This is a genomic window from Syntrophotalea acetylenica (assembly GCF_001888165.1).
Taxonomy (GTDB): domain Bacteria; phylum Desulfobacterota; class Desulfuromonadia; order Desulfuromonadales; family Syntrophotaleaceae; genus Syntrophotalea; species Syntrophotalea acetylenica.
Genome location: NZ_CP015455.1, coordinates 1261372 through 1376714, shown reverse-complemented (window position 1 = coordinate 1376714; position 115343 = coordinate 1261372). Strand labels below are relative to the sequence as shown.

The 115343-nt window shown below is 55.4% G+C and carries 95 protein-coding genes, 4 tRNA genes and 6 pseudogenes (2 of these 105 only partly in view); 14 read left to right on the top strand and 91 right to left on the bottom strand.

The window, feature by feature from the left end:
- The 8 genes from A6070_RS06255 to A6070_RS06215 all read right to left on the bottom strand — a co-directional run.
- A protein-coding gene (locus tag A6070_RS06255) for an IS3 family transposase (protein WP_235605421.1) occupies positions 1 to 1118 on the bottom strand; the annotation gives its coding sequence in 2 pieces (ribosomal slippage) (positions 1 to 860 and positions 860 to 1118; 1143 coding nt in all) (it extends 24 nt beyond the left edge of the window).
- A gap of 320 nt (positions 1119 to 1438) precedes the next feature.
- Entirely contained in the window at positions 1439 to 1825 is a 387-nt protein-coding gene (locus A6070_RS06245) for a GxxExxY protein (RefSeq protein ID WP_072287524.1), read from the bottom strand.
- Between the two features lie 285 nt (positions 1826 to 2110).
- A complete protein-coding gene (gmd, locus tag A6070_RS06240) occupies positions 2111 to 3289 on the bottom strand; it encodes a GDP-mannose 4,6-dehydratase (protein WP_072287523.1) in 1179 nt (392 codons plus the stop codon).
- A gap of 131 nt (positions 3290 to 3420) precedes the next feature.
- Complete coding sequence (locus tag A6070_RS06235) at positions 3421 to 3786, bottom strand: four helix bundle protein (RefSeq protein WP_072287522.1); 366 nt, start codon at positions 3784 to 3786, stop codon at positions 3421 to 3423.
- Between the two features lie 99 nt (positions 3787 to 3885).
- Positions 3886 to 4725 carry a glycosyltransferase family 2 protein gene (locus A6070_RS06230; RefSeq protein ID WP_072287521.1) on the bottom strand — a complete coding sequence of 280 codons (840 nt, stop codon included), beginning with the start codon at positions 4723 to 4725 and terminating at the stop codon, positions 3886 to 3888.
- A 2-nt stretch (positions 4726 to 4727) separates the two neighbouring features.
- A complete protein-coding gene (locus tag A6070_RS06225) occupies positions 4728 to 5564 on the bottom strand; it encodes a glycosyltransferase family 2 protein (protein ID WP_083558788.1) in 837 nt (278 codons plus the stop codon).
- Positions 5561 to 6040: an LbetaH domain-containing protein gene (locus A6070_RS06220; RefSeq protein WP_201787918.1), complete on the bottom strand. Its 480-nt coding sequence runs from the start codon at positions 6038 to 6040 to the stop codon at positions 5561 to 5563. Before A6070_RS06220 ends, A6070_RS06225 begins: the two co-directional genes overlap by 4 nt.
- Before the next feature lie 250 nt (positions 6041 to 6290).
- Positions 6291 to 7574: a glycosyltransferase gene (locus A6070_RS06215; RefSeq protein WP_072287519.1), complete on the bottom strand. Its 1284-nt coding sequence runs from the start codon at positions 7572 to 7574 to the stop codon at positions 6291 to 6293.
- A gap of 139 nt (positions 7575 to 7713) precedes the next feature.
- On the opposite strand from A6070_RS06215, the pseudogene A6070_RS16030 reads away from it, so the two are divergent.
- A pseudogene (locus tag A6070_RS16030) lies at positions 7714 to 7989 on the top strand (transposase); the annotation flags it as partial.
- Positions 7990 to 8210: 221 nt separating this feature from the next.
- On the opposite strand, the gene A6070_RS06205 reads toward A6070_RS16030, so the two are convergent.
- Positions 8211 to 9533, bottom strand: a complete 1323-nt coding sequence (locus A6070_RS06205; RefSeq protein WP_072287518.1) for an ISNCY family transposase — start codon at positions 9531 to 9533, stop codon at positions 8211 to 8213.
- Positions 9534 to 9672: 139 nt separating this feature from the next.
- Here A6070_RS06205 and A6070_RS16025 point away from each other — a divergent pair.
- Positions 9673 to 10486: pseudogene (locus A6070_RS16025) on the top strand (integrase core domain-containing protein); the annotation flags it as partial.
- Positions 10487 to 10587: 101 nt separating this feature from the next.
- On the opposite strand, the gene A6070_RS06195 reads toward A6070_RS16025, so the two are convergent.
- From A6070_RS06195 to bioB, 27 genes and pseudogenes are all read right to left on the bottom strand, one after another.
- Positions 10588 to 11544 carry a hypothetical protein gene (locus A6070_RS06195; RefSeq protein ID WP_145928196.1) on the bottom strand — a complete coding sequence of 319 codons (957 nt, stop codon included), beginning with the start codon at positions 11542 to 11544 and terminating at the stop codon, positions 10588 to 10590.
- A gap of 342 nt (positions 11545 to 11886) precedes the next feature.
- Positions 11887 to 13089 (bottom strand): glycosyltransferase family 4 protein, encoded by a 1203-nt coding sequence (locus A6070_RS06190; protein ID WP_145926433.1) that lies wholly within the window; start codon positions 13087 to 13089, stop codon positions 11887 to 11889.
- A 143-nt stretch (positions 13090 to 13232) separates the two neighbouring features.
- A pseudogene (locus A6070_RS16690) lies at positions 13233 to 13798 on the bottom strand (transposase); the annotation flags it as partial.
- A 57-nt stretch (positions 13799 to 13855) separates the two neighbouring features.
- Positions 13856 to 14530 carry a glycosyltransferase gene (locus A6070_RS06175; RefSeq protein WP_083568952.1) on the bottom strand — a complete coding sequence of 225 codons (675 nt, stop codon included), beginning with the start codon at positions 14528 to 14530 and terminating at the stop codon, positions 13856 to 13858.
- Positions 14531 to 14660: 130 nt separating this feature from the next.
- Positions 14661 to 14933, bottom strand: a complete 273-nt coding sequence (locus A6070_RS15320) for a glycosyltransferase (RefSeq protein ID WP_145928195.1) — start codon at positions 14931 to 14933, stop codon at positions 14661 to 14663.
- 522 nt (positions 14934 to 15455) lie between these two features.
- Positions 15456 to 16082 (bottom strand): acyltransferase, encoded by a 627-nt coding sequence (locus A6070_RS16480; protein ID WP_072287512.1) that lies wholly within the window; start codon positions 16080 to 16082, stop codon positions 15456 to 15458.
- Positions 16083 to 16124: 42 nt separating this feature from the next.
- Entirely contained in the window at positions 16125 to 17639 is a 1515-nt protein-coding gene (locus A6070_RS06165; RefSeq protein WP_072287511.1) for a lipopolysaccharide biosynthesis protein, read from the bottom strand.
- A 131-nt stretch (positions 17640 to 17770) separates the two neighbouring features.
- A pseudogene (locus A6070_RS06160) lies at positions 17771 to 18103 on the bottom strand (IS30 family transposase); the annotation flags it as partial.
- Between the two features lie 1200 nt (positions 18104 to 19303).
- The gene (gene galE, locus A6070_RS06155; RefSeq protein WP_072287509.1) at positions 19304 to 20278 is read right to left on the bottom strand and encodes a UDP-glucose 4-epimerase GalE; all 975 of its coding nucleotides are present in this window, start codon (positions 20276 to 20278) and stop codon (positions 19304 to 19306) included.
- 648 nt (positions 20279 to 20926) lie between these two features.
- A complete protein-coding gene (gene hepT / locus A6070_RS06150; protein ID WP_072287508.1) occupies positions 20927 to 21340 on the bottom strand; it encodes a type VII toxin-antitoxin system HepT family RNase toxin in 414 nt (137 codons plus the stop codon).
- Positions 21333 to 21752, bottom strand: coding sequence for a type VII toxin-antitoxin system MntA family adenylyltransferase antitoxin (mntA, locus tag A6070_RS06145; RefSeq protein WP_072287507.1), 420 nt, complete (start codon positions 21750 to 21752; stop codon positions 21333 to 21335). The genes hepT and mntA overlap by 8 nt, the downstream gene beginning before the upstream one ends.
- Positions 21753 to 23671: 1919 nt before the next feature.
- Entirely contained in the window at positions 23672 to 24472 is an 801-nt protein-coding gene (gene cysQ, locus A6070_RS06135; RefSeq protein WP_268807489.1) for a 3'(2'),5'-bisphosphate nucleotidase CysQ, read from the bottom strand.
- A 59-nt stretch (positions 24473 to 24531) separates the two neighbouring features.
- Positions 24532 to 24909, bottom strand: a complete 378-nt coding sequence (locus A6070_RS06130; RefSeq protein ID WP_072287505.1) for a four helix bundle protein — start codon at positions 24907 to 24909, stop codon at positions 24532 to 24534.
- A gap of 277 nt (positions 24910 to 25186) precedes the next feature.
- The gene (gene cysN / locus A6070_RS06125; protein WP_072287504.1) at positions 25187 to 27073 is read right to left on the bottom strand and encodes a sulfate adenylyltransferase subunit CysN; all 1887 of its coding nucleotides are present in this window, start codon (positions 27071 to 27073) and stop codon (positions 25187 to 25189) included.
- A gap of 165 nt (positions 27074 to 27238) precedes the next feature.
- Complete coding sequence (cysD, locus tag A6070_RS06120) at positions 27239 to 28144, bottom strand: sulfate adenylyltransferase subunit CysD (protein ID WP_072287503.1); 906 nt, start codon at positions 28142 to 28144, stop codon at positions 27239 to 27241.
- Between the two features lie 196 nt (positions 28145 to 28340).
- Positions 28341 to 30119 (bottom strand): SLC13 family permease, encoded by a 1779-nt coding sequence (locus tag A6070_RS06115; protein ID WP_072287502.1) that lies wholly within the window; start codon positions 30117 to 30119, stop codon positions 28341 to 28343.
- Positions 30120 to 31958: 1839 nt separating this feature from the next.
- A complete protein-coding gene (locus tag A6070_RS06110) occupies positions 31959 to 32966 on the bottom strand; it encodes an NAD-dependent epimerase (protein ID WP_083558783.1) in 1008 nt (335 codons plus the stop codon).
- 85 nt (positions 32967 to 33051) lie between these two features.
- Positions 33052 to 33429: a GxxExxY protein gene (locus tag A6070_RS06105; protein WP_072287500.1), complete on the bottom strand. Its 378-nt coding sequence runs from the start codon at positions 33427 to 33429 to the stop codon at positions 33052 to 33054.
- A gap of 110 nt (positions 33430 to 33539) precedes the next feature.
- Positions 33540 to 34877 (bottom strand): UDP-glucose dehydrogenase family protein, encoded by a 1338-nt coding sequence (locus A6070_RS06100; protein WP_072287499.1) that lies wholly within the window; start codon positions 34875 to 34877, stop codon positions 33540 to 33542.
- A gap of 55 nt (positions 34878 to 34932) precedes the next feature.
- Positions 34933 to 35700: a tyrosine-protein phosphatase gene (locus A6070_RS06095; RefSeq protein ID WP_072287498.1), complete on the bottom strand. Its 768-nt coding sequence runs from the start codon at positions 35698 to 35700 to the stop codon at positions 34933 to 34935.
- Between the two features lie 552 nt (positions 35701 to 36252).
- On the bottom strand, positions 36253 to 38742 hold the full coding sequence (locus A6070_RS06090) for a polysaccharide biosynthesis tyrosine autokinase (RefSeq protein ID WP_235605418.1): 2490 nt from the start codon (positions 38740 to 38742) through the stop codon (positions 36253 to 36255).
- Between the two features lie 62 nt (positions 38743 to 38804).
- Complete coding sequence (locus A6070_RS06085; protein ID WP_072287497.1) at positions 38805 to 39869, bottom strand: polysaccharide biosynthesis/export family protein; 1065 nt, start codon at positions 39867 to 39869, stop codon at positions 38805 to 38807.
- Between the two features lie 445 nt (positions 39870 to 40314).
- Entirely contained in the window at positions 40315 to 41511 is a 1197-nt protein-coding gene (locus A6070_RS06080) for a glycosyltransferase (protein WP_145926481.1), read from the bottom strand.
- A gap of 26 nt (positions 41512 to 41537) precedes the next feature.
- Positions 41538 to 42113 (bottom strand): isochorismatase family protein, encoded by a 576-nt coding sequence (locus tag A6070_RS06075; RefSeq protein WP_072287495.1) that lies wholly within the window; start codon positions 42111 to 42113, stop codon positions 41538 to 41540.
- Positions 42114 to 43313: 1200 nt separating this feature from the next.
- The gene (bioA, locus tag A6070_RS06070; protein ID WP_072287494.1) at positions 43314 to 44672 is read right to left on the bottom strand and encodes an adenosylmethionine--8-amino-7-oxononanoate transaminase; all 1359 of its coding nucleotides are present in this window, start codon (positions 44670 to 44672) and stop codon (positions 43314 to 43316) included.
- 1948 nt (positions 44673 to 46620) lie between these two features.
- Positions 46621 to 47346: a dethiobiotin synthase gene (gene bioD / locus A6070_RS06060; protein ID WP_072287493.1), complete on the bottom strand. Its 726-nt coding sequence runs from the start codon at positions 47344 to 47346 to the stop codon at positions 46621 to 46623.
- Positions 47333 to 48316, bottom strand: coding sequence for a biotin synthase BioB (bioB, locus tag A6070_RS06055; protein ID WP_072287492.1), 984 nt, complete (start codon positions 48314 to 48316; stop codon positions 47333 to 47335). Before bioB ends, bioD begins: the two co-directional genes overlap by 14 nt.
- 269 nt (positions 48317 to 48585) lie before the next feature.
- Between bioB and A6070_RS06050 the strand changes: the two genes are divergently transcribed.
- The 3 genes from A6070_RS06050 (at position 48586) to A6070_RS06040 (ending at position 50301) form a co-directional block, all read left to right on the top strand.
- Positions 48586 to 49152, top strand: a complete 567-nt coding sequence (locus A6070_RS06050) for a helix-turn-helix domain-containing protein (protein WP_072288163.1) — start codon at positions 48586 to 48588, stop codon at positions 49150 to 49152.
- Between the two features lie 37 nt (positions 49153 to 49189).
- Positions 49190 to 49756, top strand: coding sequence for a helix-turn-helix domain-containing protein (locus tag A6070_RS06045; protein ID WP_072287491.1), 567 nt, complete (start codon positions 49190 to 49192; stop codon positions 49754 to 49756).
- 266 nt (positions 49757 to 50022) lie between these two features.
- The gene (locus tag A6070_RS06040; RefSeq protein WP_072502030.1) at positions 50023 to 50301 is read left to right on the top strand and encodes an HU family DNA-binding protein; all 279 of its coding nucleotides are present in this window, start codon (positions 50023 to 50025) and stop codon (positions 50299 to 50301) included.
- A gap of 7 nt (positions 50302 to 50308) precedes the next feature.
- Here the strand turns inward: A6070_RS06040 and A6070_RS06035 are convergent, their stop codons facing one another.
- Positions 50309 to 51976, bottom strand: a complete 1668-nt coding sequence (locus A6070_RS06035) for an Rqc2 family fibronectin-binding protein (RefSeq protein ID WP_072287490.1) — start codon at positions 51974 to 51976, stop codon at positions 50309 to 50311.
- Between the two features lie 230 nt (positions 51977 to 52206).
- Between A6070_RS06035 and A6070_RS06030 the strand changes: the two genes are divergently transcribed.
- Together A6070_RS06030 and A6070_RS06025 are read left to right on the top strand one after the other, a co-directional pair.
- A complete protein-coding gene (locus A6070_RS06030) occupies positions 52207 to 53499 on the top strand; it encodes an O-acetylhomoserine aminocarboxypropyltransferase/cysteine synthase family protein (protein WP_072287489.1) in 1293 nt (430 codons plus the stop codon).
- Between the two features lie 202 nt (positions 53500 to 53701).
- Positions 53702 to 54178 carry a tRNA (cytidine(34)-2'-O)-methyltransferase gene (locus tag A6070_RS06025; RefSeq protein WP_072287488.1) on the top strand — a complete coding sequence of 159 codons (477 nt, stop codon included), beginning with the start codon at positions 53702 to 53704 and terminating at the stop codon, positions 54176 to 54178.
- Between the two features lie 802 nt (positions 54179 to 54980).
- On the opposite strand, the gene A6070_RS06020 is transcribed toward A6070_RS06025, so the two are convergent.
- The 18 genes and pseudogenes from A6070_RS06020 to A6070_RS05935 all read right to left on the bottom strand — a co-directional run bounded on the left by A6070_RS06020 (position 54981) and on the right by A6070_RS05935 (position 69880).
- Complete coding sequence (locus A6070_RS06020; RefSeq protein ID WP_072287487.1) at positions 54981 to 56291, bottom strand: homoserine dehydrogenase; 1311 nt, start codon at positions 56289 to 56291, stop codon at positions 54981 to 54983.
- A gap of 210 nt (positions 56292 to 56501) precedes the next feature.
- Positions 56502 to 56972, bottom strand: coding sequence for a transcription antitermination factor NusB (gene nusB / locus A6070_RS06015; protein ID WP_072287486.1), 471 nt, complete (start codon positions 56970 to 56972; stop codon positions 56502 to 56504).
- Between the two features lie 6 nt (positions 56973 to 56978).
- Complete coding sequence (ribH, locus tag A6070_RS06010; protein ID WP_072287485.1) at positions 56979 to 57443, bottom strand: 6,7-dimethyl-8-ribityllumazine synthase; 465 nt, start codon at positions 57441 to 57443, stop codon at positions 56979 to 56981.
- Positions 57444 to 57509: 66 nt separating this feature from the next.
- Positions 57510 to 58715: a bifunctional 3,4-dihydroxy-2-butanone-4-phosphate synthase/GTP cyclohydrolase II gene (locus tag A6070_RS06005; RefSeq protein ID WP_072287484.1), complete on the bottom strand. Its 1206-nt coding sequence runs from the start codon at positions 58713 to 58715 to the stop codon at positions 57510 to 57512.
- A 295-nt stretch (positions 58716 to 59010) separates the two neighbouring features.
- Complete coding sequence (locus tag A6070_RS06000) at positions 59011 to 59661, bottom strand: riboflavin synthase (RefSeq protein ID WP_072287483.1); 651 nt, start codon at positions 59659 to 59661, stop codon at positions 59011 to 59013.
- Positions 59646 to 60737, bottom strand: a complete 1092-nt coding sequence (gene ribD / locus A6070_RS05995; protein WP_072288162.1) for a bifunctional diaminohydroxyphosphoribosylaminopyrimidine deaminase/5-amino-6-(5-phosphoribosylamino)uracil reductase RibD — start codon at positions 60735 to 60737, stop codon at positions 59646 to 59648. The genes A6070_RS06000 and ribD overlap by 16 nt, the downstream gene beginning before the upstream one ends.
- Before the next feature lie 65 nt (positions 60738 to 60802).
- Positions 60803 to 61276, bottom strand: a complete 474-nt coding sequence (gene nrdR, locus A6070_RS05990) for a transcriptional regulator NrdR (protein WP_072287482.1) — start codon at positions 61274 to 61276, stop codon at positions 60803 to 60805.
- On the bottom strand, positions 61273 to 61749 hold the full coding sequence (locus A6070_RS05985; protein WP_072287481.1) for a deoxycytidylate deaminase: 477 nt from the start codon (positions 61747 to 61749) through the stop codon (positions 61273 to 61275). Before A6070_RS05985 ends, nrdR begins: the two co-directional genes overlap by 4 nt.
- Complete coding sequence (glyA, locus tag A6070_RS05980) at positions 61749 to 62999, bottom strand: serine hydroxymethyltransferase (protein ID WP_072287480.1); 1251 nt, start codon at positions 62997 to 62999, stop codon at positions 61749 to 61751. The genes A6070_RS05985 and glyA overlap by 1 nt, the downstream gene beginning before the upstream one ends.
- Positions 63000 to 63107: 108 nt before the next feature.
- Complete coding sequence (gene rpiB, locus A6070_RS05975) at positions 63108 to 63563, bottom strand: ribose 5-phosphate isomerase B (protein ID WP_072287479.1); 456 nt, start codon at positions 63561 to 63563, stop codon at positions 63108 to 63110.
- 9 nt (positions 63564 to 63572) lie between these two features.
- Positions 63573 to 64805, bottom strand: a complete 1233-nt coding sequence (gene fabF, locus A6070_RS05970) for a beta-ketoacyl-ACP synthase II (RefSeq protein WP_072287478.1) — start codon at positions 64803 to 64805, stop codon at positions 63573 to 63575.
- A 138-nt stretch (positions 64806 to 64943) separates the two neighbouring features.
- Complete coding sequence (gene acpP / locus A6070_RS05965; protein WP_428745885.1) at positions 64944 to 65186, bottom strand: acyl carrier protein; 243 nt, start codon at positions 65184 to 65186, stop codon at positions 64944 to 64946.
- A gap of 68 nt (positions 65187 to 65254) precedes the next feature.
- A pseudogene (fabG, locus tag A6070_RS05960) lies at positions 65255 to 65991 on the bottom strand (3-oxoacyl-[acyl-carrier-protein] reductase).
- Between the two features lie 36 nt (positions 65992 to 66027).
- Positions 66028 to 66942 carry an ACP S-malonyltransferase gene (gene fabD / locus A6070_RS05955; protein WP_072287475.1) on the bottom strand — a complete coding sequence of 305 codons (915 nt, stop codon included), beginning with the start codon at positions 66940 to 66942 and terminating at the stop codon, positions 66028 to 66030.
- 28 nt (positions 66943 to 66970) lie between these two features.
- Positions 66971 to 67951, bottom strand: a complete 981-nt coding sequence (locus A6070_RS05950) for a beta-ketoacyl-ACP synthase III (RefSeq protein WP_072288161.1) — start codon at positions 67949 to 67951, stop codon at positions 66971 to 66973.
- A gap of 47 nt (positions 67952 to 67998) precedes the next feature.
- Positions 67999 to 69029: pseudogene (plsX, locus tag A6070_RS05945) on the bottom strand (phosphate acyltransferase PlsX).
- 36 nt (positions 69030 to 69065) lie between these two features.
- The gene (rpmF, locus tag A6070_RS05940; protein WP_072287474.1) at positions 69066 to 69242 is read right to left on the bottom strand and encodes a 50S ribosomal protein L32; all 177 of its coding nucleotides are present in this window, start codon (positions 69240 to 69242) and stop codon (positions 69066 to 69068) included.
- A gap of 86 nt (positions 69243 to 69328) precedes the next feature.
- Positions 69329 to 69880: a YceD family protein gene (locus A6070_RS05935; protein ID WP_072287473.1), complete on the bottom strand. Its 552-nt coding sequence runs from the start codon at positions 69878 to 69880 to the stop codon at positions 69329 to 69331.
- Between the two features lie 386 nt (positions 69881 to 70266).
- Between A6070_RS05935 and mazG the strand changes: the two genes are divergently transcribed.
- On the top strand, positions 70267 to 71079 hold the full coding sequence (mazG, locus tag A6070_RS05925; RefSeq protein WP_072287471.1) for a nucleoside triphosphate pyrophosphohydrolase: 813 nt from the start codon (positions 70267 to 70269) through the stop codon (positions 71077 to 71079).
- 450 nt (positions 71080 to 71529) lie between these two features.
- Here the strand turns inward: mazG and A6070_RS05920 are convergent.
- The 17 genes from A6070_RS05920 to murJ form a co-directional block, all read right to left on the bottom strand.
- Positions 71530 to 71606 (bottom strand) — tRNA-Arg (locus A6070_RS05920).
- Positions 71607 to 71674: 68 nt separating this feature from the next.
- The gene (locus tag A6070_RS05915; RefSeq protein WP_327191981.1) at positions 71675 to 72211 is read right to left on the bottom strand and encodes an adenine phosphoribosyltransferase; all 537 of its coding nucleotides are present in this window, start codon (positions 72209 to 72211) and stop codon (positions 71675 to 71677) included.
- A 35-nt stretch (positions 72212 to 72246) separates the two neighbouring features.
- Positions 72247 to 73302, bottom strand: coding sequence for a sigma-70 family RNA polymerase sigma factor (locus tag A6070_RS05910; protein WP_072287469.1), 1056 nt, complete (start codon positions 73300 to 73302; stop codon positions 72247 to 72249).
- A 172-nt stretch (positions 73303 to 73474) separates the two neighbouring features.
- Complete coding sequence (locus A6070_RS05905; protein WP_235605500.1) at positions 73475 to 74311, bottom strand: peptidoglycan DD-metalloendopeptidase family protein; 837 nt, start codon at positions 74309 to 74311, stop codon at positions 73475 to 73477.
- 34 nt (positions 74312 to 74345) lie between these two features.
- Positions 74346 to 74939: a YqaA family protein gene (locus tag A6070_RS05900; RefSeq protein WP_072287467.1), complete on the bottom strand. Its 594-nt coding sequence runs from the start codon at positions 74937 to 74939 to the stop codon at positions 74346 to 74348.
- 2 nt (positions 74940 to 74941) lie between these two features.
- The gene (locus A6070_RS05895) at positions 74942 to 75595 is read right to left on the bottom strand and encodes a protein-L-isoaspartate(D-aspartate) O-methyltransferase (RefSeq protein WP_072287466.1); all 654 of its coding nucleotides are present in this window, start codon (positions 75593 to 75595) and stop codon (positions 74942 to 74944) included.
- A gap of 270 nt (positions 75596 to 75865) precedes the next feature.
- Positions 75866 to 76618 carry a 5'/3'-nucleotidase SurE gene (surE, locus tag A6070_RS05890; protein ID WP_072287465.1) on the bottom strand — a complete coding sequence of 251 codons (753 nt, stop codon included), beginning with the start codon at positions 76616 to 76618 and terminating at the stop codon, positions 75866 to 75868.
- A 57-nt stretch (positions 76619 to 76675) separates the two neighbouring features.
- Complete coding sequence (locus A6070_RS05885) at positions 76676 to 77026, bottom strand: MerR family transcriptional regulator (RefSeq protein WP_072288159.1); 351 nt, start codon at positions 77024 to 77026, stop codon at positions 76676 to 76678.
- A gap of 23 nt (positions 77027 to 77049) precedes the next feature.
- Positions 77050 to 77331, bottom strand: coding sequence for an integration host factor subunit alpha (locus tag A6070_RS05880; protein ID WP_072287464.1), 282 nt, complete (start codon positions 77329 to 77331; stop codon positions 77050 to 77052).
- Positions 77332 to 78098: 767 nt separating this feature from the next.
- Positions 78099 to 80513 carry a phenylalanine--tRNA ligase subunit beta gene (gene pheT / locus A6070_RS05875; protein ID WP_072287463.1) on the bottom strand — a complete coding sequence of 805 codons (2415 nt, stop codon included), beginning with the start codon at positions 80511 to 80513 and terminating at the stop codon, positions 78099 to 78101.
- A 40-nt stretch (positions 80514 to 80553) separates the two neighbouring features.
- On the bottom strand, positions 80554 to 81570 hold the full coding sequence (pheS, locus tag A6070_RS05870) for a phenylalanine--tRNA ligase subunit alpha (protein WP_072288158.1): 1017 nt from the start codon (positions 81568 to 81570) through the stop codon (positions 80554 to 80556).
- Positions 81571 to 81684: 114 nt separating this feature from the next.
- A complete protein-coding gene (rplT, locus tag A6070_RS05865; RefSeq protein ID WP_072287462.1) occupies positions 81685 to 82041 on the bottom strand; it encodes a 50S ribosomal protein L20 in 357 nt (118 codons plus the stop codon).
- Between the two features lie 110 nt (positions 82042 to 82151).
- Positions 82152 to 82349, bottom strand: coding sequence for a 50S ribosomal protein L35 (gene rpmI / locus A6070_RS05860; RefSeq protein ID WP_072287461.1), 198 nt, complete (start codon positions 82347 to 82349; stop codon positions 82152 to 82154).
- Positions 82350 to 82459: 110 nt separating this feature from the next.
- A complete protein-coding gene (gene infC, locus A6070_RS05855; RefSeq protein WP_072288157.1) occupies positions 82460 to 82975 on the bottom strand; it encodes a translation initiation factor IF-3 in 516 nt (171 codons plus the stop codon).
- Between the two features lie 11 nt (positions 82976 to 82986).
- Positions 82987 to 84897 (bottom strand): threonine--tRNA ligase, encoded by a 1911-nt coding sequence (gene thrS / locus A6070_RS05850; protein WP_072287460.1) that lies wholly within the window; start codon positions 84895 to 84897, stop codon positions 82987 to 82989.
- A 72-nt stretch (positions 84898 to 84969) separates the two neighbouring features.
- Positions 84970 to 85044, bottom strand: a tRNA-Val gene (locus A6070_RS05845).
- 126 nt (positions 85045 to 85170) lie between these two features.
- Entirely contained in the window at positions 85171 to 86757 is a 1587-nt protein-coding gene (gene murJ / locus A6070_RS05840) for a murein biosynthesis integral membrane protein MurJ (RefSeq protein ID WP_072287459.1), read from the bottom strand.
- A 272-nt stretch (positions 86758 to 87029) separates the two neighbouring features.
- Between murJ and rpsT the strand changes: the two genes are divergently transcribed.
- Entirely contained in the window at positions 87030 to 87293 is a 264-nt protein-coding gene (rpsT, locus tag A6070_RS05835) for a 30S ribosomal protein S20 (RefSeq protein WP_072287458.1), read from the top strand.
- 93 nt (positions 87294 to 87386) lie between these two features.
- On the opposite strand, the gene holA is transcribed toward rpsT, so the two are convergent.
- The 17 genes from holA to A6070_RS05750 form a co-directional block, all read right to left on the bottom strand.
- Complete coding sequence (holA, locus tag A6070_RS05830) at positions 87387 to 88403, bottom strand: DNA polymerase III subunit delta (RefSeq protein ID WP_072287457.1); 1017 nt, start codon at positions 88401 to 88403, stop codon at positions 87387 to 87389.
- Positions 88404 to 88443: 40 nt separating this feature from the next.
- Positions 88444 to 88956: an LPS-assembly lipoprotein LptE gene (locus tag A6070_RS05825; protein WP_072287456.1), complete on the bottom strand. Its 513-nt coding sequence runs from the start codon at positions 88954 to 88956 to the stop codon at positions 88444 to 88446.
- The gene (gene leuS, locus A6070_RS05820) at positions 88953 to 91505 is read right to left on the bottom strand and encodes a leucine--tRNA ligase (protein ID WP_072288156.1); all 2553 of its coding nucleotides are present in this window, start codon (positions 91503 to 91505) and stop codon (positions 88953 to 88955) included. Before leuS ends, A6070_RS05825 begins: the two co-directional genes overlap by 4 nt.
- A gap of 180 nt (positions 91506 to 91685) precedes the next feature.
- The gene (gene infA / locus A6070_RS05815; RefSeq protein WP_072287455.1) at positions 91686 to 91904 is read right to left on the bottom strand and encodes a translation initiation factor IF-1; all 219 of its coding nucleotides are present in this window, start codon (positions 91902 to 91904) and stop codon (positions 91686 to 91688) included.
- 147 nt (positions 91905 to 92051) lie between these two features.
- A complete protein-coding gene (locus A6070_RS05810) occupies positions 92052 to 92873 on the bottom strand; it encodes a GAF domain-containing protein (RefSeq protein WP_072287454.1) in 822 nt (273 codons plus the stop codon).
- Positions 92874 to 92953: 80 nt separating this feature from the next.
- Positions 92954 to 93322, bottom strand: a complete 369-nt coding sequence (locus A6070_RS05805; RefSeq protein ID WP_072287453.1) for a response regulator transcription factor — start codon at positions 93320 to 93322, stop codon at positions 92954 to 92956.
- Between the two features lie 56 nt (positions 93323 to 93378).
- Positions 93379 to 95232 carry a response regulator gene (locus tag A6070_RS05800; RefSeq protein WP_072287452.1) on the bottom strand — a complete coding sequence of 618 codons (1854 nt, stop codon included), beginning with the start codon at positions 95230 to 95232 and terminating at the stop codon, positions 93379 to 93381.
- Positions 95233 to 95318: 86 nt separating this feature from the next.
- The gene (der, locus tag A6070_RS05795) at positions 95319 to 96638 is read right to left on the bottom strand and encodes a ribosome biogenesis GTPase Der (protein ID WP_072287451.1); all 1320 of its coding nucleotides are present in this window, start codon (positions 96636 to 96638) and stop codon (positions 95319 to 95321) included.
- Positions 96639 to 96857: 219 nt separating this feature from the next.
- Positions 96858 to 97769 carry a GTPase Era gene (era, locus tag A6070_RS05790; RefSeq protein ID WP_268807486.1) on the bottom strand — a complete coding sequence of 304 codons (912 nt, stop codon included), beginning with the start codon at positions 97767 to 97769 and terminating at the stop codon, positions 96858 to 96860.
- A 35-nt stretch (positions 97770 to 97804) separates the two neighbouring features.
- The gene (locus A6070_RS05785; RefSeq protein WP_072287449.1) at positions 97805 to 98851 is read right to left on the bottom strand and encodes an elongator complex protein 3; all 1047 of its coding nucleotides are present in this window, start codon (positions 98849 to 98851) and stop codon (positions 97805 to 97807) included.
- Between the two features lie 106 nt (positions 98852 to 98957).
- Positions 98958 to 99656 carry a ribonuclease III gene (rnc, locus tag A6070_RS05780; RefSeq protein WP_083558779.1) on the bottom strand — a complete coding sequence of 233 codons (699 nt, stop codon included), beginning with the start codon at positions 99654 to 99656 and terminating at the stop codon, positions 98958 to 98960.
- 310 nt (positions 99657 to 99966) lie between these two features.
- Positions 99967 to 100043 (bottom strand) — tRNA-Arg (locus A6070_RS05775).
- 4 nt (positions 100044 to 100047) lie between these two features.
- Positions 100048 to 100124: transfer RNA gene (locus tag A6070_RS05770), tRNA-Pro, on the bottom strand.
- Positions 100125 to 100306: 182 nt separating this feature from the next.
- Positions 100307 to 101146, bottom strand: a complete 840-nt coding sequence (gene ablB / locus A6070_RS05765) for a putative beta-lysine N-acetyltransferase (RefSeq protein ID WP_235605416.1) — start codon at positions 101144 to 101146, stop codon at positions 100307 to 100309.
- Positions 101139 to 102488: a lysine 2,3-aminomutase gene (kamA, locus tag A6070_RS05760; protein WP_072288154.1), complete on the bottom strand. Its 1350-nt coding sequence runs from the start codon at positions 102486 to 102488 to the stop codon at positions 101139 to 101141. Before kamA ends, ablB begins: the two co-directional genes overlap by 8 nt.
- A gap of 464 nt (positions 102489 to 102952) precedes the next feature.
- Complete coding sequence (locus tag A6070_RS05755; protein ID WP_072287448.1) at positions 102953 to 103603, bottom strand: response regulator transcription factor; 651 nt, start codon at positions 103601 to 103603, stop codon at positions 102953 to 102955.
- Positions 103604 to 103626: 23 nt separating this feature from the next.
- Complete coding sequence (locus tag A6070_RS05750; protein WP_072287447.1) at positions 103627 to 105264, bottom strand: sensor histidine kinase; 1638 nt, start codon at positions 105262 to 105264, stop codon at positions 103627 to 103629.
- Positions 105265 to 105983: 719 nt separating this feature from the next.
- Here A6070_RS05750 and A6070_RS05745 point away from each other — a divergent pair.
- The 3 genes from A6070_RS05745 (at position 105984) to A6070_RS05735 (ending at position 109899) form a co-directional block, all read left to right on the top strand.
- The gene (locus tag A6070_RS05745; RefSeq protein ID WP_072502026.1) at positions 105984 to 108383 is read left to right on the top strand and encodes a glycyl radical protein; all 2400 of its coding nucleotides are present in this window, start codon (positions 105984 to 105986) and stop codon (positions 108381 to 108383) included.
- Between the two features lie 91 nt (positions 108384 to 108474).
- Positions 108475 to 109443, top strand: a complete 969-nt coding sequence (locus tag A6070_RS05740) for a glycyl-radical enzyme activating protein (protein WP_072288152.1) — start codon at positions 108475 to 108477, stop codon at positions 109441 to 109443.
- Positions 109444 to 109689: 246 nt separating this feature from the next.
- Positions 109690 to 109899: a hypothetical protein gene (locus A6070_RS05735; RefSeq protein ID WP_072287445.1), complete on the top strand. Its 210-nt coding sequence runs from the start codon at positions 109690 to 109692 to the stop codon at positions 109897 to 109899.
- A 66-nt stretch (positions 109900 to 109965) separates the two neighbouring features.
- On the opposite strand, the gene A6070_RS05730 is transcribed toward A6070_RS05735, so the two are convergent.
- Positions 109966 to 111327, bottom strand: coding sequence for a radical SAM/SPASM family putative metalloenzyme maturase (locus A6070_RS05730; RefSeq protein WP_235605415.1), 1362 nt, complete (start codon positions 111325 to 111327; stop codon positions 109966 to 109968).
- Between the two features lie 197 nt (positions 111328 to 111524).
- Between A6070_RS05730 and A6070_RS05725 the strand changes: the two genes are divergently transcribed.
- Positions 111525 to 112808: a M48 family metallopeptidase gene (locus A6070_RS05725; RefSeq protein ID WP_072287444.1), complete on the top strand. Its 1284-nt coding sequence runs from the start codon at positions 111525 to 111527 to the stop codon at positions 112806 to 112808.
- On the top strand, positions 112801 to 113427 hold the full coding sequence (locus A6070_RS05720) for a class I SAM-dependent methyltransferase (RefSeq protein WP_072287443.1): 627 nt from the start codon (positions 112801 to 112803) through the stop codon (positions 113425 to 113427). Before A6070_RS05725 ends, A6070_RS05720 begins: the two co-directional genes overlap by 8 nt.
- A 122-nt stretch (positions 113428 to 113549) precedes the next feature.
- On the opposite strand, the gene A6070_RS05715 is transcribed toward A6070_RS05720, so the two are convergent.
- On the bottom strand, positions 113550 to 115343 hold the 3' portion of the coding sequence (locus A6070_RS05715; protein ID WP_072502024.1) for a bifunctional diguanylate cyclase/phosphodiesterase. It continues 324 nt past the right edge of the window; only the last 1794 of its 2118 coding nucleotides appear in the window; its start codon lies beyond the right edge, outside the window; it ends in the stop codon at positions 113550 to 113552.

The window sequence follows — 115343 nt, the reverse complement described above, 5'->3', positions numbered from 1 at the left end:
AAAGACCAGCGGAGCTTCGTTTCCGTTGGCGGAGTGACGCCGCTGGCGATTGTAAAACACTTCGATGTACTCGAAGATCGACGCTCTGGCTTCGACGCGGCTTTCGTAGTCGCAATGATGGACCAGTTCAGTTTTCAGAGTATGGAAAAAACTCTCAGCGACAGCATTGTCCCAGCAATCACCCTTTTTGCTCATGCTGGCCAAAATGCCGTGGGTGAGGTGAATTTTCCGATGGCTCTCAGAAGCATATTGACTGCCGCGATCACTGTGAAAAATCAGGCCCCGGGCTGGCTTGCGCTTCCAGATCGCCATTCGCAGGGCATCATTGACCAGCGCGGCGTTGATCCGTGAACCCATGGCCCAGCCGACCACGGCCCGAGAGAAGAGATCTATGACAACGGCCAGGTACAGCCAGCCTTCACGCGTCGGAATATAGGTGATATCGCCGACATAAGCGGTGTCGGGCGTTTCGACGTTAAATTCGCGCTCAAGCAGATTAGGCGCAATGGGCTTGTCATGTTTGGAATTGGTTGTCGGCTTAAATTTGCGCTTGGTTTTGACCGCCAAACCTTCTTCCTGCATGAGCCGGGCGATGCGCCGGCGGCTGATGACCGTACCTTGCTTGTCCAGATCGTCTTTGATTCGCCGGGTGCCATAGGTTTTTCGGCCTTTTTCGAATACCCCTTTGATTTGGGGGCGAAGCGCGTCATCGGCAAGGCTGCGGTTGCTGGGCGCTCGGCTCAAGCTCTCATAGTAGCCGCTTCGGGAAACTTGCAGAACACGACACATGGCCTGGACGCCGAATTCAGTCTGCTGTCTCATCCAGGCGTACTTTACCGACTGTTCTTTGCAAAGTACGCCGCCGCTTTTTTTAGGATGTCACGCTCCTCTTTGAGTTGGGCAATTTCGCGCCGCAAGCGCTTAAGCTCTTCGTAGGGATGCTTGTCCCCCGCGCCTTCTTCGTCCACGGTTTGGGGCTGATGATACTTTGCAACCCAGGTATACAGAGTGTTCGGATTGACCCCCAGCGCTCTGGCCGTCTGGGAAATCGGCTGATCAGAATCGACGGCCAACTTCACGGCGTCTTGCTTAAATTCTGGCGAGTACTTCGATGGCATCGGACACACCTCCATGGTCAGGTATTTTGCCTCATTTTGTGTGTCCGGGATAGTGTAGCCACATCACGCCCGTTCGTTTCACTCACTCGAGCCGCAGAGTCCTCAAAGGTTAAACCAAAAGTCCAGGTTTTAAGGTCTCTCTGCGCACTCTGCGTCTCTAGCGACTGTAAGGAGCGGGCGAGAAATCGCCTTTAAAATCACCTCACGCCCGTTCGTTTCACTCACTTGAGCCGCAGAGCCCTCAGAGATAAAACCCAAAGATCTATTTTGTTATGACCTTATCTGTGACTCTGCGTCTCTGCGAGAGATTGCTTTTAAATTTAGATATCAACGCCGTTGGCAACGCGAGTAATCCCATTTTTAACCAATGACTCGTTGAAATTAATCAGAAGACCAAGTGGCTTATCGGCAAGCCGCAAGTAGGTCAACAACTGCTTGATATAAACAGGTTGGACCTTTTCCACCGACTTAAGTTCAATTACAATTTGATCCTCAACCAGAATATCAACGCGGAATCCATGCTCAGTAATGGTGCGACCGCAGTACATCACAGAAACAGGCACTTCTGTTCGGACATGAAGGCCTTCCTCCTGAAGTTGGATGGCGAGGCAGGTCTGATAAACAGACTCCAAAAGCCCAGGCCCGAGTTCCCGGTGAACAGCTATCGCGGCACCAATGATCTTTGATGTAATTGCCTTGAAATCCATTCCCCCTCCAAACCCGCTTCACGCCCGTTCGCTTTGCTCACTCGAGTCACAGAGATCTCAGAGATTAAACCAGAAACCCAGATTTTATGATTTCTCTGCGTACTCTGCGCCTCTAGCGACTGTAAGGAGCGGGCGAGAGATCGCCTTTTAAATCGCCTCACGCCCGTTCGCTTTACTCACTCGAGTCACAGAGATCTCAGAGATTAAACCAGAAACCCAGATTTTATGATCTCTCTGCGTACTCTGCGTCTCTAGCGACTGTAAGGAGCGGGCGAGAGATCGCCTTTACTCGTGGTAATTGAAGGTATTGAACCCATGCCTCCGACAAAGTTCATCCTTCTGCGCTTCTTCGAAATCTCCCCGTACCATCTCGGCCACCAACTCCTCAAAAGAAGTTCTCGGTGTCCACCCGAGCTTTTCCTTGGCCTTGGTCGGATCGCCAAGCAAGGTTTCAACCTCGGTCGGACGGAAGTAGCGCGGATCGACGCGGACGATGATATCGCCGGGTGAGGGGTGAGACGTGAGGGGTGAGGGGTTATCGCCTTCACACCTAACACCTAACTCCTTACTCCTCCCCGGTTCTGACCCACTCTTAACGCTCTCCACTATGCCGATTTCATCAACCCCCTCGCCTTCCCAGCGCAGGGTAATCCCAAGTTCATTGGCAGCGGCATTGACAAAATCACGGACGGAATACTGAACACCAGTAGCAATAACGTAGTCTTCCGGCTTATCCTGCTGCAGCATCAGCCACTGCATTTCCACATAATCGCGGGCATGGCCCCAGTCACGCAGAGAGTTCATGTTGCCCAAATGGAGACAATCCTGCAGACCGAGGGCTATACGAGCAACGGCGCGGGTGATCTTACGGGTGACGAAGGTCTCTCCCCGTAAAGGCGATTCATGGTTGAAGAGAATACCGTTACAGGCGTAGATGCCGTACGCCTCGCGATAGTTGACGGTGATCCAGTAACCGTAGAGCTTGGCGACAGCATAAGGGGAGCGGGGGTAGAAAGGAGTCGTCTCCTTCTGGGGGGTCTCCTGCACCAAACCGTAGAGCTCGCTGGTGGAGGCCTGGTAAAAGCGGGTCTTTTTCTCCAGTCCCAGGATACGAATCGCTTCCAAAATTCGCAGCGTTCCGATGCCGTCGGCATTGGCGGTATACTCCGGGGTCTCGAAGGAGACCGCCACGTGAGACATGGCCGCCAAGTTATAAATTTCGTCGGGCTGTACCAACTGGATGATGCGAATCAAGTTGGTGGAGTCGGTGAGATCGCCGTAGTGGAGGATGAAATTGCGGTTCTCGATGTGCGGATCCTGGTAGAGGTGATCGATGCGATCGGTATTGAACAGCGACGTGCGGCGCTTGATGCCGTGGACGATGTAGCCTTTTTTAAGCAGGAATTCGGCGAGATAGGCGCCGTCCTGGCCGGTGATGCCGGTGATGAGTGCGGTTTTTTTCATGGTGAATTCGTGATTAGTGACTGGTGAGTAGTAATTGGTGCCAATCTTTAATCACTTACCTCCTTTTTTTAAAAAACAGTCATACGTGATTGGTAATTAGTTATTCGGAACAAACAACAAATTACCAACAACTAATCACAGGTTTTGTTCCTGATTGATCTAATAAGGCCCTGAAGCATTCTTGAAGCCAGATTTGTTTTCTCTTCCAAATCGTCCAGATCTGCAGCATCGCCGATTCCTATCCGCCTTGAGATAAGGATCTGGGTGTTCAGTTCACTTGCCGACCCTGCGGCGAAGGATAGAAACTGCAGGAATTCTTTCTGACTGGTTCGCGCAGCCCCTTCGGCGATATTGGATGCGATGGAAACAGCCGCTCGACGCATTTGCGAAGTCAGGCCGTATTTCTCGTCAATGGGAAAACCATTTGTTACCCGATAACAGTCAGTAGCGAGTTCTATGGCTTTTTTCCAAACCTCCAGGTCCTTGTGATTTCTCATTCCCCCTCCCTTGAGAAACGAGTGACTGACACGACTCATTACACAAATTGGTTTTTTGGTCCAAAATCAGAAAACAAATCACCAATCACAGATCACCAATTACGCCTTTGGTGGCCTCAAAAAATACTGCGGAATTTTCCTGAGAGGTTTCATCCAAAGCGTCCACGGATAGGGCTTGAGGCCATTTACCTCCCAGGCCTTACGATCGTTGCGGTTGGCCTTGATGCGAGCTTTGATGGATTCGTTGCTGGCACCACCTACACGCATATAAACAAGGACTTCGGGAATATATTTAACATTGATGCGGTGCCTGAGAAGGAAGCGAAGCATCAGCTCATAATCGGCAGCAGAACCGAGATCGAGATTGAACAAGCCGAAACGTTCATAAACAGAGCGGCGGACAAAGAACGTCGGGTGCGGTGGCATCCAGCCCCATTTGAACTTTTCGGGGGAGAAAGAGCCGGATTTCCAGTAGCGGAGAATCTTGAAAGCCGGTGATTGGTGATCAGTGATTGGTGATTTTTTCTTTAAAGATGTCTCACCAATCACTAATAACGAGTCACTAATCACTTGGGTCTCTCTGACATAAACCAGATCCCCATAACACGCATCCACTTCGGGGTCTTCGAAGGCCTTGGCTACTTTGGACAGGACACTGGGCCCGGCGTAAAAATCATCGGCGTTAAGAATGCCAATCACATCACCGGTAGCGAGGCAAATCCCCTTGTTCATGGCGTCATAAATGCCTTTGTCGGGTTCGGAGATATAGCGCCTTTTAGGGGAAGAGTCCTTTTTTAAGATATCAAGGGTGCCATCAGTGGAACAGCCATCAACAAGGATATGCTCGGGCTGAAGGGACTGGTTGTTCAGACAATCCAGATTGCCACGTAAGGTTGAAGCAGCATTGTAGGTACCGGTAACTATAGAAATCAGCGACATAATTAAAGTGGCATATCATTCTGACGCAAATGGACCTCTTGCGCCTTACAGTTGATCATAAATTCATAAAAGGACCGAAGCAAACAAAAGCTCAATCCAGCCCTCCCATCCAGAAAACCGCCACGAAAGACATACAAGGCAACAAACATCAGAAGAGGCCTGAACGGCATGCGATAGACAAGGGATTTAATTGCGCGTCTACGATTAGCAGGGTCGCTACCAAAAAGGTCAGACAAGGCAGGGGTATCGATCCCCCCTTTCACCATCAGGTCGGCCTCCATCGTTGAATAACGATTGTGCTTTTCAAGCCAGGCAGAAAACCCCTTGTTAAAAGGATAGTGATGGAGATGTCCCTGAAGAAAGCCGATATACCCATCGGTATTATATTCCTCGTTGATAGCCCGCTCGACCCTAACATGCCCGACTTTTATGAGGCGCCCGAACCATGTAGGGTATCCGCTGCTGCGCTTGATCCAACGGCCAAGAAAAAAATCTTTCCGTCGCATACGGTAGAGGGTCGTTTTTTCGCAGCATCCAGCAATCGTCTTATTCATTTCTTCGACAAGTTCAGATGGCACCTCTTCATCGGCGTCAACCATAAGAACCCAAGGATGTTTGTAAGGGATCTTTTCCAGACCGAAGTTACGCTGTCTGGCATAATTATCAAAGGGGCGTTCAACCATTCGCGCGCCCCACTCGGTTGCGATGTTTTGCGTGGCATCCTGGCTACCGGAATCAAGGACGACAACATCATCGCACCATTGCAGGGAGGCCAGGCAACGAGGCAGGTTGATCTCTTCATCCAGGGTCAGAATAAGTACGGAGACAGGTATTGTCATTCTTCTTTCATTTCGCGGCGTTTGATAAATACTGCAGGATTTCCAGCGACGATAACCCAGGGGTCGACATCCCTGGTCACGACAGCTCGGGCACCAACAATGGCTCCTTCGCCGACTTTGACTCCTGGCCCGACAAAAGCATCCGCACAGATCCACGCTTGATGGTCAATAACAATCGGCGGCTTTAGTAATGGTAAGGCTGGGTCGGAAAAATCATGGGTACCCGCACACAGGTGAGCCCGCTGTGAAATGGTTGTTTTATTGCCAATGATTACGTGTCCCAGGTTGTAGATATAGGCATTCTCACCTATTGCAGAGTGGTCACCAATTTCCAGATTCCATGGGAAATATATGTTGGCTGAATTATAGATGTGAACATTCCGCCCAACTTTAGCCCCAAACAGTCTTAGCAGAAAAGCCCTCCACGCAAATAACGGGCGCGGGCTATAAGAAAATAGAGGTTTGCCCCCCCCCAAAGAACCCTGCGGATAATTTCAGGTCGCGAGTATTTGACTGCCTTGCGGTTAGCTTTGATATCGAGTGTAGAATTTTCCATCAGTCAAACCTTACGCAATCAAGGCCTGCCCACCGACCAGTCCACAATGATAGTTGGCATTTATTTGGGCAGCAATGTTTGGCCAGGTGAACTATTCAACAAACAGGTCAGCAATAATGCGGGGCCTAACACCTACATCCGCAAACCACATCTCAGAGATTTTTTTAAACTCAGAAAAAACTCATATACTTAGGGGGATTTTTTTGGGTAAGACACCACTCATACACCTGCATCATCTGCTTAGCTACTGAAGCAATGGAATAGTTATCCTCTACTAGTTTTCGCCCACGAAGCCCCATTTCATTCAACTCAACCGTAGATTTTGCTAACGCTTCGTGCAGACACGCTCTTAGCGGCTCTGTACCAACTTCAATCCACCACCCAGATTCAGTCTCAGTCAACTCATGCCAAGGAGCGCCTTTGGTTGTAATGACCGGTGTTCCACAAGCTAACGCCTCTGGCACAACCATCCCAAAGTTTTCACTTAGCGTTGGCAAAACAAAAAGATCTGCATCTTGATATGCCTTCACCTTTTCATCACCAAATAGCGGTCCAGCAAAGACGATTAACGCTTCTTCGACGTTAATGTCTGACTCCAGAGTGTTATTTTTTGATGTAAAATTCCTGTTATCTGTGCTCTGATTAAAGCTCTCTATCCACCTGAGTTTGAGTTTTGAAGCAAGGCGTTTCAACGCGGCTTCATGCCCTCCATCATCATTCCCAGCAATAACTAACTGCCATTCATCATGAAACGGCTTCAACTGTGCCCAGGCTTCTAAAAGATATGTCAGCCCTTTTTTCGGATGGATGCGACTTAGGAAAAGTAACTTGCGCTTCTGAATTGTTGAAGTTTTCAAACTGGTTAATACAGACTCTTTACCTGCTTCCCTGCCATCTTTCGGAAATAAACTCCCCTTCAACGAATATTCATCCAAATCAATACCGTTGGGGACAACAGCGATTGGATTTTTCAGCCCATATTTCCGACAATTATCAGCTTCCATCGGTGAAGTCACATGGATACATGTTGATCGTTGCAAATCACGGTTCTGCCACAACCATCCTGCCAATTGCTTCTTCCACCGTGAAAACTGAAGCGCCCCGGGTTCTAACATACCCCTTGGCGAAATCACAATCGGCTTGTTGAGCTTACTGGCTGATTTTACAGCATAATGCGTTGACATAAGCCATAAACCATGAGCATTGATAACATCAAAATTGATTCTCATCAAATGTTCACGTAAGGCAATAGAACAACCAATTGGCAATCTTGAATAAGACCCAAGAAAGGAATGAACTGAAACAGAGTCTGGAATAACCACTTCATCAGAACTAAAAACAGTTAAAATATCAATATTCGCATATTCAGCAAGCGCAACACAAAGTAAAGGGACACTCCTAGCAGGCCCTCCACTTGAGGCAGACAATGAAGGAATAATATGTTTAACCAACATGAGGGATCTTTCTATAAAGCATCTGGAAATGTTCAACAATCTAGTCGGAAGTTTACCTAAATGATGGACATAGTAAAAGTAGAGTTTTCTGGCACAATGCAACAAGGAGGCTCTGATAAAAAAGTCACGTTTTACCTAAATACAGATTGTTGCAATTCTCAAAGAGGCCGATGCCGGGATTCAGATCAATGAGATCTGCCGCAAGTATGGATCTCTGATGCACCTATTACAACTGGAGGTCGAAGTACAGCGGCATGAATGCATCTCATTTAAAACGTCTGAAAGAGATGGAGCATGAACTCTCTCAGCTAAAACGTATGTACGCTAATATAGCCCTTGGAAACCAAGCCATGAAAGACCTGTTCGAAAAAAAGTTTTAAGTTCGCCGGAGAAACGCGAAGCAGTTACCTACCTAGTGTCCATCCGGAAACCCCGGTTTTTGTCAGGCGTGGCCACTCTGGCGGCAAGACAAATGCCAGATCCGCAGGGTTTCGAAATTGTTGAGTCTCATAGCGCCCCCGATTTATCCAAAAAGTGCGGCATAAGGACGCACGATTCCTGTCGGGGGCGAGTTTTACAGCCTTTTTTGTCGCGTTAGCCCTGGGCCAGTTCGATGCGTGCCAGAACCAGCAGGTTCTACGAGACGACATTGCTCCAGACATAGCGCCTGAATCCGCGCCATCCGCTCCAGGTACAGCGGGTCAGGCCAAAGCGCCGTTTCAGGGCGGAAATATTGGCCTCGATCCCGGCGCGAAAGTGCTTCAGGCGCTTGTAGACCCAATGGCTCTTGGCCATGTCGAGCACCCCAAGGCCGCGCCGCTTGGAGAAGACGGCATCCTTGACCTGATGCTCTTTGGCAAACGACAGATTGTCCTTGGAGGCAAAGCCCCCATCGGCGCTGGCCTGGCGCGGCATGGTGCCGAAACGTTGCTGATGGCGCTCCAGCATGTCGATGTATTGATCGCTGTCGGCGGGATTGCCGCGGGCAATCACGCAGTCCAGAATCAGATTGGAGGCGCCACCGGTAAAAAAGACCTTGTGACCGTACTCGGTTTCGCGGCGCGACTTGACGATGATGTCGCTGTGGCTCTCGAAAAAGGAGATGATTTTCTCCGAAGCCGGAACCTTTTCGTCGCGAAAAACACGCCGCTTGGTCTGGTCGATGACCTTTTCGAGAATGCGCAGGGCGCGCTCCAGCTGCTGTGCCAGAAGGTGCGCGGTGCAGCCGTCTTGGAAGCTGTCGCCCTGGTAGGCGCCCAGAACGGGGATCGCCTCCCGGGCATAGCCGCAGACCTTGCGGGCTACCTCCACCAGGTCGCGGTAAGCGGCCACGCGGGTTTCCTGCTTGCGGGCATTGAGGATGGTTAGGGCGCGCTTTTTGGCTACCCGGCGATGATCGGAAAATGGGTAATCCGGACGAGGCCTGAGCTGATGGCCCTCGACCATCCAACGGGTCATGATCCGAATACCGTCCCACAGCAGCGAGGAGTCGGTGGGATGATGGATGTTGGTCTCAATGGCGGTGGAGTCGATGCGCACCTTCTTGCCCGTCTCGATTCTCGTCCCGGCGGCGTAGCCGAGGATCAGGTGGTGCAAGGCCTCCCAGGTTGACTCCGTCAAGCTCTTGATACTGTCCTGGAGGATCGACTTGCGGGGATAAACGCCCATCTCAAGGCGAGCAAAAGAGCGGAAGGCGACGGAATCTTCCAGGTAGAAGGCCAGTTCCTCATAGGTCAGCTCGCGATACTGTTTGAGAACGGCGCAGCGCAGCACCTGGTCAGCCGTCAGTCCGCAGCGCCCGGTATCCTCGCGCCGACCCTGAAGCAGATCGCGGTGAACGGCATCGAGAATATCCGGCGTGTGATCCAGAGTCTGCGAAATGCGGCGCAGCTCTTTGGCGATGGCGCTGGTATGCATGAGTTCGAAGATGGACATTTGTCGATTGATTTTTCGCCTCACGAGCCCTCCTGACCGTATTGAAGTCGAATAAATTCAATAGGTTAGAGGGTTATATTGTCATGCCACGCTCAAGAATTCAAGTACAAAAACGTGTATTTTGTTCGTAATTACAACAGCTTATGACTTTCCGGATAGACACTACCTAATCGCTAAGCACCAACTGTCTGTGCAGAGAAGTTGCAACTGCATCAGACTGTCTCGGATGGTCTATTATCAGATACCCAAGGGAATGATCGTGGTACCAACATTATGGCATCGATCACCAGGAACATAGATAAAAATCCCCGTTGGGGGTTTGGAAAACGTCAAGGCCCTGCGACACAAAGACCATCATTGGAACAACAAGCGCGTTTACCGTGTTTACTGCGAATTGCGCATGAAACAGAAGCGCCGAGCTAAAAAACGTTTGCCAAAACGGGTGAAACAGCCTCTGCTAGTGCCTCAACTGCCAAAACAAATCTAGTCAGCCCAATTTATGAGCGAGACGCTCTATGCTGGCAAGCGGTTCCGCACCTTTAACGTTATTGACGATTTCAACAGCGAATTGCTGCACGTTGAAATCGATTCTTCGATTAAGGCAAAACGGCTGATCCTAATCTTTGAGCGCATTCGCCTAGACCGCGGTCTACCGGATACTTGACGAACTTACAATGGCCCTGGATTTCACAGTGGCTATTTTGTGCCCTGGGCCTAAGCTACCGGAATGATGATTAAGTACATTAAGACTGGCGAGCCGAACCAAAACGTTTACATCGAACGCTTCGGCCGAACTCATCGGAACAAGCTGCAGGACCTGTACATGTTCCGCATGTCTCTCAAAAGTCCGAGAGGCAACTTACTGGTGGATCATCGATAACAATGAACAGCACCCTCATGACTCCGTGAAGAATTTGACGCCAATTGAAAACATGTCAAAGAACGCAGGAAACGCCAATTTTCAACTGTCTGCTTGACGAGAAATCTTACGCCAAAGGATTTGTGTATTTTATGGCATTCATAAAAATATAAGAGCTCTCGACGAAACAAGGCTTTGCCAACAAAAAAACACTATTACTCAGACATTTTTATAATTATTTATTTTTGTTTTATCTACATTATAGATACAAATAATAAAACCAACTACAAGACTAAAATGAACCGACCCCAACCAATTAAACAAATTACTATTCATCATGGTAAAATATTGAATTATAGTAGACGCCAAAGTAATTGATAATATTTTTAAGTTGGGGTCTTTTATAGCTGATGTTTTTTTGCAAATATCATACATCATAAAAATCATCATAGATGCATAAATGAAAAACCCAGACAATCCAATCTCAATGATTATTCTAGATAAAAGCTGATCAAGCTCATTAGTTAAAAACCACAAGTTATCCCCACTGCCCAAACCTTTCCCCATTGATAAAACAATATTATTTGTTCCACCCAAACCAAGACCACCAAAACCCACTTTGTCGAAAGCATCAGGAACAGCAGACAACATCCAGAATACTCTACCAACAGAACTATCATTCACTCCAGATAGTCTATCGTTAAATGTATAGTAAGAATCAAAGTCAAAATAATTATTTGCAAAAAGAAAAAAAAGTACAGCTACAAAGAATGTTGCAAATCCAAGACTTTTAATCTTTGACTTCAATCTAAAAAGATTATTGTATGAAAACAATACAATCATCTTGCTAATGAAGACATAAGCAACAATCGCTCTAGAACCAGTAGCAAAAACATTGAAAAGACCAATCGAGAGCACCATAAGACAAAATAATTTTGGCCATATTCGATCACTTATTAAATACCCCAAAAAAGTTATAGGCAAAGAAAAAGAAATAAACGTTGTAAATCCTGCAATATAGTTAAATATTGAGGTAATCCTAACCGAGCCACCTGCTAAAGCAATATACTCACTTGAATCACTAGCATACCTATTAAGGAAATGAGAGGGTGGCAGATAATACTGCAAAATTCCAAAAATATAACACACAAAAGAAACACAAATTACTGCCTTCATGAAATATAAAATATTATTTTCGGATTTAAAACCAATTGGTACCGCAAGAGCGTAAACTGCATAGAAAAAGTAAGATATTAAACCAATAAACCAAACAAGTGGGTCGAAAGATGATATAAAAATATTAAAAACACAGTAACCAAAAATAAAAAAAACAAGACATGATAAGGGTAATCAGACTTTCTAAACTCTTTACTTACTTTACTATATAAAATCTTACCCCATAATAAAAACAAAAATACTAGCTTGACCACAAACAAATGCTGAGTATATCCTGGTAGTATATATTTCCTCAGAATTCCTTCAAGCAATATTACAAAAAGTGTTATATATATTAAAGTTTTAAATTTCACGTTTGATATGCTCTATGATTGAATCAATCTGTTGATAATAATTTTCCCAAGTCAATTTCTCAACACTTTTCCTTGCATTACGGCTCATTATTTCAAGCCTATCTTTATTGTTATAACAGTATAAAATATATTTCTTCAATTCATTTCTATCACCGACTTTTATGATAAATCCGTTTTCTCCATGAGATAACAATTCCTTTGCTCCTGTATTCTCGCTTATAATAACGGGTAATCCAGAAGATAAGGCTTCGACGACAACTTGCCCCCAGCTATCCATATATGATGGCAAAGCAAAAACAGATGCCCTTCTATAAACTTCTCTTAAAAAAGAGTGTTCCAAATAAGGAATATACTCGATATTTTCAGATATGTTTTGCTTCACATACTCAATCGCATCGCCACAACCACCGACAATTGTCAATTTTGAATTTTCTAAACATAATTCTTTAAAAACTTCAATAAGATCCTTGATACCCTTCAAGTATCGGATGCCAGCAACAAATAAGATTTCAAAAGCGTCTATTTTTTTTTCTTTTTTTGGAGAAAATTTATTTGTGTCCACGCCCAAATTCACAACAAATATTTTATCAGAAGCGATTCCTGCGTCTACATAAGACTGTTTTGCGAATTCAGAAAGAGAAATCATATAATTGGCTTTAATGTACTCTTTTTTCTTTAGTTTAGACTCTTTGTACAAATACCTTGAATTAGTACAACCGATAACTACACCATTATATTTTTCATTAATTTCTATAATCTTATCAGGATGTATTGTACATAAATCTAACAGGTTTATTTTACCTAACCATTTAGAAACACAGAAAGAAAACAACGACATTTTTTCATAAGAAATCAAGATATCAAATTTTATAACCAACAATGCTATAGAAACTAAAAAATCATGCACCCTATCAAAGCAATAGACTTTTTTTTTATTATTAAGTTTTAAAAATATTTGATATAATATCTCTGGTAAAAAGGTGCATTTAACTAAACGCGGATCAATGTTTGCAGATCCACGCTTAATAGCTAATTTTTCAATAAACTGAAATTTACATAGTTTTTTTATTATTCCCCCTTTACATGACACAAAGATACCAGTAAAAAAATATTTCAATAAAATTTTTCTTTGAAGTGCCTCGACAAGTCTATAAACGTGCTGCTTTTGGGAATGAGATACAATTATCTTCAATGCACACCTATACCTATTGAAAAGAATATATTTATAACAAAATAATTTTTAATTTTGTCAATTTACAATACTTATGAGACTTATCATTACCTAACTACTTCAACTCGAAATTTAGGATTGACGTTCCCCCGGTTTTATGGACACCGGGTTAAGCTGCAGGGCTCTCCCTGCTTTTTGAGCGCCTGATAAACACGGGGGCTGCCGTAAGCCTCCCCGCTGTCATGATGTACGGTACGGATCTTTTCCCGCAGTTTTGCGTTGGCTTGTGGCCGCTTGGGACCGGGCCTTCTAAGCCAAGCGTAATAGCCACTACGGGAAACCGACAGCACATCACACATAATCGAAATGGGGAATTCCGTTTGATGTTGCTGCATGAAACGGAAAATCACTTCGGGTCTTTGGAGAAGATGGCCATCGCTTTTTTTAGGATGTCGCGCTCCATTTTCAGGCGCTGATTTTCACGCCTGAGGCGGCTGAGCTCATCAGCTTCGGAAACTTGCCTCCCCCTGCCGGAAAAGGCTTCCTTGGGATTCTCCCCGTATTGGTGAATCCATTTGTAAAACGTGTTGGGGTGAATCTCCAGATCTCTGACCACCTCCGACACAGACTGATCGCTGTCGGTTATCAAACGAACCGTCCTGATCTTGAATTCGCGGGTATAACGTCTTCTCTTCGAAACATGCCAGTCCTCCTGGTGCTGTTGTTGCAGCTTTTCGGACTGTCCACAATCTCGGGGGAAGGTCAGATATATAACTTTTTGACACTATTAGCTAATTAACAATTTGGCATATTGGCCAACAACTTTATACATATCAAATCTGGATACAGCATTTTCATTATCTAAAATAGTTATAGAAGTGTCTTCATAAATCAATTTAGCGATACACTTTGAAAGTTGATTGACATTTCCTGGTTCAACAAGAATGCCGTATTTTCCATTATCTAAAATCTCAGAAGGACCGGATTTGCAATTAAAAGCCACGACCTTAGTTTTTGAGGCTAATGCCTCGGCTAAAACTAAACCAAACCCTTCCCATCGAGATGACAAGACAAAGCATTTGGCATTTCGCATATACTTATACGGATTTCTTGAAAAACCTTTAAAGAGGACTCTATCCTCAACCCCAAGCTCTACACAAAGATTGTACAACTTCTTTTTTTCTTCCCCTTCCCCAACCAACACTAGCTTCAACTCATGATCGCCAACCAGAGAAAAAGCTTTAATCAACAAATCGAATCCTTTTTGCCTATGTAACCTACCAACACCTACAATATATTTTCCGAGATCACAATTTAACTTTTCTTCAGACAACTTTCGTATCAGATTTAACTCTAAGGGGTTATATATAACATGGACCAGAATTCCCTTCACATACTTAAGTAGGCTTTCTTTAACCCCAGAAGAAACGGCTACAACATGATTTGCCTTACGGTAAAGAATTTTTTTAGTAAGATTGTAATAAAATCGTCTACTGTTTTAGACATTAATATATTGTGCTCAGTGACAATTTTATGGCAGTTATGTCTAGCTAGAAGCAACAGTATGTTCATACTTGACATTACTGATATCGCTATATCAATTTCTTTTTTTTAAGTATTTTGTCAACTTTAATAGATTTTCTGAAAAATGAACAAAATCTAGAAATTTTATTCTTTAAATCTGTTTTTTCATTTAGTGATATTACTTCAATTCCAAGATTAAGATCATAGTCTATCTGGCTATCATAAACTATTACACTAACCTCATAACATTCTAAATCAGATATGCCGTTGATTAAATTAATTGCAACTCTTTCTCCTCCACCAAATCTTAAGGTAGGCACTAAAAAAGCTATTTTTTTCATGTTGTTCACCTTATATGAAGCTCAACGCTTAGATACCTCTATTTTTAAACAAAATCTAAAAGTCACATTAAAAGGATTTTGGAATTCAAATACCGCAAACCCTTGATTAAACATGGGTGCCGTTACAATTTTAATATAATCTTGCGCATAATGAGTTCATATTACAAGATGCGCTGCTAAGATCAATATCAGAAGGCGGTGTTCAACTATATTTCCCCGGAAGCACTGACACTGATGGGGCATCCTTTGTCCTCTGTAAATCATGATCGATAACGCACTAGTATGTCTGGCGGCCTCATTCAGTGAGATGCATCCACATAACGGTGAATCTTCAGTTCTGCCAGATAAGATTTTGCGAGCACTGTTGCTGAAAATGTCCTAATCTATTCGTAACGACCGATTATTAATTAAAATTCTCAAGTGCAATTTATTTTTTTGTGATTCGTCGACCATGGCTAGCCTTTAAAATTCCTGGTTCACCAGCAAAGCCACAAAGGTCTTTCGTATTAAATACGGAAAAGATTATGCTTTCCTTTTTTTTCTCACATTGCCGATCCATTTATTTAGGTATATCAGCAGGTCTCCTGCAGCTAATGCTTCGGGAGGATATTGATCATGAACACATGCTCGCCGCCTTATTACCTTTGCCGGATTCCCACCTACCACAGCCATTTCCGAGACATCCCGAACAACTACCGCACCCGTACCACATACAGCACCTCTTCCTATTTTAGATACACCAGGTAGGACAGTACAATTAATCACCCAACAGTAATCCTCAATAGTCAAGGAATTGTAAGTTGTTTCAAAATAAGGGCTATCTACATTATGTGATGCATTAATAATGCAAGCACCATGTCCAATAATTACAAAATTGCCAATAGTTAATGGAGCCCTAATATCCAAATCCGGTGAAGATATACAACAATGATCACCAATAATTAAGTTTGCATTAGCTTTTTTTGCTAAGGCATAAGGCAAAACTGTACACTTTCCAATTTTCGCTCCCCTGTGTCTTGCAATAGCTCTAACAAGTGTGTAATATACGTATTTTTTTATTCTAGGTCCCAATCCAATCAAAAAATGTAACTTACTTCTAGAAACTATACTAGAGTCATAACTCACAATCTCAATATTTTCAATATCCATAATTGTCACTATCCATAAGAATTTGCAATAACAAAATAAAGTTTATACTTTACTACCTGCTAAAGGCATTTTTCGCCAGACACGTCTAGACAATCTCCGTAAATCCCTTGACCCCAAAAGCCCCAACAAAAGAAACATCCCTATGTAGATCACTACCGATTTAAAAAACGCTCCCCAAGTGTCTGCTGGCATTTTAATTATCGTTAAACCAGCAAGCAACGCTAGAAAAGAACCAACCGTCACATCTGCAGCTACACCTTTAAAATCAGACCACTGCAACTGCAGTTCCTTTTTAAAACGAATAATGAATAGTGAGATAGTAGCGATATAAATACACAAAGGAATAACTGCCAAGCCAATTAGCCCAAATTGCCAGGTCATCACATATAAGCACAACGCTTGTACCAATGAAGATATTCCAATAATTAGTGAAACATCATTTATGCACCCGGCAGCCATCACATAACTGCGAAATACATCAGACGCAGAGGCTAAAACCAATCCGGCTATAATAAGGAAAGAGATATAGCCAAATAAGAATTGGGAACCAGGAATCCACAAACCAATAAATGCTTTATTTAGAACCGAAATTCCACCTAGAACAAAACAACAGAACATGAGCAACTTTCCGGTAAATTCCATTAAGATGGATTTATTCTGTTTAATTCTACCGTTAGCAATCTGTTGAATCAAAGGTGGGAGAATTGAGTGAGTTGTTGTACGAATAAATGGTAAAATTGCCTCCGGTACAGATTTGATAAGTTTTAACGAAGTTGTAACTTCTGGGCCAAAAAATCGTGCAACCAGAAAGTAATCAACATTGCGAGCAAATGTTTCACCAATACGGGCAAATGTAGAAAACGAAAAAAGGGAAGCGAGCTCTTTTAACGATGTAGGTTTTGCTACGATTGATATTTTCTTACGAAAACAGACTTTCAAATAAACCCCTGAATGCCCCAACAACAAACATGCTCCATAGATAAGATTTCCCATCCCAAGAGTAAGCACACCCTGTTTTGCAACAAAAAGACCATATATTATCACGAGGATTCGAATAAAAGAGGCTGCAAGGTTTATTACGCCATAATATCCAGTCGCCTGCAAAGCCAAATTGGCAGAACTATAGGCTTGTGTATAAACAATCATCCCCGTACCTATAGCCGTTAACACAAATGCGGTACCAAGCTTCTGAGCGTCAACTGAACTGGGTAATTTCAGCAAAATATCCAGATGGTTTCCCACAAGCCAAGCAAACAAGACAATGACCAGTCCGAGGGTTAGAGTCACAAGATTACCTGTTGTCGCCATTCCAGAAAAACGAGGGATGTCCTTGCGTGCATATGCATCCCCCAAGCGTTGCATCAGCACTTGCCCGCAATCCGGAACAATAATTTGCAACCAGCTCACAATATTGCCAGATGCCAACCATGCGCCATACATATCAGCATTTAGATACTTAATATATACAGGCAAAAGAAAAACACCATAAGCCATTGTCAGTGCGAGTTGGGCATATTGAAGAAAAGCAAAAACAATGGTTTTTCGTTTGGTCGACATTTATAGAACTTTCGCAAGCAACATAAATTTTATTCTAATCACCAGCGATATATAATGGTAATTACGCGGGGTAAAAGCAAAACCCTTTCAACAGAAATAAGGGATATATTACGTTCCCCCGGGGGGTGAATTCAATTTGCAAGTGCACCACGGGCCATAGGCCAGAACACTTCATGGGGTGTCCGGTATCCGAGACATTTTCGTGGCCTGTTGTTTAACCTTTTGACGGCATCAGCAACTGCGTCTTCCTCGATTTTGCGAAAGTCGGTTCCCTTGGGAAAATATTGCCGCAGTAAGCCATTGGAGTTTTCGTTGGCACCTCGTTGCCATGCGGCATAGGGATCAGCGAAGTAAACCTTCAGTTGGGTCTTCTTTTCCAGTTCTTTGAAATTCGCAAATTCCGACCCATTGTCCAGGGTCAAAGTTTGGCGCATCGCCCGAGGGATAGGCCCAAAGGCTTTGATGCATTCTTCGGTCAGGGGCCGAGGAGGGGACGTTGTTTATTTGTTAATTAACCTCGTCGGTAGTTTTAATCTCCCCAATATTCTCTCACCAGGCGGAGTCGTATCCACGGTACTCAAGGTTTTTCAGACCTTCGAGGATAATGGGCGGAGACTGACGGACTCCGATGTAGCCGACAATTCCACACATGTTCGCGGTTCCCGCTCCTGTCCCGAATACTGACCACGATGCCCGGCAGGCCCCAGACGGAGCGCTGCAACTTACGTCACACAACGGCAAGCACCTTATTACTGAAGTTTTTACAATGCAAGTGTTTTAATTATTAAATCTCGCTACCGTTAACGGCCCCACCCAAACCCTGGGAGCACAGCCTTCATTCGGAAACCTTAGATTCCGGGACGCGGTTTGCGGTTTGCGGGACGCGAAAAACCTTTTTTGCAAGACCGCTGGAAATCTTCACCACCCGCTCGCTTCTCTCGCTAGAGGCACAGAGTGCACAGAGGAAAGGCAACGGCAGAGGTTGGCTCTGTGATGTTCTCCGTGTCCTCTGTGGCTCTGTGGTGCATGCCCTTGACGTTATCCGCTGTTATCCGATTTTATCTGTGTTCGATAATGACTTTAAATTCGCAAAGCAAAGCCTTTTATTCACCACAGATAACGGCGGATGCACACGGATTAAACCTTAAAAACTTTTTGCAACTAAGATGGAGGAGATGAACGAGATAAAATCCTTTGGCTTCACATCCCTTTTATCCCCTTTATCCCAGTTAAATCGCTTTTTATTTTGTCGTAATCAGATTTTATCCAGAAGTTTCCGCGTCATCCGCGTTCTATTGCCTTTGCTTTTTGTCATAAACCCAAAAACCTTCACCACCCGCTCGATGCTCTCGCTCGAGACACAGAGAGCACAGAGGAAAGGCAACGGCAGAGGTTGTCTCAGTGATGTTCTCCGTGTCCTCTGTGGCTCTGTGGTGCATGCCTTGGCTTTCATCATAAACCCAAAAACCTTCACCACCCGCTCGATTCTCTCGCTAGAGACACAGAGAGCACAGAGGAAAGGCAACGGCAGAGGTTGGCTCTGTGATGTTCTCTGTGTCCTCTGTGGCTCTGTGGTGCATGCCTTGGCTTTTTGTCTTATCCTTTTGCCTTGGCCTTTGACTTTACTGCTTTTACGTAAGCAATTTTCTGACCAATTTAACCTTCTAATACAATTGTTTACGGTGCCAGTGCCAGGCGGTGCGGAGAATCTCCGTGATTTCGGTGTATTGGGGTTGCCAGCCGAGTTGTTGTCTGGCGCGGGTGGCGTCGGCGACCAGGGTCGGCGGGTCGCCGGGGCGGCGTTCGCAGGCCTGGTAGGGGATTTTTTGACCGGTGACCTGCTCGGCGGCGCGGATGATCTCGAGGATGGAGAAGCCCTGGCCGTTGCCGAGGTTGAAGCCGTGGGCGCCCTGATGGTGCTCCATGTGGCCGAGGGCCAACAGGTGCGCCTGGCACAGGTCGTTGATGTGGATGTAGTCGCGCACGCAGGTGCCGTCGGGGGTGGCATAGTCCTGGCCGAAGACCTTCAGCTGCTTGGCGGGATCGAGGGCGGCCTTGAGCACGTTGGGGATCAGGTGGGTCTCGGGATCGTGGGCTTCGCCGATGTGCCCGGCCGGATCGGCGCCGGCGGCGTTGAAGTAGCGCAGGCTGACGGAGCGCAGGCCGTAGGCGGCGGCGTAGTCGCGCAGCATGCGCTCCACAATCAGCTTGGTCTCGCCGTAGGGGTTGATGGGCGCTTGGGGGTGCTGCTCGTCGATGCGCCCGGCGACGGGGTTGCCGAAGGTGGCGGCGGAGGAGGAGAACACGAAGCACGACACGCCGGCGGCGCGCATCGCTTCGAGGAGGTTGAAGGTGCCGATGACGTTGTTGCGGTAGTAGGCGGCCGGCTGGGCCACCGACTCGCCCACCAGGGATTTGGCGGAAAAGTGCATCACCGCATCGAAGCGACGCTCGGCGAACAGCCCGCGCAGGGCTGCTTCGTCAAGCAGATCGCCGATCACCAGCTCGCCCCACTGGACCGCCAGGCGATGACCGGTGGAGAGGTTGTCAAAGGTTGTGGTGTGATGACCGGCCTCGGTCAGCATTTTGACCATGTGCGAGCCGATATAACCGGCCCCGCCGCAGACTAAAATATTCATAAGGTTCCTTGTTTGGGGGTTGGATGCGGAAACCTTGGTTTCCGGGACGCGGGTTGCGGGTTGCGGGACGCGGAAACCTTGGTTTGCATGACCGTGGCCCTGAATGGAACGCGGATCCAATCTGATGCACGCGGATTTACGCGGATTTACACCCAAAACCTTTTATTCACCACAGATAACGGCGGATGCCCACGGATTAAACCTTAAAAACTTTTTGCAACTAAGATGGAGGAGATGAACGAGATAAAATCCTTTGGCTTCACATCCCTTTTATCCCCTTTATCCCAGTTAAATCGCTTTTTATTTTGTCGTCATCAGATTTTATCCAGAAGTTTCCGCGTCATCCGCGTTCTATTGCCTCTGACCTTATCCGCTGTTATCCGATTTTATCTGTGTTCGATAATGACTTTAAATTCTTAGAGCAAATCCTTTTATTCACCACAGATAACGGCGGATGCACACGGATAACTTCATATTCGATTATAATCACAGGCTCTCACCACCCGCTCGTTTCTCTCGCTAGAGGCACAGAGAGCACAGAGGAGAGGCAAAGGCAGAGTTTGGCTCTATGATTTTCTCTGCGTTCTCTGCGTCCTCTGCGGTGCATGCCTTTGACGTTATCTGATGTTATGCCCTTGGTTTTGAAGATCAGAACAGTTCGGCGAATACTGCTGCAAGCTGCTCCAGGCTTTTAACCTTACCCTGGATGATCTGGTAGACCTTCTGGCGGTCCAGTCTGAGATAATCGTGTACCAGCAGATTGCGGAAGGAGGCCATGCCTTCCAGCTCCCGGCAGAGGGGTGCCGGTATGACCTCGTTGTCGCCGAGTATCCTGAAAACGTCGGCATAGCTGTCTGGCTTGATATAGCCGCGGTCGGATATGACATGGTTGCCGATATCCAGCAGGCATTCTATGGCCAGATGCAGATACCGCTCGGCGGCGCAGTACACGAAGGGATCCTTGATAAAATCCGTCAACGTGTAGGCTTGAATGGCCTTGAGCATATCGAGGTATTCCCGCAGCCTGTCCAGTCGGGCTGCGAGCACGTTTTTGTTAACCATGGTTCCTCTCCCCCGCCAGTTGCTGCCTGAGATAGGCCTGCTGCGTCTTCCGCAACGGGGCGGTGTCAAGATAGCCGCGCAGAACGCCGGTTTCAAAATCGACCCGGAGGGGCTTGTCTTCCTTGAGCACCCGGCCATCGCGAATCACTTCGTAGCGCAGGGTGGTTGGGGCATCGTTGAGCACCACCAAGTCGAAACGATCGCTGTGCAGGGTGACGGCCAGTTGCTCCATGAGCTGCAGACGGCAGGTGAATAGGTCAAGGCCCGGATCGAGAAACACCGCAATGTCGATGTCGCTCAGCCGCCCGGCATCGCCCCGGGCCCGGGATCCGAACAGGTAGGCAAATCGGACCGTCGCCTGCCGGCGGAGAAATGCCGCGATAGTATCGATCTGTGCGCTGTTTTCTGGCATGTGCCCGCCCCTGTTTGTTAAAACTGCTGATCCTGTGAATAGTACACGGATAAGGTCCGATGTGCACGGAGAAATTCCAGGACGCGGTTTGCGGTTTGCGGGACGCGAAAACCTTAGATTCCGGGACGCGGGTTGCGGGTTGCGGGACGCGGAAACCTTGGTTTGCATGACCGTGGCCCTGAATGGAACGCGGATCCAATCTGATGCACGCGGATTTACGCGGATCTACACCCAAAGCCTTTTACTCACCACAGATAACGGCGGATGCACACGGGTTAAACCTTAAAAACTTTTTGCAACTAAGATGGAGGAGATGAACGAGATAAAATCCTTTGGCTTCACATCCCTTTTATCCCCTTTATCCCAGTTAAATCGCTTTTTATTTTGTCGTAATCAGATTTTATCCAGAAGTTTCCGCGTCATCCGCGTTCTATTGCCTTTGACCTTATCCGCTGTTATCTGTGTTCGATAATGCCTTTAAATTCTTAAAGCAAAACCTTTTATTCACCACAGATAACGGCGGATGCACACGGGTTAAACCTTAAAAACTTTTTGCAACTGGTGACGTTTCTCCGGTTTCTTCAGTAGATGATGATGCACACGGGTTAAACCTTAAAAACTTTTTGCAACTAAGATGGAGGAGATGAACGAGATAAAATCCTTTGGCTTCTCATCCCTTTTATCCCCTTGATCCCAGTTAAATCGCTTTTTATTTTGTTGTAATCAGATTTTATCCAGAAGTTTCCGCGTCATCCGCGTTCTATTGCCTTGGCTTTTTGTCATAAACCCAAAAACCTTCACCACCCGCTCGCTTCCCTCGCTAGAGACACAGAGAGCACGGAGGAAAGGCAACGGCAGAGGTTGGCTCTGTGGTTTTTCTCTGTGTCCTCTGTGGCTCTGTGGTGAAAGTTTTGGCAATCCGTGTTCTATTGGTTTTAAATTCCGGGACGCGGTTTGCGGGTTGCGGGACGCGGAAACCTTGGTTTGCATGACCGTGGCCCTGAATGGAACGCGGATCCAATCTGATGCGCGCGGATTCACGCGGATCTACACCCTGGATACCTTCACCACCCGCTCGTTTCTCTCGCTAGAGGCACAGAGAGCACAGAGGAGAGGCAACGGCAGAGATTGGCTCTGTGATGTTCTCCGTGTCCTCTGTGGCTCTGTGGTGCACGCCCTTGGCTTTCATCATAAACCCAAAAACCTTCACCACCCGCTCGTTTCTCTCGCTAGAGACACAGAGAGCACAGAGGAAAGGCAACGGCAGAGGTTGGCTCTGTGGTTTTTCTCCGTGTCCTCTGTGGCTCTGTGGTGCATGCCTTGGCTTTCATCATAAACCCAAAAACCTTCACCACCCGCTCGTTTCTCTCGCTAGAGACACAGAGAGCACAGAGGGCAGGCAACGGCAGAGGTTGTCTCTGTGATGTTCTCCGTGTCCTCTGTGGCTCTGTGGTGCATGCCTTTGACGTTGATCAGATGTTATCCGGAAATTTATTCTCCGCGTTCTCTGCGTCCTCTGCGGTGCATGCCCTTGACGTTATGGTCCTGGCTTTGGTTTGCGGCTTACCGGATGCGGAGGGAGAAGCGCTGGAAGAAGATCAGAAATCTGGCGTCGCAGTGGAGGCAGAAATACAGGCGCGTGCGGGGCAGCAGGCGCATCCATAATTCCCTGCGAATCCGTTCGAACTTTTTCTGGTGGCAGGCAGGACAAACAATTGCACGAGACGACACCGGACTTCCCTCCCTGTAGTGGCTGAAGTATGAGTGGCTTACCATGGAGTGTCAACGACATGTCAAAAACCCGACATGCTGGCGTTATATTAATCTCATAAAATTATTTGTCAATACCTTTAATCAGATCGCTCAAACCTCCCTGAACCGTGTCCTGTTACGACCCGCTGCCGCGTGCCTGCCGGCGCCTATGCCCGAGCGCCCCGCACGATGAAATGCGGGTTCAGCAGGCTGGGCTTGTTGTACCCCAGCGGCGCGCCGTCGGGGGTCTGCACCGTGCCGCCGGCGGCCACCACCACCGCCTGGCCCGCGCCGGTATCCCACTCCATGGTGGGGCCGAGGCGTGGATACAGATCCGCCCGGCCTTCCGCTACCACGCACAGCTTCAGCGAGCTGCCCACCGGCAGCGCTTCAGCCACTTCGATATTCTTCAGATACTCCGCCAATTCGGGCGACGGATGGGAGCGGCTCATCACCACCGTCAGGCCGGCTTGCGCATCGGGCGTGCGCACCTGAATCGGCTCGGGTTGCGCGTCAGCCTGCTGCACGTAGGCTCCCTGCCCCACGACCCCGACATACAGCTTGTCCTGCACCGGCACATACACCACGCCCAGAACCGGCGCGCCGCCCTCGATCAGGGCGATATTCACGGTAAACTCGCCGTTGCGCTTGATAAACTCCTTGGTGCCGTCCAGCGGATCGACCAGCCAGAAGCGCCGCCAGTTTTTGCGCTCCTGGTAAGGGATGTCCTTGCCCTCTTCCGACAGGATCGGAATCTCCGGCGTCAGCGCCTCCAGCCCGGCCGCGATGACCTGGTGGGAGGCTTTGTCGGCAGCGGTCAGGGGGGAGTTGTCGGATTTTGTTTCGACGGCGATTTCGCCGTTGTAAACTTCCAAAATTGCTGTCCCTGCCTTTTTCGCAATCTGGCAGAGTTGCTCTAAGGCCCGAGGCCCGAGGCCCGAGGCCAAAGGTTTGAAATCAAAAGGCACTGAGCTATTTTGCGAACCATTTATAGAAGGATCTGAAGTTTGGTTTGTGTTCGATTTATTCATTTATTTTTCCCTGAATTTTCTTTTTTCTGAAGAAAAGAGCGTTTGGAGTTGATCAGGCCACCGAGCATACAGGAAATCTCTACCGTTTCTTTTACCCAGGCAGTTCCGGATTTTTTCGAGATATAGTCAATTTCCATCCCTATATATATTTGTGTGCGCAGTTCACCACATGAGCCCTTTGCGTAAAGGAGAAATTTAATGCAATCTCTATCGGATTCCCGCTCAAACCCTTCCGCGATATTACTGGGAATCGAAAGGCCTGCGCGGGTGATTTGGTCTCTGAACCCAAAGTCTCTTAGTTGGCCAAGTTCTTTGTAAATTTCTGCACTCAACCGAGACCCACGCTTCCATACCTCCAAATCCTCAAAACGCATGGCACTCCTTTCAGGCCCGAGGCCCGAGGCCCGAGGCCCGAGGCCCGAGGCCCGAGGCCCGAGATAGAATCTCAAAACAAACAAAAGGCCTGCAATATAAATATCTTAAATGGGTTTTTAACTTTTTCGGCCTTGCCCCTTGCTTTAACCTTTAACCTCGGGCCTTTGGCCTCGGGCCTTTCACCTTTCACCTTTCACCTTTCACCTTTCACCTTTAACCTTCGGCCTTTGGCCTCGGGCCTTTCACCTCGGGCCTTTGGCCGCGTCCCGCGGTCCGCTACCCAAACACCTCCCGCACAATCTCCTCCGCCAGTTCCTCCGCAGACTTCTCCGCGCCGTTAACAACGATCTCCGGCTTTTCCGGGGCTTCGTAGGCGGAGTCGATGCCGGTGAAGTTTTTGAGTTGTCCGGCGCGGGCTTTTTTGTAGAGGCCTTTGGGGTCGCGCTGTTCGCAGACCGCCAGCGGGGTGTTGACGTACACCTCGATGAACTCGCCCGGCTCCAGCAGGTCGCGGGCCAGCTGGCGTTCGCTTTTGAAGGGGGAGATGAAGGACACCAGCACGATGAGGCCGGCATCGACGAACAGTTTGGCGGTTTCGGCGACGCGGCGGATGTTTTCGACGCGGTCGGCGTCGGTGAAGCCGAGATCGCGGTTGAGGCCGTGGCGCACGTTGTCGCCGTCGAGGATGTAGCTGTGTTTGCCCATGGAGTGGAGTTTTTTCTCCACCAGGTTGGCGATGGTCGATTTGCCGGAACCGGACAGGCCGGTGAACCACAGCACGCGCGGTTTTTGCCCTTTTTGTTCGGCGCGGGCCTGTTTGTTGATATCGAGAGCCTGCCAGTGAATGTTGTCGGCGCGGCGCAGGGCGAAGTCGATCATGCCGGCGCCGACGGTGGCGTTGCTGAAGCGGTCGATGAGGATGAAGTTGCCGGTGGCGCGGTTTTCCTTGTAGGGGTCAAAGGAGATCGCCTTGCCGAGGCTGAGGTTGCACACCCCGACCTCGTTGAGGCCCAGGGTTTTGCCGGGTTCCTGCTGCAGGGTGTTGACGTTGACCTTGCGCCGCAGATCGCTGATCTGGGCCGGGACGGTGGTGCAGCCGGTCTTGAGCAGGTAGCCGCGTCCCGGCAGCAGGGGCTCCTCGTGCATCCACACCACATGCGCCCGCAGCTGATCGGTATGGATGGGGCGCGCCAGGGGGGCGGACAGCAGGTCGCCGCGGCTGATGTCGATCTCGTCCTGCAAGGTCAGGGTCACGGCCTGCCCGGCGACGGCCTGCGACAAATCGCCGTCCATGGTCACGATGCGGGCCACGGTGCTTTTCTGCCCGGAGGACGGCACCACAACCTCATCGCCGGGGCGCAGGGTGCCGGAGGCGATGGTGCCGGAAAAGCCCCGGAAATCGAGGTTGGGACGGTTGACCCACTGCACCGCCATGCGGAACGGCCGGGACGCGGCGTCATCGACGACCTGCACTGTTTCCAGATACTCCAGCAGGGGCGGCCCCTGGTACCAGGGGGTGTGGCCGTTGGCCTCGATGACGTTGTCCCCCTTGAGGGCGGAGATGGGGATGGCGGTGACATCCTCGAAACCGAGCCCGGCGGCGAAGGTTTCGTATTCCTCGCGGATGCTGTGGAAGCGGCTGGCGGCGTAGTCCACCAGGTCCATCTTGTTGATGGCCAGCACCACGTGGCGGATCCCCACCAGAGAGACCAGGTAGCTGTGGCGCCGGGTCTGGGTCAGCACCCCCTTGCGGGCGTCGATGAGGATGATGGCCACCTCGGCGGTGGAGGCGCCGGTGACCATGTTGCGGGTGTACTGCTCGTGCCCGGGCGTATCGGCGACGATGAATTTGCGCTTGTCGGTGGAGAAAAACCGATACGCCACGTCGATGGTGATGCCCTGCTCCCGCTCGGCCTGCAGACCGTCGAGCAACAGCGCGTAATCGACATCCTCGCCCTGGGTGCCGACCCGCTTGCTGTCGGCCTCCAGCGCAGCCAGCTGATCCTCGAAGATCAACTTCGAATCCCACAGCAACCGCCCGATCAGGGTACTCTTGCCATCGTCGACACTGCCGCAGGTGATGAAGCGCAGCATCGATTTTTCTTCCTGCTTTTTTAGATATTGATGAATGTCTTCGGCGATTAGATTTGATTTATGACTCACAGTATCTTCCTTTCAGGCCAAGAAAAATAGGCCAAAGGCCCGAGGCCCGAGGCCAAAGGTAAAACCTAAAACCAAGCCAAAATCCGAACCCGGAAATCTTATTTTTAACGACGATTTTTTGGAATTTTGCTTTTCACCTTTGGCCTCGGGCCTCGGGCCTCGCCCCTAAAAATATCCTTCCTGTTTCTTCTTCTCCATCGATCCTGCCTGGTCGTGGTCGATGAGGCGGCCCTGGCGTTCGGAGGTGCGGGTCAGCAGCATTTCCTGGATGATCTCCGGCAGGGTGGCGGCGGTGGACTCGACGGCGCCGGTGAGGGGGTAGCAGCCGAGGGTGCGGAAGCGCACCGATTTCATCTCCACTTTTTCGCCGGGCTTAAGCTGCATGCGGTCGTCGTCGAGCATGATCAGCATGCCGTCGCGCTGCACGACGGGGCGTTTTTTGGAGTAGTAGAGGGGCACGATGGGGATGCTCTCCAGGTAGATGTACTGCCAGATGTCGAGTTCCGTCCAGTTGGACAGGGGGAAGGCGCGAATGCTCTCGCCGGGGCTCACCCTGGCGTTGTAGAGGTTCCAGAGTTCGGGGCGCTGGTTTTTGGGATCCCAGCGGTGGGTGGCGGTGCGGAAGGAGAAGATGCGCTCCTTGGCGCGGGATTTTTCCTCGTCGCGGCGGGCACCGCCGAAGGCCGCGTCGAATTTGTACTTGTCGAGGGCCTGCTTGAGCCCTTCGGTCTTCATCACGTCGGTGTACAGGGCCGAGCCGTGGGTGAAGGGGGAGATGCCCTGGCGCACGCCTTCCTCATTGGTGTAAATGAGCAGGTCAAAGCCGTATTCCGCCGCAAGGTTATCGCGGAACTCGATCATCTCGCGAAATTTCCAGGTGGTATCGACATGCATCAGGGGAAACGGCGGCCGCGCCGGATAAAACGCCTTGCGCGCCAGATGCAGCATCACCGAAGAGTCTTTACCTATGGAATAAAGCATTACCGGGTTCTGGAACTCGGCGGCCACTTCGCGAAGGATATGAATGCTCTCGGCTTCCAGTTGCCGCAGATGGGTCATGTTTAACTTCATGGAGAGTCCTTTTTAAAAGCAGGCCCGAGGCCCGAGGCCCGAGGCCCGAGGTAGAATCTCAAAATAAACAAAAGTCCTGCAATATAAACATCTTGAATGGGTTTTTAACTTATTCAGCCTTGCCCCTTGCTTTAACCTTTGGCCTTTGGCCTCGGGCCTTTCACCTTTGGCCTTTGGCCTTTAGCCTCGTACCTTTTCAAAACCCCCAAACCGCCGGTATCACCACCAGGGCCACGGCCATGTAAAGCAGATTCAGCGGGATGCCGAGTTTGAGAAAGTCGCTGAACCGGTAGCCGCCGGGGCCGTAGACCATGAGGTTGGTCTGGTAGCCTATCGGGGTGGCGAAGCTGGCGGAGGCGGCCACGGCGATGGCCACGGCAAACGGCATGGGGTCAAGGCCCTGCCGGCCGGCGACGGCCATGGCGATGGGGAACATCAGGGCCGCGGCGGCGTTGTTGGTGATCATCTCGGTGATCAGCGAGGTGGCCAGGTAGATAGCGGCCAGAAGCCCCATCGGTCCCAGGCCGCGCAGGCTGTCGATGAGATGATCGGCCAGCAGACCGGCGGCGCCGGTTTTTTCCAGGGCCCGGCTAAGGCCCAGAGCGGCGGCGATGATGATCAGCACGTTAAGCTCGATGGACCGCCGGGCTTCGACCACGGTGATGCAGCGCGTCCAGATCAGCAGGATCACCGCCAGAATCGCCGCCTTGAGAATATCGAGGATGCCGAAAGCCGCCAGCGCCACCATGGCGGCGGTCACCCCGACGGTCATCAGCCCTTTGCGGCGATCGACCCTGGGGATATCCACCACCCGGGTCATCATATAAAACTCCCGCGAATGATTCCAGCGTTTGCTGAAATCGTCGCCGGCCAGCAACAGCAGGGTATCGCCGGGGCGCAGCACCACCTCCCCCAGATTGGAGCGCAACCGCTCGCCGTGGCGATGCACGGCCAGAATGGCGGCATCGTAGCGGGCACGGAAGTTGCCTTGCTTGATGGTCTTGCCCAGCATGGGCGAGGAGCGGGATACGACGGCTTCCAGGATGCGGCCGTTGCCGCTTTCACGCAGCGTCCGGCAGAATTCGTCCTCATGCACCGGCATCAGCCCGGCCAGGCCCTGCAGGCGCAGAATCGCGTCGAGATTGCCGGTGAACAACAGATGATCCCCGCCATGCAGCACATCGGACGGCCGAATCGGCGCCAGACGTTCGTCGCCGCGCTGGATCTGCACCAGAAACAGCTGACCGAGATTGCGCAGCGCAGCCTGTTCGACGCTTTTACCCGCCAGAGCGCTGCTTTCGGGGACGAGCATCTCGATGAAGTATTCGCGGCCGCCGCCGGTTTCCATCTGCTGGGCCAGGTCACAGCGCTCGGGCAGCAGGCGCAACCCGACCAGCAGCAGAAAGGCGATGCCGGCCACGGCGCAGGGCAGACCGACCCAGGCAAGCTCGAACATGCCCAGCGACCTGTGGCCCTGCTGCAGCAGTATGCCATTCACCACCAGGTTGGTGGAGGTGCCGATCAGGGTGCAGATACCGCCGAAAATGGAGGCGTAGGAGAGCGGCAGCAGAAATTTGCTCGGACTGAGACGATGCTTGAGCGCCCAGTCGCGAATCGCCGGCGTGAACATGGCGACGATCGGCGTATTGTTGAGAAACGCCGACATGCCCGCCACCGGCCCCATCATCCGCGCCAGGGAACGGCGCCCCCCGCCGCTGCGCCCCATGACGTGGTCGGCAAAAAACGCCAGCAACCCGGAAGACTGGGCGGCATAGGCGACGATGAACAACAGCCCCACGGTCAGCATGCCGGGATTGGCGAAACCGGCAAAAGCCTCCGCCGGCGTCAGCACCCCCGCTACCAGCAACACCCCCAGCGCAGAGAAGACAATGATATCCGGCGCCAAAACTTCAAAAGCCAGCGCCGCCAGCATCAGCACGACGATCAACAGGGTAAATATGGCAGCAGCAGACATAAATCTTCAGCTTTCAGATCACAATTGTAACAACCAGATAGCAGCTGTAAGCTGTAAGCTGTAAGCTGTAAGACATCAGAACTCAGCTATAAGCTATAAGAAATGATTCGCTTACGCTCAGATTTCCGCCTGTTTCGCCCGTCGGCCACCGCACTCCGGCGGCGTCACAAGGGGGAATAAAACGGCTCCGCCGTTTTAAATCAATCTCGCAGCGCCGGTTTCCGCAACAGCCTACCAGCAAAACTGGCGACGCAATACCGATACGCAAAAGCCCTACGCAGCGCAATCGCACCAAACGGGCAGCGCCGCTGACACAAGGCAGCGCCCATAGAGCCGGAGCCTATCATAATGGCGATAGCCGACCCTGCGTCCTTTCTTTGGTGACTTTCTTTGGACGAGCAAAGAAAGCCACCCGGCTGCCGGCCGGGACCGGCGAAGTTGAAGTAAAAGCTTTTGAACTGAGCTCGCAGCTTACAGCACTCAGCTCGCAGCTTACAGCTATCAGCCCTCAACCTTTAACTTCAATACCGCGGGGTGGCGCCCCCGCCCGGCGCTTTACTCTTTTTGCTTGCCCAAAAAGAGTAAACAGAAAAAGGGCACCCCGGCTCCTGGCCCGCCTGCGGCGGGTTCCCTCCGTGCAGCACCCGCCGGGCGGGCGGAAATGATTCGCTTACGCTCAGATTTCCGCCTGTTTCGCCCGTCGGCCACCGCACTCCGGCGGCGTCACAAGGGGGAAGAAACGGCATAACGGCAAACCGGGTTTGCCGTAAACCAATCTAGCAGCGCCGGTTTCCGCAACAGCCTACCAGCAAAACTGGCGACGCAATACCGATACGCAAAAGCCCTACGCAGCGCAACCCCACCAAACGGGCAGCGCCGCTGACACAAGGCAGCGCCCATAGAGCCGGAGCCTATCATAATGGCGATAGCCGACCCTGCGTCCTTTCTTTGGTGACTTTCTTTGGACGAGCAAAGAAAGCCACCCGGCTGCCGGCCGGGACCGGCGAAGTGGAACTAAAAGCTTTTGACCTCAGCTCGCAGCTTACAGCTACCAGTCCGCAGTTCTCAACTTTTAACTTCAATACCGCGGGGTAGCGCCCCCGCCCGGCGCTTCACTCTTTTTGCTTGCCCAAAAAGAGTAAACAGAAAAAGGGCACCCCGGCTCCTGGCCCGCCTGCGGCGGGTTCCCTCCGTGCAGCACCCGCCGGGCGGGCGGAAATGATTCGCTTACGCTCAGATTTCCGCCTGTTTCGCCCATCGGCCACCGCACTCCGGCGGCGTCACAAGGGGAAATGGACGGCAAACCGGGTTTGCCGTCAAACCAATCTAGCAGCGCCGGTTTCTGTAACAGCCCAGCTGAAAACTGGCGACGCACTAAGGTCACGCAAAAGCCCTACGCAGTGCAACCGGTATAAATTCGCAGCGCCGGTGCCAAAAGGCAGCACCCTTGGAGCCGGAGCCTATCATAATGGCGATAGCCGACCCTGCGTCCTTTCTTTCCATACTTTCTTTAGACGAGTAAAGAAAGTATGCCGGCTGCCGGCCGGGACCGGCGAAGTTGAAGTAAAAGGTTCAGCACTCAGCACTCAGCACTCAGCACTCAGCACTCAGCACTCAGCACTCAGCTCTCAGCTCTCAGCACTCAGCACTCAGCTCTCAGTGCGCAGTCCTCAGCTCTCAACCCTTAACTTCAATACCGCGGGGTAGCGCCCCCGCCCGGCGCTTCACTCTTTTTGCTTGCCCAAAAAGAGTAAACAGAAAAAGGGCACCCCGGCTCCTGGCCCGCCTGCGGCGGGTTCCGCGTCCCGCAACCCGCAAATCGCGTCCCGCCTTCCCCCCCTACCGAAAATACCCCCGATACCACGCCACGAACCTGCCAACCCCCTCCTCGATACTGGTGGAAGGTTTAAAACCAACATCGCGGGTCAGGTCGTCGACATCGGCGTAGGTGGCGGGCACATCGCCGGGCTGGATTGGCAGGAGGTTTTTCTCCGCAGTCCGGCCAAGGGCTTTTTCCAGGGTTTCGATCAGGTGCATAAGCTCGACAGGATTGTTGTTGCCGATATTGTACAGGCGGTAAGGTGCGTTGCTGGTGCCGGGATCGGGCTGATCGCCGTTCCACTGGGGATTGGGGCGGGCGGTGTTGTCCAGGGTGCGCATCACGCCTTCGACGATATCGTCGATGTAAGTAAAATCGCGGCGCATTTTGCCATAGTTGAACACATCGATGGGCCTGCCCTCCAGAATCGCTTTGGTGAACAGAAACAGGGCCATGTCGGGGCGGCCCCAGGGTCCGTAAACGGTAAAAAACCGCAGGCCGGTGACCGGCAGGCGGTACAGGTGGGCATAGGTGTGCGCCATCAGCTCGTTGGCTTTTTTGGAGGCCGCGTACAGGGACACCGGATGATCGACATTGTGGTGGATGGAAAACGGCATGCGGGTGTTGGCGCCGTACACCGACGAGGACGAGGCATAGACCAGATGCTGCACCTCGTTGTGGCGGCAGCCTTCCAGGATATTGACAAAGCCGACCAGGTTGCTGTCGATGTAGGCATGGGGATTTTTCAGGGAGTAACGCACACCCGCTTGGGCGGCCAGGTTGACCACCCGGTCGAATTTTTCCGTCTTGAACAGCGCCGCCATGCCGTCGCGATCGGCCAGGTCGAGCTTGACGAAGCGGAAGTTGGGACGCCCATCGAGCTGCGCCAGACGGGCCTGTTTGAGACTGACGTCGTAGTAGTCGTTGAGGTTGTCAAGCCCGACGACCTCGTCGCCACGGTCGAGCAGTACCTTGGCCAGGTGAAAACCAATAAAACCGGCCGTTCCCGTAACGAGAATCTTTTGCACTGGCAAACTCCTAAAAAAGAAACCCCATGTTAACTGAGATAAAGGGGATGGATAAGATAAAAGCTCAATTAAAGAAAATTCAAATCTATATCGGACTTGAGTAATTATTAAAACGCCTATATTCCAATCGAGGATTACCGAAATTTACCAAGAGTCCGGCTTCGATTTTGGATGCCTTGAGATAATTCAAAACCTGTGCGACATGTTCAGGTGCCAATTTTTTCACTGCTTTTAATTCAATAAGCACCTGATTATTCACCATGATATCAGCAAAATAATCGCCAACTACCCTATTTCGAAAATTTACTTTAATTGGGACCTGTGCTCGGGCATTCAAGCCAAGATCCTCTAATGCTACAAGAAGTGATTTTTCATAAACAGACTCAAGAAAGCCACTACCCAACTCGTTACTAACTTCAAAACAAGCCTGCAATATCAGTTTGGTTATGTCATCGTATTGCAAAATTGAGTTCCTTTGAATGAGCCTGAATTTTGATCTAAAAAATCCCCTCCATCCCCTTTATCCCAGTTGCATAGGATTTTGACTCAAACTTACAGCTTGCAGTTGAAGGTTCAGCTTTTACGCCCAATGCCTTGATACTCGAATCCGGCTTGTTTGACAGTTTGCGGTTCATACTGGTTGCGACCGTCGAAGATGACCGGCTGTTTCATCAACTTGCGCATGGCGTGGAAATCGGGGGTGCGGAAGGGTTTCCACTCGGTGACCAGGATCATGGCATCGACGTCCTGCAAGGCATGGTACTGGTGCTCGCAGAGTACCAGATCGCCGTTGTCGAACCAGGCCGCCGGCAGCTGGCGGCGGGCGGCGTCCATGGCGACCGGATCGTAGGCGCGAACTTTGGCGCCGGCGCCGATCAGTTCGTGCAGCAGCACCACCGCCGGCGCTTCGCGCAGGTCGTCGGTGCCGGGCTTGAAGGCCAGTCCCCAGACACCGAAGGTCAAGCCGCTGAGATCGTCGCCGAAGCGTTCGCGGACTTTCTGGCACAGAACCCGGCGCTGCGCCTGGTTGCGCTCCTCGACGGAGCGCAGCAGCCTGGGCTCGAAGCGGCAGCTTTCAGCCAGGTGGATGATGGCCTTGACGTCCTTGGGAAAGCAGGAGCCGCCGTAGCCGCAGCCGGGATAGATAAAGGAGTAACCGATACGCGCGTCGGAGCCGATGCCGAGGCGCACATTCTCCACATCGACGTCGAGCCGATCGCACAACCCGGCAATCTCGTTGATGAAGGAGATCTTGGTGGCGAGCATGGCATTGGCGGCATACTTGGTCATCTCCGCATCGCGCACCCCCATGTACAGGGTACGGTCGCGATTCATGTTGAAGGGCGCGTAGAGCTGCCGCATGATCTCCCGGGCACGGTCGCTGTCGCTGCCGACGATAATGCGATCGGGCCGCATGAAGTCGTCGATGGCGGCGCCCTCCTTGAGAAATTCGGGGTTGCTGACCACATCGAAATCGATGTTCACGCCGCGGCTTTGCAATTCACCCTGAATGGCCTCGCGCACCTTCTCTGCTGTGCCCACCGGCACCGTCGACTTGTCCACCACCACGCCATAGGCGTTCAGATGGCGGCCGATTTCCCGCGCCACGGCGAGCACCTGCCGAAGATCGGCGCTGCCATCGCCATTGGAGGGCGTGCCCACCGCGATGAAATAGATCTGCGAGTCGGCCATGGCTTCGGCCAGCGAGGTGGTAAAACGCAGGCGGCCGTCCTTGCTGTTGTTTTTCACCATCGCGTCCAGGCCCGGCTCGAATATCGGAATCTGGCCCTGCCCGAGCTGGGCGACCTTGGCGGGGTCGGTGTCGACGCAGGTGACGGTGTTGCCCATTTCCGCAAAGCAGGTGCCGGTAACAAGTCCGACATAGCCGGTTCCGATGACGGTCAGGTTCATGATCGAGTCCTTATCTGGGGTAAGTTGTCAGATGGCGATAAGTTGCCGGCGCCCGCTAGCCTTTTGCCAGAATACCATCGCCCCGGCAATTTTCAGCCTGCAGGGCGGCGATGGCATCCAGTCCGGCGGCAAGGGTTTTTTTCAGCCCCTTGGGGTTGTGGGCATCGGTGCCGAAATAATCGTACAAGCCGCCGGCAAGGTGCAGACGGGCCTGCTCCGTGACATCGGGACCGTACCAACCGGCAAAGCTGGAGATATTGCCCTGAAACAGGCACCCCATGTTTGCCAGGGTCTGCGTGAGGGGTTCGGTTTGCGGCACAACCGGTAGTGAAGACATCTTGCGCAAGGGCCAGAGCCGTCGCAGCCAGCCGCAGGGGGTTTCACGGGCGGGGGATCTTTCAAACAGGGGAAATCTTTCGGGGTGGGCCATGACCGGCACCCATTTGCGTCTCAAAAGCTGGAAAAGAGCCTGCTTGACGAATTCCGGGGAGGCCTGCTGGGCGGCTTCGACCAGTACCAGCCGGGTGTCGCCGAGAGGCTGCAGGGCGTCCAGATTGGCCAGCATGATTTCATCGAGATAATACTCCATGCCGGGATGGAGGGTCAGAGGGATGCCATGCTCCAGAAAAGCCTGCTGCAGACCGCTGGTGGCGTGCCGCACGCCGCGCGGCGTATTATCGTAGGCACCGTGCAGGCAATGGGGTGTGCAGTAGATATCGGTGAATCCCGCTTCGGCCAGCAACCGCCCCATGGCAAGCGACTCGTCAAGATTTCTGGAGCCGTCGTCCAGGCCTGGCAGCAGATGGCAATGCCAGTCAATCATGGTTTCCCTTCCCTGGGAAGAAACAGGAGGGGAATTTGCCCCTCCTGCAGGAATCTTTTTTGTGTTCTTTTAAAGACAACTTAGCCGGATTGCAGTTTTAAATCAATCTCGCAGCGTCAGCTTACAGCCGGCAGTTTTCAGCTATCAGCTTTCAGTCCTCAGTTCTCAACCCTTAACTTCAATACCGCGGGGTGGCGCCCCCGCCCGGCGCTTTACTCTTTTTGCTTGCCCAAAAAGAGTAAACAGAAAAAGGGCACCCCGCTCCTGGCCCGCCTGCGGCGGGTTCCCTCCGTGCAGCACCCGCCGGGCGGGCGGAAATGATTCGCTTACGCTCAGATTTCCGCCTGTTTCGCCCGTCGGACACCGCACTCCGGCGGCGTCACAAGGGGGAATAAAACGGTAAAGAAAGTATGCCGGCTGCCGGCCGGGACCGGCGAAGTGGAAGTAAAAGCTTTTGACCTCAGCTCGCAGCTTACAGCACTCAGCACTCAGCACTCAGCACTCAGCACTCAGCACTCAGCTCGCAGCTTACAGCTTACAGCTCTCAACCCCTCACCCCTCCTTACCCGTCCAGCGCCCCAGCAACCTCCCCACGACACCGGGCTTGGCGGTCATCTTGTCCTGCTGGTAATAGCCATAGCCATACCCGTACCCATAACCGTAGCGGCCATAGCTGCCATAGCGGCTGTAGCCGCCGTAATAGCCCTGCCCTTCCTGGTTCTTGTCGTTGAGGACAAACCCGATCAGCGGCGCCTTGATGTTGTCCATGATTTCCTTGACCCGGCGGGCGGCCTTGATGGAGACGCCGCCGACCTGCAGCACCCACACCACCTGCTCCGCCAGGGAGGTGAGGATGGTGGCGTCGGTGACGGCCAGCACCGGAGGAGCGTCCAGCAGAATGACATCGTATTGATCGCGAAGCTCGCGGACCAGATTTTTCATGCGCTGCGATTCCAGCAACTCCGCCGGGTTGGGAGGCACCGCCCCGGACGGCAGGAAATCCAGCTGGAACAGGCCGGTCGGTTTGATCGCTTCTTCGACTTTGGCGTCGCCGACCAGCACCTCGGTCAGGCCGACGGCGTGATGATCGCCGAACATCTCCTGCAACGTCGGCTTGCGCAGATCGCACCCTACCAGCAACACCCGGTTGCCGGTCTGGGCGAGGGTCACGGCGAGATTGCCGGAGATGGTGGTCTTGCCTTCCGAGGGGAAGGCGCTGGTCACCAGCAGCACCTTTTTATCGCGTCCCAAGGAGGAAAAATGCAGGGAGGTACGCAGGCTGCGGAAAGCTTCGGCGGCGGCGGATTTCGGCTTGAACTGGGCAATCAGCACGCGCCGGCTGCTGTTACCATCAACCAGGGCCTGGCGGTCCTTGCCCTTGCGGTCGAGACCAATATAGGGGATGACGGACAGCAGCGGCACGCCGACTTCGCGCTTGGCGAGTTCGCCGTCCTTGATGGAGTCGTCCAGGTATTCGAGCAGGAAAGCCAGTCCGATACCGGCCATGCAGCCGACGATCAGCCCCAGCAGCAGATTTTTGGCTTTCTGCGGTTTGACCGGCCTGTCGGGGACGATGGCCGGATCGATGATATTGACGTTGCCGATGGTCGCGGCCCGCGCCAGGCGCGCCTCTTCGTGCTTCTGCAGCAAGAAGGTGTAGATCTCGGCATTGACGGTGGAGCGGCGCGTCAAGCGCGCCAGGTCCCGTTCGGCGGCGGGCAGCTGCCGCACGCGGGCTTCGTAGCGCTGCAGATCGCCGCGCACCGTATCGGACTGCTTGCTCAGGCCGGACAGCAGCTGCTGGTAGGTGGACAGCAGCTTGTCCTGGATCTGCATGATCTGTCCCTGCACGGCTCGGACATCGGGATGCATCTCGGTCAGATCGACCAGCAGGCGGCGCTTCTCCACTTCGAGGGTCGCCAGTTTTTCCGCCATGGACGAAACCACCGGGTCGTCCATCAGCACGGCGGGGACATAGCTCTTTTTCTGCGCCATGGCGGTTTTCAGGGAAGCCACCGCAAACTGGGCCTGACGGCGCAGCAGCTCGACGCTGGCCAGCTCTTTTTCCTGGCCGGTGAGCAGGCCGATCAGGCTGGTGGCCTCGGTGCCCATCTCCACCACGCCGGAGGTGCTTTTGTACGCGGCCAGCTGCTCCTCGGCGGTGTCCAGGTTTTCCCGTACCGATTGCAGCTGTTTGTCGATGAACTCGACCGATTTGTTGGCTTCCTCGGATTTGAGCAGGATATTGCGCTCAAGGTAGACGCTGGACAGGGCATTCACCACCTCGCTGGCCAGTTCGGGATCCGTGTGCCGGTAGCTCACCTGGATGATATTGGTCCCCTTGCCAACCTCGGAGGCCTTGATAGCCTCCCGCAACCCCAGCACCACCTGGTTGAAGGGCCGCAGGCTCAATTCGAATTCCTGCCCCTCGTGACCGCGCAGGTTGTCGATCAGCAGACGCAAGCCGCCCGCCGAAAACAGATGCCCGGCCTGTCCAATCCCGACCGCATTGCCATCGGCGTCGGCCACCCGATAGCGGCCGGCGTCCAGCAGGCGCACCACGTAATGGGGGTTTTCCGCCGTGGAGGCGAATTCGCGCACCGCAAAATCCATCTCGTCGGACTGTTTGTCGATCTGCCAGTCGAGATGCAGGCGTTTGACCACTTCTTCGATGTTGGTGCGCGAGCGCAGAATCTCGACCTCGGTCTCGATGGGGTTTTCGCGGCTCAGCCCCAGATCGTCGAGCAATCCGTTGCCGTTGACCTTTTCGTCACGCACATGCAGGGTGGCTTTGGCCTCGAACAGGGGACTGACGAGAAAGGTGTAGAGCGCCACCGAAAGGAAAATCGCGCAGAAGGCGAAAACAACCGATTTGCGCCGCCGGAACAGAACGTTGATGTAGTCCTGCAGATGAACTTCTTCTTCATCGATATAGGTATAGCCATTGTACGGGTTCGGGTTTTCCATCGTCACATCCTGGTTATGAATCCGTTCGCTGTCCCCGGACACGGCACGCTTGCCGTGCCCCGGCGACAGAAACATTCAGTATATCCGGCAAGCCTCGTCCCACTGAACCCTGCCGTTGAAAAGCTGCCGACCCGCCATCAGTCGGTGAGAACCTTGATCTGCACGAAGGGCTGCAGCAGCGAACTGATCGCCTGCAGCGACGGCAGGATCTCCTGGATGGCCAGGTTCCAGGAGCCCACGCCATTGCGCGGCACATAGACAACATCCCCTTCGCTCAGAGGAAACGGCAGTGCCTCGCCGCGCAGAATCTGCGCGAGATCGAGCACCAGCAGTTCGCCCCGGGTCGGCGACAGGGAACGAATGATGCGCACGTGGGTGGGACGGGCGCTGCCTTCGTTCAGGTCGGCGCTGGCAAGGGCCTGGGCCAGGGTCAGCCGGCCGTTGGGCATGACAACGGGCCCGGCCTTTTTGACGGCGCCGAATACGAAAACGTTCTGATTCTTGTCGTCGGGCACGAAGATGACATCGTTGGCGGTCAGCCAGGTATTCTGCGACTGATCGCCTTCCTGCAGCAGCCGGTAAATATCGACGGGGATGGTTTTGCCGTTGCGGATGATGCGCGCGGCACGCAGATTGGCGATATCCTTGAGCCCGTTGCCGAGGGCCAGCCCCTCCATCAGGGAGTAGGCACGGTCCATGTAGTAGGTGCCCGGAGCGTTGAACTGCCCCAGCAGGTAAAGGGGCTTGCTGCGGTATTCGGAAATCTCCACCACCACCCAGGGATCCTGGAGATAGGTGCGGAACACGTTCTGGATGTGCGTGGTGACCTGTTCGATGGTCATGCCCGCCACGGCGACACTGCCGGCGATGGGCAGGTGCACCCGGCCCAGCCCGTCGACGCGGCTGCCGGAAACCTTGTTGGTGCCCCCGACCATGATGCCGGGGCTGCTCAGCTCCGGATGCCCCTTGACATTCACGTACAGGATATCGTTAGCGCCGACCAGGTATTCCTTTTCGGGCTGAACCGCATCCTGCCCCAGGCCGACCTCGACGGCCTCCCGTTCGACGACGGCGGAATAACGCTCGCCGTAGATCTGCTTGACGGTTCCGGGGTCGAGATCGGTCAGCGATGTACAACCGGCCAGCGCCAACAGGCTTGACAGCAAACCGATGCAGGATTTCCAACAGGCGTTTCGGTTCATGGTTCCCCTTCGAATAAAATAAGATAGAGAATGAAATGTCGAACAGGGCGTTGCGGCCTGGTGACAGAAATAACCGCCACGGGCAATTAATGAATTCTTATATTAGGCCAAGCTCAAACGCCACTCTATACCATGGGCAACACAAAAGGCAACCGGTAAACCTTTTTGGGCAAAGGTTCAACGCCACTTGCCTGTCATTTTCCACAATGCAACTTTTCAGGGTCGTGTCCATCCGGAAACGGCAGATGACTACAGCGTGGTTTGCCTATGGGAAACCACGCTCGGCAGCCATTAACAGGCGCCGCAAGGTTTGCTCTGAAAAATCGGTTGTTTGCAAATAGCGGGCCAGATTCGGATATCGGCGCAGACGCGGCACAGACGCCGACCCTCGGCCGGCCCGGCCTTTGCGAGCGGTCAAAAAATCCTGTCTGGCCAAAAAAATGACTCAACGATGGTGGGCGGGAGCCCCATAGGTGCGGCCTTTCCATGCCCCACCGGCGCCGCGCAGATAGCACAAGGCGGAATGGATGGTCATCAGCGTGTAGACGGCGGCAGCCAGCGGCAGCAGCAAGGCGATGCCCCATGGCTGATCGTACCAGCGGGTCATGGGACGAAACGTGCGCGCCATCAGCAGCCAGCTTGCCAACCCGCAGGCTCCGGCCGTCAAACCGGCCGGCGTAGCGCGATACAGAAGCAGCTTTGGGCCAGCCAGCAGCAGGCACAGCGGCCCCCAGAGAAATACCAGCAGCATTGCACCGACGGTGCCTCCCAGCAGCAGCCAGGAATGGCGCAACTGCACGAAGGCGGTGCGCACAACCATGCGCCAGACCGTACCAAGATCCCCGCAGGGACGGGTGCTGACCACCTCCCGGGTAAAACCGAGCCAGATGCGGCCGCCACCAGGGCGCCCGCGCTGCTTGATGAGCCGCCCGAGGGAACAATCGTCGATCAGGGCGCCGGCGATGGCGGGCAGACCGCCGGCTTCCTCCAGAACCTGGCGGCGCAGCAGCACGCACCCACCCGCGGCGCCGGCAACTTTGCTGCGCGGATCGCATACCCGTCGAAAAGGGTAAAGCATGGCGAAGAAATACACGAACGCCGGCACCAGCAGGCGGCTCCAGAAACCGCTGGCCTGCAGCCGGGCCATCAGCGACACCAGATCGTAATCGCCCCGGGTGGATTGGGCCACCAGCCTGGACAGGCTCGATGGCGCATGGGCGATATCGGCATCGGTAAACAGCAGCAGCGGCGCCGGGCTGTGGCCGCAGGCCTGCATCCCCTGCCACAAGGCCCAGAGCTTGCCGGTCCAGCCTTGCGGCCGGTCGGCGGCGCACACCACGGTCAGCCGATCGCCATGCTCGCACTTGGCAGCCAGCCTTGCGGCCACATCGGCGGTACCGTCGTCGCTGTGGTCGTCCACCAGAAACACCCGCAGCACACCGGCATACTCCTGCCGCAGAATCGTCGGCAGGGAGGAAGGCAGGATATCCGCTTCGTTGCGTGCGGGAATGATGACATCCACCGCCGGCCAAACATCGGCCCGATGCGCCTCGGGCAGCACCGGCGCGATGCGCCAGAAACCGGCATGCCACCGCCACAAACCAATCCATATCAGCAGCGCCGCAACGCCACCCCATGCCATAACGGTCAAAAGAAACTCCAGGTTGATCAGTTGTCCGTTGTCAGATACACGCCGGCGCGACGCATGGCGTCGAGCGCCTGCCTGCCGCCTTCCCCGGTCACCGGACGACAGCCCTCCACCACCACGGCAACCTTGAAACCGGCGCGCACGCCATCCAGGGCGGTCTCCAGGACGCACACATCGAGGGCGAGCCCGGCCAGCCAGAGCCGTTTGACGCCGTCCAGGCGCAACTTGTCGGCAAACCCGGTGCGGTTGAAAACCGAAAGCTGGTTCTGGTCAAAACGCGACCCTTTGGAAATGACCACCGGATCCGGCACCAGATCGAGCGCGGGATGAAACGCGGCGCCCGGCGTATCCTGCACGCAATGTTCGGGCCAGTCGCCGCCGTTTTTTTTGAAACTGGGATGGCCGCGCGGATGCCAGTCCCGCGAATAGTAGATCGGCACCTTGTTACGCACAGCGGCCGCGATCCAGCCGTTGATCACCGGCACAACCAGGTCGCCCCCGGCAATCGGCAACGCCCCGCCGGGACAAAAATCCCGCTGAATATCGATCACCAGCAGACCGTCACCACCAACAAGGTTTTCCTCGGCTTTCTGCATGGATACACCGTCTTCCCTGGAAAGAGCATCAGGTTTTGAAGTCAGCTATCAGCTATCAGCTTGTAGTCCTCAGCCCTCAACCCTTAACTTCAATACCGCGGGGTGGCGCCCCCGCCCGGCGCTTTACTCTTTTTGCTTGCCCAAAAAGAGTAAACAGAAAAAGGGCACCCCGGCTCCTGGCCCGCCTGCGGCGGGTTCCCTCCGTGCAGCACCCGCCGGGCGGGCGGAAATGATTCACTTACGCTCAGATTTCCGCCTTTGTCGCCCGTCGGCCCCTGCACTCCGGCGGCGTCACAAGGGGAAATGGTCGGCAAACCGGGTTTGCCGATAAACCAATCTCGCAGCGCCGGTTTCCGCAACAGCCTGCCACCAAAACCGGCGACGCAACACGGTCACGCAAAAGCCCCACGCAGCGCAACCGGTATGGATTCGCAGCGACGGTGCCAAAAGGCAGCGCCCTTGGCGCCGGAGCCTATCAATAATGGCGATAGCCGACCCTGCGTCCTTTCTTTCCATACTTTCTTTAGACGAGTAAAGAAAGTATGCCGGCTGCCGGCCGGGACCGGCGAAGTTGAAGTAAAAGATTTTGACCTCAGCTTACAGCTCGCAGCTTACAGCTACCAGCTACCAGTCCGCAGCCCTCAACCCTTAACTTCAATACCGCGGGGTGGCGCCCCCGCCCGGCGCTTTACTCTTTTTGCTTGCCCAAAAAGAGTAAACAGAAAAAGGGCACCCCGGCTCCTGGCCCGCCTGCGGCGGGTTCCCTCCGTGCAGCACCCGCCGGGCGGGCGGAAATGATTCGCTTACGCTCAGATTTCCGCCTGTTTCGCCCGTCGGCCACCGCACTCCGGCGGCGTCACAAGGGGGAATAAAACGGCATAACGGCAAACCGGGTTTGCCGTCAAACCAATATAGCAGCGCCGGTTTCCGCAACAGCCTGCCAGCAAAACTGGCGACGCAACACGGTCACGCAAAAGCCCTACGCAGCGCAACCGTTGTGGATTCGCAGCGCCGCCGACACAAGGCAGCGCCCTTGGCGCCGGAGCCTATCATAATGGCGATAGCCGACCCTACGTCCTTTCTTTCCATACTTTCTTTAGACGAGTAAAGAAAGTATGCCGGCTGCCGGCCGGGACCGGCGAAGTTGAAGTAAAAGCTTTTGACCTCAGCTTACAGCTTACAGCTTACAGCTTTCAGCTTTCAGCCTTCAGCCCTCCCCCTACTCCCCTCAATGGCACGATAAGCAATCTCCAGCAATTCCTCAAGCACTGCCTCGTCGATCGTCAGGGGCGGCATAAAATACACCACATTGCCCAAAGGCCGCAACAGGGCGCCGTCTTGCAGGGCTTTCCGGTAAACCCGGTAGCCCCGGCGCTGTTGCCATGGAAACGGTTCCCTGGAACGCTTGTCCCTCACCAGCTCCACGGCGGCAACCATGCCGCACCGCCGGAACTCCCCGACCTCCGGCAAGCCTTCGAACTTCGAGGCAAAGGCATCGAGCAGCGCCATCTTCGGCTTCAGGAACTCCAGAATATTTTCCTGCTCGAAGATGTTCAGAACCTCCACGGCCAGGGCACAGGCGAGGGCGTTGCCGGTGTATGAATGGGAATGCAGAAACGCCTTGAGGGTCGCGTAGTCATCGTAAAACGCCGCGTAGATATCGTCCCGGGTCAACACGACGGAAAGCGGCATATAACCGCCGGTGATGCCTTTGGAAAGGCACAGAAAATCCGGTGCCACACCGGCATGTTGATTGGCGAACATACGCCCGGTACGGCCGAAGCCGACGGCGATTTCGTCGGCGATGTAATGCACCTGGCAAGCATCGCAGAGAGCACGCAGTTTGCGCAGATATATTGGCGGATAGATCCGCATGCCGGCGGCCCCCTGAATGAGCGGCTCGATGATAACGGCGGCGATCTCATGCCGCCGTTCGGTCACCAGACGTTCAAGATGCTCGAAGCATTCGGCTTCGCAATGATCGCGATGCTTGCCGTAGGGACAGCGGAAACAGTCCGGACCCTGCGCCTGGAAGGTATCAAGCAGGATCGGCCGGTAGATTTCCCGATACAGATCGCAGCCTCCGACGGACAGCGCGCCTACGGTTTCCCCGTGATACGCCTCGTGGATCGAAACGAAACGGACCTTTTCGGCGCGACCGCTCTGCTGCCAGAACTGAAAACTCATTTTCAGCGCCACCTCGACCGCCGCCGAACCATTATCGGCGAAAAAGACCCTGTTGAGTCCCTCCGGGGCCAAGGCACACAACCGGCTGGCCAGTTCCACGGCGGGCTGGTGGGTAAATCCGGCAAAAATATGATGAGCGATCTTGCCGGCCTGCTCCTGCAGGGCACGATTGAGGCGCGGATGATTGTGGCCAAACAGGTTGACCCACCAGGAGGACACGCCATCGATATAGCGCCTCCCATCCAGGTCGATGAGATACACCCCGTCCCCGCGCTCGATGGGAATCGGCGGCAGCAGTTCGTGATCTTTTTCCTGGGTGCAGGGATGCCATACATGCCGGCGATCCAGTCGCAACAATTCACCTTTGGTCATAATATTTTACCTCAGCTGTAAGCTGTAAGCTGTAAGCTGTAAGCTGTAAGCTGTAAGCTGTAAGCTGTAAGCTGTAAGCTGTAAGTTGTAAGTTGTAAGTTGTAAGTTGTAAGTTGTAAGTTGTAAGTTGTAAGTTGTAAGTTGTAAGTTGTAAGTTAAGTTGTAAGTTGTAAGCTGTAAGTTGTAAGCTGTAAGTTGTAAGCTGTAAGTTGTAAGTTGTAAGTTGTAAGTTGCAAGCTGTAAGATTATAAGCCATCAGTCCTCAAACCTTAAACCCTAACTTCAATAACGCCAGGCGGGCGGAAATGATTCGCTTACGCTCAGATTTCCGCCGGCTGCGCCGTTTTAAACCAATCTCGCAGCGCCGGTTTCCGCAACAGCCCAACTGAAAAACCGGCGACGCAATACGGTCACGCAAAAGCCCTACGCAGTGCAACCGGTATGGATTCGCAGCGACGGTGCCAAAAGCCAGCGCCCTTGGAGCCGGAGCCTATCATAATGGCGATAGCCGACCCTGCGTCCTTTCTTTCCATACTTTCTTTAGACGAGTAAAGAAAGTATGCCGGCTGCCGGCCGGGACCGGCGAAGTTGAACTAAAAGCTTTTGATCTCAGCTTGCAGTTTGCAGCTATCAGCTTTCAGTTCTCAGTTCTCAACCTTTAACTTCAAAGTCGCGGGGTGGCGCCCCCGCCCGGCGCTTTACTCTTTTTGCTTGCCCAAAAAGAGTAAACAGAAAAAGGGCACCCCGGCTCCTGGCCCGCCTGCGGCGGGTTCCCTCCGTGCAGCACCCGCCGAGCGGGCGGAAATGATTCGCTTACGCTCAGATTTCCGCCTGTTTCGCCCGTCGGCCACCGCACTCCGGCGGCGTCACAAGGGGGAACAGACGGCAAACCGGCTTTGCCGTCAAACCAATCTAGCAGCGCCGGTTTCCGCAACAGCCTGCCACCAAAACCGGCGACGCAATACGGTCACGCAAAAGCCCTACGCAGCGCAACCGGTATGGATTCGCAGCGACGCTGACAAAAGCCAGCGCCCTTGGAGCCGGAGCCTATCATAATGGCGATAGCCGACCCTGCGTCCTTTCTTTCCATACTTTCTTTAGACGAGTAAAGAAAGTATGCCGGCTGCCGGCCGGGACCGGCGAAGTTGAAGTAAAAGCTTTTGATCTCAGCTTGCAGTTTGCAGCTATCAGCTTTCAGTTCTCAACCTTTAACTTCAAAGTCGCGGGGTGGCGCCCCCGCCCGGCGCTTTACTCTTTTTGCTTGCCCAAAAAGAGTAAACAGAAAAAGGGCACCCCGGCTCCTGGCCCGCCTGCGGCGGGTTCCCTCCGCGCAGCACCCGCCGGGCGGGCGGAAATGATTCGCTTACGCTCAGATTTCCGCCTGTTTCGCCCGTCGGCCACCGCACTCCGGCGGCGTCACAAGGGGGAAGAAACGGCATAACGGCAAACCGGGTTTGCCGTAAACCAATCCCGCAGCGCCGGTTTCCGCAACAGCCTGCCAGCAAAACCGGCGACGCAATACGGTCACGCAAAAGCCCTACGCAGCGCAACCGGTATGGATTCGCAGCGACGGTGCCAAAAGCCAGCGCCCTTGGAGCCGGAGCCTATCATAATGGCGATAGCCGACCCTGCGTCCTTTCTTTCCATACTTTCTTTAGACGAGTAAAGAAAGTATGCCGGCTGCCGGCCGGGACCGGCGAAGTTGAACTAAAAGCTTTTGATCTCAGCTTTCAGTTCTCAACCTTTAACTTCAATACCGCCGAGCGGGCGGAAATGATTCGCTACGCTCAGATTTCCGCCTAATTCGCCCGTCGGCCACTGCACTCCGGCGGCGTCACAAGGGGGAACAGACGGTAAAGAAAGTATGCCGGCTGCCGGCCGGGACCGGCGAAGTGGAAGTAAAGGCTTTTGATCTCAGCCCTAAACCTTAAACCTTGAACCTTGCCCCCTACCCCCCGCACCCGATCTTCCCCAAAATTTCCATGCGGTCAAGATGAGCGGCAAGTTCCACAACCTTTTCCTGCGGGGTACCATCAACCCGGGGCAGTACGCCCCAGCACGGGGCATCGGTGAGCCGTGCGATTTCCTCGGCGGCATGGCGCTCGGCAACGCCGGCCCCAGCCGTCAGACCGCTGATAATCCAACCGGCAACCCGCAGCCCTCTTGCCTTGGCGACTTCAAGGGTCAAAAGCGTGTGGTTGACGGTCCCCAGCCCGGGCCGTGCCACGATCAACAGCGGCAGACCCAGATCCGCCGCCAGATCCGCGACCAGCCGCCTCTCGACCAGCGGCACCAGCAACCCCCCGGCACCCTCCACCAGATGGAAATCGTATTTCATCCGGTTCTGGCGAATGGCGCGCAGCAGATCGCGCCAATCGACCCGTATCCCTTCGCGGCGCAGAGCCAGGGACGGCGCCAGCGGTTCACGAAGCCGGTACGCACCGATCAGGTCGGGTTCCTCGCCTACAGCGGCCGCCCAGGCCAGCAGACGCCCATCGTCTCCCAGACCGGACGGATCGGGAACACCGCTTTCCAGCGGCTTGAATACGCCGACATGGCAGCCTTTCTGGCGCAGCAGATAAGCCAGGGCGGCACCGACAAGGGTTTTGCCAACGCCGGTATCCGTACCGGTTACAAACAAGCCGGGTGGCGCCGGTATCTCAGCAACGCTCATAAGTCAGCTCCGCATCGGTTACCATGCGCAGATCGTCGGACAGCCGCCGACCGGAAGTGGTCAGGTAATCGCCAACCATCATGCCGCTGGCGCCGGCCAGAAAAATCCACGACTGGTAATCACCAAGGGTACGGCCACGGCCGCCGCAAACCGTCAGATGCCGATCCGGCATCAGATAACGGAACAGGGCAATGATCTTCAAGGCTTCCATCGGCGGCAGTGGCCGGGTATCCGCAAGAGGGGTGCCGGAGACAGGATGCAGAAAATTGACCGGCACCGAATCGACATCCAGATCGCGCAGCGTCAACCCGAGTTCAAGTCGCTGTTCCGGGCTTTCTCCCAGGCCGAAAAGGCCTCCGCAACAGACCTTCATGCCCGCCTGTTTGGCGGTGCGAACGGTTTGCAGATCTTCTTCATAATCATGGGTGGTGCAGATCCGTGGAAAAAAGGACCGCGCCGTTTCCAGATTGTGATGATAGGTGACGCAACCGGCATCGGCCAGCGCGCAAGCGGTCGCGGCATCGAGGATCCCCAGGGATGCGGAAGGCGCAAGGCTGGTGGTGGCACGGATCTCGCGCAAGGCTTCAAGAATGCTCTCGAGTTCGGCACCAGGCAAGATGCGGGCGCCGCTGGTCACGATGCCGAAACAGCGGGCCCCTTCCCTGTCGGCCCGCTGCGCCTCGGCCACGATCCGCCCAGCGCTTTGCAGGGGAAACACGGGAGCATCGGTCCGGTAATGGGCCGATTGGGCGCAAAATCGGCAATCTTCCGAACATTGCCCGGACTTGGCGTTGAGGATCATGCACAACCCGACCCCCTCACCGCAAAAGGTTTCCCGCAGCTGCTGTGCGCCGGCCAGAATCCATCCCAACTCGGCACCGCCCGCACGCAGGATGCGACGCCCCTCCTCCGCCGTCAACCGGCCGCCGTCCGCAATGCGACGCACCATGGCAACAATATTCTCAGGCATAAAACACACTCCCTCTCACCTCTCACCTCTCACCTCTCACCTCTCACCTCTCACCTCTCACCTCTCACCTTTCACCTTTCACCTTTCACTTCAGCCCTTCGGCCTCCAACCCGGCATTATCGGAAACGGCACCCCAATTGTCAACATCGAGCCAAAGCATGGTTAACAAATCGGCGCGGTCTCCGGCAAAACGGTTCAGGCGCATTTTATTGACAGGCGGGATAACCCGGTGTTAAAACTTGATGATTCTCCAGGCAAGGCAGGTACCGGTGATCAAAACGCTTATCGGCAAAAAACTCAAGGCGACACGCCTCGGCAAGGGATTCACCATCCAGGAATTGACGAATCTTTCCGGTGTGTCCGCCAACATGATATCACGCATCGAGCGCGGCCTGACGGTTCCATCCGTCAAAATTCTGATGAAACTCGCCTCGGCCCTTGGCATGAGCATTGGCTACTTTGTCGAGGAAGCCGAAAAAAGCTCCACCGCGATTTTTACCAAAAAGGGCCAGGGCGAACCGATCTTCTTCTACAAGGACAAACACCAGATCAGCAGCCTGACACAGGGGCTGCGCGATCCAAGCTTTACCGTGCTGCACGATGTCCTGGAGGCGGGATGCAACAGCGGTGGCGGCCACATGGTGCATACCGGCGAGGAATTCGTCATGGTGCTCGACGGACGGCTGGAATTCACCATCCAGAATGACCGCTATATCCTTGAAAGCGGCGATTCCCTGTCCTTCAAAGCGTCCTTGCCGCATCATTGGTGCAATCTTGAAAACGGCCCGACGGAAGTTCTCTGGGTCGTGTCCCCCGCACCCAATATTTCCCAGTGAACCGACGCCGAACCAGAGCCTTTCCAGGGAGCACGCCGTGCAGCTGAAAAACCTTATCGGGAAAAAGCTTAAAGCCATTCGGCTGAAAAACAACCTTACGATCCAGGTCCTTGCGGAACGGGCAAAGGTATCCGCCAACATGATTTCCCGCATCGAACGGGGCCTGACCACGCCCTCGGTGGAAATATTGCTGCGCCTGGGATCGGTGTTCGAGAAAAGCATCAACTATTTTGTGGAGGAAGTGGAGAACACTCACGAAATCGTCTATTCCAAACCCGGGCAGCGATCCTGCACGGTATTCGACGACGATCAGAATCTGAAAACCGAATCCTTCACCGCCGGCCTGCGAGACCCCCGCTTCACCGGTTTTCTCTGCGTGATCGAACCCAAGGGCAGCAGCGGCGACGCCGACATGTTTCACCCCGGAGACGAATTGCTCTATATTTTCAAGGGGCGCCTGCAGATGACCATCGCGGGAGAAACGTTCCAGCTCGGGGAAGGCGAAAGCCTCTCCTTCAAATCCCACCTCCCCCACCGTTGGGTCAACCTGGCGGACGGGGAAACCCATGTCATGTGGATCCTGTCCCCCTTCACCACCATCTGATCGTCACTCGACCCATCGAGCGACGCGCCGCCCTCATGATCCTTCGCATTGCCAGCTTTTGCAGGCGCGGCTGCACGAATAGCCAGGTCTCATAAAATTCCATAAAATAACTAAAAATTTCCGGCAGTTATTGACAGCCTGCGGATGTCCGGATAAGGTTTGAGTAACCGTTTGCCAGAACGACGTGGCATGCCCCCTGCGGTACCGGCGCACGCGTCCGCTTGAGGAAAATATCCTATGTCCTCGATCATCGGAGGTAATACGCGATGAACAAATCGGAACTGATTGAAGCCCTGGCGGAAAAAAAAGGCCTGACCTACAAGCGGTCCGAAGAGATCGTCAACATTGTCCTGGACACCATGTCCGATACCCTTGTCAGCGGCGGGCGCATTGAAATTCGCGGCTTCGGCAGCCTGATGGTCAAGGATTACAAGGCCTATACCGGGCGCAACCCCAAAACCGGCGAGGAAATCGAGGTCAAGCCCAAAAAGCTGCCGTTTTTCAAGGTGGGCAAAGAACTTCGCGAGCGCATCAACAAGGGCTGAGTGTCGGTCACAGGCCGGACTCGCGACGGGGCGCGACGCGCACGCTGTGATATCCGGTAATGTGCACCTGTCCGGGCAGCGCCCCTTTGGGCTTGTGAACCGCGCGGCCCTCGGCCACCATGACCTCTGCAGCACCTTCCTCGCAGGCCCGGGAAAAGCCTGCGGCCAGACTGGCGGCATACAGAATATCCGCTTCCGGCACGGGCTGATCCTGGCGCGGGTTCTTGAGCACCAGGTGGCAGCCGGGGCGGTCCTTGACATGAAACCATCGATCGCCCGGACGGCACACATGCCGGACCAGGTAGTCGTTGGCGCGGCTGTTCATCCCCCAGTACAGGTCCAGACCGCCCGGGGAGAGGCCCCGGCGCAGGCCGGGGTGGCCCGAAACCGGGCGGCGCTTCGGTTTTTGCGGTTGCCGCGGAAGCAGCCGCGCCTGTTGCATTTCCTCCTCCAGCACCGCCAGTTCCTCGCCGCTTCCAACCTCTTCAAGAGCCAGTTCCAGAGCTTCCAGCCACGGTTTCTCGGCAAGGGTTTCCGTGATGCGTCGTTCGATATGATCGATGCCCCGCCGCAGTTTTTTGTATTTTGCGAAAAGCCGCTCCGCGTTCGCCGCCGGCGCAAGGGCCGGATCAAGGACGATGCGCAGGGTTGTCCCCGGGTCATAAAAATTTTCCACATCGATTTCAGTCATCCCCTTGCGGACCCGGAACAGGTTGGCGGTCAGCAACTGGCCGGCCCGTTGCCATGTTTCGGCGTCGGCCGCAGCAACCCGTTCCTGGTGCAGTTTGTCCAGCCGTCTCTGCAGCCGGGACAAGGCGCGACGCACGATGCGCAGCAACTGTCCCTGTGTGCCGCTGCACCGGTTGCTGGCATCCCGGGCATAAAAGCTGTCCGCAGCCTGCGAGGCGGAGGCAAACTCCTGAACCTGCTCCCGTTTCAGGCAGACGGGCCGGAAAGCCCCCAGCCGCGGCACGCCGTCCACTTCCCCGGTCCAGAAACTCCGCTCCCCGCACCGCCAGGAGCGGACGAATTTCTCAAGCGCCTCCGTCGGATCCTCGCCGGCGGCCATACGCCCGGCAAGCTCCATGGCCAGCAGCGCCGGCATGGGATGCACATGCCGCATCAACCAGCCTGCCGCATTTTCATGCAAGCCGCCGGCATCATCGATAACGCCCCCGTCCCAAAGCGCATAGCGGCCCGGGCCTGGCGGCGGCGCGGTCCAGATGGCGCCCTTGCGCCGCGGTGTATGTTGCTCATCCCCATTCCTGCGGTGCAGCACATCGATGATGCGGTCTTGCCCGTCGCACAAGATCATGTTCGGGCAGCGTCCGTAAAGCTCCACGACCAGGCGAAGAGGCGAACCGTCCAGCCCTTCAAAGAACAGCAGCGCGATGCGGTCGCCGGGAACCTGCCGGATGGAGCGCAATGTGCTGAGGCGGGAGCGCAGCAACTGACAGAAACGCAACGGCGCCGGGGGATTGATCCAGGGGTTTTCGGTCAGATAAAGACCACTTGCGCCGGGCGCTACGCTCAGCCGCAGCCGCAGCTCCCGGCGGCCGTTCCAGAGCCGCAGAATGATGGTATCGGCATCGGGTTGATGAACCCTTTTGACCGACGCTCCGACAATCAGCGGCGCTATCTCGGCGATAACCGCCTCGATGAACAAAACATCCATGCCTGAGGAACCGCATCCTTTGCTTGCTGGCATCCTGCCTCTCTGATATGCTGGGATCTCTCAAATCCGGTGATTGGTGACTGGCAACCGGTGATCGGCGCAAACTGTGCCGACACCGCCTGGTAGCGCTGTCCGGCAACTGCCACGTAGCTGTTTTGACCCGTCCGCAGCCAGAAATCGCCACTTGCCGCCCGACGATTTGCCATGACCTTTACCGAAGGAGTTCCGTCATGTCCGAAAAAACCTGCCACCGTCTCGGAACCAAGGCGCTGCACGCGGGTCAGAGCCCCGATCCGACCACCGGCTCACGGGCCGTTCCCATCTACCAGACATCCTCCTACGCCTTCGATTCTTCGGAGCACGCAGCACGCCTGTTCGCCCTTGAAGAGCCAGGCAACATCTATACACGGATCATGAATCCGACCACCGACGTACTGGAAAAGCGTCTTGCCGAAATGGATGGCGGCTCCGGCGCGCTGGTGGTGGCTTCCGGAACTTCGGCCATTTTCATGACCATTCTCAACCTGGCCCGGTGCGGCGACAATATCGTTTCGGGAACCTACCTCTACGGCGGCACCTTCAACCTCTTCAAACACACCCTGCCACGCATGGGGATCAACGTCAAGTTCGTCGACACCTCCGACCCCGCCAAGGTCAAGGCCGCCATCGACGACAGAACCCGGGCCATCTACACGGAGACCATCGGCAACCCCAAAAACAACGTGGACGACTTCGAAGCGCTGGCCCGGGCTGCCCATGACCTGGGGGTTCCCTTTATCGTCGACAACACCGTCGCCACGCCCATGCTGTTTTGCCCGCTGGAACATGGCGCCGATATCGTCTGTTATTCCCTGACCAAATTCATCGGCGGCCACGGCACCAGTCTCGGCGGCGCGGTGGTCGACGGCGGCCGCTTCGACTGGAGCAACGGACGCTTTCCGGAATTCACCACGCCGGACCCCAGCTACCACGGCCTGATCTACCACCAGGCCCTCGGCGCCCGAGCCTTTATCGATAAAATGCGGGTCACTCTGCTGCGTGACCTGGGCGCCTGTATTTCACCTTTCAACAGCTTTCTTATTCTGCAGGGCCTGGAAACGCTGCATGTGCGCATGCCCCGCCATTGCCAGAATGCGCTGGAACTGGCGCGCTATCTGGAACGACACCCGCAGGTGGCATGGGTCAACTACCCGGGCCTCAAAAGCCATCCGAGTCATTCTCTGGCGTTGCGCTATCTCCCCGCTGGACAGGGAGCCATCCTCGGTTTCGGCATCAAAGGCGGCGTCGCAGCCGGCGCCCGGTTTATCGACAGCGTCAGACTGGCCAGTCACCTGGCCAATATCGGCGACGCCAAAACCCTGGTCATCCACCCGGCCAGCACCACTCATCAGCAACTGTCGCCGGAAGACCAGATAGCCTCCGGCGTAAGCCCCGATTTCATCCGCGTATCGGTCGGCATCGAGGACATTGAGGACATCAAGGCGGATTTCGATCAGGCCCTCAGAGCCAGTGTCGCGGGGTGAGGTTCGAGGGGAAAGGTTCGAGGCCCGAGGCCCGAGGCCCGAGGTTCGAGGTTCGAGGTTCGAGGTTCGAGGGCAAAGGTTCAAGGCCAAAGGTTCGAGGCCAAAGGCCAAAGGCCAAAGGCCAAAGGTTCGAGGCCCGAGGCACGAGGCACGAGGCTGGAGGCTGAACAATCACAATCCTGGGACAAATGATACGTGGCATATGACGGATTCTTCTTTTCATATTGTTCTTGTGGAACCGGAAATTCCGCCGAATACGGGCAATATAGCGCGTCTGTGCGGCGCTACGGAAACGGTACTGCACCTAGTGGGAAAACTCGGATTTTCCCTTGATGACAGATATCTGAAGCGGGCGGGACTCGACTACTGGGAGGTTATCGACATTCGCACCTGGGAAACGCTTGAAGAACTGGAAGAAGCTTTTCCGGAGGGCCGGTGGTGGTATACCTCGAAAAAAGCCGGCCGCTGCCATGTGGAGGCCGATTTCAAAGCGGGGGACTTGATCGTTTTTGGCAAGGAAACGGCAGGCTTGCCCGAAGAACTTCTGGCGCGGAATCCAGAGCGATGCATCCGCATTCCTATCTTCTCCTCCCGAGTGCGCAGCCTCAATCTGTCCACCGCCGCCGGCATTGTGTTGTACGAAGCATTGCGGCAGACCGGGAGGTTGGTTAGGGGGTGAGGGTCACGGTTCGCGGGACGCGGGACGCGGGACGCGAAAACCTTGCAGGTTACACCTTTGTGACGCCGCTGGAGCGGAGTCGCCAGACGGGGGAAATAGACACTGCGAGATTGATTTAAAACGGCGTAGCCGTTTTATTCCCCCTTGTGACGCCGCCGGAGTGCAGTGGCCGACGGGCGAAACAGGCGGAAATCTGAGCGTAAGCGAATCATTTCCGCCCGCCCGGCGGGTGCTGCACGGAGGGAACCCGCCGCAGGCGGGCCAGGAGCTGGGGTGCCCTTTTTCTGTTTACTCTTTTTGGGCAAGCAAAAAGAGTAAAGCGCCGGGCGGGGGCGCCACCCCGCGGTATTGAAGTTAAAGGTTTAGAACTGTAAGCTGCGAGCTGTAAGCTGCGAGCTCAGGTCAAAACCTTTTACTTCAACTTCGCCGGTCCCGGCCGGCAGCCGGCATACTTTCTTTACTCGTCTAAAGAAAGTATGGAAAGAAAGGACGTCGGGTCGGCTATCGCCATTATGATAGGCTCTGGCTCTTAGAGAACTGCCTGATGGCACTGTCGCTGCGAATCCAGAACGTTTCATCTGCGTAGGGCTTTTACGTAGCTTTGGCGCATCGCCAGTTTTTCAGTGGGGCTGTTGCAGAAACCGACGCTGCTAGGTTGGTTTGACGGCAAACCTGGTTTGCCGTCTTTTGCCCCTTGTGACGCCGGCGCGCTGTTGAAGTTCGAGGTTAAGAAAAACACCGACAAAAAAAGCGCCTGTACAGGCGCTTTTTTTGTCTTGAAACCGAATATTTCCCGATTCCCCTATTCCATCTCGCTTTCGATACGAATGAAATGGCTCGGCTCGCGAACCACATCGAGCTGATCGATTTCGGCCAGGGCGTCGTTGATCACCGCCTCGGTCGCCTCGTGCGTCATGATGACAATGGGCACGGCCTCCCGTTGCTTGCGCTCGGGCTGAATCATGGAGGCGATGCCGATGCCATAGCGGCCCAGGATCCCGGAAATTTTCGCCACTACGCCGGGTTTGTCGAGGGCGGTAAAACGCAGGTAATACTGGCTGACGATATCCCGCATGGGTTTGACCGGAAGTTTGACCATAGCCTCCGGCAGATAGCCCATGGCGGGCGTACGGCGCCCGCCGCCGGCAAGTTGATTGCGGGAAATGGCCATCACGTCGCCCATGACCGCACTGGCCGTCGCATCCATACCGGCACCCTGCCCGTAAAGCATCACCGGCCCGACAAAATCCCCGACCAGGCGCACGGCATTGAACACGCCGTCGACATCGGCGAGGGGATAATTGACAGGGATCATGGTCGGATGAACACGGGCCTCGACCTGGCCGTTTTCACGCTTGCCAATGGCCAGCAGCTTGATTTTATAACCGAATTCCTTGGCAAACTGGATATCCAGCGGCGTGATTTTACTGATCCCTTCGATGGATATATTTTCCAGGTCGATGCGGGTACCGAAACACAGCGAAACGAGAATGGCAAGCTTGTGCGCGGTGTCGACACCCTCGACATCAAAGGTCGGGTCGGCTTCGGCATAGCCCTTGGCCTGGGCATCCTTGAGCACACTGGCAAAATCGGCTCCCTCGTTGGTCATGCGGGTCAGGATGTAATTGCAGGTGCCGTTGAGGATACCGAAGATGCAGCGGAAATTATTGGCGCAGAGATTTTCCTTGATGGCCGAAAGAACCGGGATGCCGCCACCCACGGAGGCCTCAAACATGACATCGACACCTTTGGCCGCGGCGGCGGACAGGATCTCTTCGCCGTGTTTGGCCAGCAGGGCCTTATTCGCGGTCACGACATGCTTGCCCTGTTCGATGGCCTTGAGAACAAAGCTGCGGGCGGGCTCATAACCTCCGATAAGCTCGATGACAACGTCGATTTCAGGATCGGTCAGCACCTGCATGGCATCGGTGGTGAGAACGCCGGCATCGACCTTCACGCCGCGGTCGGTGGTGATATCGAGGTCGGCAACACGCTTAAGCGTCAGGCGCGCGCCAAGCCTCTGTTCCATCACTTCCGCATTGTTCTGAAACACCCTGATTACCCCGGCACCGATGGTACCGAAACCCAGAAGACCAACGTTGAATTCCTTCATAGCTTCTCCATATAAAATCTTCCGTCATAAAACATCCTGCAACGAAAAAACATCCAGCCATTCCGTCACAGGCCAGCACAATCCGCGCACCGCAAAACCGGTTTTGCCCAACCCTGTCCCCCACGGCATGCACGGCATCGCGAACAGACATGGAGACCGCGACATCCTCCGGAAACTCATCAACAGGCCGATCGAGCACCTGCAACCGGATCATGTCGCGGCGGGCGCCCTGCAGCTTCGCGAAATCCGATCCAGTATGCCGTTGACAAATGCCGGCGTTTCCTTGGTGCCGTAGCGCTTCCCGATTTCCACCGCTTCGTTGATCACGACACTGACAGGCACGTCCAGATGGTGCAGCAGCTCATAGGTCGCCATACGCAAAATGGCGAGATCCACCCGTGCCATGCGGTCCAGCGACCAGTTGGTGGCATATTCGCCGATCAACCCGTCGATGGTTTGCAGATGCCGGCACACCCCCCTGACCAGCTCTTCGGCAAATTCCCGCGTTGGTGGAGCGACATCCGGAGTCTCATCCTCCAGCGGGTCGCCCAGCACATCATCCCGAAACCGAAAGTGTCCCCAGAACGAGGCCAGCAACCTTTCAACCTCGGGTACGCCCTCGAAACTGTAGATCATCTTAATTGCCAGTTCGCGCCCCGAACGACGCACGCCGCTTGCCATATCGCCTCAAATCGTCCTGAACAGGTTGACCATTTCGATAGCCGTCATTGCGGCATCGCCACCTTTGTTGCCGGCTTTGCTGCCGGCCCGTTCGATCGCCTGCTCAATGCTGTCGGTGGTAATGACTCCGAAGGCGACAGGCAGGCCGGTCTCCAGGGAGACACTGGCCACGCCCTTGGAGACTTCAGCGCAGACATAATCGAAATGCGGCGTGGAACCCCGGATCACGGCACCCAGACAGACCAGCGCGTCATAGCGGCCCGTGGCTGCGGCTTTTTTGGCGGCCACCGGTATTTCAAAGGCGCCGGGAACCCGCACGATATCGATGTCGTCATCACTCGCGCCGTGGCGCACCAGGGTGTCCAGGGCGCCTTCGACCAGACGGTCGCAGATAAAACTGTTGAAGCGGCTGACGACAATGCCGAATTTGAAACCCGAGGCGTTGAGTTTTCCCTCGATGATGTTGGCCATAAAAATCTCCTGAGATGCGTGCATGCCCGCGCCCAGGGTCACAGGCACTCCGCGCGGACTGTACGGTTAAAGATTTTCCAGCAGGTGCCCCAGCTTCTCGCGTTTGGTAGTGAGATAGCGCAGATTGGTGCAGGTTGCCGGCATTTCAATGCTTACCCGCTCCACAACTTCCAGCCCGTAGCCTTCCAGGCCCACGATTTTCTTGGGGTTGTTGGTCATCAGGCGGATTTTGCGGACGCCCAGGTCATGCAGAATCTGGGCTCCGATGCCGTAATCGCGCAGGTCGGCCTGGAATCCCAGAGCTTCATTGGCCTCCACCGTGTCATGCCCCTGATCCTGCAGGGCATAGGCCTTCAGTTTATTATTGAGGCCGATACCCCGGCCTTCCTGGCGCATATAGACAATAACGCCGACCCCTTCCTTGGCGATCTGGCACATGGCGGCGTGCAGCTGATCGCCGCAGTCGCATCGCAGGGAACCAAACACGTCCCCGGTAAGGCATTCGGAGTGAACCCGCACCAATACCGGTTTCTCGGGGTCGATGGTCCCCTTCACAAGCGCCAGATGCTGCGCCTTGTCGACATCGTTTTCGTAACCGATGGCGGTAAAATCGCCACCGTAAGGCGTGGGAATCACCGTTTCGGCCTCCCGCCGCACCAGCATTTCCTTGTTCATGCGGTAGCGCACCAGATCCGCCACGGTGACAATGCGCAACCCGTGCCGCTTGGCGAATTCTTCCAGTTGCGGCATGCGCGCCATGGTACCATCGTCGTTCATGATCTCGCAGATGACACCGGCCGGTTTGAGTCCGGCGAGACGGGCCAGATCCACCGACCCTTCGGTCTGGCCGGCGCGCACCATGACCCCGCCCTTTTTGGCGCGAAGCGGAAACACATGCCCGGGACGCGCCAGGTCCTGCGCCTTGCTCTCGTCGGCAATGGCCACCTGGATGGTGGTTGCCCGATCCTTGGCGGAAATCCCGGTGGTTACGCCTTTGCGAGCCTCGATGGAAACGGTGAATGCGGTTCCGAAAGAGGAAGTATTCTGGCTGACCATGAGGGGCAGCTGCAGATAATCGGCGCGTTCCTCGGTCAGGGAAAGGCAGATCAGGCCGCGCCCTTCCCGGGCCATGAAATTGATGGCTTCCGGAGTGACCATCTCGGCGGCCATGGTCAGATCGCCTTCGTTTTCCCGATCCTCGTCGTCGACAAGAACCACCATGCGACCCTGGCGCATATCCTCCAAAGCGGCTTCGATATTGGCCATGCTCATTGTGCATCTCCTTTTTGGTCCGGTACGGCGTAAAAGGCGGGGGCTGCGTGGCGCGAAATATCAGCGCGATCCGACGAAAAACCGGCAGCGTCCCGCGATTTCTGTACCCCGTGGCCCAGCCGTCCCCGACGCCTCTTGCGAACCCTCTGCTTCCGATAATCGCGGACAATAACACCAATGCAGGTCTTTTCGCAAGAAAAGAAAGAATTTACCTATGGTTTGCGGGCATTTGCAGGGGGCCGACAGCGCAAGGGACTCCCGCGGCGCATCAGCCCCAGGCGGTGCTGGACACGAACTATAAAAACCCGTTTTTCGCAAGAAAGTCGAGGGTCAGGTCCGGCTTGCCCGGCAGCGCGCCGGCAGGACGCAGCAACCGCTCGACATACTTTCCCAGAATATCGGTTTCGATGTTCACGCGACTGCCCGCTTCGCACCATTGCAGAGTGGTGCGGGCCAGCGAATGGGGGATGACGGCAACGGCGAAACTGCTGTCCGTTACAGCGTTGACGGTAAGACTGATGCCGTCCACGGCAACCGACCCCTTTTCGACCAGGTAACGCATTTGAGATGGGGGCATTTCTATGGTGAAGCGTACCGCGTTCTGGTCCTGACGGCGCTCGGCAATGACACCGAGGGCATCGACATGGCCGCTGACAAGGTGACCGCCAAGCCGGTCTGAAAGACGCAGGGCGCGTTCGAGATTGACGCGGGCGCCGGTGTTCAATTGTCCGAGATTGGTGCGCCCCAGGCTTTCAGGGGAAACATCGGCGGTAAAAGACCCGTCGCCAAACGCGACCACCGTCAGGCAAACGCCGTTGACGGCGATACTCTCACCCATGACGATCTGTTCCATGGGGATGGCGGTGGCTACCGTGATGCGACCGCTGTCGCCGCTCCGGGCAAAACGTCGCAAGGTTCCGAGATCTTCGATCAAACCGGTGAACATGAGCTTTTCACCTCTCCCTCAATCAGAACATCATCCCCGAAGCGGCTGATCCTGACATCCTCCAGCACCGGGGCATCGCTCATCAACTCGACGCCAGGGCCGCCGAAAACGCTTTTGCCATCATCGCCTCCGACAATCCTGGGAGCAATAAACATCATGACCCTGTCCACCAGCCCGGCACGCCAGAAAGCGCCATTAAGTTCCGCACCTCCCTCCAGCAGGATACTTTGCATCCCCTGTTCGCCAAGCATCTTCAGCAGAGCACGAAGATCGACACGCCCATCGATGGACGGCAGAATCAGAACCTCGGCGCCCAGGGCACGCAAACGGGACGCCTTGCCAGCGGCAGCATGAACGGTGGTAGCGATCAGGGTTCGGGCCGGCGAGGCGAGGTGCAGGATGGCGGCATCTTCGGCAATGCGCAGGCGGGAGTCGACCACGATGCGGTCCGGGTCCCGGCCGCCATCGGAAAGCCTTGTGGTGAGACGGGGATCGTCCTTGTGCACCGTGCCGATACCGACCATGATGCCGTCAATGCGGTCACGCAGACGATGTACCTCCTGCCGGCTGGCGGCATTGCTGACCCACCGGGAATGCCCGGTGCAGGTAGCGGTTTTGCCGTCGAGGGTCATGGCGCTTTTAAGGATAACAAAGGGCAATCCGGTCACAACGTGTTTAGCGAAGGGAGCGATGATCCGGCGGCACGTTTTTTCGAGAACCCCGACCTGCACCGTAACGCCGGCGGCCTGCAGCTTGCGGATGCCATTCCCGGCCACCCGGGGATTGGGGTCCTGGGTGCCAATGAACACGCGCGCCACGCCGGCCTCGATGATGGCATCGGCACAGGGGCCGGTGCGGCCGTAGTGGCTGCAGGGTTCGAGAGTCACATAGAGGTCGGAGCCGCGGGCCAGGGGACCGGCCTGCCGCAAGGCGAAAATTTCGGCGTGCGGCTCCCCGGCACGGGGATGAAAGCCGCGGCCGACCACCACACCTTCCCGGACAATGACGGCGCCGACCGCCGGATTGGGGCGGGTGCGCCCTTCCCCCTGCCTGGCCAGGTCCAGGGCCTGGCCCATAAATTTTTCCGACACGTCTTGCACGTTTCAGATCCGCTTCCCGGCAAGGGGCTGCAAAAACATTTTCACGGCTCTCTGGAATTGCCGCCCTCGGCCAGAATATCCTTCAGCTCGGCCATGAACTCGTTGATATCCTTGAACTGACGGTACACCGAAGCGAACCGCACATAGGCCACCTGATCGAGGTCATGCAATGCATCCATGACGGCCTGGCCAATAACGCTGGATTCGATTTCCCGGTCGCCGGTTTCCTGCAGCTGGCGCTCGAGATTATCGACGATTTTTTCAATGGTGGCGATGGAAACCGGCCGTTTTTCGCAGGCCCGCTGAATGCCGGCGATAATCTTCTTCCGGTCGAAGGGCTGGCGCCGGCCGTCCTTCTTCACAATCAGCGGGAGCATATCCTCGACCCGTTCAAACGTCGTAAAACGTCTTTCACACTGGGTACATTCGCGGCGCCGCCGGATGCTGTTGCCTTCCTTGCCCAGGCGGGAATCGATGACCCGCGTATCGGCATAACCGCAAAAAGGGCACTTCATGGCGACGCAATCTCCCTGTCTTCGATCAGCTTCGCCAGACTGCACGCACGGATACCGGCCTCGGCAAGCATTTCGAGGGACAGGCGATCCGGATAGCCTTCCAGAAACACCACCTGCAGAATGCCGGCATTGATTATCATTTTCGAACAGATAACGCAGGGCGTATTGGTACAGAACAGCATGGATCCGCTGATGTTGGTGCCATGCTTGGCTGCCTGAATGATGGCGTTCTGCTCGGCATGCAGTCCCCGGCACAGTTCATGGCGCTGCCCCGAGGGGACATTGTGCAACTGGCGCAGGCACCCCACCTCGCTGCAATGTCGCAACCCGGAAGGCGTGCCATTGTAACCGGTGGCAAGGATGTTCTTGTCCTTGACCAGAACCGCCCCGACCTGGCGGCGCAGACACGTCGAGCGTCGCGCCACCAGGCGGGCGATTTCCATGAAATATTCTTCCCAGGAGGGTCGTTGCATTATTTCAGCAGATGCGCGTACAGCGGGAATTGCTTGCACATTTCGCGCACTTCACCTTTTATGACAGCCAGTTCAGCCTCGTTTTCCATATTGGCCAGGGCACGGACTACCCAATCGGCAACCTGTTCCATTTGCGCCTCTTTGAGTCCGCGGGTGGTAGTGGCGGGCGTACCCAACCGAATACCGCTGGTAACGAAGGGCGAACGGGTTTCAAAGGGCACGGAATTCTTGTTGACGGTGATCCCAGCTTTTTCCAGAGCTTTTTCCGCCATTTTACCGGTGGTTTCGGTACCGGTGAAATCGACCAGAATCAGATGATTGTCCGTGCCGCCGGACACCAGGTTCAACCCCCGCTTGACCAGAGCCTCGGCCAGCACCCTGGCGTTGCGCACCACCTGTTGGGAGTAGACCTTGAATTCGGGCGCAAGGGCTTCCTTGAAGGCTACGGCCTTGGCGGCAATGACATGCATCAGCGGCCCGCCCTGAATGCCGGGGAAGATATTGCTGTCAATGACCTTGGCATATTCCTCGCGGCACAGAATCATGCCACCCCGGGGACCCCGCAGGGTTTTATGGGTGGTGGTGGTGACGAATTCAGCATGGGGCACCGGGCTGGGGTGCTCGCCGGTAGCTACCAGACCGGCGATATGGGCCATGTCGACCATGATTTTGGCGCCAACCTTGTCCGCAATTTTGCGGAAGGCGGGGAAATCGATGGTGCGGGGATAAGCACTCGCGCCAACCACCAGCAGCGTCGGCCGGTGTTCCAGGGCCAAACGTTCCACTTCTTCATAATCGATGTGTCCGGTGTCCCTGCGCACGCCGTAGGAAACGATATTGAACAGCTTGCCGGAAAAATTGACCGGCGATCCGTGCGTAAGATGGCCGCCATGCGCCAGATTCATGCCAAGCACCGTATCACCGGGCTTGCAGGCCGCGAAGTAGACCGCCATGTTGGCCTGGGAACCGCTATGAGGCTGCACATTCGCATGCTCGGCGCCAAAAAGTTCCTTGGCGCGCTCGATGGCAAGCCTTTCAGCGATATCGACCATCTCGCAACCGCCGTAGTAACGTTTGGCGGGATAGCCTTCGGCGTATTTGTTGGTCATTACCGACCCCTGGGCCTGCATGACCTGTTCGGATACAAAGTTTTCCGAGGCGATGAATTCAAGATTGTATTCCTGTCGCTCGGTTTCAAGCCGAATGGCCTCGGCGATTTGGGGATCGTGCTGGGCGAGGGAATGAGACATTTTAGCGAGCCTCCTGCAATGCATTCTTCTGCTCTGTAAGCGTTGAATAAGGTGAAGGTGAAATGACAATGGGCAAGCCGCCGGCTTGCCCATCGGTATCGGGACCGCTCACAGCCGGCCGGCCCTGATATCATCCTCTATTTGTGCGATCTTGTCGAGCCGTTTCTGATGACGTCCGCCTTCGAACACCGCGTCCAGCCAAATCCCGACCATGGTTCGGGCTTTGTCGCCGGACAGCATGCGTCCTCCCAGCACCAGGATATTGGCGTTGTTGTGTTCCTTGGACATGCGCGCGGTAAACTCGTCCCAGATCAGGGCAGCGCGGACGCCAGGGAACTTGTTGGCCACCATGGACATGCCGATGCCGGTTCCGCAGATCAGAATGCCCTTCTCGGCTTCGCCGGCGGAGACCGCCCTGCCGACGCGCTCGCCGAAATCGGGGTAGTCCACGGAATCGCCATTATCGGTACCGAGATCCCTTACGTCGATGCCGCGCTCTTTAAGATAGGTCTTGATGCACTCCTTGAGTTCAAGACCGCCATGATCGCTGGCGATAAGAAACATCTGCCTACCTCAAACCTTTCTGAACAGCAGGCTGGCATTGGTGCCGCCGAACCCGAAGGAATTGGACAGCACACTGTTTACCCTGGCCTGCCGGGCCTCGTTGGGCACATAGTCGAGCTCACATTCAGGATCCGGCTCATGGTAGTTGATGGTGGGGGGAATCTCCCCGCGATCAATGGCCAGAACCGAGTAAACCGCTTCCAGGCCGCCTGCCGCGCCAAGTGCGTGACCGGTCATGCTCTTGGTGGAACTGACCATCAGCTTCTTCGCGTGTTCCTTGAACACGGTCTTGATGGCCATGGTTTCATACAAGTCGTTGAAGGGGGTCGAGGTACCGTGCGCATTGATATAGGTAACTTCTTCCGGTTGCATGCCGGCATTTTTCAGCGCCATGGCCATGCAGCGCGCGGCGCCTTCGCCACCCGGGGCCGGCGCGGTCAGGTGATGGGCATCGGCCGTCAGACCGTAACCGACCAGCTCGGCATAGATGCGAGCACCGCGGGCGCGGGCGGATTCGTATTCCTCAAGAATCACAATGCCGGCACCTTCAGCCATGATAAAGCCGTCACGCCCTTTTTCGAAAGGACGACTGGCGGCCTGGGGGTCGTCGTTGCGGGTCGAAAGAGCACGCATCACACAAAACCCTCCGACCGCAAGGGGCGTGATGGTCGATTCCGCCCCGCCGGCGATCATGACATCGGCATCACCGCGTCGCACGATATGATAGGCGTCGCCGATGGAATGGGTTCCGGTTGCACAAGCGGAAACCGATGAAACATTGGGACCCTTGGCTCCAAACCGCATGGAAATCTGACCGGGAGCCAGATTGGTGATCAACATCGGAATGAAGAAGGGTGAAATTTTCTTGTAACCACCCTCAAGATACGCGGAGTGGTATTTCTCGATGGTCGGCAGCCCGCCGAGACCGGCTCCGACCAGTACCCCGACACGTTCCGCGTTCTCGTCGTCGATGACAAGCCGGGAGTCTTTGACAGCTTCCTCGGCAGCGGCCAGGGCATACTGAATGAAGAGATCCATTTTGCGAATCTCTTTCTTTTCTATGAAGGCCTCGGCATCGAAATCCTTGACCTCGCCGGCGATCTGGCTGGGAAGGCCTGAGCAGTCGAATCGCGTAATCCGATCAATACCCGATTTGCCGGCCAGCAGGCTCTGCCAGTTTTTTTCCGCGCCGATCCCGAGCGCCGATACAGTACCGATACCGGTTACCACAACTCTTCGCATGATGAACTATGCCTCCGTATTGGGCTTGTCTGTGCCGCCTGCGGATAACCCTGCCAACAGCCGATCACTTTCGTTCAACCAAAATGGGGGAGGAAGCGCCGCGCTTGCCGCCTCCTCCCCTCGATACCAGAACTTGAATCAGGAATTGGCTACGATATAATCGACGGCGTCCTGAACGGTCTGAATTTTTTCAGCATCTTCGTCGGAAATTTCGATATCGAATTCCTCTTCGAGCGCCATAACCAATTCAACGGTGTCAAGGGAATCGGCGCCAAGATCGTCCATGAAAGAAGCGTCGCTGGTCACCTGCGCTTCGTCAACACCCAACTGCTCGGCAATAATCTGTTGTACTTTCTCCTCGATAGAAGCCATCTGCTTCACCTCCTTGTTGTTGTTCGGACCGATTGTTGATCGGACTGAAGACTATGCGGGAACAATAGTTGATACGCTTACATGTACATGCCACCGTTGACCCCGAGAACCTGACCGGTAATATAACCGGCCTGGTCCGATGCCAGGAACATAACGGCAGCCACGATATCCTCGGCTTCCCCGAAGCGCCCCACGGGAATCTGGCCAAGCAGATTTTCCTTGATTTTATCGGACAGCACCTCGGTCATGTCGGTGACGATGAAGCCGGGTGTCACGGCATTCACCGTGACATTGCGTTTGGCCAGTTCACGGGCGACGGATTTGGTCAGCCCGATGAGTCCGGCCTTGCTGGCACAATAGTTGGCCTGTCCGGCGTTCCCCATCTCGCCAACAACCGACGAGATGTTGACGATGCGACCGGAGCGCTGCTTGCCCATGATTCTGGCAGCGGCGCGGGTACACAGAAATGGGCCTTTGAGATTGGTATCGAGCACCGCATCCCAGTCCTCATCCTTCATGCGCACCAGCAGCGTGTCGCGGGTGATCCCGGCGTTGTTGACCAGGATATCCACCCGGCCGAAATTCTCCAGTGCGGTTTCGAACAAGCGCTCCACATCGGCTGAGCTGGCGATGTCGGAGGGAACACTGAGCGCCTGCCCCCCGCGGCCTGAATTTCCAGCACAAGGCTCTGCAGGGCATCGGCACTGCGCGCGGTGACGACCACCTTGACCCCGCTGGCGGCCATTGCCACGGCAATGGCACGCCCGATACCTCGCGATGCCCCGGTAACGATGGCGACTTTATCCTTGGACATGACAGCACTCCCCATTTCCGGTCGGCACGACCCGAATCAGAAGGTTTTCAGATCATCGACGGAACCGAGATTCTGAATGTCGGCCCCCTTGGCTATGCGTTTGATAAGGCCCGCAAGAACCTTGCCCGGGCCGATTTCCACGAATTGCTCCACGCCGGAGGCAACCAGATTCAAGACGGATTCTTCCCAGCGCACGGGGCTGTAGACCTGTCTTACAAGCAGATCGCGAACCGCGCCGGCATCGGTGCTGGGGACAGCCTCGACATTGCTGACAAGCGGGCAGCAAAGAGATGAGACCGGCACGTCGGCCAGCACCTCGGCGAGCTTTCGCGAGGCCGGCTCCATAAGCATGCAATGGAACGGTGCGCTGACCGGCAACGGCAGGGCGCGCTTGGCGCCACGCTCCTTGGCATGAGCCATGGCACGTTCCACGGCAGCAACATGACCGGCGATAACAATCTGCCCGGGGCTATTGTAGTTGGCCGGAGCCACAACCTCCTGGCCAGCCACCTCACGACAGATCCCGTCGACATCCGCGGCATCCAGACCGATAATGGCCGCCATGGCACCGACTCCGACCGGCACCGCATCCTGCATGAAGGCACCCCGCAGCCGTACCGTGCGCACGGCATCGGCGAAGCTCAAAGCTCCGGCACAGACCAGCGCGGCGTACTCGCCAAGGGAATGCCCGGCCACGTAGTCAGGAGAGAGCCCCGTTTCTTCGCGCAATACGCGCAGTGCGGCAATGCTGGTGGTTACAATGGCAGGCTGGGTATTGGCAGTCAGTTTCAGATCCGCTTCCGGTCCTTCGAAACATAACTTGGCAAGATTCATGCCCAGAGCTTCATTGGCCTCTTCGAAGGTCAGACGGGCCTGGGAGAAAGTCTCTGCCAGGTCCTTGCCCATACCGGCAAACTGCGATCCCTGCCCGGGAAACACAAAAGCTTTCATGCTCGTTCGATCTCCTTTGCGCCGGTAGTCACCAGCGGATCAAAGCTGCACCCCAGGTGAAACCGCCACCGAAGGCATTGAGCAACAAGGTGTCGCCCTGCTTAATCCGACCGCTCCGATGCGCTTCGTCCAGTGCGATGGGGATGGATGCCGCCGAGGTGTTTCCCACCCTGTCCACATTGACCATCACCCGCTCCAGGGGAATGCCGAGACGCTTGGCCGTGGCTTCGAGGATGCGCCGATTGGCCTGATGAGGAATAAGCATATCCACGTCGTCCGCATGCAGCCCATTGGCATCCAGTGCCTCCTCGCCAGCTTCGCAGAGGGATCGCACGGCCACCTTGAACACCTCGTTGCCCTGCATCTGCACAAAGGGATTGCCCTGTTCCGCCGAGGCCGGTGCCGCCGGATTGCGAGAGCCCTGCCCCATCTGATACAGTAAAGGCCAGAAGCTGCCGTCGGCATGCAGATGACAGCTCAGCAACCCGTGATCGCCCTCTCCCGCCACAAGCACCGCGGCCCCTGCGCCGTCTCCAAACAGGATGCAGGTACCGCGATCCTGCCAGTCGACAATGCGGCTGAACACTTCAGCGCCGATCAGCAAAACCTTTTTGGCGCTTCCGGCCTTGATATAACTGTCGGCGATGGACATGCCATACAGAAATCCGCTGCAGGCTGCCGAAATATCGAAGGCGAACGCGCGACCGGCCTGCAGATTGTGCTGAACGACGCAAGCGGTGGCCGGCCAGCTGAAATCTCCGGTTACGGTGGCAACGATGATCAGATCGATCTCGTCGGCGGCCACGCCGGCCATGGCCAGGGCCCGCCTGCCCGCCTCGGTAGCCAGGTCCGAAGTAAATTCACCGGGAGCGGCAATATGACGCTCACGGATCCCGGTCCGCGCGGTAATCCACTCGTCAGAAGTTTCAACCATCCGCTCCAGATCGGCGTTGGTCAGGATTTTTTCCGGCAGATACGATCCGGTGCCGGCAATGCGTGTCCTTCTGATCATTCCGTACAACTCCAGGCGCAATCCTTCAAGGACGGAAAATACGTCTAGCAGGAGCCCTTTCCGGCAGCCCCCGCGTCTCCGTCGCATACTTCGGTCCCCAACTGAGCCACAAGACGCTCATTGATGCGCTGCGAAACCGACTCCCTGGCCATATGAATGGCATTCATTATGGCGCGCGCGTTGGAGCCACCATGGCAGATCATCCCGGTGCCCTGAATCCCCAGCAGCGGAGCTCCGCCATACTCTGCGTAATCGACTTTCTTCCGGAAAGCCCGAAAAGCAGGGCGCGCAAGAAGGTAGCCGAGTTTGGCGAAAAACCGCCGCCCGATCTCCTGGCGGAGCATGTCGCTGACAGCCTCGGACAGGCCTTCGGAAACCTTGAGCACCACGTTGCCGACAAATCCGTCGCACACCACGACGTCAACGTCGCCGCTGAAAATATCGCGTCCTTCGACGAACCCGATATAATTGAGCCGCGACTGCTTCAGCAAACCGTGCGCACCGCGCGACAACTCATTGCCCTTGCACTCTTCCTCGCCGTTGGACAACACCCCTACCCGGGGCCGTTCCTTGCCGAACATGAATTTGGCATACACAGCCCCCATGGTGGCGAACTGCGCCAGATGAAAGGGCTTGCAATCGACATTGGCGCCACTGTCAAGAACCACCGTCTGGCTCTTTTTGTTGGGCAGGATCGTTGCGATCGCCGGACGATCGATACCGGGAATCCGTTTCAGAACAAACATGCCGACCGCCATGGTCGCCCCTGAATTCCCCGCGCTGACAACCGCCTGAACCTCGCCGCGCTGCAGCATTTCGAAGGCCACCCGAATCGACGAGCCCTTCTTTTTGCGTACCGCGTCGGAAGGGGAATCATGCATCCCCACCACTTCGCTGGCATGCCGGACAGTCACATCGAGACCCGCCGTGTCGTATCGAGCGAGGATCGCCTCGAGACGGCCCTGGTCACCGACCAGAACAATAGGGACATCCCAACGCCGCGCCGCGGCAACCGCTCCTTCCACCTCGACCTCGGGGGCATTGTCGCCCCCATGGCGTCGACGGCAACTACGATTTTTTCGTTCAAGCAGACGTCCTTCGCGATTCAGGTTTATTCGGTTTCAACGACGTCTTTGCCCTTGTAGCTTCCGCAGCTTTCACAGACACGATGGGGCTGCTTCGGTTCCTTGCACTGCGGGCAGATGGAAATTCCCGGAGCGGTCAGAAAATCATGGGCCCGGCGCATATCGCGTTTCGATTTGGAGGTTTTCTTCTTGGGTACAGCCATCTTTTAAAACTCCTTCCAAGCGGTCTTGAAGACCGGGTCATTTTGTCTTGCCAGAACCGCCGCCTCTGCGGCGGCCCATTGCCTATTTATTTCTTTTTTTCCACCTTGAAGTTTTTCAGCATCGAAAATTTCCCCTCAAGGACCGGCGCGCTGCATGCGCAGTCCCCGAGATTCAGATCCGCGCCGCACTGGGGACACAGCCCCCGGCAACCTTCCCTGCAGAGCGGCTTGAAGGGTAGCGCCATGATCACCTGTTCCTGGATCCCGTCGACAAGGTCGATTTCATCCCCCTCAAAGGAAATCAGGCCAAGATCATCGGCCGTCAACTCGATTTCCTCTGCATCCGGATCTTCCACCACCGGCATCTGACGAGCGTAAGTCAAGGCAAAGTCAACCGACAGCGGGCATTCAAAATCCTGCAGACATCGGCAGCACTGCAGCCGCACAACCGTATTCACACTGCCTTCCACCATGACCATCTCATCCAGACGGCGGACCGTTGCCTCGATGTCGAGAGGTCGGACAAAAACAGCCTCACCATTTTCGTGAAGCTCGGCAAGCACGGGAAAGTGCTCGAACGGTTCGGACCTGTGTAATGCCAGGGTCCGATCCCTGATTTCATCCAAAGCAATGATCAATGCAGGATCTCCGGATAAATTGAAAGCCCGCAGGTAAGCGGGTAGTATAAGGTCTGGCCAAGGTTTGTCAAGGGAAAAGGTCTCCACCGGCGCCAACCCGGCCGTGGCCAGCCATTTACTAGCCTATTCACGCATTCAATGCAAGCAATTATTTACCCCGGCAGGACCGGAGCGAAGCCCTGCGGTAGCATTCGCCCCGTCTGTTCCCGGGTTGAACGGCCAGCCTTGCGGGTCCTGCTGCCGCTGCGCCATTGCACGAATCCGGTCATTGGGTTACTGTCGATGCGGGTTTCCGGCACGAATTTGCCACCGGATCGTGACCGACCCGCAAAGAAATCCAGCGCCGCCAGAAACAGTCCCCCTTGCAAGCCGAAAGGATTTGCCACATGGATCAGACCAAAAATACGCCATCGCTGGGCCGCCTGGCGCATATTGTCGCACAATTGCGGGCTCCACAGGGCTGCCCCTGGGACGCGGCACAGACCCCGGAAAGCCTGCGTCCCTGTATCATCGAGGAGGCATACGAACTCATAGAGGCCATCGATCAAGGCGATCATCTTGCGATTTGCGAGGAACTGGGCGACCTGCTGTTGCAGGTGGTACTGTTGGCGCGCATTTTTGAAGAAAGACACCTTTTCAGCCTTGAAGACGTGGCCCGTGGCATCACGGACAAACTGGAAAGACGACATCCGCACGTCTTCGGCGACTGCCAGGCCCACGATATCGCTTCCACTCAGCGCCAATGGGACGAAATCAAGCGCCTGGAAAAAAGGGACCGGGGAGAACCAGCATCGGCCCTGGGCACATTTCCGCCACATCTTCCCGCCCTGATGAAAGCCAGGAAACTTACGGAAAGAGCCAGTCGTGCCGGCTTCGACTGGCCGGATATGGAGGGCGTCATGGCCAAGGTCCACGAGGAGCTGGCCGAATGCGAGGAAGCCTTTCGAGGCGGCGATGGGCAAAAAATGGAAGAGGAACTGGGTGATCTGTTGTTTGCCGCGGCAAACCTTGGCCGGTTTCTGGACATCGACGCCGAAAACGCCCTGGGAAATACCATCAAACGCTTCACCCGAAGGTTTCATCACGTCGAACATTGCCTGAGAAAAAACCGGCGCCCCCTGACAAGCGCTTCATTGAAGGAACTGCAGAGCTTGTGGGAAGACGCCAAGCAACGGGAACGCGGCATTTCTGAAACATAGCACAATCTTCAGACGATGCCAGAATCGCGCCGCGATCCTAAAAATCCCGCATCTTCAAGCCCCTTGCCACCTTTTCCACAAATTATGTTGACAGGCAGTGGACAACCCTGTGGAAACGGCTTGCCGGGCCCTATCCCTCTGGGCCTCCAACAATCTGCCTATTTTATAACCACAGATACATATGGCAATCAAATCAATAGTTTACATTATTACACCCATATACAACGACACTGCGGAAAGAGCGACCAACCCTGATTCCCTGCCCTGCCATATTTTCTTGGAAACTGCTAAACCATTGGTGATACAGAGGCCGCCGGGACTGAAAAACCGGCATTTCAAAAGCCGTGCAAACCTTGGCGAGGCTGGCGCGGCATCCGATGCGGGGCGGGCTTTGCGAATCGATAAATGGATACGCCCCTCTTCGTATGTACGAAGAGGGGCGTCGAGATTTGGCGGCCCCGGCGCGATTCGAACGCACGGCCTATCGCTTAGGAGGCGATTGCTCTATCCAGCTGAGCTACGGGGCCAGCAAGGGGCTAGATTTATACTACAGGTTTGATTTTTCTGGCAAGTTTTTTCTTTCCTCGCCTTGCCATCAGAATTTGAGCAGACTGAAAACCTTGTGCGATTGAAGTTTTTCCCGGCCTTTCAAAAATTCCAGTTCCGCCAGGAAAGCGCATTCAACAATCTGTGCGCCGCAGTCTTCGACCATTTCGATAACCGCCGCCACGGTGCCGCCGGTAGCCAGGAGGTCATCCGCGACAATGACACGATCACCGCCCTTGAACGCATCGGAGTGGATTTCAAGACTGTCGGTGCCATATTCAAGCTGATAGGTTTTCTGTATCGTTTTGTAAGGCAGTTTGCCTGGCTTGCGCACCAGGGTAATGCCGGTACCGAGTTTATAGGCCAGGGCTGCACCGAGAATGAAGCCGCGGGCTTCGATACCGACGATCTGGTCGATTTTTTGCCCGATATAACGATGCGCTATGAGATCCACCATGCGATGATAACTTTTCGCATCGGACAACAAAGTGGTAATATCCTTGAAAACAATCCCCTTTTTGGGGAAATCGGGGATATCCCGAATGGCATTGCGCAGGTCCTCCACGTCCAGGTTCCTTTCAGTCATAAAACATCTTCCGCGTACATTGAGAGTTAAGGTGTTCAGGAACGCTTTGCCATCTCGCTTTCCATAAAAGCCAGGCTGGCGGTTTCCTGTTCTTCCATGATACCGCGTAATTTCTGCAAGCTCTTGGCCTCGATCTGGCGAATCCGCTCCCGGGTTACGCCAAACCGCCGCCCGATGGTGTCCAGAGTCTGCGGTTCCTGGTCATTGAGACCAAAGCGCAGTATCAGGATCTCCTGTTCATTTTCACTCAGGGTCTGAAACCACTTGCAGACATGGGCATATTTGTCTATGTCGTCGACAAACACGCTGGGGTTGTCGGCGTTGGCATCCTCGATCGTATCGATGAGACTATAGTCGCGGTTTTCACCCATGGGGTGCTCGATGGAATAGGTCTTTTTTACCAGCACCATGAGCCTGCGGATATAGGCAGGGTCCACTCCCATGTATTCGGCGATCTCCTCGACCTTGGGCTCGCGGTTGTACTGGTGAACCAATTCCCGACTGATCTTGATGAACTTGTTGATGTCATCGGAGACATGCACCGGCAGCCGGATCGTGCGGCTCTGGTTCACCAGGGCACGTTCGATGGATTGCCGGATCCACCAGGTGGCATAGGTGGAAAAACGGCACTCCTTGCTCAGCTTGAATCGCTCCACAGCCTTGATGAGCCCCATGTTGCCCTCCTCGATAAGATCGAGGAAAGGCAGACCCCGGTTCATATAGCGCTTGGCTATCTTGACCACCAGCCGCAGATTCGACTCGATCATGCGATCCCGGGCAGCCGCGTCTCCCTGCGAAATACGGCGGGCAAGCATGCGCTCATCCTCGGCCGTCAGCAGTTTTGTCTTCTGGATTTCCCTCAGGTAAAGCTTGATGGCATCATCCGAGGGACCATCGTCCTTTTTGTCTTCCCCGGATTCCTCTTCATCGGAATCGTCGTTATCATCGCACTCCTCTTCGTCTGCCTCTTCCATTTCGTCAAGGACCTGCATGGCATCAAAACCTGCTCCCTTCTCTTCCACGGCTTCGACTTCCTCCTCCACGACAACGTCCTGAACATCCGACGGGTAGCGTTTACGCGTTTTGCCCATATGATCTCAGACCTCCTTGTTCCATGCCTGATTATCCTGCAGCAAGCCAGATTTGCAGATCCGTCTCCGACGCCGGGACGGTTCTGGATTGCGTCATGCTCCAGCGCAGCCCTGTCATCAGCAGCGCATGCCGCTCCGCAGCAACCGCCAGGCGAAGGTCATGATGCCATGATCAGGGTAAAAAAGAAACCGGGTTCAGTGCTTCCTTGCCGTGCCGGATCTCAAAATGCAGACGGGAGCCGCGGTATCCCGGCGGCGACCCGGAAACAGCTATGTGGTCACCCTTGCCGACATAGCTTCCGGCCCGCACCAGATTGGCCTGGTTGAACCCGTAAACCGTGAAGTAGTCGTCGGCATGCTTGAGTATGATCAGGTTACCGTAGCCCTTGATGCCGTCCCCACTGTAGGTGACATGCCCTGCCGCGGCAGCGACCACCGTCTGCCCGTGCCTGACTTCGATTTCGATTCCCTTACGGCCGCCATACCCCTGTTGTCCAAAGGGCTTCACCAGTTTACCACGAACCGGCCAGATAAACCTGCCTTTGGGAATTTTTGTTCCCTCGTTTTTCCTGACAGAGGTCTTATTGCTGGCTGACGGCGCGGCGGGGGTTCTGCGGGAGGAGCTGGACGGAGTCGATGAGGCAGCGCTGGATGGCTGACGCTTCCTGACGGTGGTCACCCGCTGCCGATGGCCCCCGGCAGCCACGGTGGCCGGTACAAATCTTCGGCTGCGCGCGCCGGGTATGAAAAGCCGCTGTCCAACCTTGAGCTGAGTGGGATCCGCGATGCCGTTCAAACGTGCCACGTCATCGGCATCCACTCCATAGGTCTGCCCGATGCGGTAAATGGTCTGCCCGGGCTGCACCGTATGGTATACGCCCCGGGGTGGTCCACAGCCGGCCAGCAGCAGCGCCAGCAGCAGAACCAGCCCGAACCCAATCTTCGCGGCGTGGCCCAGGCGAACAACAACATGCGCCCTGCAAACCTGTTCATGGCACCAAAAAGTCATCTTCAATCGAAATTCCACCGCCTCGACAAGAAGGTCAGGTAAAATGCGACACCAGCAAAAACCCTCCGATACAGAGAATCATAAGGGCAAACGTCAGATAATTGAAATAGGTTTCAACAAACCGCCGGACAGGCTGCCCCCACAAAAAGACCAGCAGCGCCAGCAGAAAAAACCGCAAACTGCGACTGAGCAGGGATGCTAGCATGAACATGCCGAAATTGATCTGGAACACTCCGGCGCCAATCGTGATGATTTTGTAGGGAATCGGGGTAAACCCGGCGGTAAAAACAACCCAGAAATTGTATTGACTGAACAATTCCTGAACCCGGACAAAACCTTCGGCGGAAAACATGGGTACGTATTGATAAAAAAATGCGCCCAGAACATCCCAGAAGCCCCAGCCGATTGCATAGCCCACCGCCCCCCCCAGAACCGACCCCGCGGAAGCTATGGTTGCGAAACGGAAAGCACCGGAAGGCTTGCCGAGCGTCAGTGCCAGCAGCAGAACATCGGGAGGGATGGGAAAAAAGGAAGACTCGGCAAATGCCAGAAGAAAGAGTGCCGGCAGGCCATAAGGCGTATCCGCCCAACGCAACACCCAATCATAGAGACGCCGCAGAAATTTCAAGATCAGATCTCCTCTTCCTTCCACCCATATTTCCCTATCAGGGGAACAAATCGGCAATCGAGCAGATTCTCTTCGCTGAATTTATCCTCACCGATTCGCACCACCCGTTTCAGAACCTGACTTCCGCGGCTACCGACAGGTATGATCAACCGTCCGTCAAGCGCCAGCTGCTTGAGGTAGTAGTGCGGGATATCGGGACTTCCCGCGGTAACGATAATGGCATCGAACGGGGCTTCTTCCTCCCAGCCGCAGGTTCCGTCGGTGAGTTTGATGTTGACGTTACGGCAGCCGACACTGTCGAGAATACGGCGAGCGCGGCGCGCCAGTGAAGGTACCCTCTCCACGGTAAAGACCCGGGAAACGATCTGACTGAGAATAGCCGCCTGGTATCCTGACCCGGTACCTATTTCCAGGATCTTTTCACCGCCGCGCAAACACATTGCCTCGGTCATGAAAGCCACCATGAAAGGCTGGGAAATCGTCTGTTTTTCTCCAATGGGAAGGGGAAAATCGCCGTAGGCCTGGGACCACAAGGCCTCCTCTACGAACAAATGGCGGGGAACCCTCAGCATAGCTTCCAGCACCAGCGGATCCCGCACGCCTCGCCTTACCACCTGCTGCTCGACCATCAGCCGACGGGCTATCGAATAATCCATGTCATTTCCCTCGACGCATCGGCGCCATAATGTAGATCGCCACCCCGGAAAGGTTTTTTACGTCCGGAGCGCCTCCAGAAATATTACGAACCCGCCGGGTGTCCATCCGCGATTCATGGATAAGCACTGGCTGGTTTTCATTACGAAAACAAATAATTTTTCGTTTAACAAAGAAAACAAAAAGCCTGCGCGCCGGCGTGCGCTGGGACACCGCTCAACCAAGCCCGCGGATTGCCGCCGCCGCGAAAAGGGACTGCTTCCTGATAAATACTATACATCGACAACATCGGCATTCCATTGTGCCAGAAACGTAAAAGACTGAAAATTGGTCATGTCAAGATGCAATGGCGTCACGGAGATGTATCCTTCCCCAAGGGCATGGCAGTCGGTGCCGTCAGCCTGCTCGAAATCGCACGCGCCACCACCCAGCCAATAGTACTTGCGTCCCCGGGGATCGATTTTTTCCACAACCATATCGCCATAGCGCCTGCGTCCCTGCCGCGTAAGACGCATGCCCCGGATGGGTTGCGCCGGAACATTGATGTTGAGATAAGTGTCCGGAGGCAGGCCTTCCCGCAGCACTTTTCTGCTGATCAGCAGGGCAGCGCGTGCGGCATGCCGGAATTCGGCATCGGAGAAAGTACGACCGTCAAGCGAAACGGCGATTGCAGGGACACCCATCAGGGTCGCTTCCATGGCGGCCGAGACGGTTCCGGAATAGGTAATGTCATCCCCTACATTGGCGCCACGGTTGATGCCCGCCACAACCAGGTCGGGGCGGGAGGTCAGCAACCCGTGAATACCCAGGTTGACACAGTCCGTGGGCGTACCGTCCACGGCATATACGCCGGGACGCAGTAAATCCGCGCGCAATGGAGCATGAAGAGTGAGGGCATGACCGATGGCGCTGCGGTCGCGGTCGGGAGCCACCACCACAACATGGCCAAGCTCCTGAAGGGTTTCAGCCAGTGCGGCAAGGCCCGGCGCGTGAACGCCGTCGTCGTTGGTCACCAGAATCAGCAAAAAAACGCCTCGAACTGAGGGTGAACGGGTGGAAGGGAAAAGAGAAATCGATGTATTTCAAGTCCGGTCAAGTAGAGTTCGCAACCGCAGCAGATCCTCCCGGATATCCCGCAACATACGCATCGCGTCCAGCGGCTGATCAACCGGCGGCTGCAAAGAACGACATTTCTGCGCAAGAATTTTTCTGGCACCGGCGATGGTGTACCCTTGCTGGTGCAGCATATCCTTGAGCTGCAATATGAATTCGATGTCTTCCCTGCGATAAAGCCGCTGTTTTCCCTGGCTCTTGACCGGTCGGATATTCTGGAATTCCGACTCCCAGTAACGCAGCACATGTGGCTTGACCCCTGTCAGGCGCGCCACTTCTCCGATTTTAAAATACAACTTGTCAGGAATCGTCACCTGCATAACGCGCCCGATGCCGGGCCGTGTCAATCTTGCCCGTTAATAGCCGACTTGAGTACCTGGCTCGGCTTGAAGGTCAGAATGTTGCGCGAACTGATTTCGATCTCCTCGCCGGTTTGGGGATTGCGACCGCGCCGCGTGGCCTTTTGCTTGACGACAAAGTTGCCGAATCCGGCCAGTTTGATTTTTTCACCCTTTTCAAGGGTGTTTTTCATCAAATCGAAGACCATTTCCACAATATCCGAAGACTCCTTCTTGGAAAAACCGGTCTTCAGATATACTTTCTCCACCAGATCCGCCTTGGTCATAACGACATCCCCCTTTTGAACCACAGATACTTGAATTCACGCGTTTTTTTATATCACAGGGATTTACCCCAGGCAACCGGTTTTTTATCAGCGACAAAGCCCCGTACCGACAATACCCGCGAAACGAAGCGTGAGCCCGCTGGCGGGCGGACGGCTATGCGCCGCACAAGCAAGCCTGCGGATTGACGCCGCCACAGCGGAAAAGGGCCGCTTCCGGATGGAAACTAGCGGGTGTTCATCCGGAAGCGCAAATGAACACAGCGCCGTTTCCATATGGGAAGCGAGCAATTTTTCGTTGTGGCAAGGAAATCAAAGGTTTGCGCGGAGGCGTACATCGGTACGCCGCACAAGCAAGCCTGCGGGTTGACGCCGCCACAGCAGAAAAGGGCCGCCTCCGGATGGAAACCAGCGGGTGTTTATCCGGAAGCGCAAATGAACACAGCGCCGTTTCCATATGGGAAGCGAGCAATTTTTCGTTGTGGCAAGGAAATCAAAGGTTTGCGCGGAGGCGTACATCGGTACGCCGCACAAGCAAGCCTGCGGGTTGACGCCGCCACAGCAGAAAAGGGCCGCCTCCGGATGGAAACCAGCGGGTGTTTATCCGGAAGCGCAAATGAACACAGCGCCGTTTCCATATGGGAAGCGAGCAATTTTTCGTTGTGGCAAGGAAATCAAAGGTTTGCGCGGAGGCGTACATCGGTACGCCGCACAAGCAAGCCTGCGGATTGACGCCGCCACAGCGGAAAAGGGCCGCCTCCGGATGGAAACTAGCGGAGTTCGGCACCCAGCCGATCCACAAGCGCCCTGACAATCCTGTCATGGGCTTTCTGAATGTCCTCATCCGTCAAGGTGCGATCGATACTGCGATATCGGACCCTGACAGCGAGACTCTTCTTGCCGTCCGGCACGCCCTTGCCGCGATAGAGGTCGAACAGCACACACTCCTCCACCAGAGGCCCACAGGCCTTGTCCAGCACTTCCTGGACATCCCGGAACAGCAGATTTTCATCAACCAGAAAGGCACTGTCCCTGGCAACCTGCGGAAAACGTGACAATGCACTGAAGACACTTCCACGGCTCTTCGCGGCAAGCATTTGTTCGAAATCAAGATCGAGCAGGAACACCGGCTGATCGATTTCAAAGGCAGCCAGAACCTTTGGATGGACTTCGCCAACAGAACCGAATACGTCACCGTTTTTCCGCAAGCAGCAGGCTTTTCCGGGGTGCAGGTAGCTCTCGACAGTCTCCGCGTCCCAGCTTACCGGGCCGACATTGAACATCTCGAGAATTTGTTCCGCCACCCCCTTAAGATCGTAGAAGTCCACTTTCTGATTGTTTTGCGCCCAGCCTTCCGGTTCCCGACGACCGCAAACAACAGCGCAAAGGCGCCATTTCTCGGCCGGAAGCGTTTCATTGGCTGCCGGCAGGAAAACCGGCCGCAATTCAAACAAGCTCAGGTCCTGATTCTGATAGGAGAGATTGCGGGCAACCGTTTCCAGCAAACTCGGAACCAGGCTGGTGCGCAGCACGGACTGTTCTTCGGTCAGAGGGTTGAGGATGCGGACCGCCTCACGGCGCGGATCCCCGGCAGCCAGACCGATGCGGTCCCACGACTCGGGGGAAACAAAGGAATAATTGACAAGTTCCCTGAATCCGGCGGCAACCATTGCATCGCGCAGACGCGACACTCCCTTGTGGTGGCCAGCCGGCATATGACAGACCATACGGCCAGCCGGCATGGTTACGGGAATGCGGTCATAACCGTTGAGCCTTGCCACTTCCTCGATAAGGTCGATTTCCCTTTCGAGATCCGGCCGGAAAAAAGGTATGGTCACTACCAGGGACTCGCTGTGCCGCTCTTCGGCCGGATGCGCTTCCAGCCCGATGGAACACAGATGCCCGTGAATGTCTTCGAGTTTCAGATCGAGCCCGAGAATTTCATCGGCGCGACGCACCGAAACGACGATCTTGCGCTGGGTCAGGGGACGCGGATACATATCGATCATGCCACGGCTAACCTGGCCGCCGGCAACCTGAGCAATAAGGGCCGCCGCCCGGTTCAGAGCCACCGGGACCATGGCGATATCGCAGCCGCGCTCGAAACGGTGCGAGGCCTCGGTGCGCAATCCAAGCCGCTTGCTGGTGCGACGAATCGTCACGGGATTGAAATAAGCGCTTTCAAGCAGGATATCGGCGGTCTCCGGAACAACTTCGGAATTCTCGCCGCCCATCACCCCGGCGAGGGCTACGGGACCCTGCCCGTCGCCTATGACCAGATCGTTGCCAGACAACTGCCGGGCAGCACCATCGAGCGTGCGGAACGATTCCCCCTCGGCAGCCTTTTTGACCACGATCCGCCCTTCGCGAAGTCGTTGAAAATCGAAGGCGTGCAGCGGATGTCCCAACTCCATGAGGACAAGATTGGTAACATCGACAACATTGTTGATGGAACGCTGTCCCACCGATTCCAGTTTACGGACCAGCCAGCTGGGCGAAGGCCCGATTTTGACTCCGCGAATCAAGCGGGCCGCATAGCGAGGGCAGGCATCGGGGTCCTCAATCGTGACCGAAGTGCAGGCCGCTGCCTCATCTCCGCCTTCCGCCAAAGCGGGCTGGGCAATATTCAACGGGCGCCCTGTCATGGCGGCAACCTCCCGAGCCACCCCCAATACGCTGAGACAATCCGGACGGTTGGGCGTCAGTCCCAACTCGTAGCGGACGTCTTTAAGCCCGAGAGCATCGAAAACAGGTTGACCGAGAGCACAGCTATCGGAAAGGATCATGATCCCATCCGATGCTTCGGCAAGACCCAGCTCTTTTTCCGAGCAGAGCATGCCGCAGGATTCGATGCCACGAATTTTGGATTTTTTGATTTTGAAATTCCCGGGCAATACGGTACCGACCGTGGCCAGGGCAACCAGATCGCCAGCCTTATGGTTGCGCGCACCGCACACGACCTGCACCGTTTCACGGCCATAATCCACCTGACAAACGGTCAGCTTGTCCGCGTCGGGATGCCTGTCGACGGTCAGCAGGCGAGCGGTTACGACACTATCCATCCCGTAGCCGATGCGTTCCATGCTATCCACTTCAAGACCGGCCATGGTAAGCCGGTGCGCCAGCTCCTCGGGCTCCAACGCGAAGTCGACATATTCTTTCAGCCAATTATAGGTAACGATCATAACGGCGATCCTTTTAGAAAAAAATTAGGCGCGGCAGGCCTTAAAACTGGCGAAGAAAGCGGACATCGTTTTCGAAAAACAGGCGCAGGTCATTGACCCCGTACTTGAGCATGGCAATCCGCTCTACCCCCATGCCGAAAGCGAACCCGCTATAAATGGCAGGATCGTACCCCACGGCCTTGAACACTTCGGGATCGATCATGCCGCTGCCAAGGATTTCAAGCCATCCCGATCCCTTGCAGACGCGACACCCCTGCCCTTTACACATTACGCACTGAATGTCGACTTCGGCACTCGGCTCCGTGAATGGAAAAAAAGACGGCCGAAAACGCACTTGCAGCCCTTTGCCGAAAATCTGCGATAAAAATGCGGTAAGCACGCCCTTCAGATCGCCGAAGGAAATGTTCCGATCGACAAGAAAGCCTTCAACCTGATGAAACATCGGCGTATGCGTGAGATCGGAATCACGGCGATATACGGTTCCCGGAGCGATAACCCTTACCGGCGGGGCATGTTTCAGCATGGTGCGGATCTGCACAGGCGACGTATGCGTGCGCAGCACAACGTCGTCGTTGATATAAAAAGTGTCCTGCATATCCCGCGCCGGATGATCCTTGGGCATATTCAGGGCTTCAAAATTATAAAAATCCTGTTCAACTTCGGGACCTTCCGCTACGGCAAACCCCATGGCCGAGAAAATCGCGGCGATTTCCTCGATAACCAGGGTTACGGGATGTTTGCTGCCACCCATGGATCGGCGCCCCGGCAGGGTAACGTCGATGCGTTCTTCCGCAAGGCGCTTTTGAAGTTCAAGCTCGCCGACCAGTCGGGATCGTTCTTCGAAAAGTTTTTCCAGCGTAACTTTAACGTCGTTGGCGAGCGCACCGATCACAGGCCTCTGCTCGGCGCTGAGCTGTCCCATGCCTTTCATAATAGAGGTCAACTCGCCCTTTTTTCCAAGAAAACGAACCCGGATTTCCTGCAAGGCGGCTGCGGAGTTGGCAGACTCAAACGCCTGGCGTCCGTGATCAAGCATGGCAACAAGTTTTTCTCTCATATCCCGTTCCGTCCGTTCGTAGAAAACCCCAAAGGCGGAATGCATCAGCAATCCGCCTCGCAAAAAAAAAGAGATGAGGCCCGGCCCCATCTCTTTTTTCTCATCTTTGTCAATTTACTGAAGCTGGGCTTTGGCTTTGTCGGCGATGGCGCTAAAACCGGCCGGATCCGCCACAGCGAGTTCCGCCAGGACCTTGCGGTCCAATGCGATCTCGGCCTTCTTCAGACCGAACACCATGCGGCTGTAGGAAAGGCCGTTTTCACGGGCCGCAGCGTTGATGCGGGCAATCCACAGGGCGCGAAAATCACGCTTTTTGACGCGGCGGTCGCGAAAAGCGTAATTCAGCGCACGATCAACGGCCTCGGTGGCACTGCGAAACAATTTGCTCCGGGCGCCGCGATAACCTTTGGCGAGCTTCAGAATCTTGTTACGACGACGTCTCGCTTTGAATCCACGTTTAACTCTGGGCATGTAACTACTCCTTGTGATGGTAATGAGCGGAAAATTCCGCTGCCGGATCTGAAGGGGGAGACATTTCCCCTCAGTTCACGGTCTTAAACATGACCCCCGCCAACCCCGTGCTACAGATAGGGAATGAGACGGCTGATATTCTTTTCGTCGGTCTTGGCGACAAGCGTACCCTGGCGCAGAACACGCTTGCGCTTGGTCGACTTCTTGGTCAGGATGTGGCTGGTAAAAGCCTTGTTCCGACGGATTTTACCGCTGCCGGTCTTGCGAAAACGCTTTGCGGCACCACGATTGGTCTTGATTTTAGGCATGGAAAGGTTCTCCTTAATGTCATGCTGCACCCCCGCACGGCAATATGACGCGACAGGGCCGTGAACGGGACCACAGGATCATCCGGCGCTGCAACGACCGGCCTGTTTGGCTATTTTTTCTTCGGTGCGATTACCATAGTCATGAAACGTCCCGCCATGCGCGGCGTCATCTCTACCTGTCCGGCTTCACCGATCTCCTCGGCAACACGCTTCATCAGATCCATGCCGAATTCAGGATGGGTGACTTCGCGGCCACGGAACATGACGGTCACTTTAACCTTGTTGCCGTCCTCGAGAAAACGCACAGCGTTCCTGAGCTTGACCTGGAAATCGTGCTCCTCCGTCTTGGGCCGCATCTTGACTTCCTTGATGTCGACACGCGCGGATTTCTTTTTGGTTTCCGCAGCCCGCTTGCTCGCCTGATACTTGTATTTGCCGTAATCCATAATGCGGCAAACAGGCGGCGTCGCGTTGGGGGAAACCTCGACAAGATCGAGACCTCGCCCTTCGGCGGCCAGCAACGCCTCGTTGACGCTCATGACCCCAAGCATCTCACCTTCATCATCGACGACACGGACTTCCTTCGCTCGAATGGCGCGATTAACGCGCGCTTCTTCCTTAGCTATGGTAGCACCTCCTAACGATACTGATCGCACTCTTCCTGAACAAACCGTGCAAAGTCTTCAGGACTCATGGGTTCCAGGTTTTTACCGGTGCGGAAGCGCGGAGCCACGGTACCATCCGCCATCTCCTTGTCTCCCACAACCAGCATATAGGGGATCTTTTCCACCTGGGCCTCTCTGATCTTGAAGCCAAGCTTTTCGTTCCGCAGGTCGCACTGCACACGCACGCCGGCGTCACGCAAAGCCCTGGTGACTCTCTCGGCATAGTCGGCCTGATGATCGGTTACATTGATCACCGTGGCCTGAACCGGGGAAAGCCACAATGGGAAGCTACCGGCATAATGTTCGATAAGGACGCCGATAAACCGTTCGATGGCACCGAGGATAACCCGATGCAGCATGACTGGCCGATGCTTCTCACCATCCTTGCCGACATAAGTGAGATCGAAACGCTCAGGCAGGGTAAAATCGCACTGGATTGTAGCACACTGCCATCTTCTGTCAAGGGCGTCCTTGAGTTTGACGTCGATCTTGGGGCCGTAAAATGCGCCGTCCCCTTCATTGATGTCATGCGGAAGCTGCAAATCCTTCAAGGCATTCATCAAAGCGTTGGTGGCACGCTCCCAGTCCTCGTCACTGCCGATCGACTTTTCGGGACGGGTGGAAATTTCAAGTTCGTACTCGAAACCGAAAATCGCCATCACGTCGCGCACAAACTCCAGAACCGCTTTGATTTCAGCATCGAGCTGTTCAGGGGTACAGAGTATGTGGGCATCGTCCTGGGTAAAACCGCGCACGCGCAGCAACCCGTGCAGCACACCCGATTTTTCATGGCGATGCACCGTGCCCAGCTCAAAATAGCGCAGCGGCAGATCACGGTAGGAACGCTGCCGCGACTTGTAAATAATCATGTGGGCCAGGCAGTTCATCGGCTTCAGGCCATAGCCCTGCCCGTCCACCTCGGTGAAATACATGTTTTCCCGGTAGTTGTCGAAATGACCGGAAGTCTTCCACAAATCCGTGCGCAGAATCTGCGGCCCCATGACGATATCGTAACCGCGACGCAAATGCTCGCGACGCTCGAAGTCTTCCAGCAGAGTGCGCAGCAAGGCTCCTTTGGGATGCCAGATCACCAGTCCTGCGCCGGCTTCCTCACTGAAGGAAAACAGGTCAAGCTCACGTCCTATGCGCCGATGGTCTCGCTTTCGCGCTTCTTCCAGCTTGGCCAGATAGGTGCGAAGCTCTTTTTTATCGGGAAATGCCGTGGCATAGATGCGCTGCAACATGGCATTTTTTTCACTGCCGCGCCAGTAGGCGCCAGCCACGCTGGTCAGTTTGAAGGCTTTGACAAAACCGGTCGAGGGCAAGTGGGGGCCACGACAGAGGTCGATGAAATCACCCTGGCGGTACAGGGAAACCGTCGGAGCATCCAGATCCTCGATCAGTTCAACCTTGTAATGCTCCCCCATCTCCCGAAACAGGGCAATGGCACTGTCCCGGGTCATCTCTTCGCGCTGGATGGGAAGGTCGGCCCGGGCCAACTCCTGCATCCGGGTTTCGATGTTTTCGAAATCCTCGGGCGAAAATGTATGTTCCTTGCAGTAGAAATCGTAATAAAAGCCGTTTTCAATGGCCGGGCCGATGGTGACCTGAACCTTGTCCCCGTAAATATCCTTGACTGCGTGAGCCATCAGGTGAGCGGTTGTATGCCGGTAGATTTCGAGCCCCTGAGGCGAATCAAGGGTGATAATTTCCAGCCGGCCGCTTTCGTTGATCGGCGTGGCCAGATCAACCATGCGGTCATTGAAACGGGCCGCCACCGCCTTGCGGGCAAGCCCGGCACCGATCTCGGTCGCCACCTTGCCGGCCGTGGTCATTTCAGGGAATTCTTTCTTGGAACCGTCCGGCAATTCGACCTCAATCATGACCGCTCACTTTCTCCGCGAACAAAAAGAGGCATCCGAAGATGCCTCGTTGCGCGCGGTGTTTGTAGAGTATGGTAGGCACGGGCGGGATTGAACCGCCGACCCCTACCGTGTCAAGGTAGTGCTCTCCCACTGAGCTACGTGCCTACAAATCAGCGACGGGGCACAGTAATATCAAAACGTGGGCACCCATGTCAATATTTTTCGCATCATAGCAGCAAAAAAAATTCGGATAAAGAACAAACCGTTGCACCGCTATCGGACCCGGAGGCTTCAACCTTTCCGGACCTCGCGCTTCCAGCGTGTCTTGCGGCGGATAAAGCCGGCGAGCTGAGATACTTCCGGCACCCGCATGAAGAGACATACGGCATAAAAGATCCCGGAACCGCCAATCACGGCCGTTCCGAGGCGCAAAAGTTTGGGCCAGAAGGAGCCGGGCACCTGCCATTGCCCGTTATACAGCACCGCATAGGCGAAAACTGCCATCAGCAAAGTCCCCGGCACGATGCGCAGCATGGACCGCAGCACATGTTTCAACCCGAGGGGGCCCAATTTTCGCCGCAGCAGAAACAAAAGAACAAAACAATTGAATACGCTGGACAAGGTCAGTGCCAACGCAAGCCCTACATGCTGATAAAACCGCATCAGCAAAAGACCAAGGGCCGCATTGACCAGCAGGGTATAGAACGAAACCCACACCGGAGTGCGTGTATCATGCATGGCATAGAAACTCGGCACCACTACCCTGCTCACCCCCGCGAACAGCAGACCGGGGGCATAGGCGGCCAGAACCAGAGCCGACTGCAGGACATCATTGTAGGAAAAGGCGCCACGCATGAAAAACAGACTGTAAACTGGCACCGAACAAAGCACCAGGCCGGCTGCGGCAGGCAGGGTCACCAGACAGATAAGCACCAGCGCGTAACGCAGCGACTCCTTGAAACCGGACTGATCCCCGATGGCAACCTGACGGCTCATGGCGGGCAGAACCGCCTGGGCCAGGGAGACCACGAAGATACCCTGGGGGAACTCGAACAGCCGCTGGCCGAAGTAAAGGTAGGAGACACTGCCCTCGGCAAGAAACGAAGCCAACAGCCTTGTCACAACGATATTGATCTGATAAATGGCCACCCCGGCCAGACCCGGCAGCATCAAACGAACCACACGTCGCACGGCCGGATGGCGGAAATGGAAATCAGGGCGAAACCGCAACCCGTAACGCCTGGCAACGGGAAACTGTATGACCAGCTGCAGAAAGCCGCCAACCAACACCCCGATGGCAAGCGCCGTTACAGGAGCATCGAAGGAACCGGCCAGCAGCACCGCCGATGCAATCATCGCAAGATTCAGCAGTACCGGCGATACCGCCGGCCAGAAATAATGCCCCAGCACATTGAGAACACCGGTAATCAAAGCCAACAGGCTGACAAAGAAAATATAGGGAAACATCAGCCGGTTGAGAAAATTGGTAAGTTCCAGCTTGCCGGGAATCTCGCTGAATCCGTATCCGATCAGACGGACGATCCAGGGAGAAGCCAGCAGACCGCACAGCGTAACACCCGTCATGACCAGCAGCAACAGGGTCAGACAGATATTGGCGACCCTGCGTCCCTCATCGGCCCCCTGCTCATGATGGACCCGGGAAAAGGTCGGAACGAAGGCTGCGGTCAGGGAACCTTCCGCAAAAAATCGCCGCAACAGATTGGGGATGGTGAAGGCCATAAAAAAAGCGTCGGCGCCAAAACCGGCGCCAAACAATCGGGCCACCACCACATCGCGCACCAACCCGAAGACCCGGCTGAGGGCTGTAGCAATCCCCATGATGCCGGTCGCTCTGGCTATTTCCGTTTTCTCCCTCATATAAATCTGCCCGCCCCGATGATCCGCCGACGCACCAAATGGGATTATTTTACGTTAATCCTGCTCAATGACAGCGTAATACTCTGAAAATGAACTACTTTTTTTGTTTATGTTATACTGCATTAACTTGACTATTGAGTCGCCCGGTGCTATAAGACCTTGCGTATCGCCGCTTAGACAGAACAGAGCAGCATCCGCGACTGTTCAACAGGCACTTGATACGCTATCGACCCCAAACCACTATCCATCGAATCCCGAAACGGAGGAACACCTTGGCTAACCACAAATCCGCTCTGAAAAGAAACCGTCAGGCCGCGGTACGCAACGCCCGCAATACGCATATTCGCAGCAGCATGCGCACTTTTGTCAAACAGGTTCGGGCTGCGGTCGCCGCCGGTAACCAGGATGAAGCAAAGGCCGCCCTGGAGCGCGCCGTACCCTTTATCGACAAGGCAGCCACCAAGGGCGTCATTCACAAAGCAACCGCCAGCCGCAAGATCTCGCGTTTGGCCAAACTGATTAACACCCTGGGCTGAAAACATATCCCGGAAAAGCACAGGAAAAAGGGGCCGTTATGGCCCCTTTTTCATTTCTGGATACCGGTGTCGTCACAACCCTGGCGAAACCGGTCATGACGAACCCTGCCGGGAAACACCCTCCGGCGTTAATCTGAATACCAGTATCTCAAGCACGGCGGCATCGGAAGACCCGGAGGATTTAAGAGCAAGATCGGTTTCCAGAAGTGCTTCAAAAACACCCCGGAATGCATCCCCGGGGATGCGCCGCGCCTGAGCCAGCAGCGCGTTGAGAAAATAGGGGTTGATACCAATGCGCCGGGCGATCTCCTTTTCCTGCACACGTTGCAGCAGCAACTCATGGGCCTTCCACAACTGACGAAAATGACGGGTAATCATATTCAGAATCAGCAGCGGCGCGACGCCATCGGCCAATAACCGATGCAGCAGGCTCAAGGCGGTAGCGCAGTCCCCTTTCCCCAAGGCATCGCCCAGATCAAAAACACTGCCGACCCTGCTATCGGACACCACGGCCATGACGTCGGCCGCTTCCGCCACGTTGCGAACGCCGAGATAATTGCGCAATTTGCCGATTTCACCATGAATTTCCTGAAGGCTGACTCCAACCCTGGTGCAGAAAAGGGCCAGGCCTTCCTCGGTGAAACCGTAACCGGCATCCCGCGCCTGCGCGGTAACGAATGCAGGTATCTGGTTTTCATAAAGCTTTTTGAACTCGACCAGTTCACCGCTTTTTTTGAAAACCTGATAAAATTTGCGGCGTCCGTCGATTTTTTCCGCAGTGCAAACCAGAACGGTTTCCGGCACGGAATCCTTGAGATAATCGACAAACCGGTCGAGTTCATCGGCCGGCAAGGCATGCAGATCGCGGACAATAACCAGGCGACGGGGGCTGAAAACAGGCAGGGTGCGGGCCGCATCCAGCACAGTGGCAACCCGACAGCCCTTGCCATGAAATATTTCCAGATTGAAATCGCGCGCCTCGGCAGGAACCGTCTGCTCGATAATCTCGCGCAGCGTACGGTCGACGAAGAAGGGCTCCTCCCCGTACAGCAGCAACAGGTTCGGCAGAGATTTTTCCCGCAAGCGCTTTTGCAGTTCACCAGGTGTCACCGGGCATCCCCATCACTGTCGTGCCGCAATGATTGAACGCTCAGAAATCATCGATCATGCGGGAATAGAGTTCGTCGGCGAGACGCCGGGCGACTTCCGCAACCGCGGCTTCTTCCCGATCATCTTCCTGAGCCTTGTCGGCGCTCGCCAGGTAGTCTTCGGTGCCATGCGATGTGCCCTTCCAGAGAATCTGGGCCGTATCGGCATGTCGCAAGGCGGCCTCGACGGTCATGCGGGCCCGGTATTCGGCGATCCGGTCATTGCCGTCATAGGACAAAGAGCTGTTTGTGTACCGGGTGACGGAGCCGGTCAGGACGGCGTCGGCCATATCCGGATTCGCAACGAGCTCCACCCCAGGGCTGCTTGCCAACCGGTCGATCAGCGCATTGGTAACGGCATTCTCCAGGAACGGCTCGTAGGTGGCGTTGCGGAAAATGGCCACATGAACGTAACGAACGCCGCCGGGCAGCGTATCCCCCCGCCCCTGTAAATGATAGCCGCAGCCGAACAGGCCGGCGAGCAGAACGCCAATGGCGAAAATGCGCCGCGTCATGAGGCCACGATGTTCACCAGACGGCTGGGAACCACCACCACTTTGCGCACTGTTTTTCCTTCCAGAAACCGGGCCACATTGCTCTCCTCGAGGGCAGCCTGCCGCAGAGACGCCTCGTCCGCGTCGGCTGCGACCGTCACCTTGCCGCGCACCTTGCCGTTGACCTGCACGACAATGGTTTTACTGTCCTCCACCAAAGCTGTTTCGTCCCAATCGGGCCATCCGGCGCTTTCGATCCCCCCGGCATGCCCCAGGCAGGTCCACAATTCTTCGCAGATATGAGGCACAAAAGGCGCGAGAAGCCGCACCGTCGCTTCGAGAGCCTCGCGCATGACGCCGGGATGGCGCGCCTTTTCCTCGAATCCGTAAACGGCATTGACCAGTTCCATAACCGAAGCAATGGCCGTGTTGAAATGAAAACGTCCATCGATGTCTTCAGTCACCTTTTTAATGGTCCGGTGCACCTGGCGCCGCAGATCCCTGGCCGCGCCGTCGACCTCCGGAAGGATATCGGCTCCGGCAATCCGCTCAAGGTTATCATAAACCGCACGCCAGACCCGATGCAGAAACCGGTAGCACCCCTCCACCCCCTGTTCGTTCCACTCCAGATCCTTTTCCGGCGGCGCGGCGAACAAGGAGAAAAGCCGCGCCGTATCGGCCCCGTAGCGTGCGATGAGCTGATCGGGGTCGACGACGTTTTTCTTCGATTTGCTCATCTTTTCGGTACGGCCGGTTTTAACGCTGGCACCGCACAGGCTGCACTTGCCATCGACGGCTTGCTCCGGAAACAGCCACCCATGCGCGGGACAGGAAACCGTGTCCATGCAGACCATGCCCTGCGTCAGCAGGTTCCTGAAGGGCTCATCCTGGGAGAGCATGCCCAGATCCCGCATGACCTTGGTAAAAAACCGGGCATAAAGCAGGTGCATCACGGCGTGTTCGATACCGCCGATGTACTGGTCTACCGGCAGCCAGTGATCGACCGCTTCCCGGTCCAGGGGCCCCTGGTCGAATCGGGGGCAGGTGTAGCGGGCAAAATACCAGGAGCTTTCCACAAAGGTATCGAAGGTATCCGTTTCCCGGCGCGCATCCCCGCCACAGGTCGGACAGTTCGTCTTTAAAAAGGCCTGATGGCGTGCCAGGGGGCTGCCGCCCTCGCCGCTGATTTCGACGTCCATGGGCAGAACAACCGGCAGATCCTTTTCCGGAACGGGAACGATGCCGCAGTGCGGGCAATAAATGATCGGTATCGGCGTGCCCCAGTAACGCTGCCGGGAGACACCCCAGTCGCGCAGGCGATAATTGATGGTCTTGCGCCCGAAGCCCTGCGCCTCAAGGTATTCAGCGATTTTTTCCTTGGCGGTTTCATTGTCCAGCCCGTCGAAAGGACCGGAATTGACCAGGCATCCCGAACCGACCCAGGCTTCGTCCATAACGGCGACATCGAGCGTCTGATTTTCGGGCTGGATCACCAACACCATGGGAATATCGTATTTTCGTGCGAACTCAAAATCACGCTGGTCGTGGGTAGGTACCGCCATGACCGCTCCGGTGCCGTAGTCCATCAGCACGAAATTGGCCAGGAACACGGGCAGGCGCAGGCCGTTAACCGGGTTGATGGCATAAGATCCTGTAAAAACGCCTTCCTTGACAAAATCGTCACTGGTGCGCCGGGCTTTGTCCTGGGTACGCACGCGGGCAACGAAAGCTTCGACCTCGGCCCTGCGGTCCGGTGTGGTCAGGTCCGCGACCATGGGATGCTCGGCGGCCAGGCTCATGAAGGTAGCGCCGAAAAGGGTGTCGGGGCGGGTGGTAAAAACCCTGATCTGCAGATCCGCATCGGCCACCGGAAAGGCAATCTCGCAGCCGGTGGACCGGCCGATCCAGTTGCGCTGCATGGTCAGCACCGGCTCGGGCCAGCCGGACAGTCTACAGGTATCGTCCAGCAGTTCCTGAGCGTAATCGGTGATCTTGAAAAACCACTGCTCCAGTTCCTTCTGCTCGACCAGCATGCCGCAACGCCAGCAGGCCCCGTTTTCGACCTGCTCGTTGGCCAGTACCGTCTGACAATCGGGACACCAGTTAACGAAAGAGCTTTTCTTGTAAGCCAGCCCCTTCTCGAACATTTTGAGGAATATCAGCTGTTCCCAGCGATAGTACTCAGGGTGACAGGTTGCCAGTTCCCGATCCCAATCGTAGGAGAACCCCATTTTCTTGAGCTGGGCCCGCATATTGTCGATGTTTTCATAGGTCCACTTACCGGGATGCGTTCCATGCTGGATCGCCGCATTCTCGGCGGGCATGCCAAAAGCGTCCCACCCCATGGGGTGGAGGACATTAAAACCCTGCAGGCGCTTGAATCGCGCCACCACATCGCCAATGGAATAGTTGCGCACATGACCCATGTGAATGCGCCCGGAAGGATAGGGAAACATCTCCAGCAGATAGTACTTGTCCCTGCCATCCTGAGCGGCCTTGAAGGTCTGCTCTTTTTCCCAATGTGCCTGCCACTTGCCTTCAATGCCGCCGGCGTCGTAACGTTCTTCCATACCAAACCCCTTGGCATCCGCCCGGATACCGATATAAACAGGAAAACCGGCCGACGCCGGTATCTGAAAATCCCGAAAATTCACGAAGCCGGCACATCCCCGATAAAGCATGCCATGACAGAGAAAACCGGCGGGCGCAACTGCACGTTGCCCTGTCGAACCTGGAAACTGGGCAGCTACTTACTTTTCGCGGTAAGTGATGCGACCTCGCGTCAGATCATAGGGAGAAAGTTCGACGGTGACCCGGTCTCCCGGCAGAATACGAATATAGAATTTGCGCATCTTGCCGGAAATATGGGCCAGAATGATGTGCCCGTTGTCCAGCTTGACGCGGAACATGGCATTGGGAAGCGGTTCGACGACCTTCCCTTCAACTTCAATGGCTTCTTCTTTTGCCAACGCAACCTCCTTGGGTAAATAAACGGGCGTTATCAGTAAATAAAATCCCGGTGGGCAAAACAGCACTATTTAACATGACCGCCCCGGGCATTGTCAACCCTCTGACGGCATAGCCTCAAAGCTGCAAAGCCCATGGCCGGGCAGCGGTTATTTTGTGAGCAGATCCAGAAACCCCTGGATCGTTGTCAGCTTGCGTTCCGACTCGCAATAGAGCTTGGAAGCAAAGATGGCGGTTGCGGCATGTCCCGCCAGCAATGTGAAAAGCTCATGGTCGATTTCGGCAAATCGGCGTTTTTGTATAAACAATCTGTATACAGCCAAAACTCCGATAACGCGGTTCTTGATTTTCAACGGTATGCAGGCCAACGGTTTTTCCGGTTCCAGGCCATCCAGTGTTTCGGAAAAAAAACTTTCGCCTTCCCGGGCTACCATGCCGGGGACCCCTTGCCCCAGAGCAAATACCGGCAAATCCTGAACCACGACACCCTCACCGGCCATCGCCTGTAGGGTACCGGTATTTTCGTCAAGCAGAAAAATGGCAAACTCTTCCCCGCCAATCAGATTGATGATGATTTCGGAGATAATTTTCAAGACTTCGCGAAAGTCGAGGGTTGCATGCAACTGATAGGTCGCAATATAAAGCCTGGCCAGGCTGTTGTTTTCGGCCTCGATCTCGACATAACGGTTGGCAAAATCAATATTTTCAGACTCAACCAGCTTTATGCGCTGCAGAATTTCGTTTTTTTCCCGCTCCAGGTCGACGATCCGGGCTTTAAGCATCTCCACTTCGCGCAAAGCCTGCCCGGCGCAAGAAGCCAGGCGACTCTGCTCTTCGAGCTGCACCAGGCGGTAACGCAGCTTTTCATTCTCACGCATCAGCTCCTGGGTGAAATCCGCACCTTTTTTGAAAACCTGCATGAATTCTTCAGCACGTTGAAGCAACTTCCCCTGGTCCTCTCTCTGAATCATCGCCTCTCCATGGCAACAGGCAACAACCGGTATGCAGGCCCCCTACCCTTGATAACTGGGCGGCATCCGGTTTCTCCGCCTCACGGCAGAAACCTCTGGATCGTCTCGATAACCATGGCGGACTTGAAGGGCTTGGTGATATACCAGTCGGCACCGACCTCCTGTCCGCGGGAAAAATCATCCTGGCACTTCCTCGCCGTCAGCATGATAACCGGGATATGGCGGGTTTCCGCAGCGAATTTGATCCTCCGACACACCTCGAAGCCATCAATTTCGGGCAGCATGATATCCAGCAGTACAAGATCCGGCTTGTCCGTCGCAATAGCCTCGAGGGCCGCCTGGCCATTGGAGACGCCCCTGACTTCATACCCCCTGGAAGTCAACAGGATACTCTCGAGCCGCAACAGACTATCCTCGTCCTCAACAATCAGGATTCTTTTCCTGGGCACATTTTCCTCCCTTTGTCGGATGGCTGAAAAAGCCCTTTTCGAGACTTCTTCATAACTTACAGGCACTGTTTTTCACAGGATCCGGCGGAAAAAGGAATGTCGTGGCGATCATGATGACAGCTTCCTGCACTACCCTCACCAAGGGCCACAGGCAGCGCGCTCACAGGCTGCTCGTACTTCAAGGCACTGCCGCGGATCAGGGTTGGGGCAATTGGAAACCGATCCATGACACTTTTCTCCATCATCTTTACTGCCACCCCGATGTCCGGAAAGCTTCCGTCAGGCGCCTTGCAAACCGGTCCGGCTAACCTGAAGTCGCTCCTCCAGGAGGGCTTTTTCCATGGCCAGGCCTGCCTGGGAAAGAAAAATCTCCAGCGCTTCGGTATTTCCGACAGGTCGATGTTCCGGTAGATTGTCCCCGTACAGAATGGCAACGACGCGCCCCTCGCTGAAAACCGGCCCCAGAAAGATATCCTCGGGAATTCCCCCCCCAGAGCCTGCGCTAGAAAGCGATCCCATCTGCCATCGCCAAAGCGCGCGCGCATGGACTGCGGACTGCACAGCATGCGGCTCAGGATGGAATCGCTGTCCCGGGGAATGACAATGTTTCGAATGGCATGGTTCGTGTCACCCCCCGCCAGTGCCACGCCAAACTGCCCGATTCCGACGATCTGATCCTGTTTCACTGAAAAAATGACGGCACGGTTCATCACTTCACTGGCAAAGCGCAGCACCAGCAAAATGATGCCACCGCCCAGACAGGGATTGTTCAGCTCCTCCAGCATTCCCTTGAGCAGATGCAGGCCGGGCGAATTCCGAAAACCTCTTTGCACACCGTTCCCGGAGCCTTGCCGCTCGCGGTCGGAGGTCGCAACTGACGGAGAAATATTCTCAGGGACAGGTGACCCGGCAACAGCGCGCAAAGACAGAAACAGGCTGCGCCCCAGGGTTTCAACGGCGCGCCGCCACTGATCCCGCGGCATATCCGGCTGCAGCGGCTTGGAAAAAATCTCGGGCAGCCCCAGCTGCCATGCCTTGTCTTCCGCTTCGGAGCTGCGGTGATCCGACAGTGGCAGAACCCGCATATCGGGATAGGTGCAGACCACTTTTTCCAGCAGTTCCAGGCCGCCGAGCATGCCCTCGCCGTTGAGGCAAGGCATGACAAGATCGATCAGGGCTGCCGGAACGATGCCCTCCAGCCGGGCTTTTTTCAGTTGGATCCAGAAATCGGCCGCCGTCTCGAACTGCTCGACGTGCAACCCGTGCGCGTCGAGATAGCTGCCAAGTTCCTGCCGCAGACACGGATCGTCATCGACGATCCAGACCGGATTCGGAAATTCCTCACGAGGCATGCCGCTTGTTTCGATATCCCGGGCCGAAGCGCCGGTGGCCACGGCCGGAGGATCGTTTTGCCGGGTATCTGACGCAGACATGGGTGACGACGGCGCAGATTCCAGCCGGTCGCCAAGCAAAAGATGGGGCACCGCTTCGGTGGCAGGCAACCTGTCAACATCCTCCCACAGATCAAAACAGAACTGTCCTTCGGTCCAGGATGCCAACTGCTGCAGCAGGCGCCGTGCCAGCGGTTGAAAAACATCGTTGACCAGCTGCGGAGCAAGACTGAAACACCCGACCAGAACCCGCCGAAGGTCACCGGCGGGGTCGCTGGAAAAAAGTTCGGAGGCCCGCTCCAGAAGGTCTTTTTCCAGCACATCCCGAGCCTCAAGTTCGGCAGCCAGGTGGGGCACCAGGTGCAGAGAAGAGAGGCGCACCACCTCTCCATGCCAGAAAGCGATGTTCCAAACCTGGTCCCGGTCACTAACCGTCAATTGACCGGATTTTCGACTGAGATGGATGATTTTAAGTATGTCATCCAATCTGAGATCCGCCAGTTGCCCGACCAAACTCATGCCTGCCCCGCCTCTTTTGAATACTCTTGTTTTGTAGTGTATCCGGAATATGGCCCGGTAACCCGATGGTGTCGCAAAACCAAAACCTATTCTCGGCCACCTCTGTTCCTGAATGTCAAACGGATGGGGCAACCATTAAAACCAAAGGCTTCGCGCAGCTTGTTGGCCAGGTATCTCTCGTAGGAGAAGTGAACCCCCGCGGCATGGTTGCCAAAAACGACAAAGGATGGCGGGCGTACGCCGGTTTGGGTCATGTAGTAGAACTTGAGGCGTTTGCCCTGCACCATCGGCGGTGCGTGGGAAATAACCGCTTCCTCAAGCACCTTGTTGAGTGCCGAGGTCGGCACCTGACGATTGAATTCGACAGACACTCTTTCCACTTCGCCCATGATTTTGGAGACACGCTGCCCACTCAGTGCGGAAACGAAAACAATAGGGGCAAAAGGCAGAAATTTAAAGGCGCGGCGCACATTTTCAGTGAACTTCTTCATGGTTCCCTGATCTTTTTCCACCAGGTCCCATTTATTCACCACCAGAATCACCGCCCTGCCTCGCTCCAGCGCGTAACCGGCCACCGTGAGGTCCTGATCCGTCACCCCCTCCTCGGCATCGAGCACCACCAGCACCACATGGGCTCGCTCCATGGCTTTGAGCGACTGGATGACACTGTATTTTTCGAGTTTTTCCTGCACGCGCCCCTTGCGGCGGATGCCGGCTGTGTCAATCAACACGTAGCGTTTTTTATTGTAGGCAAATGGCGTATCGATGCTGTCACGCGTCGTGCCCGCCGTCGGATTCGCCACCAGGCGCTCGGCACCGATCATGCGATTGATAAGAGACGACTTGCCGACATTGGGCCGACCAATCACCGCCAGACGGGTTTCATCCTCGGCAAGAGCATCGTTTTTCGCAGACGCCGGCAAAGCCTCCAGCAGGGCCTCGATCAGATCGTCCATGCCGCGACCATGCTCGGCGGAAACGCTGAAAAGCCGGTCACCGCCAAGGGCGAAAAATTCACCCGCGGCAGCCTCCTGCGAAAAACCATCCACCTTGTTCACCACATACAACACCGGTTTTTCGCTGCGGCGCAACATCGCCGCCACATCTTCATCCGAGGGAGTCAAGCCCTGCCTGGCGTCGACCACAAACAGTATCACATCGGCTTCCTCGATGGCCAGTCGGGACTGTTCGCGCATCTGCGCCAGCAGGTGGTCTTCGCTGGCAGGTTCGAACCCGCCGGTGTCGATAAGCACAAAGGGTGTTCCGTAACGGGTTATCCTGGCATAGTTCCGGTCTCGCGTCACTCCGGGAAAATCCTCGACAATGGCGCGACGTGTTCCGAGAATCCGGTTGAACAGGGTCGATTTTCCGACATTGGGGCGCCCGACGATAGCAACAACTGACATGGTTTTTACCTATCAAAAAATGATGCTTTTGCAAAAAATCCTAAATCCGATGGCCAAGCAAAAAACCCCAGCCGCAGGGAGCGCGATTGTCAAGCAATGAGACGTACTTGCGCAGATCGAAGCAGCGAGGCAATTGTAGCAGTGCCGCAGGTGGCGAGTTTTTGCGACATCTGCATAAGTATTATCCGCAACAAAAGAAAAAGTGGAAGATTGCCGGTTTTATTCATATCCGAAACGCTTGAGCTGCCGCCGTTCCTCCGTCCAGTTTTTCTCCACCTTGACCAGCAAATCGAGAAACACCCGGGTCCCCAACATACGTTCGATATCGAAACGGGCCGCCTTGCCGATGGATCTGATTTTTTCTCCGTGCCGGCCCAACACGATTTTTTTGTGACCTTCCCGCGATACATAAATGCAAGCTTCGATAACAACCAGATTCTTTTCGGGCTTTTCCTCAAAGGCATCAATTTCCACGGCCACCCCGTGAGGTATCTCGTCGTGGGTCTGTTTGAGAATCTGTTCGCGAATCATTTCCGCGGCGATAAAACGCTCGGGCAGATCGGTAATCATGTCTTCCGCGTAATAACGAGGCCCCTCCGGCAGATACTTGACCAGGGCGCGGACCAGGTCATCGGTGCCCTCTCCCGCAAGCGCCGAGACCGGAATAATTTCACGAAAATCGAACCTGGAGGCATAGGCTTCGATCAGCGGCAGCAGTTTCAACCGGGGTACCAGGTCAACCTTGTTGATCACCAGGATCACCGGGACCTTGCTGCGCGATACCTGTTCCAGCACAAAATCGTCCCCGCCACCCAATGGATCGGTGGCTTCAACCAGAACAAGTGCGACATCCACATCGCCGCAGGCGCTCAGGGCCTGCTCCACCATATAGCGGTTGAGCATCCCCTTGGCCTTGTGAACCCCCGGCGTGTCCAGAAAAAGTATCTGCGCATCCGGACGATTGCAGATACCCAGGATACGGTTGCGGGTGGTTTGCGGCTTATTGGAGGTGATGGCGATTTTTTGCCCCAGCACCGCATTGAGAAGGGTGGACTTGCCGACATTGGGCCGGCCCATGATGGCAACGAAACCCGAGCGGAATCCTTTATCGGACGGTTGATGGTTATTCAAGGTCTGTCAATCTCCCGGCATACGCGAACAACATCTCATGAGTGGTCGTCCGTCGTTGGTGGTAAAGGTTGCAAATAACGGGCCTGCGACATCATGTCATGGCGGCACCCGGCCAAAACGAAACACTGGCGAACCTGATGGCCGGAAGAAACGATTTCAAAATGCCCGAAGCGTCTCGACAGGTAGTCGAGATTTGTTCGACGGTGACCCATTGCGTCACTCAGGTCTGCAAAATCTACCTTAGCCCGCCGACCTCCGGAGGCGGTAGCCGTCGACTCGAGGGCACGACGCCACAGCCTGGAACGCACCAGTTGGCCGAACGCCGGATGATAGGGGCCGGCCAGAACCGTCGAGCCTCGATCCAGTTCAGGGGAAGACTGCAGGCCAAGGCGGATAACAGGGACACCCTGATCGTGACAATGCCATAGCAGTTCAGCGCAAAGCTCTACGGCATCGTCAAGGTCAAGAGGAACATAATCGCCTCTGCGCCAGGCCTGTGCCAGCCCGGTCCCGGCCAGTACCACCGCAGGGTAGAGACGCAGAAAATCCGGTTCCAGATCCAGAGCCCTGGCCAGAGAACGCCGCGCTTCATCACCATCACCGCCGGGCAGGCCGGGCATCAGCTGCAGTCCGACGCGCAGGCCAGCGTTACGTAACCTCATTACCGATTCGCCCGCGGCACTTGCGTCATGGCCACGGCGCGCTTTACGCAGCACCGCGTCGCTGAAAGACTGACAGCCCAGTTCGACCGTTGTGACGTTAAAGGCCCGCAACCGCGCAACCCGCTCATTGTCGCATCCGTCAGGCCGGGTCGATACCCGAATGCCGGCCACCCGCCCGGCACGCACAAAAGGAACAACGCCGGCAAGGTAAGCCTCCTGCAAACAAGGATCGAGCATGGTGAAGCTGCCACCGTAAAAAGCCACTTCGCCCACACCACGCTCCGGCAGCATGACTTCGAGACATCTTGCCACCTCCGCAGGTGAGGGGGCCGTTTCCACGCTGGTGATCCGGTTTTGCTGACAGAAGACGCAACGTTGTGCACAACCGCAATGAGGAATGAAAAACGGAAAGACAACCATAAGCTACCGGCATCGATGTTTCATTACAAAAAGATTCGCCGGGATGGACGCCCGACAAGCAGAAAAAACCGCCGTCAGAGCCCTGCTCCACCGGCATCGACGAAAGTTACTTTTCCGGCTGTTCCAATGCCTGTCTGGCGGCGGCCTGCTCTGCCGCCTTCTTGCTGCGCCCCTCGCCCCGCCCGATACAGGATTCCCGAAAGCGCGCTTCTACCGTATAGGAACGCTGATGGGGCGGGCCGTCGGCATGCACAAGCACATATTGGGGCACCTCGCCAAACCGTGCCTGGAGACGCTCCTGGAGACGGGTTTTGTAATCGACACCCGCCTTGCGCCGCGCCGCCCGCTGAATATGCTCCACAACCAGCGCCTCGACCACCCGGCAGGCCTGTTCGAAGCCACCGTCGCAAAAAATGGCGCCTATCAGTGCCTCCATGGCATTGGCGATCAGGCTGCTTTTAAGACGGCCGCCACTGCGCTCCTCACCTTTGCCAAGGCGCATGAAGTCACCAAGCGAGATGGCTTTGCCAATCACTGCCAGACCTTTTTCGCTGACGACTTCGGAACGGATCCGGGTCAACTCTCCTTCCGGAAGATGCGGAAAAGTCCGAAACACGTAATGGCTGACGACCAGCCCCAAAACCACATCACCAAGAAACTCAAGACGCTCGTTATCCGGAACACCGCGATCATTCTGTTCGTTACTGAAGGATTTATGGGTCAGGGCTTCGATAAGCAGCGACGGGTCGCCGAACGTATAATCGATAGTCCTTTCCAATAAAATATCAGGTTTTTCTTCGCACAAAAGGATCCCTCCGCTGATTGCCGTTGCTGGCGCCGCAGCACCATCTGGCGACAATAAAGTATATACGATGCGGCTTGCTTGTCGCAATGCCGACGCAACACCGCAACCTCAACGGCGGACAGGCAATCTTTCCCGTAGCCCTTGATAGGGTGTGCAAGTCAGGCCCGGGCGCGGCTTTTCGCAGTTCTTGCCTTACCCGAAACGGTACATCCTGTGCGGGTACGCCGGGTTGCCGGCGGCCACTGAATGGGTCCTGAAACTATGCAAAAAAACAAAAGGGCTGGCCTTGTATGCCAACCCTTTAACTCACTGGCGCGCCAGGAAGGACTCGAACCCTCGACCCTGTGATTAGAAGTCACATGCTCTATCCAGCTGAGCTACTGGCGCAACATGGTCGGGGCGAGAGGATTCGAACCTCCGACCCCCTGTGCCCAAGACAGGTGCGCTACCAGACTGCGCTACGCCCCGACAAGAACGACACTTCTAGCATGGGCCGGACTTTTTTTCAACACAAAAGACGGCCTAAACAAAGCACCGTCAGCCAGACTCAGTCCGTATCCATCCGGAATATCCGGATGGATACGACATGGTTTTCATAGAGGATGTGGGATAAAAAGCCCTGCCCTCGCCACCCCTGTCGCAAACTCGCGTCAGTTCAGCGCTTTGTGCCACACATTCATGCTTTCCTGGCGTCCGCAGATCTGGGTATTGTTACGCAGGGTACCGCCGAAAAGATAACCGGAACTGGAGAAAGTGATATTCATGCCATAGCTATAGGCCCTGGCGATGGTAAAGACCGTATGGATACCGTCTTCGCGCATGGCTTCCTCCATGCGGGCCAGCAATATCCGCGCGAAACCCTGTCCGCGGTGAGCGGGCAAGGTCGCAAAATCGGTCATCTCGGCATGTCGTGCCTGACAGTCCTTCTCCGCTGAAGCCAAGGCAACCAGGCGGTCACCACGCCAGATACCGAAATAGCGGATATGATCCCGCATGGTTTCGAGCAGATAAGCCGGATCGTGAATGGGGAATGGGTAACTGGCAAACACCTCGCGGTACAAGGCGGCCGCCGCGCCGACCTGCCCTTCGCCGAGCCGGCGCAGTTCAAAACCTTCGGGCAGCACGGTGCTGCCATCAACGGGCCCGGACTTGGCCCGGGCTGCTTCCAACACCTTCTCAACCAGCTCAGGCTTGCGTTCGACACGACGTTCCCGCTGCAGGAACTTGCCCAGCAGCAACCCTTCTTCCCGACCATGAAACAGCTTTGGAATACGCGCTTCGGCGCAGTAGCCGTTTTCCAGAAACGGCTTGCTGATGCCGGCGGGAATCTTGGCAAAAATCTTGGAATAGCCCTCGCGCCGGGCCATGACATCAAGCCGCTCAACGATTTCCGGACAATCGTCGGAGGCGGTCTTCATCAGGTAGATACGCTCACTGTTGGCACCGTGCTGAATCAGGGAGTCACCTATCTTTTCCATACGATCAGTCATCGCCCCTCCTCACCATCCGCTCGTTGTCTTCCGGGGTCAGGGAGATGGTATCGTCATGATCCGCCAACAGCTTCACAATGCCCGTAGCCTGGCATTCGTCGGCCCCCTTGAGTTTAAGTTGCAGGTGGCACTCGGCACATTGGCGGTCGCAGAAAATCGGCTCGTAACTGTTGGGCTCCTGATAGGTTGTGATAACCCCTTCGTAGTTGCGCAACACCACCTTGTTGGTCGACAGGGAGATCAGATAATTGGGATTCAGGGGAATCTTGCCGCCACCGCCCGGCGCATCGATGACATAGGTCGGTATCGAGAAGCCGCTGGTGTGGCCGATGAGGCCCTCCATGATTTCGATACCCTTGCCGACGGGAGTGCGAAAATGGGTCAACCCTTCGGAAAGGTCGCACTGATACAGATAGTAGGGACGTACCCGGTTTTCCACCAGCCGATGTACCAACTCCTTGATGATGCGAGGGCAATCGTTGACTCCGGCCAGCAGCACGGTCTGATTACCAAGAGGGAAACCTGCATCGGCCAGCTTGCGCAAAGCGCGCTTTGACGAAGAGGTCATCTCGCGCGGATGGTTGAAGTGGGTGTTGATCCAGAGCGGCTGATGCTTGCGCAACATGGCGACCAGCTTGTCGGTAATACGGTAGGGCAGCACAACCGGTATGCGGGTACCGATCCTAACCACCTCGACATGGGGAATGCGACACAGTTCGGTCAGAATCCAGTCCAGATAGTCGTCCGAAAGCATCAGCGGGTCGCCGCCCGACAGCAGCACGTCGCGCACCTGCGGGGTATTGGCGATATATTCGATGCCCTGCATGATCGCTTCCCGCCCGGGAATGGAATCCTGATCCCCCACCTTGCGCTTGCGCGTGCAATGCCGGCAATACATAGCGCACAGATTGCTGATATGAAACAGGACACGATCGGGATATCGGTGCGTGATGCCGGGAACAGGACTGTCCTTGTCTTCATCGAGCGGGTCCGCCATCTCCCGGGGATCGACTTCCAGTTCCTGCGGAACCGGAAACGACTGGATAAAAACGGGGTCATTTCGGTAATCTTCCCGATCGATAAGAGACAGGTAATAAGGTGTAATGGCGAGAGGGAATTTATCGAGGGTCAACGAAACGTCCCGACGAAATTCATCGTCGAATACGATACCGGTTATACGTTCAAATGTTTCAATGTCCCTGATTGTGTGTTTGATATGCCAACGCCAATCCTCCCAATGTTTCGCAAATGTCTCATCATTTCCAAATTTACTGGCGATCTGTTTTTGTATTTTTGAATAAATTTTTCTTCTCCTTTCGTATGTGTATATCTTTGTTAACATAATACTTTTCCGGAAAAATGTCAAATTTCGCGAAAAAACTTTAATATCTACGCTAATTTTCTCAATGATATCCGATTTTTTTCATACTTTTTTTGGAACATGAAATATGATTTTGAATCATGCCGGCAGAAAACTGAATCATCACATGCAATCAAATGGATGGCTTGCAGGCACCCGACCCGCCTGCTCCAGCGATCCCGGCTGCCTGGGCATGGTCCCGCCACCATTGCCCAACCTGTTGTTATCAAAATTCCCCTTCAACAAAACAGGAAAGTGATTCAATTTTCACTATGTAAGCACCTATAAAACAAAATAAAAAAAATACCGGGAATTCATGGCTGAACAATGGTAAACACATTTGTTACGGTACCATGTTACTAAATTTCGCGCAAAGACACGGGCCGGTTACAGACTGAACCTTTAAGCATGGCTCCCATCGGAGAAGGGAAATGCTGGCGGCACCCTCAGATGATATTTTTCTTGCGCGCGACCGCCACGGCTTCCATGCGATTGCTCACTTCAAGTTTCTTGAAGATTCTTTGGACGTGGGTTTTGATGGTTTCGATGCTGACGAAGTGAATCTGGGCTATTTCGTTGTTGGTTTTGCCTTCGGCGATATTTTTCAGCACGCGGATCTCGGTCCGGGTCAGATTGTGCTCGGCATCGCCGTCAGAGCCGTCCGCAGGCCGGCGCCATTTGATGGCGAGATTCAGCAGATAGGGCGACATGCACTCCCTGCCCGAAGCGAAATCCTCTATAATTTTGATAAGTTCGTCAATTTTAGTGTTTTTGGCCACATAGCCGTTGGCGCCTTCGCTCATGGCTTCCTGGACATAGTCTTTTTTGGTATAGGTTGAAAGCACGATGATTTTGAGATCCGGCAGGGTCTTGCGCAGTACCCGGATGGCTTCAATTCCGGAAAGACCCGGCATGTCTATATCCATCAGCACCACATCGGGAGGATTCTGGGTGATGGCGTTGACCGCGTCGAAACCGTTATCGGCTTCGCCGACGATGCGGATGCTCTTTTGCGATTCGAGGTACATGCTCAGGCCGATGCGTAGAATCGGATGATCGTCGGCGATAAAGACGGTTACCGGACGTTCCTCGCTCATAAATCCTCCAAGTTGGACACCGTTTATCGTGTGTCACAGGCAATGGGAACCAGGAAACGAAACCTGCATCCCGTCACCTGCTTTCCCGCCCCGTCCAGGTAAGGTGATTCGACCCAGATCCTGCCTCCATGGGCTTCGACGACCAGCTTGCTGAATGTAAGCCCCAACCCTACCCCGCGGCGCTCATTCCCGCCCTGAACGGTCGTGGTATAGAATTTCTGAAAAATCAGTTCCTGTTTTTCCCTGTCAATGCCTTTGCCCTGATCATCAATGGTGACCAGAATGGCGCTCCGGTCCCGTTCATCGCGACAGGGTTCGCAGGTAAGAGCTATGCTGCCTCCGACGGGACTGAAACGAATGGCATTTTCCAGAAGATTCACACAGGTGCGCTGAAGCCGGGCCCAATCCGCAGCCATCTGCATGCCGCCCCGCCCCGGTTCGAAATGGATCCTGATTTTCTTGTCGCCGGCGGAAAAACCGACCTGTCGGATGCTCTCCATGAGGGTCGAATCCATATCCCCCGGCACCTGGCACAAATTCAGCCCGGCACATTCATCCAGAAAAATATCCAGAAAGTTTGAAACCATGCCGGAAAGCTTGTGGGTCGAATTCAGGGCCAGGGATACCAGGTCCTCGCCCCGGTTATTGAGGGTGCCAAGGTGGCGGTCCAACATCAACTCCAGCACCCGCTGAATGGAAAGAATCGGATTGCCCATGTCGTGGGTCAGCATGCCGATGAGATCCTCTTTCATTTTTTCGATCTTTTTTTCCCGGGTAACGTCGCGTAACACCGTAACGTATCCCATCGTTTCCCGCGTCGAGAGGAAAAGTTCCTGGCAGGATGCGTGGGTATAGAATATCTGGCCGTCGGGTTTCATTACTTCAAAGACCGGCGGAATTTCATAGGGTTGCTGCTGCTTCTTGCAGCTCAGGTACTCGCGGAACGCATCGGGACAAGCGAATAGATCAAAGATCGGCCGGCCGACAACCGTCGATGCCTCCCGACCGAACATCGCAACCGTGGCCTTGTTGATCACGGTCACAATACCATCCGGATCCGTTGAGATGATGGAATCGGAAACACTGTTGATGATGTTGTGCAGGTTTTGCTGGTAGGCCCTTTGAGAGAGGTATTTCTGGATCGCCAGCGAACTGATGGTCTTGGCGATGGTGCACATGAGTTTGACTACGGACTGCAGGCGCTGGTAACTCATGACCGGCACTTCATGCAACGCCCTCAGATAACCCGCCACATCCTCGACGCCGATGCGCTTGGCGGCATCGAGGGCCTCCTGAATGGACAACGGTCGCGTCAGCACCTGCCCCATGACCAAAGTGGCTACATGATAGCCTTCGACGATGATCGGCGTGGCGCTGTCCATCAGGCCGGCGTTCAGACACTTGTAGATGAAAGGCTTGCCGATCTTCCGGCCTTCCTCGCCCCCAAAACGGTCGCTGGCATAGCAGCGCGCCCGCCCCTCCGGCGTCGATCGGCAATAGTCCTTGCACAGCCGCGAAAAATTATGCTCACGGGTAATCGGTTGGCCATCGAGATCGACCAGCACCGACGCCACCCGCGTTGCCTCGGTGAAATCCCTGACAATTTCCTCAAGAACGTCCTTTTCAATCAGGTCCAGAAGCTTTATCTGCTGGCACCCCATGCCACCTCCGCCACCGTCTTTGGCCTGGATATCCTTCCAGCAGACCGGCCCCCGATCCGCCAGGCAAGACCGCCGACGTTTCCCGTTTCACGCCGTTTTGATCATCAAAGGGCTTGTGTCCATCCGGAAACTTCGAACAAAAACCAGACCCTTTATTCATAGCACGAGCGACCACCTGACCCAAAATAAAATGTCGTTTGCCAGACATAGGGACAGAGAAAATCACTATATCGAGGGACAAAAATACGATTTGCGGCAACCATCGGCAACAGGGTGATCCTGAAAATCACTATATGGAGCGACAATATTGGCCTTTTGTAGCGATTGTGCACATGAAGCTTCTCGTTTACAAATAGACTACGCGCAAAAAACGACCCGATACACTTTCATCCGTCATGAACGTACGTCAACCGTTCACAAAAAAAGCAGTTTATTTTAATCGCTTTACTTTTAAAACATTCAGGAAAGGAAAACACCATGGCTCCGTGGTCTGTAGCACTCTGCTACATTGCTTCGGCGGCGGTATCATCGGCGCCGCTATCAGCCTGGTGGCACGCACGATGTGGAACCCGGTTCCACCCATATCGATCCTCCCGCGGGCGCCATCGCCGTGGGCACGCTGATTCTCAACCTGGCACACGGCTTTATCAAGTAACGGATCAATCAACCCGGCGGTCGTTAAAAAAACGCGATTACGACCACTCAAAAAAGGAGGCACCATGTCTACCAAGGTTAAAGTTGACCCCACCGTCGCTACCATGGGACCCAGCGAACGCGTCGAAAAAATCAAGGCAAGATTTTTGGCCACAACCCCGGAAATCTGCGCCGAACGCGCCAGACTGATCACCGAATCCTACAAGGAAACCGAAGGCCAGCCCATGAGCCTCCGCCGGGCCAGGGCTCTGGAGAAAATCCTCCTCGGCATGTCGATCTACATCGACGACGACGAACTGATCGTCGGCAACCAGTGCAGCATGCCCCGCTCCGCACCGATCTTCCCCGAGTTTTCCTGTGAATGGCTGGAAGCCGAACTTGATCGTCTGGCCAAGCGTACGGCGGACGTCTTCCTGATCAGCGAAGATGTGAAGAAAACCCTGCGTGAGGACGTTTTCCCCTACTGGAAGGGCAAAACCAACTACGAAATCGCCACTGCTCTGATGAAGCAGGAAGCCATTGACGCGGGCAACGCGGTGGCTTACACCGTCGGCAACTACTACTTCAACGGCGTCGGCCACATTTCCGCCAACTACGGCAAGGTCATGCGCGAAGGCCTTAACGCGGTCATCGCCGAAGCCGAGGCCGCTAAAGAAAACTTCGACTACGCCGACGCTCACCAGATGAAGTCCCTGCATTTTCTCGAGTCGACCATCATCGCCAACAAGGCCGTAATCGCCTTTGCCAATCGTTTTGCCGATGAGGCCGAGCGCCTTGCTGCAGCGCAAAAAGATGCGGCCCGCAAAGCCGAACTGCTCGAGATTGCCCGTATCTGCCGCAAGGTACCTGCCGAACCGGCGGAAACCTTTGCGGAAGCCGTACAGGCCTTCTGGTTCATCCACCTGGTCATTCAGATCGAGTCCAACGGGCACTCCATCTCGCCGATGCGCTTCGACCAGTACTGCTACCCCTTCTACCTGGCCAGCAAAGACTCCATGTCCGACCAGCAGGTCCAGGAAATGCTTGACCTTCTGTGGCTGAATTTCAACGGCCTGAACAAGGTCCGCGACGAAAACTCCACCATGGCTTTCGCAGGCTACCCGATGTTCATGAACATCATCGTCGGCGGCGTGGATCGTGAAGGCAAGGACGCTACCAACGAGCTGTCCCTGATGTTGCTGCAGTGTGCTGCCAACACCAAGCTCTACGCTCCGTCCCTGTCGATCCGCATCCATGAAGGAACTCCGGACGTACTGTACATGAAAGCCGCCGAAATCAGCCGCATGGGCCTGGGCGTACCGGCTTACTTCAACGACCGCACCATCATTCCGGCCCTGCTGTCCCGCGGCCTGACCCTGGAAGACGCCCGCGACTACGGTATCATCGGCTGCGTCGAGCCCCAGGTCGGCGGCAAGACCGAGGGCTGGCACGATGCCGCCTTCTTCAACATGGCTAAAATCGTCGAACTGACCCTCAACAACGGTTACGACAAGCGCACCGGCATGCAGGTCGGCCTCAAGACCGGTGACGTCACCGAAATGAAGAGTTTCGACGACGTCATGGCCGCCTACGCCAGGCAGATGGAATATTTCGTCGGTCTGATGTGCCACGCCGACAACATGGTCGATTTGGCCCATGGCCAGAATGTACCCCTGCCCTTCCTCTCCAGCCTGGTCGAAGACTGCATCGGCCGCGGCAAATCGCTGCAGGAAGGCGGCGCCATCTACAACTTCAGCGGCCCGCAGGGGGTCGGTGTTGCCAATGCCGGCGATTCTTTGACCGCCATCAAGAAGCTGTGCTTCGACGAAAAAGTCATCAGCCTGCCGGAACTCAAGGACATCCTCGACAAAGACTTCGAAGGCGCCGAAAACATCCGTCAGATGCTTGTCAACCGTGCCCCCAAGTACGGCAACGACGACGATTACGCCGATGAAATCGCCGTCGAATCGGCCAACATCTACTGCCGTGAAGTCAATAAGTACCGCAACCCCCGCGGCGGTCAGTTCCAACCCGGTCTCTACCCGGCATCGGCCAACGTGCCCTTCGGCGCCGTGGTCGGCGCGACTCCGGACGGGCGCAAGAGCGGCACCCCGCTGGCTGACGGTGTTTCCCCCATCGGCGGCGCGGACATCTCCGGCCCGACGGCGACGGTCAACTCGGTAGCCAAGCTGGACCATGAAGTCACCTCCAACGGCACCCTGCTCAACCAGAAGTTCCATCCCAATGCCGTCAAAGGCGAAGAGGGGCTGCGCAACCTCATCAACGTTACCGAAACCTACTTCAAAAACGGCGGTTTCCACGTCCAATACAACGTCATCGACCGCAGCACCCTGCTCGAAGCCCAGGACAAGCCGGAGGATTTCCGCGGTCTGGTAGTCCGCGTAGCTGGATACAGCGCCTTCTTCACCGCGCTGGACAAATCGCTGCAGGACGACATCATCTCCCGCACCGAACAGGTATTCTGATCAGCCTGACGGGTGGTGACACCGGGGGCCGGGTCCCAAGGATCCGGCCCCTCCCGGGAGAAGGAAACACCGAAAAACCTGGAGAATGACCATGAACTGGAGACAGAAGGTCCTGGATTTTGACAACATCGGTGATCGCGGAGAAGGCCTCAAGGGGCTGGTCTTCGACATTCAGAAGTTCGCCATTCACGATGGCGGCGGCATTCGCACCCTGGTTTTCCTCAAAGGCTGTCCGCTGTCATGTCCGTGGTGCTCGAACCCTGAATCCCTCGCCGGCAAGCCGGAAATTACGTTCGTCTGCAACAACTGCATCGGCTGCGGCAAATGCCTGGAAGTCTGTCCGGTCGACGCCATCAGGCAGGACGAATCGACTGGCAGGGGACTGATCATCGACCGGGACCGCTGCACCCTGTGCGGGCGATGCGCCAGGCATTGCTACGCCGGTGCCATCAACATCATCGGCCGCTACCTGTCGATCCAAGAGTTGATGGAGATGATCGAGCGGGATCGCAAATTCTACGAACAGAGCAACGGCGGCGTAACCTTTTCCGGCGGCGAACCGACGGCTCAGCCCGAATTCCTCAAGGCAGCCTTGAAGGAAACGCAACGCAGGGGCATCCACACCGCTATCGAAACCAGTTCATTCGTTAAGTGGCCAACCTATGCGTCGATTCTGGAGCACGTCGACCTGGTGCTGACCGACATCAAACACATGGACGACGCCGAACACAAGCGGCTCACCGGGGTTTCCAATATGGTCATTCTCGAAAATCTGCGCAACATCGCCGGCCTCGGCATCCCCGTCAAAATCCGCCTGCCGCTCATCCCCGGCTACAACGATTCGCGCGACAATCTCGAAGCCACCGCCGATTTCGTAAAAGGGCTGAACAACGTGCAATCCCTCGATATTTTGCCTTACCACCGGCTGGGCGAAATGAAATGGGGACAACTGGGGCAGAAATATGCTTTGGCGGGTATTGAAGCATTGACGCTTGAGGAAACGGAAGCCCACGGTCGGCTTTTCAGGGACCGGGGGATCAAGGTCTCCATTGGCGGATAACAACTACGTTGCATCCATCCGGGGTTTCCGGACGAAGACTTGCCGGGCGGCTAAGGAAAGGCCGACCATCAAACAGCTGTTGAGCGACCTGAGCGTGGCCGTCACTTTGTTTGCCGCCAGCCCTGTGCTTGCCGCCCTGTAGACGGCGAGGAGCGGGACAGTTAGGGCTACCAGCTGCAGGGTACCTGTAGCTGGGACAACCGCTTCGGCCAGACCAGGCCCGGTATCTGCTGCGGCGCCAACCGCATGGATAAAACCTCCGTCGAAAAAGCCGTCCGCGCTTCCACCGGCAATGGGGAACTCAAACAGCAGGATGTCATCACCATCGGGGTGTTTCATAACATCAACCCCCACCTCAAGCTTGTGTTGGAATACAACCGCGCCAACGTCGAATGGTTCAATGACGGCAGGCAGGAAGTGGACATCATCGCCCTGGGCACTTTCTTCATGTGGTAAAGGCGTCTGCAACGCAAAACGCCCGGTCGAAATGACCGGGCGTTTTGCGTTGCAATAAAATCGATATCAATCCTGCAGACACTGCAGCAACCCCATGGCCCACAGACAGGAACCACAGGGCTCGGGATTGGTGAAACAGTCCTGCTCGAAATCCTCCTCCTGCACCAGGTCGCAGGGCGCGACCCCGCAATTGGAGCAGTAGGGATAATCGAATTCGACCACGTGCTCGCGGAAAATGCGGAAGTCCTCACTGCGCCAGATATCGAGCAGCGGCTGCCGGTTGACGTTACCGAATACCTTCGGCTTGACCAGGCGATCCCAGTCATTGACCCAGCAGCGGTAATGATGCCACAGGTAATAACAGGGATGCACGTCACCGTTCCAGGAAATAAATGCGGACCCCTTGGTCACGAAGGGGCATTCCCGTTCGTAACGGGGTGTGACGACCGGCAGCTTGATTTCAATGCCCATCGCTGCGGCAACCTGCCGCGCTTCCTCGAAAACCTCCTGGACCGCGGAAACCATGGCCTCGTCACGCCGCAGCAGCTGCATGACATCCATGAAAATATCCTTTTTGCGCGCTTCGGCCCGCATGCGGCCGACCATCTGGTTGACCTTGCGCACCTGCGGATCGACGGTCCGGGGCAGAACCTGCTCTTTTTCCCAGACCATGTAATCGTAGGCCTTGATATCCAGCCCGTCAGCCTCCATTTGCCGCTTCCAGCGTTGGTAAATCTCGACAGCGGCGTCGATGGAATTGTCATAGGCGGTCTGGGCGATACCGGAAATATCGTAAGGCAGGGCGTGACTGACAATGACGAAATCGGCGCCGCGCTCAGCCACCCAGCGCACCGTATCGGGCAACTGGCGAAAATTTTCGCGCATGGCGACAAACTCGGCGCCGATCCTTAGCCGGCACTCCGATTGTCCTTGCCGGGCCTCGCGCAGCACGCGGAAGGCGCGATCCATGTCGCTCAGGTCCTCGCCTTTGCGCACTTTGCTGAAGGTCTCGGGCTTGACGCCATCCACCGAAAGGCAGATGCGATCCAGCCCCGCGTCGACCAGCTTGTCTGCCAGACTGCGATCCAGCATCAGGCCGTTGGACTGAAAACCGACCCATGCATTATCCGGCATTATCTGGCGGGCCCTGCGGATCCATTCGAGAATATGCGGATGCATCAGCGGCTCGCCGATGCCGTTGAGCACCAGCGATTCCAGGAAGGGAAACGCCGCTTCCAGAGCGGCAAAGGTCTGTTGCGACATATCGGCATCGACAACCTTGCTGTCCGCAGCCTGCTTGACGCACATGGGGCAGCGCAGATTGCAGAAAGTCGTACTCTCGACAAACAGTTTGCTCGGGTATTCACGCAGCGCGGGAGATGACGTGCTGGCCATGCCGCCCGCGGATCTGCTATCATGCATTTTCATGGTTCTCATCCTCCGAATCGACTGCTCTTTATGGATGAGCATAGCCGATACATAACAGAAAAACCTTGTCGTGCATCAAGGTTTGCGCGGTATTCATAGCATAAACGCCATCATGACAAAAGGGCAAACCGTCCCGGTTTTTTGCAGGAAACGTATACATCCCCCTTCGAAAAACAAGGCCCCGCAGGGAGTTTTTCATGAAATACCTGATTCTGAGCGCCTGGCTGCTGGTGGTCATGTGCGAGCAATGGCTGGAATGGCTCAACCTTCGTCACCAGCGGCGTCAGAGTGTGTTCGTACCGCCTGCCTTCACGAAGAACTTCGATACCGAAACCGTCAGGCAGACCCTTGCTTACGAAACGGATAAAAAACGTCTGGCTCTGGTCGCACAGGGTTTCATGGCGATGCTTTTTGCGGGGTTCATGTTTGGCGGCGGGATATCGCGCTACGATGGCTGGACCGGTTCGGTGACGGATTCTTTTATCCTGCGGGGCAGCCTGTTTTTCATCGGTCTGACAAGTGCATGGCTGCTGCTGGATCTGCCCTTTTCCTGGTGGCGGAATTTCCGCATTGAAGCCCGCTATGGATTCAATACCATGACGATGCGCCTGTGGCTGACCGATGCCCTCAAGGGCATGGCGCTGTCACTGCTGCTGTACGGGCTGCTGGCCGGCGGCTGCCTGTGGCTGGTGCAGAGCCGTCCGGACATATGGTGGCTGTGGGTCTGGAGCTTTGTCACCCTGTTCGGGCTGCTGTTGATGGTAATCGCACCCTATCTTATCGAACCGCTGTTTTTCAGCTTCGCACCCGTCCAGAACCCGGCGCTGGAACCGCGCATCCGACAACTGGCCGAGCAGGCCGGGATGCGCGCCGGACGCATTTTCCAGGTCGACGCGTCCAGGCGCAGCCGCCACGGCAACGCCTACTTTACCGGACTGGGTCGCCAGAAACGCATCATCCTGTTCGATACCCTGCTGGCACAGATGGATGACGATCAGGTTCTGGCGGTACTGGCGCATGAAATCGGCCACTGGAAACACCGTCACATAACCAGGCGCCTGCTGGGCGGCGCCCTTGTGTCGCTTGGCGGCCTGTTTCTGGCGTGGCTGCTGATCCGCTGGGGCGGCCTGCCGGCCCTGCTCGGTCTGGAAAAGGCATCCTTCCCGGCTCAGGTCGTGATTCTGTCCCTGCTCGCCGGCATCGCCAGCTTTTTCCTGGCGCCTGTCGGCAGCGCCCTGTCGCGTCGCCAGGAATGGCAGGCCGATCGCTTCGCCTGTCAACTCACCGGACGGCCCGCCGATTTGGCGGAAGCACTCGTCAAGCTCGCGCGGGAAAACCTTGCCGCGCTGCATCCGCATCCGCTGTATGTCCGTCTGCGGTTTTCCCATCCGCCGATCGTGGAGCGGGTCGCAGCCCTGCAAAAATTGGCCAGAGCTTCTGCTGAAAACAGATCGACCGCAAAGGAGTCCGTACATGACTGACGTAAAGGATTTTGACGCGCTGGCCACCGGTTGGGACGCCAACCCCCGGATCCGTGAAACGGCCCGCGTATTTGTCTCCCATATCCTGCAACACGTGCCCCTGCCGCCTCGTGCCGAAGCTCTTGAATTCGGCTGTGGTACCGGACAGGCCGGTTTGCAGCTCGCCTCCTTGCTGCATCGCATCGCCATGGTCGACGCCTCGGAAGGCATGCTGGCCGTGCTACGACAAAAAATCGACCACGCCGCCATCCGCAATCTCCACATCCATTGTGGCGATTTTTTGCGCATGGACTTTGGATTACGGCAGTTCGATCTGATCTACAGCCTGATGGCCATGCATCACGTGCAGGATATACCGGCAATCCTTGCGCACACATTCGCGCTGCTCAAACCGGGGGGATTTTTCTGCGTGGGAGACCTGGAACCGGAGAACGGTTCCTTTCACGGCGGGAGCATGGACGTTCAGCGGGGTTTCGACCCTCGGCTGCTGGGAAACCAACTGCGATCGTGCGGTTTTGCAGACGTCTATGCAAAGCGCATGATGGTCATTGAAAAAGCCGACGCCAGGGGAATCCCCAAAACCTATCCGCTGTTTTTCATGATGGCCCAAAAACCCTGACAAACCGGTGATATACGCTGGCTGCGATCATGCTCCGGGTCCGGTTTGCCCGTCATCCCGGGCTTCCCGGCAGCCATCTGCGCCGGCCAATGGAACCGGGCCTGCTTCGAATGTATTGCCGTTTACACGCCGGGAATCCAGGGGTCGAGCTTGTCATGCCCCCCTTCAACCAGTTGCGCGAGCGCATCGGCCACCAGCGGTCGGCTGCAAAGATATCCCTGGTAGCGATCGCAGCCATGGGCCCGCAGAAAGGCAAGCTGCTCTGCTGTTTCCACCCCTTCCGCAACGGTCTGCAGACCAAGGCTGCGAGCCATCTGGATGGTGGCAAGGACAATAGCCGCATCGCCCGGATCACTGCATACGTCCCGTACGAAGCTGCGGTCGATCTTGATTTCATCGACGGCATAACGCTTGAGATAGCTGAGGCTGGAATAACCGGTGCCGAAATCGTCCAGCGCAATGCGCACACCCATCTTTTTCAGTGTCAGCAGCGTGTGGTGGACACGCTCATCTTCTTCCATGAAAATACTTTCCGTCAGTTCCAGATTCAGAAGACCGGGATGAATGCCCCGGGCTTTCAGAATAGCCTCGGTGCGACCGGCGAAATCCTCCTGAAAAATCTGCACCGGCGAAAGATTTACCGCCATGGTGAGGTCCGTCAACCCCGCTTGCCGCCAAAATCGCAGTTGACGGCAGGCCTCTTCAAGTATCCATTCCCCCAAAGGTACGATCAACCCCGAATCCTCCGCAACCGGTATAAAGCTGTCGGGCGGTATCAGCCCCCGTTCAGGATGCCGGAAGCGCAACAGGGCCTCGACCCCCTCGATGCGGCCCGTGAGGATATCGACCTGAGGCTGATAGTGAAGGAAAAACGCCTTGTGTTCCAGAGCGTTCCGCAGGCTGTTTTCCAGATCGAGGCGAGCCCGGATTTTCTGATCCATCTCGCCATGAAAGAACATGAACTTGTCGCGCCCCTTTTCCTTGGCGGCGTACATGGCGGTATCCGTTTTCCGGAACAGGGTATCGAAATCCTCTCCGTCCTCGGGGAAAAACCCGATGCCCATGCTGGCGGAAATGCGCACGGTGTGCCCTTCGAGAGAAAACGGCCGCGTCAGCGCCCCCAGGACTTTATCGGCGATCCTGACCGTATCCTGCGGCCGCTCAAGATCGGTCAGCAGTACCAGGAACTCATCTCCCCCGAGCCGCGAGATAACATCCGCCCGGCGCAGGCACTCCTCCAGACGCCGCGCCACCTGAACCAGGAGCATGTCTCCCAAAGCATGCCCCAGCGCGTCGTTGACCGATTTGAATTTATCCAGATCGATCAGGCAAAGCGCCAGATGACGCTTTGCCCTCTGCGCACGGGAAGCCTCCTGAGCAAACCGCTCGCGCAGCAGCGTCCGGTTACCCAGGCCGGTCAATTGATCGTAATGGGCAAGACACAGAATGTGTTCCCTGGCTCGTTTCTGTTCGGTAATGTCCATGAACAGCGCAACGGTGTTTTCGATCCGACCGGAGACATCGTGCAACGGTGCGGTAAACAGCAGCATGTCGAGCAGCCGGCCATCGCGGCGGCGACGCTGGATTTCCACGCCCCGCAGGGAATTCCCGGATTTGGCGGAGGCCAGATTGCGATGGAACTCCCCCTGCTTTTCCTTGGGGACAAAGGGCGGCTCCTTACCGAGAGACTCCTTCTCCGACCACCCGAAAACCGTCTCGGCGGCCGCATTCCAGAACAACACACGGCCTTCGAGATCGTTGATGATCACCGGCAGGGGTGTGGCCTGAAAAACAGCGGTCAGTGTCGCGGAAGTTTTCTGCAGGCGTTCCTCGGCCTTTTTCCGGGCCATTTCCTTATCGAAGGTATTCAGCGCGAAGGTGATATCACCGGCCATCTCCTCGAGCACCGCAACCAT

Excerpts from the sequence above, each read along its gene's own strand:
- A6070_RS06245 (WP_072287524.1), bottom strand. The coding sequence starts at position 1,825 with ATGGATTTCAAGGCAATTACATCAAAGATCATTGGTGCCGCGATAGCT.
- gmd (WP_072287523.1), bottom strand. The coding sequence starts at position 3,289 with ATGAAAAAAACCGCACTCATCACCGGCATCACCGGCCAGGACGGCGCC.
- A6070_RS06235 (WP_072287522.1), bottom strand. The coding sequence starts at position 3,786 with ATGAGAAATCACAAGGACCTGGAGGTTTGGAAAAAAGCCATAGAACTC.
- A6070_RS06230 (WP_072287521.1), bottom strand. The coding sequence starts at position 4,725 with ATGTCGCTGATTTCTATAGTTACCGGTACCTACAATGCTGCTTCAACC.
- A6070_RS06225 (WP_083558788.1), bottom strand. The coding sequence starts at position 5,564 with ATGACAATACCTGTCTCCGTACTTATTCTGACCCTGGATGAAGAGATC.
- A6070_RS06215 (WP_072287519.1), bottom strand. The coding sequence starts at position 7,574 with ATGTTGGTTAAACATATTATTCCTTCATTGTCTGCCTCAAGTGGAGGG.
- A6070_RS06195 (WP_145928196.1), bottom strand. The coding sequence starts at position 11,544 with ATGAAGGCAGTAATTTGTGTTTCTTTTGTGTGTTATATTTTTGGAATT.
- A6070_RS15320 (WP_145928195.1), bottom strand. The coding sequence starts at position 14,933 with ATGAAAAAAATAGCTTTTTTAGTGCCTACCTTAAGATTTGGTGGAGGA.
- A6070_RS16480 (WP_072287512.1), bottom strand. The coding sequence starts at position 16,082 with ATGGATATTGAAAATATTGAGATTGTGAGTTATGACTCTAGTATAGTT.
- A6070_RS06165 (WP_072287511.1), bottom strand. The coding sequence starts at position 17,639 with ATGTCGACCAAACGAAAAACCATTGTTTTTGCTTTTCTTCAATATGCC.
- galE (WP_072287509.1), bottom strand. The coding sequence starts at position 20,278 with ATGAATATTTTAGTCTGCGGCGGGGCCGGTTATATCGGCTCGCACATG.
- hepT (WP_072287508.1), bottom strand. The coding sequence starts at position 21,340 with ATGGTTAACAAAAACGTGCTCGCAGCCCGACTGGACAGGCTGCGGGAA.
- mntA (WP_072287507.1), bottom strand. The coding sequence starts at position 21,752 with ATGCCAGAAAACAGCGCACAGATCGATACTATCGCGGCATTTCTCCGC.
- A6070_RS06130 (WP_072287505.1), bottom strand. The coding sequence starts at position 24,909 with ATGCGTTTTGAGGATTTGGAGGTATGGAAGCGTGGGTCTCGGTTGAGT.
- cysD (WP_072287503.1), bottom strand. The coding sequence starts at position 28,144 with ATGAAGTTAAACATGACCCATCTGCGGCAACTGGAAGCCGAGAGCATT.
- A6070_RS06115 (WP_072287502.1), bottom strand. The coding sequence starts at position 30,119 with ATGTCTGCTGCTGCCATATTTACCCTGTTGATCGTCGTGCTGATGCTG.
- A6070_RS06100 (WP_072287499.1), bottom strand. The coding sequence starts at position 34,877 with ATGAACCTGACCGTCATCGGAACCGGCTATGTCGGACTTGTTACCGGC.
- A6070_RS06095 (WP_072287498.1), bottom strand. The coding sequence starts at position 35,700 with ATGATTGACTGGCATTGCCATCTGCTGCCAGGCCTGGACGACGGCTCC.
- A6070_RS06090 (WP_235605418.1), bottom strand. The coding sequence starts at position 38,742 with ATGTTTCTGTCGCCGGGGCACGGCAAGCGTGCCGTGTCCGGGGACAGC.
- A6070_RS06085 (WP_072287497.1), bottom strand. The coding sequence starts at position 39,869 with ATGAACCGAAACGCCTGTTGGAAATCCTGCATCGGTTTGCTGTCAAGC.
- A6070_RS06080 (WP_145926481.1), bottom strand. The coding sequence starts at position 41,511 with ATGGCATGGGGTGGCGTTGCGGCGCTGCTGATATGGATTGGTTTGTGG.
- A6070_RS06075 (WP_072287495.1), bottom strand. The coding sequence starts at position 42,113 with ATGCAGAAAGCCGAGGAAAACCTTGTTGGTGGTGACGGTCTGCTGGTG.
- bioA (WP_072287494.1), bottom strand. The coding sequence starts at position 44,672 with ATGACCAAAGGTGAATTGTTGCGACTGGATCGCCGGCATGTATGGCAT.
- bioD (WP_072287493.1), bottom strand. The coding sequence starts at position 47,346 with ATGAGCGTTGCTGAGATACCGGCGCCACCCGGCTTGTTTGTAACCGGT.
- bioB (WP_072287492.1), bottom strand. The coding sequence starts at position 48,316 with ATGCCTGAGAATATTGTTGCCATGGTGCGTCGCATTGCGGACGGCGGC.
- A6070_RS06040 (WP_072502030.1), top strand. The coding sequence starts at position 50,023 with ATGAACAAATCGGAACTGATTGAAGCCCTGGCGGAAAAAAAAGGCCTG.
- A6070_RS06035 (WP_072287490.1), bottom strand. The coding sequence starts at position 51,976 with ATGGATGTTTTGTTCATCGAGGCGGTTATCGCCGAGATAGCGCCGCTG.
- A6070_RS06030 (WP_072287489.1), top strand. The coding sequence starts at position 52,207 with ATGTCCGAAAAAACCTGCCACCGTCTCGGAACCAAGGCGCTGCACGCG.
- A6070_RS06025 (WP_072287488.1), top strand. The coding sequence starts at position 53,702 with ATGACGGATTCTTCTTTTCATATTGTTCTTGTGGAACCGGAAATTCCG.
- A6070_RS06020 (WP_072287487.1), bottom strand. The coding sequence starts at position 56,291 with ATGAAGGAATTCAACGTTGGTCTTCTGGGTTTCGGTACCATCGGTGCC.
- nusB (WP_072287486.1), bottom strand. The coding sequence starts at position 56,972 with ATGGCAAGCGGCGTGCGTCGTTCGGGGCGCGAACTGGCAATTAAGATG.
- ribH (WP_072287485.1), bottom strand. The coding sequence starts at position 57,443 with ATGGCCAACATCATCGAGGGAAAACTCAACGCCTCGGGTTTCAAATTC.
- A6070_RS06005 (WP_072287484.1), bottom strand. The coding sequence starts at position 58,715 with ATGAGCATGGCCAATATCGAAGCCGCTTTGGAGGATATGCGCCAGGGT.
- A6070_RS06000 (WP_072287483.1), bottom strand. The coding sequence starts at position 59,661 with ATGTTCACCGGTTTGATCGAAGATCTCGGAACCTTGCGACGTTTTGCC.
- ribD (WP_072288162.1), bottom strand. The coding sequence starts at position 60,737 with ATGGGCCAGGCCCTGGACCTGGCCAGGCAGGGGGAAGGGCGCACCCGC.
- nrdR (WP_072287482.1), bottom strand. The coding sequence starts at position 61,276 with ATGAAGTGCCCTTTTTGCGGTTATGCCGATACGCGGGTCATCGATTCC.
- A6070_RS05985 (WP_072287481.1), bottom strand. The coding sequence starts at position 61,749 with ATGCAACGACCCTCCTGGGAAGAATATTTCATGGAAATCGCCCGCCTG.
- glyA (WP_072287480.1), bottom strand. The coding sequence starts at position 62,999 with ATGTCTCATTCCCTCGCCCAGCACGATCCCCAAATCGCCGAGGCCATT.
- rpiB (WP_072287479.1), bottom strand. The coding sequence starts at position 63,563 with ATGTTTCTTATCGCCAGCGATCATGGCGGTCTTGAACTCAAGGAGTGC.
- fabF (WP_072287478.1), bottom strand. The coding sequence starts at position 64,805 with ATGCGAAGAGTTGTGGTAACCGGTATCGGTACTGTATCGGCGCTCGGG.
- fabD (WP_072287475.1), bottom strand. The coding sequence starts at position 66,942 with ATGAAAGCTTTTGTGTTTCCCGGGCAGGGATCGCAGTTTGCCGGTATG.
- rpmF (WP_072287474.1), bottom strand. The coding sequence starts at position 69,242 with ATGGCTGTACCCAAGAAGAAAACCTCCAAATCGAAACGCGATATGCGC.
- mazG (WP_072287471.1), top strand. The coding sequence starts at position 70,267 with ATGGATCAGACCAAAAATACGCCATCGCTGGGCCGCCTGGCGCATATT.
- A6070_RS05915 (WP_327191981.1), bottom strand. The coding sequence starts at position 72,211 with ATGACTGAAAGGAACCTGGACGTGGAGGACCTGCGCAATGCCATTCGG.
- A6070_RS05910 (WP_072287469.1), bottom strand. The coding sequence starts at position 73,302 with ATGGGCAAAACGCGTAAACGCTACCCGTCGGATGTTCAGGACGTTGTC.
- A6070_RS05905 (WP_235605500.1), bottom strand. The coding sequence starts at position 74,311 with ATGACTTTTTGGTGCCATGAACAGGTTTGCAGGGCGCATGTTGTTGTT.
- A6070_RS05895 (WP_072287466.1), bottom strand. The coding sequence starts at position 75,595 with ATGGATTATTCGATAGCCCGTCGGCTGATGGTCGAGCAGCAGGTGGTA.
- A6070_RS05885 (WP_072288159.1), bottom strand. The coding sequence starts at position 77,026 with ATGCAGGTGACGATTCCTGACAAGTTGTATTTTAAAATCGGAGAAGTG.
- A6070_RS05880 (WP_072287464.1), bottom strand. The coding sequence starts at position 77,331 with ATGACCAAGGCGGATCTGGTGGAGAAAGTATATCTGAAGACCGGTTTT.
- pheT (WP_072287463.1), bottom strand. The coding sequence starts at position 80,513 with ATGATCGTTACCTATAATTGGCTGAAAGAATATGTCGACTTCGCGTTG.
- pheS (WP_072288158.1), bottom strand. The coding sequence starts at position 81,570 with ATGAGAGAAAAACTTGTTGCCATGCTTGATCACGGACGCCAGGCGTTT.
- rplT (WP_072287462.1), bottom strand. The coding sequence starts at position 82,041 with ATGCCCAGAGTTAAACGTGGATTCAAAGCGAGACGTCGTCGTAACAAG.
- rpmI (WP_072287461.1), bottom strand. The coding sequence starts at position 82,349 with ATGCCTAAAATCAAGACCAATCGTGGTGCCGCAAAGCGTTTTCGCAAG.
- thrS (WP_072287460.1), bottom strand. The coding sequence starts at position 84,897 with ATGATTGAGGTCGAATTGCCGGACGGTTCCAAGAAAGAATTCCCTGAA.
- murJ (WP_072287459.1), bottom strand. The coding sequence starts at position 86,757 with ATGAGGGAGAAAACGGAAATAGCCAGAGCGACCGGCATCATGGGGATT.
- A6070_RS05825 (WP_072287456.1), bottom strand. The coding sequence starts at position 88,956 with ATGACGCGGCGCATTTTCGCCATTGGCGTTCTGCTCGCCGGCCTGTTC.
- leuS (WP_072288156.1), bottom strand. The coding sequence starts at position 91,505 with ATGGAAGAACGTTACGACGCCGGCGGCATTGAAGGCAAGTGGCAGGCA.
- A6070_RS05810 (WP_072287454.1), bottom strand. The coding sequence starts at position 92,873 with ATGATTCAGAGAGAGGACCAGGGGAAGTTGCTTCAACGTGCTGAAGAA.
- A6070_RS05800 (WP_072287452.1), bottom strand. The coding sequence starts at position 95,232 with ATGAGTTTGGTCGGGCAACTGGCGGATCTCAGATTGGATGACATACTT.
- der (WP_072287451.1), bottom strand. The coding sequence starts at position 96,638 with ATGTCAGTTGTTGCTATCGTCGGGCGCCCCAATGTCGGAAAATCGACC.
- A6070_RS05785 (WP_072287449.1), bottom strand. The coding sequence starts at position 98,851 with ATGGTTGTCTTTCCGTTTTTCATTCCTCATTGCGGTTGTGCACAACGT.
- ablB (WP_235605416.1), bottom strand. The coding sequence starts at position 101,146 with ATGACTGATCGTATGGAAAAGATAGGTGACTCCCTGATTCAGCACGGT.
- kamA (WP_072288154.1), bottom strand. The coding sequence starts at position 102,488 with ATGTTAACAAAGATATACACATACGAAAGGAGAAGAAAAATTTATTCA.
- A6070_RS05755 (WP_072287448.1), bottom strand. The coding sequence starts at position 103,603 with ATGAGCGAGGAACGTCCGGTAACCGTCTTTATCGCCGACGATCATCCG.
- A6070_RS05750 (WP_072287447.1), bottom strand. The coding sequence starts at position 105,264 with ATGGGGTGCCAGCAGATAAAGCTTCTGGACCTGATTGAAAAGGACGTT.
- A6070_RS05745 (WP_072502026.1), top strand. The coding sequence starts at position 105,984 with ATGTCTACCAAGGTTAAAGTTGACCCCACCGTCGCTACCATGGGACCC.
- A6070_RS05740 (WP_072288152.1), top strand. The coding sequence starts at position 108,475 with ATGAACTGGAGACAGAAGGTCCTGGATTTTGACAACATCGGTGATCGC.
- A6070_RS05735 (WP_072287445.1), top strand. The coding sequence starts at position 109,690 with ATGGATAAAACCTCCGTCGAAAAAGCCGTCCGCGCTTCCACCGGCAAT.
- A6070_RS05730 (WP_235605415.1), bottom strand. The coding sequence starts at position 111,327 with ATGAAAATGCATGATAGCAGATCCGCGGGCGGCATGGCCAGCACGTCA.
- A6070_RS05725 (WP_072287444.1), top strand. The coding sequence starts at position 111,525 with ATGAAATACCTGATTCTGAGCGCCTGGCTGCTGGTGGTCATGTGCGAG.
- A6070_RS05720 (WP_072287443.1), top strand. The coding sequence starts at position 112,801 with ATGACTGACGTAAAGGATTTTGACGCGCTGGCCACCGGTTGGGACGCC.